At 47.9% G+C, this 115,343-nt stretch carries 106 protein-coding genes, 3 tRNA genes and 2 pseudogenes (1 of these 111 running past the window's edge); 81 read left to right on the forward strand and 30 right to left on the reverse strand.

All coding sequences use genetic code 11. The features are described from left to right. Window positions 1-870 (forward strand): IS200/IS605 family accessory protein TnpB-related protein (locus tag C7U56_RS15790; protein ID WP_106999693.1); only part of this gene is annotated, 870 nt, incomplete at its 5' end. 157 nt (window positions 871-1,027) lie between these two features. Beyond that, entirely contained in the window at window positions 1,028-1,237 is a 210-nt protein-coding gene (locus C7U56_RS00010; protein ID WP_267895288.1) for a type I restriction-modification enzyme R subunit C-terminal domain-containing protein, read from the forward strand. A 104-nt stretch (window positions 1,238-1,341) separates the two neighbouring features. Here the strand turns inward: C7U56_RS00010 and C7U56_RS00015 are convergent, their stop codons facing one another. After that, a complete protein-coding gene (locus C7U56_RS00015; RefSeq protein ID WP_106999694.1) occupies window positions 1,342-1,539 on the reverse strand; it encodes a hypothetical protein in 198 nt (65 codons plus the stop codon). A 247-nt stretch (window positions 1,540-1,786) separates the two neighbouring features. Between C7U56_RS00015 and C7U56_RS00020 the strand changes: the two genes are divergently transcribed. After that, a complete protein-coding gene (locus C7U56_RS00020) occupies window positions 1,787-3,079 on the forward strand; it encodes an N-acetylmuramoyl-L-alanine amidase family protein (protein ID WP_106999695.1) in 1,293 nt (430 codons plus the stop codon). 84 nt (window positions 3,080-3,163) lie between these two features. Here C7U56_RS00020 and C7U56_RS00025 read toward each other — a convergent pair whose 3' ends face one another. Beyond that, complete coding sequence (locus C7U56_RS00025; protein WP_106999696.1) at window positions 3,164-5,224, reverse strand: ABC-F family ATP-binding cassette domain-containing protein; 2,061 nt, start codon at window positions 5,222-5,224, stop codon at window positions 3,164-3,166. A 273-nt stretch (window positions 5,225-5,497) separates the two neighbouring features. Between C7U56_RS00025 and C7U56_RS00030 the strand changes: the two genes are divergently transcribed. The 6 genes from C7U56_RS00030 to C7U56_RS00055 all read left to right on the forward strand — a co-directional run bounded on the left by C7U56_RS00030 (window position 5,498) and on the right by C7U56_RS00055 (window position 10,732). Further along, window positions 5,498-6,193, forward strand: coding sequence for a redox-sensing transcriptional repressor Rex (locus C7U56_RS00030; protein WP_106999697.1), 696 nt, complete (start codon window positions 5,498-5,500; stop codon window positions 6,191-6,193). Beyond that, window positions 6,190-6,558, forward strand: a complete 369-nt coding sequence (acpS, locus tag C7U56_RS00035) for a holo-ACP synthase (protein WP_106999698.1) — start codon at window positions 6,190-6,192, stop codon at window positions 6,556-6,558. Before C7U56_RS00030 ends, acpS begins: the two co-directional genes overlap by 4 nt. Beyond that, entirely contained in the window at window positions 6,549-8,069 is a 1,521-nt protein-coding gene (locus C7U56_RS00040) for an NAD(P)H-hydrate dehydratase (RefSeq protein WP_338108834.1), read from the forward strand. The genes acpS and C7U56_RS00040 overlap by 10 nt, the downstream gene beginning before the upstream one ends. Before the next feature lie 22 nt (window positions 8,070-8,091). Continuing rightward, window positions 8,092-9,297 (forward strand): alanine racemase, encoded by a 1,206-nt coding sequence (alr, locus tag C7U56_RS00045; protein WP_233430130.1) that lies wholly within the window; start codon window positions 8,092-8,094, stop codon window positions 9,295-9,297. A gap of 215 nt (window positions 9,298-9,512) precedes the next feature. Continuing rightward, the gene (locus C7U56_RS00050; protein ID WP_106999700.1) at window positions 9,513-9,860 is read left to right on the forward strand and encodes a type II toxin-antitoxin system PemK/MazF family toxin; all 348 of its coding nucleotides are present in this window, start codon (window positions 9,513-9,515) and stop codon (window positions 9,858-9,860) included. A gap of 143 nt (window positions 9,861-10,003) precedes the next feature. After that, window positions 10,004-10,732, forward strand: a complete 729-nt coding sequence (locus tag C7U56_RS00055; RefSeq protein WP_022360132.1) for a YebC/PmpR family DNA-binding transcriptional regulator — start codon at window positions 10,004-10,006, stop codon at window positions 10,730-10,732. Between the two features lie 264 nt (window positions 10,733-10,996). On the opposite strand, the gene C7U56_RS00060 is transcribed toward C7U56_RS00055, so the two are convergent. Beyond that, the gene (locus C7U56_RS00060; RefSeq protein ID WP_106999701.1) at window positions 10,997-12,460 is read right to left on the reverse strand and encodes a nicotinate phosphoribosyltransferase; all 1,464 of its coding nucleotides are present in this window, start codon (window positions 12,458-12,460) and stop codon (window positions 10,997-10,999) included. A gap of 610 nt (window positions 12,461-13,070) precedes the next feature. Between C7U56_RS00060 and ileS the strand changes: the two genes are divergently transcribed. From ileS to C7U56_RS00110, 10 genes and pseudogenes are all read left to right on the forward strand, one after another. Beyond that, entirely contained in the window at window positions 13,071-16,259 is a 3,189-nt protein-coding gene (ileS, locus tag C7U56_RS00065; RefSeq protein WP_106999702.1) for an isoleucine--tRNA ligase, read from the forward strand. A 46-nt stretch (window positions 16,260-16,305) separates the two neighbouring features. Beyond that, complete coding sequence (locus tag C7U56_RS00070) at window positions 16,306-18,774, forward strand: glycogen/starch/alpha-glucan phosphorylase (RefSeq protein ID WP_106999703.1); 2,469 nt, start codon at window positions 16,306-16,308, stop codon at window positions 18,772-18,774. Between the two features lie 27 nt (window positions 18,775-18,801). Next, entirely contained in the window at window positions 18,802-19,326 is a 525-nt protein-coding gene (locus C7U56_RS00075; RefSeq protein ID WP_106999704.1) for a hypothetical protein, read from the forward strand. A gap of 214 nt (window positions 19,327-19,540) precedes the next feature. Then, window positions 19,541-20,533, forward strand: a complete 993-nt coding sequence (locus C7U56_RS00080) for a SpoIID/LytB domain-containing protein (RefSeq protein ID WP_106999705.1) — start codon at window positions 19,541-19,543, stop codon at window positions 20,531-20,533. A gap of 40 nt (window positions 20,534-20,573) precedes the next feature. Then, window positions 20,574-21,341 carry a M23 family metallopeptidase gene (locus tag C7U56_RS00085; RefSeq protein WP_106999706.1) on the forward strand — a complete coding sequence of 256 codons (768 nt, stop codon included), beginning with the start codon at window positions 20,574-20,576 and terminating at the stop codon, window positions 21,339-21,341. 310 nt (window positions 21,342-21,651) lie between these two features. Continuing rightward, entirely contained in the window at window positions 21,652-22,242 is a 591-nt protein-coding gene (locus C7U56_RS00090) for a lactate utilization protein (protein WP_106999707.1), read from the forward strand. A gap of 204 nt (window positions 22,243-22,446) precedes the next feature. Next, a complete protein-coding gene (locus C7U56_RS00095) occupies window positions 22,447-22,842 on the forward strand; it encodes a CBS domain-containing protein (RefSeq protein WP_022360124.1) in 396 nt (131 codons plus the stop codon). A 92-nt stretch (window positions 22,843-22,934) separates the two neighbouring features. Continuing rightward, a complete protein-coding gene (locus C7U56_RS00100) occupies window positions 22,935-23,333 on the forward strand; it encodes a spore coat associated protein CotJA (protein ID WP_233430131.1) in 399 nt (132 codons plus the stop codon). Beyond that, on the forward strand, window positions 23,333-23,587 hold the full coding sequence (locus tag C7U56_RS00105) for a spore coat protein CotJB (protein ID WP_022360123.1): 255 nt from the start codon (window positions 23,333-23,335) through the stop codon (window positions 23,585-23,587). Before C7U56_RS00100 ends, C7U56_RS00105 begins: the two co-directional genes overlap by 1 nt. Before the next feature lie 3 nt (window positions 23,588-23,590). Continuing rightward, a pseudogene (locus tag C7U56_RS00110) lies at window positions 23,591-23,998 on the forward strand (manganese catalase family protein); the annotation flags it as partial. Window positions 23,999-24,082: 84 nt separating this feature from the next. Here the strand turns inward: C7U56_RS00110 and C7U56_RS00115 are convergent. The 4 genes from C7U56_RS00115 to C7U56_RS00130 all read right to left on the reverse strand — a co-directional run bounded on the left by C7U56_RS00115 (window position 24,083) and on the right by C7U56_RS00130 (window position 27,036). Then, complete coding sequence (locus tag C7U56_RS00115; RefSeq protein WP_106999709.1) at window positions 24,083-25,654, reverse strand: recombinase family protein; 1,572 nt, start codon at window positions 25,652-25,654, stop codon at window positions 24,083-24,085. A gap of 78 nt (window positions 25,655-25,732) precedes the next feature. After that, entirely contained in the window at window positions 25,733-25,876 is a 144-nt protein-coding gene (locus tag C7U56_RS15505) for a hypothetical protein (protein ID WP_005427045.1), read from the reverse strand. 501 nt (window positions 25,877-26,377) lie between these two features. Next, on the reverse strand, window positions 26,378-26,617 hold the full coding sequence (locus tag C7U56_RS00125; protein ID WP_009255079.1) for a helix-turn-helix domain-containing protein: 240 nt from the start codon (window positions 26,615-26,617) through the stop codon (window positions 26,378-26,380). Further along, on the reverse strand, window positions 26,614-27,036 hold the full coding sequence (locus tag C7U56_RS00130; protein ID WP_022615780.1) for an RNA polymerase sigma factor: 423 nt from the start codon (window positions 27,034-27,036) through the stop codon (window positions 26,614-26,616). Before C7U56_RS00130 ends, C7U56_RS00125 begins: the two co-directional genes overlap by 4 nt. A 593-nt stretch (window positions 27,037-27,629) precedes the next feature. On the opposite strand from C7U56_RS00130, the gene C7U56_RS00135 reads away from it, so the two are divergent. Then, window positions 27,630-27,986 carry a helix-turn-helix domain-containing protein gene (locus C7U56_RS00135; protein WP_103900081.1) on the forward strand — a complete coding sequence of 119 codons (357 nt, stop codon included), beginning with the start codon at window positions 27,630-27,632 and terminating at the stop codon, window positions 27,984-27,986. An 86-nt stretch (window positions 27,987-28,072) separates the two neighbouring features. Here C7U56_RS00135 and C7U56_RS00140 read toward each other — a convergent pair whose 3' ends face one another. The 4 genes from C7U56_RS00140 to C7U56_RS00155 form a co-directional block, all read right to left on the reverse strand. Then, the gene (locus tag C7U56_RS00140) at window positions 28,073-28,246 is read right to left on the reverse strand and encodes a cysteine-rich KTR domain-containing protein (protein WP_055058897.1); all 174 of its coding nucleotides are present in this window, start codon (window positions 28,244-28,246) and stop codon (window positions 28,073-28,075) included. Continuing rightward, window positions 28,243-29,010, reverse strand: coding sequence for a MerR family transcriptional regulator (locus C7U56_RS00145; RefSeq protein WP_055058896.1), 768 nt, complete (start codon window positions 29,008-29,010; stop codon window positions 28,243-28,245). The genes C7U56_RS00140 and C7U56_RS00145 overlap by 4 nt, the downstream gene beginning before the upstream one ends. Beyond that, window positions 29,003-29,914 (reverse strand): DUF2268 domain-containing putative Zn-dependent protease, encoded by a 912-nt coding sequence (locus tag C7U56_RS00150; RefSeq protein WP_074133956.1) that lies wholly within the window; start codon window positions 29,912-29,914, stop codon window positions 29,003-29,005. Before C7U56_RS00150 ends, C7U56_RS00145 begins: the two co-directional genes overlap by 8 nt. A 285-nt stretch (window positions 29,915-30,199) precedes the next feature. Further along, window positions 30,200-30,895 carry an Ntn hydrolase family protein gene (locus C7U56_RS00155; protein ID WP_055058894.1) on the reverse strand — a complete coding sequence of 232 codons (696 nt, stop codon included), beginning with the start codon at window positions 30,893-30,895 and terminating at the stop codon, window positions 30,200-30,202. A 179-nt stretch (window positions 30,896-31,074) separates the two neighbouring features. On the opposite strand from C7U56_RS00155, the gene C7U56_RS00160 reads away from it, so the two are divergent. Continuing rightward, on the forward strand, window positions 31,075-31,635 hold the full coding sequence (locus C7U56_RS00160) for a TetR/AcrR family transcriptional regulator (RefSeq protein WP_103900079.1): 561 nt from the start codon (window positions 31,075-31,077) through the stop codon (window positions 31,633-31,635). A gap of 74 nt (window positions 31,636-31,709) precedes the next feature. Here the strand turns inward: C7U56_RS00160 and C7U56_RS00165 are convergent, their stop codons facing one another. The 13 genes from C7U56_RS00165 to C7U56_RS00230 form a co-directional block, all read right to left on the reverse strand. Then, window positions 31,710-32,618, reverse strand: coding sequence for a conjugal transfer protein (locus C7U56_RS00165; protein ID WP_103900078.1), 909 nt, complete (start codon window positions 32,616-32,618; stop codon window positions 31,710-31,712). A gap of 16 nt (window positions 32,619-32,634) precedes the next feature. Beyond that, window positions 32,635-33,639: a bifunctional lytic transglycosylase/C40 family peptidase gene (locus C7U56_RS00170; RefSeq protein ID WP_011861916.1), complete on the reverse strand. Its 1,005-nt coding sequence runs from the start codon at window positions 33,637-33,639 to the stop codon at window positions 32,635-32,637. Next, a complete protein-coding gene (locus C7U56_RS00175) occupies window positions 33,636-36,014 on the reverse strand; it encodes a CD3337/EF1877 family mobilome membrane protein (RefSeq protein ID WP_338108835.1) in 2,379 nt (792 codons plus the stop codon). The genes C7U56_RS00170 and C7U56_RS00175 overlap by 4 nt, the downstream gene beginning before the upstream one ends. Next, a complete protein-coding gene (gene tcpF, locus C7U56_RS00180) occupies window positions 36,011-38,461 on the reverse strand; it encodes a conjugal transfer ATPase TcpF (RefSeq protein ID WP_103900076.1) in 2,451 nt (816 codons plus the stop codon). The genes C7U56_RS00175 and tcpF overlap by 4 nt, the downstream gene beginning before the upstream one ends. Further along, a complete protein-coding gene (locus C7U56_RS00185; RefSeq protein WP_005427021.1) occupies window positions 38,445-38,837 on the reverse strand; it encodes a conjugal transfer protein in 393 nt (130 codons plus the stop codon). The genes tcpF and C7U56_RS00185 overlap by 17 nt, the downstream gene beginning before the upstream one ends. Window positions 38,838-38,928: 91 nt before the next feature. Then, window positions 38,929-39,417 (reverse strand): antirestriction protein ArdA, encoded by a 489-nt coding sequence (locus C7U56_RS00190; RefSeq protein WP_390586778.1) that lies wholly within the window; start codon window positions 39,415-39,417, stop codon window positions 38,929-38,931. A 25-nt stretch (window positions 39,418-39,442) separates the two neighbouring features. Then, entirely contained in the window at window positions 39,443-39,955 is a 513-nt protein-coding gene (locus tag C7U56_RS00195; protein ID WP_231311523.1) for an antirestriction protein ArdA, read from the reverse strand. 111 nt (window positions 39,956-40,066) lie between these two features. Further along, window positions 40,067-40,288 carry a hypothetical protein gene (locus C7U56_RS00200; protein ID WP_002570387.1) on the reverse strand — a complete coding sequence of 74 codons (222 nt, stop codon included), beginning with the start codon at window positions 40,286-40,288 and terminating at the stop codon, window positions 40,067-40,069. 51 nt (window positions 40,289-40,339) lie between these two features. Then, complete coding sequence (mobT, locus tag C7U56_RS00205) at window positions 40,340-41,521, reverse strand: MobT family relaxase (RefSeq protein WP_443949924.1); 1,182 nt, start codon at window positions 41,519-41,521, stop codon at window positions 40,340-40,342. Between the two features lie 193 nt (window positions 41,522-41,714). Beyond that, window positions 41,715-43,112, reverse strand: a complete 1,398-nt coding sequence (locus C7U56_RS00215) for an FtsK/SpoIIIE domain-containing protein (protein ID WP_103900072.1) — start codon at window positions 43,110-43,112, stop codon at window positions 41,715-41,717. Between the two features lie 23 nt (window positions 43,113-43,135). After that, entirely contained in the window at window positions 43,136-43,381 is a 246-nt protein-coding gene (locus tag C7U56_RS00220; RefSeq protein WP_103900071.1) for a hypothetical protein, read from the reverse strand. A 2-nt stretch (window positions 43,382-43,383) separates the two neighbouring features. After that, entirely contained in the window at window positions 43,384-43,761 is a 378-nt protein-coding gene (locus C7U56_RS00225) for a YdcP family protein (RefSeq protein WP_103900070.1), read from the reverse strand. Window positions 43,762-43,782: 21 nt separating this feature from the next. Next, the gene (locus tag C7U56_RS00230) at window positions 43,783-44,097 is read right to left on the reverse strand and encodes a YdcP family protein (RefSeq protein ID WP_103900069.1); all 315 of its coding nucleotides are present in this window, start codon (window positions 44,095-44,097) and stop codon (window positions 43,783-43,785) included. A 229-nt stretch (window positions 44,098-44,326) separates the two neighbouring features. On the opposite strand from C7U56_RS00230, the pseudogene C7U56_RS00235 reads away from it, so the two are divergent. Next, window positions 44,327-44,542 (forward strand): annotated as a pseudogene (locus tag C7U56_RS00235) (manganese catalase family protein); the annotation flags it as partial. A gap of 125 nt (window positions 44,543-44,667) precedes the next feature. Here the strand turns inward: C7U56_RS00235 and C7U56_RS15510 are convergent. After that, window positions 44,668-44,871, reverse strand: a complete 204-nt coding sequence (locus C7U56_RS15510; protein WP_181357135.1) for a hypothetical protein — start codon at window positions 44,869-44,871, stop codon at window positions 44,668-44,670. A 306-nt stretch (window positions 44,872-45,177) separates the two neighbouring features. Between C7U56_RS15510 and C7U56_RS00245 the strand changes: the two genes are divergently transcribed. Both C7U56_RS00245 and C7U56_RS00250 read left to right on the forward strand, forming a co-directional pair. Next, window positions 45,178-45,468, forward strand: a complete 291-nt coding sequence (locus C7U56_RS00245; RefSeq protein ID WP_022359091.1) for a phage holin family protein — start codon at window positions 45,178-45,180, stop codon at window positions 45,466-45,468. A gap of 269 nt (window positions 45,469-45,737) precedes the next feature. After that, window positions 45,738-46,580 (forward strand): M15 family metallopeptidase, encoded by an 843-nt coding sequence (locus tag C7U56_RS00250; protein WP_106999712.1) that lies wholly within the window; start codon window positions 45,738-45,740, stop codon window positions 46,578-46,580. A 216-nt stretch (window positions 46,581-46,796) separates the two neighbouring features. Here C7U56_RS00250 and C7U56_RS00255 read toward each other — a convergent pair. Continuing rightward, window positions 46,797-46,867, reverse strand: a tRNA-Gly gene (locus C7U56_RS00255). A 328-nt stretch (window positions 46,868-47,195) separates the two neighbouring features. On the opposite strand from C7U56_RS00255, the gene trkA reads away from it, so the two are divergent. The 4 genes from trkA to C7U56_RS00275 all read left to right on the forward strand — a co-directional run bounded on the left by trkA (window position 47,196) and on the right by C7U56_RS00275 (window position 50,728). After that, window positions 47,196-48,554 (forward strand): Trk system potassium transporter TrkA, encoded by a 1,359-nt coding sequence (gene trkA, locus C7U56_RS00260; protein ID WP_022359093.1) that lies wholly within the window; start codon window positions 47,196-47,198, stop codon window positions 48,552-48,554. A gap of 9 nt (window positions 48,555-48,563) precedes the next feature. Continuing rightward, window positions 48,564-50,003 carry a TrkH family potassium uptake protein gene (locus tag C7U56_RS00265; RefSeq protein ID WP_106999713.1) on the forward strand — a complete coding sequence of 480 codons (1,440 nt, stop codon included), beginning with the start codon at window positions 48,564-48,566 and terminating at the stop codon, window positions 50,001-50,003. A gap of 15 nt (window positions 50,004-50,018) precedes the next feature. Then, window positions 50,019-50,309, forward strand: a complete 291-nt coding sequence (locus tag C7U56_RS00270; RefSeq protein ID WP_022359095.1) for a hypothetical protein — start codon at window positions 50,019-50,021, stop codon at window positions 50,307-50,309. Between the two features lie 194 nt (window positions 50,310-50,503). Then, complete coding sequence (locus C7U56_RS00275; protein WP_106999714.1) at window positions 50,504-50,728, forward strand: hypothetical protein; 225 nt, start codon at window positions 50,504-50,506, stop codon at window positions 50,726-50,728. Window positions 50,729-50,841: 113 nt separating this feature from the next. Here C7U56_RS00275 and C7U56_RS00280 read toward each other — a convergent pair. Beyond that, window positions 50,842-50,915: transfer RNA gene (locus tag C7U56_RS00280), tRNA-Pro, on the reverse strand. A 542-nt stretch (window positions 50,916-51,457) separates the two neighbouring features. On the opposite strand from C7U56_RS00280, the gene C7U56_RS00285 reads away from it, so the two are divergent. The 25 genes from C7U56_RS00285 to sigE all read left to right on the forward strand — a co-directional run bounded on the left by C7U56_RS00285 (window position 51,458) and on the right by sigE (window position 82,229). Next, window positions 51,458-52,234, forward strand: a complete 777-nt coding sequence (locus C7U56_RS00285) for an HAD family hydrolase (protein ID WP_106999715.1) — start codon at window positions 51,458-51,460, stop codon at window positions 52,232-52,234. 242 nt (window positions 52,235-52,476) lie between these two features. Continuing rightward, window positions 52,477-53,487 (forward strand): aspartate--ammonia ligase, encoded by a 1,011-nt coding sequence (gene asnA, locus C7U56_RS00290; RefSeq protein ID WP_022360200.1) that lies wholly within the window; start codon window positions 52,477-52,479, stop codon window positions 53,485-53,487. A 151-nt stretch (window positions 53,488-53,638) separates the two neighbouring features. After that, window positions 53,639-55,060, forward strand: a complete 1,422-nt coding sequence (lpdA, locus tag C7U56_RS00295; protein ID WP_106999716.1) for a dihydrolipoyl dehydrogenase — start codon at window positions 53,639-53,641, stop codon at window positions 55,058-55,060. 25 nt (window positions 55,061-55,085) lie between these two features. After that, window positions 55,086-56,882: an aminopeptidase P family N-terminal domain-containing protein gene (locus C7U56_RS00300; protein ID WP_181357136.1), complete on the forward strand. Its 1,797-nt coding sequence runs from the start codon at window positions 55,086-55,088 to the stop codon at window positions 56,880-56,882. A gap of 121 nt (window positions 56,883-57,003) precedes the next feature. After that, complete coding sequence (locus tag C7U56_RS00305) at window positions 57,004-58,281, forward strand: peptidoglycan-binding protein (protein ID WP_106999718.1); 1,278 nt, start codon at window positions 57,004-57,006, stop codon at window positions 58,279-58,281. 123 nt (window positions 58,282-58,404) lie between these two features. After that, entirely contained in the window at window positions 58,405-59,835 is a 1,431-nt protein-coding gene (locus C7U56_RS00310; protein WP_106999719.1) for an MATE family efflux transporter, read from the forward strand. 199 nt (window positions 59,836-60,034) lie between these two features. After that, entirely contained in the window at window positions 60,035-60,745 is a 711-nt protein-coding gene (locus C7U56_RS00315; protein WP_107000382.1) for a Bax inhibitor-1/YccA family protein, read from the forward strand. Window positions 60,746-61,161: 416 nt separating this feature from the next. Then, window positions 61,162-62,760: a GH25 family lysozyme gene (locus C7U56_RS00320; protein WP_233430132.1), complete on the forward strand. Its 1,599-nt coding sequence runs from the start codon at window positions 61,162-61,164 to the stop codon at window positions 62,758-62,760. A gap of 964 nt (window positions 62,761-63,724) precedes the next feature. Further along, window positions 63,725-64,525: an OadG family transporter subunit gene (locus C7U56_RS00330; protein ID WP_106999721.1), complete on the forward strand. Its 801-nt coding sequence runs from the start codon at window positions 63,725-63,727 to the stop codon at window positions 64,523-64,525. Window positions 64,526-64,553: 28 nt separating this feature from the next. Then, complete coding sequence (locus C7U56_RS00335; protein WP_106999722.1) at window positions 64,554-64,910, forward strand: biotin/lipoyl-containing protein; 357 nt, start codon at window positions 64,554-64,556, stop codon at window positions 64,908-64,910. A gap of 63 nt (window positions 64,911-64,973) precedes the next feature. Further along, window positions 64,974-66,125 (forward strand): sodium ion-translocating decarboxylase subunit beta, encoded by a 1,152-nt coding sequence (locus C7U56_RS00340; protein WP_022360208.1) that lies wholly within the window; start codon window positions 64,974-64,976, stop codon window positions 66,123-66,125. A gap of 341 nt (window positions 66,126-66,466) precedes the next feature. After that, window positions 66,467-66,643, forward strand: a complete 177-nt coding sequence (locus C7U56_RS00345) for an aspartyl-phosphate phosphatase Spo0E family protein (RefSeq protein WP_233430133.1) — start codon at window positions 66,467-66,469, stop codon at window positions 66,641-66,643. 230 nt (window positions 66,644-66,873) lie between these two features. Further along, on the forward strand, window positions 66,874-67,299 hold the full coding sequence (gene mraZ, locus C7U56_RS00350) for a division/cell wall cluster transcriptional repressor MraZ (RefSeq protein WP_022360210.1): 426 nt from the start codon (window positions 66,874-66,876) through the stop codon (window positions 67,297-67,299). Next, entirely contained in the window at window positions 67,296-68,234 is a 939-nt protein-coding gene (gene rsmH, locus C7U56_RS00355; RefSeq protein WP_022360211.1) for a 16S rRNA (cytosine(1402)-N(4))-methyltransferase RsmH, read from the forward strand. Before mraZ ends, rsmH begins: the two co-directional genes overlap by 4 nt. Before the next feature lie 91 nt (window positions 68,235-68,325). After that, window positions 68,326-68,805, forward strand: a complete 480-nt coding sequence (locus C7U56_RS00360; RefSeq protein WP_022360212.1) for an FtsB/FtsL family cell division protein — start codon at window positions 68,326-68,328, stop codon at window positions 68,803-68,805. Further along, complete coding sequence (locus C7U56_RS00365; RefSeq protein ID WP_233430134.1) at window positions 68,783-70,912, forward strand: peptidoglycan D,D-transpeptidase FtsI family protein; 2,130 nt, start codon at window positions 68,783-68,785, stop codon at window positions 70,910-70,912. Before C7U56_RS00360 ends, C7U56_RS00365 begins: the two co-directional genes overlap by 23 nt. Before the next feature lie 195 nt (window positions 70,913-71,107). Further along, window positions 71,108-72,889, forward strand: a complete 1,782-nt coding sequence (locus tag C7U56_RS00370; RefSeq protein WP_106999725.1) for a peptidoglycan D,D-transpeptidase FtsI family protein — start codon at window positions 71,108-71,110, stop codon at window positions 72,887-72,889. Between the two features lie 88 nt (window positions 72,890-72,977). Then, entirely contained in the window at window positions 72,978-73,934 is a 957-nt protein-coding gene (mraY, locus tag C7U56_RS00375) for a phospho-N-acetylmuramoyl-pentapeptide-transferase (protein ID WP_022360215.1), read from the forward strand. A 10-nt stretch (window positions 73,935-73,944) separates the two neighbouring features. Next, window positions 73,945-75,294: a UDP-N-acetylmuramoyl-L-alanine--D-glutamate ligase gene (murD, locus tag C7U56_RS00380; RefSeq protein WP_106999726.1), complete on the forward strand. Its 1,350-nt coding sequence runs from the start codon at window positions 73,945-73,947 to the stop codon at window positions 75,292-75,294. A 278-nt stretch (window positions 75,295-75,572) separates the two neighbouring features. After that, window positions 75,573-76,727, forward strand: a complete 1,155-nt coding sequence (locus tag C7U56_RS00385) for an FtsW/RodA/SpoVE family cell cycle protein (protein WP_022360217.1) — start codon at window positions 75,573-75,575, stop codon at window positions 76,725-76,727. A gap of 106 nt (window positions 76,728-76,833) precedes the next feature. Then, entirely contained in the window at window positions 76,834-78,117 is a 1,284-nt protein-coding gene (murA, locus tag C7U56_RS00390; RefSeq protein ID WP_106999727.1) for a UDP-N-acetylglucosamine 1-carboxyvinyltransferase, read from the forward strand. Beyond that, window positions 78,089-78,862, forward strand: a complete 774-nt coding sequence (locus C7U56_RS00395) for a cell division protein FtsQ/DivIB (RefSeq protein WP_233430135.1) — start codon at window positions 78,089-78,091, stop codon at window positions 78,860-78,862. The genes murA and C7U56_RS00395 overlap by 29 nt, the downstream gene beginning before the upstream one ends. Before the next feature lie 200 nt (window positions 78,863-79,062). Further along, window positions 79,063-80,289, forward strand: a complete 1,227-nt coding sequence (gene ftsZ, locus C7U56_RS00400; RefSeq protein ID WP_022360220.1) for a cell division protein FtsZ — start codon at window positions 79,063-79,065, stop codon at window positions 80,287-80,289. A gap of 337 nt (window positions 80,290-80,626) precedes the next feature. After that, window positions 80,627-81,415: a sigma-E processing peptidase SpoIIGA gene (locus tag C7U56_RS00405; protein WP_181357137.1), complete on the forward strand. Its 789-nt coding sequence runs from the start codon at window positions 80,627-80,629 to the stop codon at window positions 81,413-81,415. Between the two features lie 55 nt (window positions 81,416-81,470). Continuing rightward, complete coding sequence (gene sigE / locus C7U56_RS00410; protein ID WP_106999729.1) at window positions 81,471-82,229, forward strand: RNA polymerase sporulation sigma factor SigE; 759 nt, start codon at window positions 81,471-81,473, stop codon at window positions 82,227-82,229. Here the strand turns inward: sigE and C7U56_RS00415 are convergent. Then, window positions 82,183-83,250, reverse strand: a complete 1,068-nt coding sequence (locus tag C7U56_RS00415; RefSeq protein ID WP_106999730.1) for an acyltransferase family protein — start codon at window positions 83,248-83,250, stop codon at window positions 82,183-82,185. The genes sigE and C7U56_RS00415 overlap by 47 nt on opposite strands. Before the next feature lie 242 nt (window positions 83,251-83,492). Between C7U56_RS00415 and sigG the strand changes: the two genes are divergently transcribed. After that, window positions 83,493-84,269: an RNA polymerase sporulation sigma factor SigG gene (gene sigG / locus C7U56_RS00420; RefSeq protein ID WP_106999731.1), complete on the forward strand. Its 777-nt coding sequence runs from the start codon at window positions 83,493-83,495 to the stop codon at window positions 84,267-84,269. Between the two features lie 451 nt (window positions 84,270-84,720). Continuing rightward, on the forward strand, window positions 84,721-85,509 hold the full coding sequence (locus tag C7U56_RS00430; protein WP_106999732.1) for an SseB family protein: 789 nt from the start codon (window positions 84,721-84,723) through the stop codon (window positions 85,507-85,509). Between the two features lie 119 nt (window positions 85,510-85,628). Here the strand turns inward: C7U56_RS00430 and C7U56_RS00435 are convergent, their stop codons facing one another. After that, window positions 85,629-86,402: a type III pantothenate kinase gene (locus C7U56_RS00435; RefSeq protein WP_106999733.1), complete on the reverse strand. Its 774-nt coding sequence runs from the start codon at window positions 86,400-86,402 to the stop codon at window positions 85,629-85,631. A 309-nt stretch (window positions 86,403-86,711) separates the two neighbouring features. Between C7U56_RS00435 and C7U56_RS00440 the strand changes: the two genes are divergently transcribed. The 14 genes from C7U56_RS00440 (at window position 86,712) to C7U56_RS00500 (ending at window position 100,570) form a co-directional block, all read left to right on the forward strand. Then, on the forward strand, window positions 86,712-88,301 hold the full coding sequence (locus tag C7U56_RS00440; RefSeq protein WP_106999734.1) for a peptide chain release factor 3: 1,590 nt from the start codon (window positions 86,712-86,714) through the stop codon (window positions 88,299-88,301). 243 nt (window positions 88,302-88,544) lie between these two features. Further along, the gene (locus C7U56_RS00445; RefSeq protein ID WP_106999735.1) at window positions 88,545-88,994 is read left to right on the forward strand and encodes a GatB/YqeY domain-containing protein; all 450 of its coding nucleotides are present in this window, start codon (window positions 88,545-88,547) and stop codon (window positions 88,992-88,994) included. Window positions 88,995-89,026: 32 nt separating this feature from the next. Then, window positions 89,027-90,430 carry a dipeptidase PepV gene (gene pepV, locus C7U56_RS00450; RefSeq protein WP_106999736.1) on the forward strand — a complete coding sequence of 468 codons (1,404 nt, stop codon included), beginning with the start codon at window positions 89,027-89,029 and terminating at the stop codon, window positions 90,428-90,430. 154 nt (window positions 90,431-90,584) lie between these two features. Then, complete coding sequence (locus tag C7U56_RS00455) at window positions 90,585-91,577, forward strand: FAD-binding protein (RefSeq protein ID WP_106999737.1); 993 nt, start codon at window positions 90,585-90,587, stop codon at window positions 91,575-91,577. Window positions 91,578-91,945: 368 nt separating this feature from the next. Then, window positions 91,946-93,244 (forward strand): dicarboxylate/amino acid:cation symporter, encoded by a 1,299-nt coding sequence (locus C7U56_RS00460; RefSeq protein ID WP_106999738.1) that lies wholly within the window; start codon window positions 91,946-91,948, stop codon window positions 93,242-93,244. Window positions 93,245-93,494: 250 nt separating this feature from the next. Continuing rightward, the gene (locus C7U56_RS00465; protein ID WP_106999739.1) at window positions 93,495-94,511 is read left to right on the forward strand and encodes an aminopeptidase; all 1,017 of its coding nucleotides are present in this window, start codon (window positions 93,495-93,497) and stop codon (window positions 94,509-94,511) included. A 518-nt stretch (window positions 94,512-95,029) separates the two neighbouring features. Next, on the forward strand, window positions 95,030-96,016 hold the full coding sequence (locus tag C7U56_RS00470) for a LysR family transcriptional regulator (protein ID WP_106999740.1): 987 nt from the start codon (window positions 95,030-95,032) through the stop codon (window positions 96,014-96,016). Window positions 96,017-96,316: 300 nt separating this feature from the next. Then, window positions 96,317-97,168: a 4-hydroxy-3-methylbut-2-enyl diphosphate reductase gene (ispH, locus tag C7U56_RS00475; protein ID WP_106999741.1), complete on the forward strand. Its 852-nt coding sequence runs from the start codon at window positions 96,317-96,319 to the stop codon at window positions 97,166-97,168. Then, a complete protein-coding gene (gene rpsA / locus C7U56_RS00480) occupies window positions 97,149-98,231 on the forward strand; it encodes a 30S ribosomal protein S1 (RefSeq protein WP_022360427.1) in 1,083 nt (360 codons plus the stop codon). Before ispH ends, rpsA begins: the two co-directional genes overlap by 20 nt. Window positions 98,232-98,283: 52 nt before the next feature. After that, entirely contained in the window at window positions 98,284-98,433 is a 150-nt protein-coding gene (locus C7U56_RS15795; protein ID WP_233430136.1) for a hypothetical protein, read from the forward strand. Between the two features lie 465 nt (window positions 98,434-98,898). Then, on the forward strand, window positions 98,899-99,213 hold the full coding sequence (locus C7U56_RS00485) for a PadR family transcriptional regulator (protein WP_022360428.1): 315 nt from the start codon (window positions 98,899-98,901) through the stop codon (window positions 99,211-99,213). Window positions 99,214-99,226: 13 nt separating this feature from the next. After that, a complete protein-coding gene (locus C7U56_RS00490) occupies window positions 99,227-100,048 on the forward strand; it encodes an HAAS signaling domain-containing protein (RefSeq protein ID WP_106999742.1) in 822 nt (273 codons plus the stop codon). A 12-nt stretch (window positions 100,049-100,060) separates the two neighbouring features. After that, entirely contained in the window at window positions 100,061-100,321 is a 261-nt protein-coding gene (locus tag C7U56_RS00495) for a hypothetical protein (protein WP_106999743.1), read from the forward strand. Between the two features lie 54 nt (window positions 100,322-100,375). Then, window positions 100,376-100,570, forward strand: a complete 195-nt coding sequence (locus C7U56_RS00500) for an alpha/beta-type small acid-soluble spore protein (protein WP_106999744.1) — start codon at window positions 100,376-100,378, stop codon at window positions 100,568-100,570. A 75-nt stretch (window positions 100,571-100,645) separates the two neighbouring features. Here the strand turns inward: C7U56_RS00500 and C7U56_RS00505 are convergent. After that, window positions 100,646-100,728: transfer RNA gene (locus C7U56_RS00505), tRNA-Leu, on the reverse strand. Between the two features lie 207 nt (window positions 100,729-100,935). On the opposite strand from C7U56_RS00505, the gene C7U56_RS00510 reads away from it, so the two are divergent. The 12 genes from C7U56_RS00510 to C7U56_RS00565 form a co-directional block, all read left to right on the forward strand. Further along, window positions 100,936-101,274 (forward strand): zf-HC2 domain-containing protein, encoded by a 339-nt coding sequence (locus C7U56_RS00510; protein WP_022360432.1) that lies wholly within the window; start codon window positions 100,936-100,938, stop codon window positions 101,272-101,274. Window positions 101,275-101,312: 38 nt separating this feature from the next. Then, window positions 101,313-103,985, forward strand: coding sequence for a DNA polymerase I (polA, locus tag C7U56_RS00515; protein ID WP_106999745.1), 2,673 nt, complete (start codon window positions 101,313-101,315; stop codon window positions 103,983-103,985). Window positions 103,986-104,004: 19 nt separating this feature from the next. Beyond that, complete coding sequence (gene coaE / locus C7U56_RS00520) at window positions 104,005-104,586, forward strand: dephospho-CoA kinase (RefSeq protein ID WP_107000385.1); 582 nt, start codon at window positions 104,005-104,007, stop codon at window positions 104,584-104,586. Window positions 104,587-104,593: 7 nt separating this feature from the next. Then, window positions 104,594-105,391: an MBL fold metallo-hydrolase gene (locus tag C7U56_RS00525; protein ID WP_022360435.1), complete on the forward strand. Its 798-nt coding sequence runs from the start codon at window positions 104,594-104,596 to the stop codon at window positions 105,389-105,391. 261 nt (window positions 105,392-105,652) lie between these two features. Next, a complete protein-coding gene (locus C7U56_RS00530; RefSeq protein ID WP_022360436.1) occupies window positions 105,653-105,925 on the forward strand; it encodes an ACT domain-containing protein in 273 nt (90 codons plus the stop codon). Window positions 105,926-105,955: 30 nt separating this feature from the next. Further along, a complete protein-coding gene (locus tag C7U56_RS00535) occupies window positions 105,956-107,320 on the forward strand; it encodes a PFL family protein (RefSeq protein ID WP_106999746.1) in 1,365 nt (454 codons plus the stop codon). A 12-nt stretch (window positions 107,321-107,332) separates the two neighbouring features. Continuing rightward, on the forward strand, window positions 107,333-108,742 hold the full coding sequence (locus C7U56_RS00540; protein WP_233430137.1) for a class I SAM-dependent methyltransferase: 1,410 nt from the start codon (window positions 107,333-107,335) through the stop codon (window positions 108,740-108,742). 314 nt (window positions 108,743-109,056) lie between these two features. After that, window positions 109,057-109,275 (forward strand): helix-turn-helix domain-containing protein, encoded by a 219-nt coding sequence (locus C7U56_RS00545; RefSeq protein WP_106999747.1) that lies wholly within the window; start codon window positions 109,057-109,059, stop codon window positions 109,273-109,275. A gap of 14 nt (window positions 109,276-109,289) precedes the next feature. Next, complete coding sequence (locus C7U56_RS00550; protein WP_106999748.1) at window positions 109,290-109,895, forward strand: DUF1819 family protein; 606 nt, start codon at window positions 109,290-109,292, stop codon at window positions 109,893-109,895. A gap of 10 nt (window positions 109,896-109,905) precedes the next feature. Beyond that, window positions 109,906-110,466 (forward strand): DUF1788 domain-containing protein, encoded by a 561-nt coding sequence (locus C7U56_RS00555; RefSeq protein ID WP_106999749.1) that lies wholly within the window; start codon window positions 109,906-109,908, stop codon window positions 110,464-110,466. Between the two features lie 13 nt (window positions 110,467-110,479). After that, the gene (brxC, locus tag C7U56_RS00560; RefSeq protein WP_106999750.1) at window positions 110,480-114,028 is read left to right on the forward strand and encodes a BREX system P-loop protein BrxC; all 3,549 of its coding nucleotides are present in this window, start codon (window positions 110,480-110,482) and stop codon (window positions 114,026-114,028) included. Between the two features lie 9 nt (window positions 114,029-114,037). After that, window positions 114,038-115,343, forward strand: partial view of an SEFIR domain-containing protein gene (locus tag C7U56_RS00565; RefSeq protein ID WP_106999751.1) — the 5' portion only. 140 nt of this gene lie beyond the right edge of the window; the window shows 1,306 of its 1,446 coding nt (coding positions 1-1,306); its start codon is at window positions 114,038-114,040; the stop codon falls past the right edge of the window.

A 115,343-nucleotide genomic window follows, 5' to 3' on the forward strand; every position in this document is an offset into this window, starting at 1 on the left:
AAGTGGTTTCAGGTGAAATTACTTCATACCGATATGGAATATCTTCGAAAAAAGTGGAGCGGGAAAGAGGCATCTGCCCCAACTTTGGAAAGGAAACATCATAAATATTTCCTTCGGTTTTCATACACAGAGGAAGTAACCTTATCGAAAACAGCTGTAAAAGAGCAGGTGATATGCAGTGTTGATTTGGGAATCAATACGGATGCAGTCTGCAGCATCATGCGGGCAGATGGCACTATCCTGGGACGTAAATTTATAAATTTCTCCAGTGATAAAGACCATTTGTATCATGTACTTGGCAGAATCCGCCGTTTTCAGAGAGAACATTCCTCCAGACAGGTTCAAAGCCGATGGGGTTATGCAAAAAGGCTGAATATGGAACTGTCCCGCAAAATAGCTACGGAGATCACGAAATATGCCGTAGAATATCAGGCAGATGTAATTGTTTTTGAGTATCTGGAAATGCAGGGAAAAATATCCGGAAAAAAGAAGCAAAAACTTCATTTATGGAGAAAGCGGGATATTCAGAAGCTATGTGAACATCAGGCACATCGGAACAGGATTCGTGTGTCCAGAGTTAGTGCCCGGAACACCAGCAGGCTGGCCTGTGACGGAAGTGGAGCGATAGTAAGAAATCCGGAGAACCATAGCCTATGTATCTTCCAGACAGGAAAGCAGTATAACTGTGATTTGTCAGCAACTTATAATATCGGGGCGAGATATTTTATACGGGAACTTTTAAAACCCTTGCCGGAAACGGAAAGGTCTTCACTGGAGGCAAAAGTACCTGCAGTGAAGCGTAGAACCTCCTGCGTTTATGCAGATTTGAGAAAGCTTTATGTAGAAGTAAATAACTTAAAAGCGGCATAAATACAGGCAGATATACAGCGGACTACCTGTAATGTGGAAACCAGCCGTATCCGGCGTGGAAAAAGTGCGTATCCGCACGAATTCTAAGTTACTGGCGTATCCGCCGATATTTAGTCTTGCCGTTTAAAACGGCCGAGAAGCATGTGACTTTAGCCATGTGAGGTTCACCCAACGGCAGATCAATTTTGTTCATAAGATTATTAATCATATGGAGCAGAATGGGTATATGGAGAATGTGGCTGTTTTGCAGAAGCCTCCGTTTGATAAGCCAATTAGTTTTTTAAAGTTGTTTGATGTGAGAACGAGAACAGCGCTTATGAAAGCGATTAATGATGTCCGGGAGAATGCGGTTACAGTGGCGGGATGATGAAAAAATGACAGGAGACTGCGGAGGCAGTCAGTATAGAAGAATGAAAGAAGCGAACGACTGCGTATTGTGTTAGAAATAGACAGTCGTTTGCTTTTTGAACGTTATTTTTTCTTTTTAAAATATCGCAGTGCCACCGCATACCCATAGAGCACCGCCGGTATAACGATCGTGCAGAACAGCGATGCCAGCAGCAGATTTTCTGCCAGTGGACTGTCCATCAGGGCGAAGATGATGGAAGAGACGTAGAGGGTGATTAGGATAACAGCACCCGTCAGCGCCAAAATGCGTTTTGATTTCATATATGGTATCCTTTCTAATTTTATAACTCTATAAAAAAGAGTGATTGGAATTTGTAATCATTTTTATATTGTTTCAAAGGCAGATTGGATATTGCTGTCTTTGATGAACTGTCTTTTATTTTATTATTATAAAGGATGTAAGAATTTTTTTCTATACTTTTCATTTGCGGTGCGGTAAAATAAGAAGAGATGTGGCAACTGTTCACAGTTTTTTGCTTAATTATGAACAAGAAAGGGGAGGCACACGATGAATTGGAAGAAAAAATTTATGTGGGCAGCATCCTTTTTAGTATCCCTGTTTGTTTGTGGGACAGCGCTGGCGGCAGGTAACGATGCGTTTGCGGACACCCCGGCGCAGGGCAAGGAAGAAAATCAAGTTTACAGGTTCGGCACCGAAAATAATGCCAATGATATAACAGAGACAGAGGCATCGGCGACAGAAAGTGGCGCGGCTGGTTTTGAAAATAAAGAAATGTATCTGTATGAGGGCGAGTGGGTCGGAGACGGCGAGGACTGGCAGTACCGCCTGACGGATGGCAGCTTTTTGAAAGCGTCCTGGCTGAAATCGAATGGTCACTGGTATTATCTGGGAAAAAGCAGCTATATGCAGCGGGGACTCCGGAAAATCGGCACAAACCGTTATTATTTCGCCGAGAGCGGCGCGATGATGACTGGCTGGATTTATGAGGAAGAGACGGATCAGTGGTATCATGCAAACGAGGATGGGGCACTGACGACCGGCTGGTATCAGGCAGGAAATGCCTGGTATTGGTTTGATTCCAAATGTGTTATGTTCAGCGGCGGAAACCGGATGGTAAACGGGCATAAATATTATTTCTTTGACAATGGTCAGATGGCGGCGGATCAGTACGTGGAACTCAACTACTACGATGCAAATGGACTGCGCGACCGGACGCATGATGTGCGTTTGATGGGAAAACGGCGTCCGTCGGACAGTGAAAAAGAACAGATTACGAAAGAACTGGCAGGCGTGCCAAGAGAGTGGATCAAACGATTTGCAGAATCAGGCTGGGAGCTGATGTACTACACAGACAAGGCATACTTCTCAGCGCCGAAAACAGAGCAGGGTATCTATTTTGTCAATTATGATACAGATGTGCATTACAAGAAAATCAAATTTTCTAAACCGCAGGGACTTGCGATGGCATTCGGCGAGTTCGCTGCGTCGGAACTAAGCGACGAAGAAACCTCACGTGCCCTGACGGATTTCGAGCGATATCTGGCTGGCAGTGGACTGGTGCAGCCTCTTCCATCCTACTTTGACGATAAGCCGGAGATGCAGTTCGGCAGCTTTTTCGCCGCCTGCTGTGACGAAGATGTCCGAGCTGACATCCGAAAAAACAGTCCGGAATTATACAAATATGTCGTAAAGTTAGGATTCTGGCAGGAAGGACAAAAACCAGACGAAGCCGAAGGGATCGAGATGAACTCTGATCCGGAATTTGCCGGAAGCGGAGCCGGACCGGCTGGGGATGAATCTTTAAAGGCTAAGAGTGGTCCGGCATCGGAAGTGCCGTAAGAAAACGTGGTGGCAGCAGGAATTTGCCGTATTTAAATGCAAAGCCGCGGCAAATTCCGTTACTGGGTACGTGAACAGTAACCTCTACTCCGCCAATTCCTCCCACTTCTCATACAATCCCTCTAACTTTGCATTCAGTTCTTCCTTCTCTTTATTCAGTTCCATCAAACGCGGAACATCGGAAAAGACAGTCTCATCGCAGAGAAGCGCATCGATCTCCTGATCGCGGGTTTCAAGGGTGTGGATTTCTTCCTCGACGCGTTTCAATTCATTCTGTTTCTTACGAAGCCGCGTCTGTTCTTCCTTCTGCTGTTTCCAGTCCAATTTGCCGGAGGAAGCGCTGGCTGCCGCCTGAACTGCAGCGGTCACGGCAGAAGCGGACGAAGCAGCAGAGGTACCAGTGCCATTTCCAGAAAGAGCAGTCGGATTTGCACCTGCCGCAGCGGTCGGATGGCTGGAAGTCCCTGTGTTTCCGGCTCCGGAAGATTTTGCAGAGCGGCTGGCTGCCTGTGCGGCGGAAGCCAGATAGGCTTTCTCCTGCGTCTCCTTCTTTTCCAGATAATAATCGTAGTTTCCAATATAATTAATCAGTGTTCCCATCGTCAGATCGAGAATCCGGGTCGCAGTTTTGTTGATGAAATATCGGTCATGGGAGACGTAGAGAACGGTTCCGGTGTAATGAACCAGCGCGTTTTCCAGAATCTCCTTCGAGGCGATATCCAGATGGTTGGTCGGCTCATCGAGGATCAGGAAGTTCGCCTCCGAGAGCATCAGCTTCGCCAGGGAAACACGCCCGCGTTCGCCGCCGCTCAGATCACGGATGCGCTTAAAGACATCGTCGCCGGTGAAGAGAAATGCCGCCAGCACATTTCGGATCTGCGTGTTGTTCATATCCGGGTAGGTGTCCTGCAGCTCGTCAAAGAGCGTCTTGTCCATGTGCAGAACCTGGTGTTCCTGATCGTAGTAACCGATATGCACCTTGGAACCTAACCGGATCTCGCCGTTGTCCGGGGTCAGAAGACCGTTGATCATCTTGAGGATTGTGGTCTTGCCGGTCCCATTGTTGCCGATGATGGCGATGCGCTCGCCGCGTTTTACCTCAAAGTTCAGATTCGTGAAGAGTGTCATGCCGTCGAAACTCTTGGCAAGCTCACGGACGGAGAGAACGTCATTTCCGCTGGTGACGCACGGTTCCAGCGTAATATGCATCGCGTCGTTGATTTCGGTCGGTTTTTCCAGAAGATCCATCTTGGAAAGCATTTTTTCACGGCTCTCGGCGCGCTTGATGGATTTCTCACGGTTAAAGGATTTGAGTTTGGTGATAACCTCCTCCTGATGGCGGATCTCCTGCTGTTGGTTTAGGTAAGCCTTGAGCACACCGGCGCGGATGATCGCTTTTTTCTCGCTGTAGGCGGTGTAATTGCCCTGGAAAGAGGTGGCGATGCCGCTGTCCAGCTCGACAATCTTGGTCACGACGCGGTCCAGAAAATAGCGGTCGTGGGCGACGATGATGACCGTCCCGGCGTAGTTCATCAGATAGGTTTCCAGCCACGCGATGGATTCCATGTCGAGGTGGTTGGTCGGCTCGTCCAAAAGGATGATATCCGGTTTGGAGAGCAGGAGCTTACCGAGGGAGACGCGCGTTTTCTGACCGCCTGAAAGTTCGGAAACCGGTTTGGAAAATTCTTCCTCGACAAAGCCGAGTCCCTTTAAGACACCGGTGATCTCGCTCTGCCATGCGTAGCCGTTTAAAAGTTCAAATTCATGGTTTAAGCGGCTGTAAGTGTTGAGCATCGTCTCGAGCTTTTCGCCCTCGGCGTGCTTCATCTGGAGTTCCAGCGTGCGGATCTGCTGTTCCATTTCCAGAATCGGACGTTTGACCTCCAGAAGAGAGTCATAAATGGTGGTCTGGCTGTGCAGATCCTGGTGCTGTGCCAGGTAACCGAGGGTTTTGCCCTTGGCGATGGTCACGGAGCCCTCGTCTGCTGCGAGTTCTCCGACAATTATTTTTAAAAGAGTCGATTTACCGGCTCCGTTGATGCCGACGATGGCGGCTTTTTCGTGATCTTCTACATGAAACGATACGTGTTTGAGGATTTCCTCCGTACCGAATGCTTTTGAAATATTGCTGCAAGATAAAATCATAGATTCCTCCTGTGGTTGTATCCATGTATTTCGGTTAAAAAATATACCGTCAATCTTAAATTATAATATAAATAAAGAAGCAATGCAAGAATGAGAACGGTTAATGGCTGTTTCTGGTCAGAAAATTTTGCGAAATACAATGTAAAATCCCTCATATAAAATAAAAAAATTGACAATTATTTATCATATGACTATAATAAATTTATCAGATTGTCCGAAGGTTTGCGTAAACCATATGGACAACGTTAGAGGAAAGAAAGGTGGAAGAAAGCCGTGGAACAGAAAGAGATATCTAAAGCGGTCATTTCTAGGCTACCCAGATACTATCGTTACTTGGGCGAATTGCTCGAGGAGGGAGTAGAGAGAATCTCATCGAATGATTTGAGTATCCGCATGAAGGTGACAGCGTCCCAGATTCGTCAGGATCTGAACAATTTCGGCGGATTTGGTCAGCAGGGATATGGTTATAATGTAAAGTATTTATATTCGGAGATTGCCCGGATTCTGGGAATTGACCGTCAGCATAACCTAATTATTATCGGTGCGGGAAATCTGGGTCAGGCGATCGCGAATTATACAAATTTTGAGCGGCGTGGTTTTTTAATCAAAGGCATGTTTGATGTGAATCCGCGTCTGGTCGGTCTGGTAGTCCGAGGAGTGGAGATCCGTGGTATTGAAGATTTGGAGCAGTTTATCAAGGACAATGAAGTGCAGATCGCAGCGCTGACGATTCCGAAGTCGAAAGCACCGGAGATTGCGGATCGGCTTGTCAAAGCCGGAATCAAGGCGATCTGGAATTTTGCCCATACAGATTTACAGGTTCCAGATGACGTTGTGGTGGAAAATGTCCATCTGTCGGAGAGCCTGATGCGCCTTTCTTACCGCGTATGCAGTATGCAGGATCAGAAAGCGAGAGAAGAAGCGCAGAGAAAGCAGGAAGAGGCAGCTGGTGCTGGAGAAATAAAATGATCGTCGGAATTGGTACGGATCTGGTAGAGATAGAGCGAATCAAAAAAGCCTGTGAAAAAGAGGCTTTTTTGGTGCGTGTATATACAGAAGAAGAGCGTCGGCAGGCTGGGGGAAATGCGTCCCGGCTCGCCGGCGATTTTGCGGTAAAAGAGGCAGTCTCGAAGGTGTTTGGAACAGGCTTTCGGGGCTTTGGACTGCTGGATATAGAAGTGCTCCGGGACGAGTTTGGAAAACCGTGGGTGCAGCTTCACGGGGGAGCGAAGAAACTTGCGGACAGCCTGAAAATCACCCGGATTCACGTGTCGATCACGAATACAGGCAGTCTTGCATCCGCTTACGCAGTCGGAGAGGGGGAATGGAAATGAGACGTCTGGTGACAGGAAAACAGATGAAAGAGATAGATGGATATGCAATCCGGAAAGTGGGGATACCCTCTCTGGTACTGATGGAGCGAGCGGCGCTGGCGGTTGCAGACGAGATGGAAAAACGGTATGGGAAGCTTTCAGGGCAGAGGCTTCTGGTATTTTGCGGAACGGGCAATAACGGTGCGGACGGCGCGGCGCTGGCTAGGATTCTCTTTCTGCGTGGCGCGCTTCCGACGGTGCTCACGGTCGGTGACAAGGCACACTGGACGGGGGAGATGACCTGTCAGGTGGCGATTGACCGGAATCTGGGGATCTCGGTGGAGGCGTTTGAAAATTATGTGCCGGGGCATGTGGAGATCATGGTGGATGCGATCTTTGGTGTGGGTCTTTCCAGAGAGGTCGGCGGTGAATTTGCCGAGGCGATCCGTTTTATGCGGGAGCAGGAGCCAAAGGCGGTAGTTGCGGTTGATATTCCGTCCGGCGTCAGCTCAGAGACGGGGGAGGCGCTTGGCGAGGCAGTTGAGGCGGATCTGACCGTTACTTTCGGCTATGAGAAGCTGGGAATGGTGTTCTATCCGGGACGGAAGCTGTGCGGCGAGATTGTGATTGCCGACATCGGGTTTCCGGCGTATACAAAATATGAAGGGCATACCTATTTTGCCTATGATCCGGAGGATCAGAACCAGATCCCGAAACGGCGGGCAGACGCCAACAAGGGAACGTATGGAAAAATCCTGATCGCAGCCGGTTCGGAGGGGATGTGCGGCGCAGCGTATTTGAGCGCCCTGGCTGCGTACCGGATGGGCGCGGGACTTGTGAAGATCCTGACCGTCCGGGCAAATGTGCCGATTCTGCAAAATCTCCTTCCGGAGGCGATCCTGACGCCGTATGATCCGGAACAGGCACAGACGGATCCGGCAGGTTTTAAGAGCCTGGTGGAACAGGAGTGCGGCTGGGCGAGCGCGATCGTGCTGGGACCGGGACTCGGAAAGGAAGCCCATGTCGCAAGTCTGGTGCAGAACGTGCTGCTTTCCGCCTATGTGCCGATCATTGTGGATGCGGATGGATTAAATGCTGTCGCGCAGCATCCGCATTTGTCCGGGTATTTTACGGAAAATGTGATCGTTACTCCGCATCTGGGAGAGATGGCGCGTCTGACGGGACGCTCGATTGAGGATTTGAAACGGGATCTGGTCGAGTCAGCGGTGCGGTATGGCGAAGAGAAAGGCGTGACCTGCGTGCTCAAGGATGCCGTGACGGTGACGGCGGGGCGCGATGGCAATGTGTATATCGGCGACAGCGGCTGCGCCGCGATGGCAAAGGGTGGTTCCGGCGATGTGCTGACAGGTGTGATTGCCGGGCTTCTGGCGCTGGGATTTTCAGAGGATGAGGCGGCGGCGCTCGGCGTGTTCCTGCACGGAAGAGCCGGGGCGGCAGCTGCCTGTAAAAAGGGAGAGCATTCCGTGCTGGCAAGAGATATCGCGGACTGTCTGCTTGAAAAGATAGATTGAAAATAAAAAGGAAGACAAAAAGATGGAAAAAGCATATACAATGGCAGAAGAACCATATACCCGGATTTATGCGCGGATTGACCTGGATGCGATTGTGAAAAATATGGAGGCGATGCGCGAAAATCTTCCGGCAAAAACGAAGATGATCGGCGTGGTTAAGACGGATGGTTACGGTCACGGGGCTGTCCCGGTGGCGAAGACGATCGCGCCGTTTGTCTGGGGCTATGCGGTGGCAACCTTGGAGGAAGGACAGAACCTGCGCCGCCACGGCATTGACAAACCGATTCTGGTGCTTGGCAGCACGCACCCGCGCCATTTTGTGGAATTGATTGAGGACGATATCCGTCCAGCGATCTTTGAGGAAGACAAGGCAGAGCTGCTCTCAAAACTTGCGGTTTCGATGGGAAAGACGGCGAAAATGCATATTGCGCTCGATACCGGCATGGGACGAATCGGATTTCACCCGGATGAAAATAGCCTGAAAGAGATAGAGCAGATTGCAAAGCTTCCGGGCATTGAGATCGAGGGAATGTTTACACATTTTGCGCGTGCTGACGAGGCGGATAAGGCATTTACCCATTTACAGTATGAGCGGTACCAGAAATTCCATGAAGGTCTGGAAAATGCAGGCGTTCATATTCCGATGTGCCACTGTGCGAACAGCGCGGCGATCATGGAACTGCCGCGGATGGGACTGGATGCGGCGAGAGCCGGTATCACGGTATACGGTCTGTATCCGTCGGATGAGGTAGAGCGAAACATGAAGATTTACCCGGCGATGGAGATCCGCAGCTTTATTACCTATGTTAAGGAAGTGGAGCCGGGCACGCCGATCAGCTACGGCGGAACCTTTGTGACGGATCGTCCGATGCGGATCGCGACGATTGGCGCCGGATACGGCGATGGCTATCCGAGAAATCTCTCTGGAAAGGGTTATGTCCTGATTCATGGACACCGCGCACCGATTCTGGGACGCGTCTGCATGGATCAGTGCATGATCGATGTGACCGATATCCCGGAGGCTGCTGAGGACACGCGGGTAACGCTGGTCGGACGCGACGGGGACGACGAGATCACGATGGAAGAGCTGGCGGAATGGAGTGGCGGTTTCCACTATGAGATCCCGTGCGTGCTTGGAAAACGTGTGCCGCGCGTGTACGTGAGAGGTGGAAAGATCGTCGGGAAAAAGGATTATAATGATGATCGGTATGAGGATTTTATGGAGTAAAGCCGGCGTTTGAACCATTTAGAAAAAGGATTCATAAGATAAAGTAGATAGCTTCGGCAAAGCCGGGAACCTGGACTGCCGGATGCATTTATGGGACGACCCGCGTATAGGCGGTGTAAATCTGTCCATACTAACGGTATAAACGGACTGTGGAGCTGTGAAAGTACAAAGCAGTTATTTATATCTTAAAATAGTTTGGACGGAGTGTGAATCGAGTGATTATCAGACGAGGAGATATTTATTACGCAGATTTAAGACCGGTCATCGGCTCAGAGCAGGGCGGCGTCCGCCCGGTGCTGGTCATCCAGAATGATATCGGCAACAAGCACAGCCCGACCGTGATCTGCGCGGCGATCACATCAAAGATGAACAAAGCCAAGCTGCCGACGCATGTGGAATTAAACACGCGCCGCTGTGCGATGGTGAGGGATTCGGTCATTTTACTGGAACAACTCCGCACGATCGATAAGCAGCGGCTGAAAGAGAAAATCTGTCATATCGACGGGGCGCTTTTACAGGAGGTGGACCGTGCGCTGAAGGTCAGTCTGGAACTGGATACATAAAATCAGCCGCGAACCCCTTGTCAAGCATACAGAATGGTGTTAAAATAGTTAAGATGCAGCTTTTTAGTGCCGAAATCGGCGTGATATAAAAGCTGATGAGCGAAAAGATACAACAAAGAAGATAGAAAGAGGAGTGTTATTTTATGTCAGGACATTCAAAGTTCGCCAATATTAAGCACAAAAAAGAGAGAAACGACGCAGCAAAGGGAAAAATCTTTACCGTTATCGGCCGTGAGATTGCCGTAGCTGTTAAGGAAGGTGGTTCGGATCCGGCAAACAACAGCCGTCTGCGTGATGTGATTGCAAAAGCAAAAGCGAACAATATGCCGAACGATACCATCGATCGTGGTATCAAGAAAGCAGCCGGAGATGCAAACTCTGTCAATTATGAGAATCTTACATACGAGGGATATGGTCCGAATGGCGTCGCTATCATCGTAGATACCCTGACCGACAACAAGAACCGTACCGCAGCGAATGTCCGCAGCGCATTTACCAAGGGCGGCGGAAACGTAGGTACTCCGGGCAGCGTGTCCTTCATGTTTGATAAAAAAGGTCAGATCATCATCGACAAAGAAGAGTGCGAGATGGATCCGGATGAGCTGATGATGCTTGCACTGGATGCAGGAGCTGAGGATTTCTCCGAGGAGGAGGACAGCTACGAAGTGATCACCGCACCGGAAGATTTCTCTGCAGTCCGCGAGGCGCTGGAGAAGGCTGGTGTTCCGATGATGGAAGCAGACGTTACCATGATTCCGCAGAACTGGGTAGAGCTTACCGATGAGGAATCCATCAAAAAGATGCAGAGAATCCTGGATCTTCTGGATGAGGATGATGACGTACAGGCTACTTACCATAACTGGGATGAGTAATTGATATCATATTTGATATAGATTTAAAAAAATAAAGATACGATTCATATAAAAACTGTCGCTGGAATACAATGGCGGGCTGGACTTTTCAAAGAAGAGGGCTGGCAGCCGGATGTATTTGGCGGCAGTTTTTGTGTAATAGGAATTTCCTTGGAGACACATTCGTCTTTATTTTGCAAATTTTATGGAAGCGTTAAAGAAAATAATACCATGTCCGGCAGCAATAAACTTGCCTGAACATGGTATTTACTCGTATTTTATCTACTAGTTGCTTGTATAATGATAGCTGTCTAACAGCTGTGCCTTCATATGCCACAGCTCGTTGGAGAGATCCACATGAATCTCATGCGGGTTTACCAGACGGCGGGACTCGTCCCACAGCGTCTCCTGTTCTTTCTTGCAGTATTCGCGGATGTCCATAACCTTTGGAGACTCGTAAACGCATTCGCCGTTTTTGAAGATTGGAACGAGAAGTTCGCGCATGGTGTAGGTGCCCGGCGCGAGGTGTGTCTTTTTCCATGTCTCGATCGGATCGAAGAGCAGAAGGGAATTCTTCTCATCGAACTCTTCATCCACGAGACAGATCAGATCTGCGATAATCTTGCCAGTCTCCTTGTCATAGATTCGCTGGATGGTCTTGTTGCCCGGATTGGTAACCTTTTCTGTATTTTCCGAAAGCTTGATCTTCGGGATAAATTTGCCTGTGTGACGGTCCATGATGGCAGCCAGCTTATAAACGCCGCCGAAGGAAGGGCAGTCCTTGGAGGTGATGAGGTTTGTGCCGACACCCCAGGACGTGATGGCAGCGCCCTGAATCTTCAGGCTGTCGATCAGATATTCATCCAGATCGTTGGAGGCGGAGATGACTGCATCCGGGAATCCGGCGTCATCCAGCATCTTGCGGGCTTTCTTGGAAATATATGCAAGGTCGCCGCTGTCGAGGCGGATGCCGTAGAAAGTCAGCGGGATACCGGCGTCGCGCATCTCCTGGAAGACGCGGATCGCGTTCGGAACACCGGAACCCAGGGTATCATAGGTATCGGCTAACAGGATGCAGGCACTCGGATAGAGCTTTGCATAAGCGCGGAACGCAGTCAACTCATCCGGGAAACTCATGATCCAGCTGTGTGCGTGGGTTCCCTTGACCGGAACGTCAAATAGTTTTCCGGCCAGTACATTGGAAGTGCCGATACAGCCGGCGATCATGGCAGCGCGGGCGCCATAGGTACCGGCGTCAGCACCCTGCGCGCGGCGAAGCCCAAACTCCATGATTCCGTCCCCGCGTGCGGCGAAGACGATACGGGAGGTTTTGGTCGCGATCAGGCTCTGGTGGTTGATGATATTTAAGATGGCAGTCTCAACCAGCTGTGCTTCCATGATTGGCGCGATGACCTTGACGAGGGGCTCACGCGGGAAGACAACGGTGCCTTCCGGGATTGCGTAGATGTCACCCGAAAATTTGAAATTGTGAAGATATTCGAGGAAATCTTCATCAAAAATGCCGAGTCCGCGTAAGTATTCGATGTCGGCATCATCGAAGTGAAGATTTTTCACATAGTCAATGACCTGCTCTAAGCCGGCGCAGATGGAAAACGCATTTCCATCCGGGTTTGTGCGGTAGAACGCATCAAAAATGACGGTTTCGTTGGCATCTTTCTCCCGGAAATAGCCCTGCATCATCGTCAGTTCATACAGGTCGGTCAATAGGGTAAGGTTTCTTGGCTCCATAATATTCTCCTTTGTTGCGAAAGACGGCTGCGGGCACGCCCTTCTTTTTATATATAGTATACTTCATTGTTTATATTTGCAATGAATGTCTGTGTCTGTTTTTTAAAGTAAATACAGACATATTTTATATACTATACCATAAAATCAGGGGAATGGCAAAATAATGATAATTTTATAACATGTGAATCATATCCGAAACATTCCTTGACAACCATCTGGAAAAAAGATACAATGTCCATGTTAGTGATTTGATTACTAATTACGATAGGAAAAGCAATGATGGAGACAGTAGCGCCGCACGGAAAGCGGGAGCGAGGCAGGGACGGTGAGAGCCTGCTGTGAGTAAAGCGGATGCGAAGATCACTCCGGAGCTTCGGGCTGAACCATTTTTGGAAGTCTGAGCGCCGTTTCTGACAGCGCCCGGAAGGAAAATTCAGTAAGTACCGACGGTTTCCTCCGTTATAGGGAGCGCATATAAAGGTATGCAGTAATAGGTGGTTAAAAGCAAGTGGGCCCTTGTCCTGTTACAGGATGGGTCCATTTTTATTTCATAGAAAAAGACGTTCTATGAAATAAAAACTTTATTTCATATTTTTAGGAGGAATTTATCATGTACAACAAAGTTCCGGCAAACATGAATTTCGTGGAACGTGAAAAGAACATTGAGAAGTTCTGGGAAGATGAGCAGATTTTTAAGAAGAGTATCGACAGCCGTAAGCAGGGACCGACCTATACATTCTATGACGGACCGCCTACCGCAAACGGCAAGCCGCACATCGGACACGTGCTGACCCGTGTTATCAAGGATATGATTCCGAGATACCGCGCGATGAAGGGCTACATGGTTCCGAGAAAGGCTGGATGGGATACCCACGGTCTTCCGGTTGAGCTGGAAGTAGAGAAGATGCTGGGACTGGACGGCAAGGAGCAGATTGAGCAGTATGGTCTGGAGCCGTTCATCGAGCACTGTAAAGAGAGTGTCTGGAAATACAAAGGAATGTGGGAAAAATTCTCCAACACCGTTGGTTTCTGGGCAGACATGGAGCATCCGTATGTTACCTACCACAACAGCTTCATTGAGTCTGAGTGGTGGGCATTAAAAGAAATCTGGAACAAGGGACTTCTTTATAAGGGCTTCAAGATCGTACCGTACTGCCCGCGCTGCGGCACCCCGCTGTCCAGCCATGAGGTGGCACAGGGATATAAGGACGTCAAAGAGCGTTCTGCGATTGCTAAATTCCCGGTAAAGGGCGAAGATGCATACATTCTTGCATGGACGACCACCCCGTGGACACTTCCGTCCAACGTGGCGCTCTGTGTAAATCCGGACGAGACATATGTAAAGGTAAAAATGAAAGAGGATGGCACGGTTTATTATATGGCGCAGGCGCTGTGTGATACCGTTCTGGGCGAGGGCACTTACGATGTCCTGGAAACCTTTGTCGGAAAAGATCTGGAATATAAAGAGTATGAGCCATTATTTGACTATGCCGTAGCAACCTGTGAAAAACAGCATAAGAAAGCATTCTACATTGTCTGCGATAATTATGTAACACTGACCGATGGTACCGGTGTCGTACACATTGCGCCGGCATTTGGTGAGGATGACTCTAAGGTCGGCAGAAAATATGACCTTCCGTTCGTACAGTTGGTAGACGGCAAGGGCGAGATGACGAAGGAGACTCCGTGGGCTGGTATGTTCTGCAAGAAAGCCGATCCGGAGGTTCTGAAAGCATTAAGAGAAAGCGGACTTCTGTTCTCTGCACCGGTATTTGAGCATAGCTACCCGCACTGCTGGCGCTGCGATACACCACTTATCTACTATGCACGTGAATCCTGGTTCATCAAGATGACCGCAGTCAAGGATGACCTGATCCGCAACAACAACACGATCAACTGGATTCCGGAGAGCATCGGTAAAGGGCGTTTCGGCGACTGGCTGGAGAATGTCCAGGACTGGGGCGTGAGCCGTAACCGTTACTGGGGTACTCCATTAAATATCTGGGAGTGCGAGTGCGGCTGCCAGCACGCGATCGGAAGCCAGGCAGAATTAAAATCTATGAGCCCGAACTACACGGACGTTGTGAAAAAATATGCAAAAGAGATGGATCAGGAGGCAAATGGAGAGGTTGAGCTTCACCGCCCATTCATCGATGATGTGACGATCACCTGCCCGAAGTGCGGCAAACAGATGCACCGTGTACCGGAGGTTATCGACTGCTGGTTTGATTCCGGTTCCATGCCATTTGCACAGCATCATTATCCATTTGAAAATAAAGAACTGTTTGAGCAGCAGTTCCCGGCAGATTTCATCTCCGAGGCGGTTGATCAGACGCGTGGATGGTTCTACTCCCTGTTAGCTATCTCGACCCTGATCTTTAACAAGGCGCCGTACAAGAATGTTATCGTTCTGGGGCATGTCCAGGATGAGAACGGACAGAAGATGAGTAAGTCCAAGGGCAACGCGGTTGACCCGTTCGATGCACTGCAGACTTACGGCGCTGACGCGATCCGCTGGTATTTCTACATTAACAGTGCACCGTGGCTGCCGAACCGTTTCCACGGAAAAGCCGTTATCGAGGGACAGAGACGTTTCATGGGTACTCTCTGGAATACCTATGCATTCTTTGTACTCTATGCGAATATTGATAATTTTGACGCAACCAAATATACGCTGGAATACGATAAACTTCCGGTTATGGACAAATGGCTGCTGTCTAAGTTAAACAGCCTCATCAAAGAGGTGGACGACGATCTGGGCAACTACCGCATTCCGGAGGCTGCAAGAGCGCTCCAGGATTTCGTCGATGATATGAGTAACTGGTATGTCAGAAGAAGCCGTGAGCGTTTCTGGGCGAAGGGCATGGAGCAGGATAAGATCAATGCGTACATGACACTCTACACCGCACTGGTAACTGTAGCGAAGGTAGCGGCTCCGATGATTCCGTTCATGACCGAAGACATTTACCAGAATCTGGTTCGCAGTCTGGATAAAGAGGCACCGGAGAGCATCCATCTGTGCGACTTCCCGGTTGCAAATGAGGCGCACATCGACAAGGATCTGGAAGCGAAAATGGAAGAAGTCCTGAAGGTTGTCGTTCTGGGTCGTGCAGCAAGAAATACTGCTAACATCAAGAACCGTCAGCCGATCGGACGTATGTTCGTGAAGGCAGAGACCGCTCTGCCGGAGTTCTATCAGGAAATCATCCAGGATGAGCTGAATGTGAAGAAGGTAGAGTTCACGGATGATGTCCGCGCATTTACCTCCTACAGCTTCAAGCCGCAGCTTCGTACCGTTGGACGCAAGTATGGCAAGTATGTAAACGAGATCAAAGAGATTCTTGCAGGTCTGGACGGAAATCAGGCGATGGATACCTTAAATGAAACCGACCTTTTAAGCTTTGAGACGCAGGACGGTACAAAGGTAGAGCTGGCAAAAGAAGATCTTCTGATTGACATGGCACAGGTACCGGGCTTTGTATCTGAGGGTGATAATTTCGTTACCGTTGTTCTGGACACCAATCTGACACCGGAACTCATCGAAGAGGGCTTTGTCCGCGAGATCATCAGTAAGATTCAGACGATGCGTAAGGAAGCCGGTTTTGAGGTAATGAACCATATCAACGTATTCCAGGATGGAAATGATAAACTTGCAGAAATTTTAAAGAAGCATACAGAGGAAATCAAGAAAGAGGTTCTGGCTGATAATATCCTGATTGGCACCATGAGCGGATACACAAAAGAGTGGGATATCAATGGCGAAAAAGGTATGTTTGGTGTTGAGAAAACGACTGACTGATGTGCCTGACGGGAAACCGTGATACTACGAATATTAGGAGGACAGGATGCGCGAGATCAGCAAAGAAGAGTTTAAAAAGAGTATTATCGAAAATGTAAAGAACCAGTACCGCAGAACGATCGACGAGGCGACACCGCAGCAGATATTCCAGGCTGTGTCCTATGCGATCAAGGATGTGATTATCGACGACTGGATTGCAACCCAGAAGCAGTTTGACGAGACAGGCGCAAAGAAGGTATATTACCTTTCTATGGAGTTTCTGATGGGACGTGCGCTTGGTAACAATATCATCAACCTGGGTGCAAAAAAAGCAGTGAAGGAAGCACTGGAAGAGCTGGGTTTTGACCTCAATGCGATTGAGGATCAGGAGCCGGATCCGGCACTTGGAAACGGCGGTCTGGGGCGTCTGGCAGCATGTTTTCTGGATTCCCTGGCAACGCTTGGTTATCCGGCTTACGGCTGCGGCATTCGTTACCACTACGGTATGTTTAAGCAGAAAATTCAGGACGGCTACCAGGTGGAGGTGCCGGATGAGTGGCTGAAAAACGGTTATCCGTTCGAGCTTCGCCGCCCGGAGTATGCGACCGAGGTTAAATTTGGCGGTTATGTCAAGACCGAGTGGGACGGTGAGCGCAACCATTTTGTACAGGAAGGTTATCAGTCTGTTCTGGCAGTTCCGTATGATATGCCGATTGTCGGCTACGGCAACAACGTAGTCAACACCCTGCGTATCTGGGATGCACAGCCGATCGACACGTTCAGCCTTTCTGCATTTGACAAGGGTGATTACCAGAAGGCGGTCGAGCAGGAGAATCTGGCGAAGAACCTGGTTGAGGTCCTTTATCCGAACGACAACCACTATGCGGGTAAAGAGCTGCGTCTTAAACAGCAGTATTTCTTCATTTCTGCCAGCTTACAGGTTGCTCTGAAGAAATTCAAAGAGACAAACGATGATATTCACAAACTGCCGGAGAAGATCGTATTCCAGATGAACGATACGCATCCGACCGTGGCAGTTGCTGAGCTGATGCGCCTGCTCCTGGATCAGGAAGGCTTAAACTGGGATGAGGCGTGGGGTATCACAACAAAATGTTGTGCATACACCAACCACACTATCATGGCAGAGGCACTGGAAAAATGGCCGATCGAGCTGTTCTCCCGCCTGCTTCCGCGTGTATACCAGATTGTGGAAGAGATCAACCGCCGTTTTCTGATCGAGGTACAGAATAAGTACCCGAATAACTACGAGAAAGTTAAAAAGATGGCGATCATCTTTGACGGTCAGGTCAAGATGGCGCATCTGGCGATCGTAGCCGGATATTCCGTCAACGGTGTGGCAAAACTTCACACCGAGATTCTGAAAAATCAGGAGCTGAAAGATTTCTACGAGATGATGCCGGAGAAATTTAACAATAAGACAAACGGTATCACCCAGCGTCGTTTCCTGCTGCATGGCAATCCGCTTCTGGCAGACTGGATCACGGAGCAGATTGGCGACGAGTGGATTACCGATCTTCCGCACCTGGCAAAATTAAAAGTATACGTCGATGATCCGAAATTCCAGCAGGAATTTATGAACATCAAGTACCAGAATAAACTGCGCCTGGCAAAATACATCAAGGAGCACAACGGAATCGACGTTGATCCGCGTTCCATTTTCGATGTACAGGTAAAACGTCTCCATGAGTACAAGAGACAGCTTTTAAATATTCTTCATGTAATGTACCTGTATAACCAGCTCAAAGACAATCCAAACATGGATATGGTTCCGAGAACCTTTATCTTTGGTGCGAAAGCAGCGGCAGGTTACCAGATTGCCAAGAAGACGATCAAACTGATTAACTCTGTAGCAGATGTTATCAACAATGATAAATCCATCAATGGTAAGCTGAAAGTTGTGTTTATCGAAGATTACCGCGTTTCCAACGCAGAACTGATTTTTGCGGCAGCGGATGTCAGCGAGCAGATTTCCACCGCCAGCAAGGAGGCGTCCGGTACCGGCAACATGAAGTTCATGCTGAACGGTGCGCTGACGCTGGGCACGATGGATGGTGCGAACGTGGAGATCGTCGAGGAGGTAGGCAAGGAGAACGCATTTATCTTCGGTCTGAGCGCTGACGAGGTTATCAATTATGAGAACAACGGCGGTTACAACCCGGAGGAGATCTTCAACACCGACCAGGATATCCGCCGCGTGCTGATGCAGCTCATCAACGGCTACTATTCACCGCAGGATCCGGAGCTGTTCCGCGATATTTACAATTCTCTGTTAAATACAAAGAACAGTGCCAAGGCAGATACCTACTTCATCCTGAAAGATTTCCGTTCCTATGCGGAAGCACAGAGACGCGTCGAGGCAGCTTACCGTGACGAGAACTGGTGGGCGAGAGCAGCCATGCTCAACACAGCAAGCGCTGGTAAATTCTCCTCTGACCGTACCATCGAGGAGTATGTGCGCGACATCTGGCATCTGGAGAAGATCCATGTGGACGATGATGATGTAAAGGCACTGTAAAAGGAGTAAAAAGAGGGAGGACACACTATGAGAGGATACAGAAAAAGACCGGGGACACAAGGATTTTCGGTTCCTCTTGTGGGTGCTTCCCTCTTTTTTATCATTTCGCTGTTTTTGTTTGCTTCTTATAAAAACAGCGCCTATCAGCAGGCGAAAAAGGAAATCTATTCGCTTTATACGGCGAACCGGGCGTTTGATCTGGATGAGGTGTATCAGGACGGTCTGACGGCGATCTATGCGAAAGAGTATGGAAAGACGGCAACCGAGGCTGGATGCGAGGCGCTGGAGCAGACGGGGCTTCCGTATGTCCTTTTATTATCGCAGTTTTCCGCACCGGTGGAACGCGTGTATGTGACGAACTGTCAGCTGAGCGAGACGGGGCGGGATAAGAAGGCGCGGACGTATGACTACACGGTTTCGGTGCGTTTCTGCCTGGAAAAAGGCGATGAGGTGCTGGCACCGGAGAAGACGATGGACTTTCATGGAACTGTGGTGATGAAGAAAAAGGGATGGTTCCGCTGGCTGCTGGATGGTGTGACGCTGGGGGAGTAAAAGAATGATAGAGGGGAAACTGGAAGAGACTGCAAAGGGCGGCGGAGGAAAAGCCGGAGCGTAGACTTGTGATATTTTTTGAGTGCCTGTCATAAGATAAGGAAGGCAGAGAAAAGAAGCAGGTTTGTAAGGCATTGAAACCATAAGTTTACTGGTATGGCAAAACAGAAAATGCGTGAAACCGTACTGGAACAGTCAAAACAGGAGAACCGAAATGAAGAAGAGAACTGCCGCCGTACTGGCGGCTTTTTTGATCCCATATATCACAACACTGGCAGTTTCCGGGCGTGTGCAGGGGGCGGATGGAGGAAAAATCGGAGGAAATTCAGATAGAACATCTGGAGGGGGAAGTCAGACGGATGGTCGGCAGATCCTTCTGGATCGGGAGGATGGCGTCCGCAACAACGGAACCGGGTATGCTGTCCCACTGGAAGAATATCTGATCGGTCTGACTGCAGTGCAGATTCCGGACGGCTATCCGAAGGAGGCAGTCAAGGCGCAGGCAATTCTGGCGCGGACGGCGCTGTACCGGGAGATGGACGGGGCGGATTCGATCGAGGAATCGGCGTTAGATATGGATTATCTGGAGCCGGAGCAGATCGAGAGCCGGTTTGAGGCGGCTGGAATGCCGGAATATTACCAGACGATCTGTGGGGCGGTGCGGGAGAGCGTAGGACAGACGGCGATCTGGGATGGGGATTATATTGAGCCGCTGTTTCATGCAGTGAGCGCGGGGCGGACGCGCGAAGGGGATGAGGCGCATCCGTATCTGGCGTCGGTTGCGGCAAAGGAGGATGAGGGCGCTGGCGGCTACCTGACGCGGCAGGGCATGACACGGGAAGAACTGAAAAAACGTCTGGAAGAAGGACTGAATGCATTGGGAGAACACCCGGATCTGGAAAATTTGGAAGAAGAGCGGATTCTGGAGGAAATTCAGATCGTGAAACGGGACAGCGCCGGTTATGTGGAAACCGTGCAGATTGGGGCGGAGACGTACAGCGGGGACGCGGTGCGCTATGCGTTAGGCGTGCCGTCGCCAGCTTTTTCCCTCGAGGAAGACGGGGACGAAATCCGCTGTGTTACTTATGGGCGCGGGCATGGTTACGGGTTGTCGCAGTACGGGGCGGGACTCATGGCGGAGAATGGGAGCAGCGCGGAAGAAATTTTAAAGCATTATTTTAAAAATATTCAAATCGTTTCTGAATAAAACGATTCACTTCGGCAAGACTAATACCGAGGTGATAAACGTGAAAAATAAAGTAAGACAGTTATTCAGGGACAAACTTGTTCTGGTAATGACAGTGCTTGGTCTGCTGACAATCGTAGCCGCAGCAGGAACCGTAAAAATTCGAAAAGATAATGCGCAGGATGGAAGAAATCCGTATCTGGATGTGCCGCAGACGGAGGGAATCCTGGCGGAAGAGATGCCGCAGAACCGTTTAGAAGAAAACGACGGACAGGCGGAAACACGCGCACAGGTGGCAGGAAGTTCGGATGCCTCGTATTCGGTCAATAACCGGGATGAAGCCGATCAGAAGCCGATGGAGGAGGAAAAAGAGAGCAGTCTGGGAGCCGGAGCAGCTGCCGCACGCGCACTTTCCTACAATGGAACCGATCGCTTAAGCTGGCCGGTCCAGGGCAATGTAATTCTCGATTACAGCATGGATTCGACCATCTATTTTCCGACGCTCGATCAATACAAATGCAATCCGGCGCTCATTATCCAGGGCGATGTGAGTGAACCGGTCGCCGCACCCGCCGAGGCGCAGGTAACCGAAGTCGGTTCTAATGAGGAGATCGGCAATTATGTTGTGCTGGATCTGGGAAGCGGCTACACGGCGGTCTGTGGACAGCTCAAAGACGTTCAGGTGGCGCAGAAGCAGTATGTGGCAAAAGATACGATACTCGGATATGTGGCAGAGCCGACCAAATACTATTCGATTGAGGGAAATAACGTATATTTCGAGCTGATGCACGACGGAGAACCGGTGGATGCGCTGGACTATCTGGAATGACAGGCTGAAATGCTGTTTATGATACGCCTTGCAGTCTGGTTCTGGCTGTGGCAGAAATTGGAAATGAAGGGATAAGTTTGTGTTTTGTGACAGGTGGTTTTGAAACAGAAAGCTGCTGTATGAAAACATGAAGACAGGGAATTTTGTTGATTTGAAGCAAGGCGGGCAGCTAATTTGCTCTGCCTTGTTTTTCTGCCAATATTTGATATACTATAGGTAAAGTACGAATATTTTCAAAGACCAAAGGCTGTCAATGTAGGTTATAAATAAAAGTTACTATAAATTGAACGATTTAATAAGGAGGACAAAGATGGAACAGGAACTGCTGAAGAATAATTTTGAACGTCACGGATTTAAAACGAGTTTCTTTGATACAAAGAAGGCTGCGTCGGACTATCTGAAAGATCAGATTTCCGGGAAAAAAGTTGCGATAGGCGGAAGTGTGACGGCACAGGAGATGGGACTTTATGAGGCACTTTCCGAGAAAAATGAGGTGATCTGGCACTGGAAAAAGGCAGGGCGCGAGATGCTTGTGGAAGCGAGAAGTGCCGAGGTGTACATAACCAGCGCTAATGGTGTTTCCAAAACCGGAGAACTGGTCAATATCGATGGAACCGGAAACCGCGTGTCGCAGACCTTATTCGGACCGGAAAAAGTATATTTTGTCATTGGAAACAATAAAGTCTGTCCGGATTTGACATCTGCGATGGAACGTGCAAAACAGATCGCAGCACCGAAGAACGCAGCCCGTCTGCAGGTCCAGACCCCGTGTGCGAAAACGGGCGTCTGCGTAGACTGCAACAGCCCGGCACGGATTTGCCATTCGATCGTGATCCTGGAGCGTCCGAGCAATGGGATGGAAGTAGAGGTTGTGTTTGTGGATGAGGAGATGGGTTATTAGGAGCGGAATATAGTTACTGGTCACGGGTATGAACAGTACCGATTACAGAAAAATTTGATGGAAAAATAAGGATTTCTTTATATCTTTTTTGGACGGATTTGGTATAATCAAGAAGAACGAAGGCAGATTTGAACGAAAATATACAAAATCTACAGATACGTATGGGGGACGTATGGGGAAAGATGAAAGGAGAACAGGTAAACCATGAATATATTATTTTTTCTGACACCGAAAAGCGAAGTCATTTATGTGAATGAGGAGGACACGGTTGGGCAGGCAATGGATACGATGGAAAAGTACAAGTATTCTGCGGTGCCGATCATCACGAAGGCAGGGCGTTACGCAGGAACATTAACCGAGGGCGACTTGCTGTGGGGACTCAAAAATAAGACAGATCTGGTGCAGAAAGGACTAGAAAAAGTGCGGATCACTGAGATTCCACGCCGTTCGGATAATCAGCCGGTACTTGTCAATGCGGATATGGAAGATCTTCTGGGAAAGATCATGAACCAGAATTTCGTGCCGGTGCTGGATGATCAGAAAAATTTTATCGGTATTATTACCAGAAAAGATGTTATCAGTTACCTTTGTAAAAAATAGTACATAATGATCGCTCTGTTTTTCAGCGGCGATCGCATTTATATATTTCCTGCATAAGATAAAGTATAACTGCTTTTGTAGGAGAATGAAATATGAATGGTTATCAGGATAACTCCAGCCGGAAAAATGCCTGCCGTTCGGGAATGCCTCTTATGTCATGCCCGGTGGCAGGCATTTCTGGCAATCGTTGCATAAATACCGCACCGCCAACCTGTCCGCCGGAAATACCTTGTGCTGGTTCGGTGCATCTTGTTTCGGAAAATGGGGCATTTTGCCCGCAGGGTCCAGAAATCCGACCTGCCCGCCCGTATCCGCAGACAGGAGGGAACAGGCCGCCGCAGACATTTCTGGGAGGCGGAAATTATCCGGTCGGCATGGGATATGTACCGATTCAGTCCTGGCAGCAGCCGTATGCGCTGGAAACCGCATTCAGGCGGGGAACTATTTTTCCGGATCTGGATCTGCCGTTTATGATGGGAGGTGCCTGCTGATGAATGAGACTGCCAGAAAATTGATGAAACGGATTGATGATGCCAGCTTTGCAATGGATGATGTGATTCTCTATCTGGACACCCACCCGGATGACAGGAATGCGCTGAATTATTACCGGTATGTGGTGGCACTTCGGAAAGAAGCTGTTAAAGCGTATGAGGCATCGTTTGGACCGCTCACGATCGAGGATGCGGACGATGCATGCACATGGTCCTGGCTTACAGAGCGCTGGCCGTGGGAAGGGGAGGTGTAGCGTATGTGGAGATATGAAAAAAGATTACAATATCCAGTCAATATCAAGACGCCGAATCCGAAGATCGCGCAATATGTAATGAGCCAGTATGGCGGTCCTGACGGCGAAATCGGAGCCTCTATGCGCTACCTGTCCCAGCGGTATACGATGCCTTATAAGATGCAGAAAGGACTTCTGACCGACATCGGAACCGAGGAACTCGCCCATATGGAGATGATTGCCGCCATTGTCCAGCAGCTCACGCGCAACCTTACTCCGGCACAGATCGAGTCATCCGGGTTCGGACCATACTATATCGACCACACCACGGCAATCTGGCCGCAGGCAGCAGGCGGAATCCCGTTCAATGCGTGCGAGTTCCAGTCGAAGGGCGATGCGATCACGGATTTATATGAGGATATGGCAGCAGATGGTGCAACTGCATAAGTGCAACATAGAAGTGTTAAGTAGAAGTTCTATATAATCTGGTGTGCCAGACACCAGATTTTACAGAACTTAGAAATTCCAATGTATTTCAATCGGGACATTTCTTGTCCCTGGAATCCGTTTTCCTACTAATATATAATCAATTAGAGTTTCAACGGTTTCTCTGTCTAAATGTTCAAGATTTGTGTATTGCTCAATAAGCTGGCGGCGATTATCGCCTGTCTGGATTTTTCTCTCAATTACATCAAGCTGTTTTTGCGTTTCAATCACCAGCTTTTCAAGCCGTTCTCTGTCATTTGTGAAGTCTTTTGACAAATTCAGGAAATCATTTCCGGAAAGAATCCCTTTTACTTTATCAAGATAAAGTTCTCTGATTACCTTTGCGTCTTCTTCAATCTTTTTTTGATAAGTAGCAAGTTGTGTTTCTAAAGCAGTTTTTTTCTCCTTTACGTTGGAGTGAAATTCCACGTTCTGTTCCAATTCATCTTTATCAAGATATTCTTGTGATAACTTGTTCAGTTCAGAAATAACTGCCTGCTCCAACTTCTTCACAGAAATAAATGAGCCTATGCAAGCGTCCTTTGCAACATGGCGATTTGAACATTGTAAATAATGTCTTCCATCTGTCTGCTTATTAGAACGCATGGTATAGCCACAGTTCATGCAGCGAGCTTTTCTGGCAAACAGCCCTATGGTTCCTACTGTAAATGGTTTTGCTTTTTCAGCTACCATAGATTGTACTCTATCCCAAAGTTCACGGTCAATAATCGGTTCGTGTGTTCCCTCTACTCTGTACCATTCCTCTTTAGGTCTGGGCTTATTTTGTTTTGTCTTATACGAAACACTGCCGTATTTTCCTTGAACCATATTTCCGATATAAATTTCATTTGTCAGCATATCGGAAATAGCAAAATATTTCCATAAGGTACTATTTTTTCTGGTAGGCTGCTTATAGCGTAAACCATGAAGCCGTTTATATTCCGTAGGGTTTGGAATCCCACGGTCATTCAGCATACGGGCAATCGCTGTTTTGCCATATCCCTGTGAAAATAAAGTAAAAACTTCTCTGACAACAGCAGCAGCTTCTTCGTCAATAATCAGGTGTCCCTTTTGTTCGGGGTCTTTTTTATAACCATAAAGAGCAAATGCACCAATATGAAATCCATTCTTCCGGCGGTCAGTCAATACGCTGCGGATGTTTTCTGACATATCCTCTAAATACCACTCATTAACCAGACCATTGATTTGTCTTGATTTTTTGTTTCCTTTATTAGCGGTATCTGCATTATCTACAATACTGATAAAACGAATCCCCCAAATAGGAAACAATCCATGTATGTATTTTTCCACCAACTCTAACTCTCTGGTAAATCTGGATTGTGTTTTACAGAGGATAATATCAAATTTTCGGTGTTCAGCGTCATTTAACAGTTTGTTAAATTCTGGTCTTCGTCTATCTGAACCAGTATAATCGTCATCACTGTATATATTGTAGACTTCCCAACCTTGTTCCAATACATATTGAATCAGCATGGATTTTTGATTTTGAATACTGTTACTATCATCAGTTTCATGTTGTTTGTTTCTATCTTCTTCTGATAAGCGGCAATAAATAGCAACTTTTGACTTTGTGTTCATCATATTTTATCTCCCTTAAAGAGAAGATAAAACAAACATTCCACCTACACTTATTATACCGTGTTGAGAAATGTTTGTCTATCATTTTACAGGTAATACCTGTCCTTTGGATTTTTCTAATTGATTGATGAGTTCTATCCATTTCTGATTGAACTCTTTTTTTAATGCCGACTTATCTTCACACTTAAATACATTTTTGCAGGAAATTTCTGCTTCTTTTGGCATAATTCCACCTCACAGTCTTTACTATGTTTACAGACTATGCAAAAATGCTTGTTCATTATGAAAGAATCATCCTTAGCAAACCGAACAGCTTCCGCTAAAGCTCATGGGAATCTCACCCCTGCATGGTTCTCATCCAGCCGTACCCTTTGCCAGCGGTGCTACATCATCACACGGACTAAGGCTGTACGGAAGTATCATTATCACGATAGAAAGGTCATGGCGGCAGCTATTGCGGTAAGCTGCTTATGGAACGCTGGCAGGAATCGCTATCCGGTTTCATCCCTCCTTTGGTGGGTTACGGCGTGCCAGCCCAACGGCTCTCTTTCTATCGAAACGTATTCGGCTGCTTTATGCTGCGTTGATTAGACGCTTTCTTTTTCAAGGAACAATCTGGCTTTGTCAGCCTGTTAAAATGCACTGGTGATAATGCACTTTAATAGACTGGCAAGCTCTGTCTGGGAAGCATTGGCTTGTCCATGCTTCCACAGGAGAGCGTTATTTTTACTTTGGTTCCCTGATTTCAAAAGATAAAATCTTTGCAATCAGACGTGTTTCCATCCGGCGGCGTAGGGTTTCATCTACAACCATGTGGGTATTGCCATATTCGTCTTTCATGGGACGCATGGAACGGCTGGCAATAAAACCGCTGTAATGGCGTACAATCTGGTTGACTGCTTCAATATCGCCGTCCGCAGCCCTGACAATCACAGGAAACGGAATCATAGGGTGCTTTGCTGTCATGCTTCTTCCTCCATAAATTTTTTGATAAATTCCAGTCCGGCGTGTCTTCTTCTCTGGATGGTAGAACGGTTGACTTCCAGAATTTTTGAAATTTCCGTATCGTCAAATCCGAGGAAATAATATCTCAGGATAACGTCACGTTTCTTTCCATCCAGATTTTCTAATGCTTCTGCTAATAGGCTGTTTTCAATGCGGACAGTAAATCCATCCATTTCAAAAGTATGGAAATGGGAGGGATAGGTGTCTTCGGAAGAAAACAGATTGACGGTGTAATCGTCCATATCACAGAACAGGGTTTCCCGTTTACACTGTCTGGACAACGCTTTGAGATAGTCTTTGCGTTCATCCTCCATAGCGACTTTACAGATATAATCAAACTGGTTCTCTATGGTTGTCTGAAATTCAGATGGCTTCATCATTGCTCACCCCCTTTCCAGCCTTGAAAGGGAGCGAGTTGATAGGAATTTCTGCTTCTTTCCCCCTTTTCGCTCTTAGTCCCGACAGGACAGGGGGTGCAGTTGCGTTTTGAGAAGAAAAATTTAAAAACTTTTTCTTCCAACTAAAAAAGCACGCAAACAGACGATATTTCTGCTTGTGTGCTTCGATAGTTCTTACTATGTATTGTAAAAAACCATATTGCAGGTCAGACTTTTCTAGCGTAGGTGGATGGCTTTTTTTAACGGTTTACCGAATGTAGATATATTTAAGAAAATATTTTGCATAGCGGCTTCCTCCTGTAAGCCGCTGTCTGTATAAAGTAGTAGACTTTAAAAATCATCTATATTTCATGCAAAAAAAGACGGCGGCTTTTGTTAAACCGTCGTCTGGAAAAGATGATGTGATTTTGACGCAGGGAAAGTATGCTGCCAAATAACGGTTTTTTTTATTTCCGTTTCGGCAGCATAGTTTTATCTTTGATACGCATAATAGGAACTGTACAACTATGTAATACGTTTTTCTATACCTGTCGCTATTACAACAGGAACAGTAAAATGTACAGAGGTGGTGTATTATGCGTAAAAAAGAAGATAAATATGATTTCAGGGCGTTTGGGCTTGCCATAAAAGAAGCCCGCAAAAAACAGGGTTTGACCCGTGAACAGGTGGGAGCAATGATTGAAATTGACCCACGCTATTTAACCAATATTGAGAATAAAGGGCAGCACCCAAGTTTACAGGTGCTGTACGACCTTGTATCTCTGCTGAATGTATCAGTGGATGAGTTCTTTTTATCCTCTGATAGTCTGGCAAAAAGCAGCAGACGAAGACAGCTTGAAAGCAAAATTGACAATTTTACAGACGCAGACCTTGTTATCATGGAAAGCGTTGCAGATGGTATTGTCAAATACAAGGAAATGGAAGATAAATAACTTCTATTGCCTGCAAGAATAAGATTGAAATTAAAATGAGCCGATAGTCTATAAGCTATATAGCTTATAAATTATCGGCTCTGCGTCTAGGCGTCTGGCTCTTTGATAATTTCTATTTTGAAGTTATTTACGCATATCAAACTTTCTTTTTTACATTTTGGACAATACAACGGAAAGTTTTTTAGCTGTGTATCTTTTCGTATTTTAATCCTTGTTTTATTGTTGCATATAGGACAAATAACCCACTCCATCATATTCATTCTGAACCTCTGCAAAAAATTTGTATTGCTTCATTAAAAAAAGCTGCAAGATTTCCACTACTAAATCTATTTATAAAAGTGGTAAATCTTTCATCTGTAATATAGAGAACTCCCAAATTAGATAAAATTTGTTTATTACATTCATAAAAGTGTTCAGAAATATATTGTTGCCATTCATGTACTATTGCTTGTACTTCTGAACTTTCCGCAGGACTATTTTCATACATAGCTAGTTTTTCAAAAATATTGCGAGCCATTGAATAAAAAGATTCTATTTCTTTCTCTTGTATTTGCTTTGAATGGGAAGAAAACATAGTCTTGTATTCTCTGAAACTTTCAGTATTTCCCCATTGTTCTAATACTTCTTCTTGAAATTGCGATTGTAACTCAAGTATTTTTGCATTTGAAAATGCAGAAAATTTAATTTCTTTATTTCCGTTGATTGTGTCTTTTACAAGTGAAATCAAAGCTTCTATTCGTTCTTTCTGAGCTTCCAAAATCAGTACATGACGCTCTAATGCTTCTGAACGAACATAATGAGGTGAATCCAGCAGTTCCTTAATTTCTTTTAGGGCGAATCCAACTTCTCTAAAAAACAAAATTTCCTGAAGCCTAGTTAAATCGTCGTCTGTATACTGACGGTATTTTGCTTCGGTTATAATAGATGGTTTTAATAAACCAATTTCATCATAATAATGTAGTGTTCGAGCAGTAATACCTGTTAATTTAGCAACTTCATGGACTGTTTTAGCTTTTTCATTCATTCCAAAAATCCTCCGTAGCATTTAAAATTTCTTTTGCAGGTAATAGAGTTGCTTCGACAATGTTTTTTCCAGTCTTTTGCAAGTAGTGTTTAATCAAGTGATAGCCACACGCATATCCGGAACAATAGGGTAATCCGACCTGAGGATAGTTTTGTAATGCTGCCATTTCATCACCATAAAGGTATGCATTCAGATTTTCTAATCCTTGAACATTTAAACCGTCCCGAATAATAGGCTTAATATATTCATTTAAGGTTTCTATATCAGTTTTTGTTACCCAAGGACCTGCTTTATCTTCACCATACAGAAATGTTGCAAAGTTTTCTGCCAATCCCTCATTGACTATCATTTCACCAAGAGTGATGTCATTCTTCCATTTAATAAATTGAAATCGTACGTTGTGATTAGTTTCATGTGCTAATGCTACATGAAGATGTGATAAAGTGTATTCATTAGGTAGTAACCAAGAAAAAATATATCCTGGAATACCACCATCACCACAGTAACCATCATTTAAAATAATGTAAGGATTTTTAGCATTTGCAAGTAAAATTGTAAACGCATATTCTTTAATGGGTAGATTAACACCGTGTTCAACAAAGCAATTCAACGACTGCTGAATGGATAACTCACATTTTTCCCAGAGTGTATTATCAGAAATTAGCTTAATATTATTTTGTTGCTTTTGGTCAACAGCGGTTGGGGCGATATGTCCAAGCATTTCGCTTGCCATAATTACATCATATCCATTAGGCGTTAGAGCTTTCATAGGAACACTATAACAAGCCCACTTTTTTTCAAAAGGCTTCATAAGTTCATATCTATAAATGTCATTTTTTTTGTCTAACGGTGCATTCATAATTTTTGAATAAACTTTGTCAGAACGGATAGCGGATATTTTCATAATTCTAGTTCCTCCTTTTGGTTTTATCATATACTATGACGTAACGTTAAAGTCAATAGGCAAATTAAAAATTATCACAGATGTATGGTAAATAATTAAATGTCTTAGTAGACAAAGGAAATAGAGGTTAAACAACATAAATTAACTTGATTGTCGAAGTAGAAATTGTTGTTTGAAATATTGATGGAAAAGTAAATAAAAATTGCAATAGGCAGATGGTATTGTCAAATCTAAGGAAGTGGGGGAAATGTAAATCCTCCACTTTTGCTTATAATTGCAGTGATATTAGAATTGATACTCTGCAATATTTTTGAAATCATTGTTCAACACATAATATACCTTATTTTTAGTAACGGAATATACAAAAGAAACTCTGGTTGCCCAAAGTCCTTCCTGACGTACTGACCTAAGTACATCAAAGGCGTTGGAAATAGAGAAGTTTTCTCCATATCCTTGCAGTAAATCCTTTGCCTTTTCATATCTGTTATCCCCAGATAAAACATATGGATTAGTCAATTCTGGTTTTAAAATGGAGTAATTTGTTATTAAGGAATATTTTTCTTTTTCCAAACGATACCCAATCCCCGGTTCAATAATGAGAACACGCCCAGTTCTATCTGAAAACATAGCCTGCATAGTAGTGTCAGGAGCATAAGTAATTTTCTTTTTTTTCACTATTTCCAATGAATCATCAAAAGAGAGGTTGCCTTTTATAAAATTTTCTGTCAAATCAGCTATTGTATAGCATGATTCATTACCGCAAAATTGTGCATTGTCATTTCCATGTACATACAACAATGTGCCAACATTCCCATTTCTATTGATTCCGTGAAAAGAGTGATACTTATTATCGGACATTTTTATCCCTATAAAAAAACGGTCTTTTTCAGCAATTACGGTATGTTCCCATTCAGAAAGGTCAATATCAAAATTGAACCCAACAATGGTTTCTTTCCCATTATACACAAATCTTGTACACATATTTGTAGTTCCTTTCATAAACTAATTATAGTAGTATTAAAACTAATTATATTAGTAATATTAAATATTATAAGACAATTTGTCAATATAAAAGTTCTTTTTTTCTAACCTAATTATTGACTTCGCTAATTTAATTACTTAAAATGAGGTAAATGATGTGAAGAAAGAGGAAAATGAATATGCGAGTTACAAGAGCCGAAGTTATAAAAACAGCGTCTGATATGGCTGATAGAAATGGACTTCATAATGTTTCTTTGAAAGCTATTGCTGAAAATTTAGGGATTCGTACCCCCTCCTTATATAATCATATAGGAAGTTTGGATGAACTTCTTAGGGAGATAGCACATAGTGGTATGCGTACTATGAATGAAAAAATGATTCGTGCAGCAATCGGTAAGACAGGGGATTCAGCGTTAAAATTAGTGGCAGTTGAATATCTTAATTATATGATTGAACATCCCGGTGTGTATGAAATAATTCAATGGGCTAGTTGGAATGGAACAGAGGAAACAGCAATCATTTTTAATGATTATCTATCTTTACTTAAAACACTTATTTGCTCATGTGGCTTTAATCCAGATAAGACCACTGAAATTTTGAGCATGGTAACAGGTATGCTTCATGGTTATACAACATTACAATTAAGATATGCCTTTTCAAATCCTGATAAAGTAAGAAAAGAATTATCCGAAGCAATTGATACACTACTGCTGGGAGCTAATCAAAAATATAAAGATTAAACGAAAATTTCTTTTAAATACTTTGTAAGAGAAACGTGCAAATCTCCAAATGAGAAATGCACGTTTCTCTATAACTATTTCACAATTTTCCAGTTTTCCCCGTTCTTTTCCAGCACAAGGTAAAACTGCGATACCTGTGTTGTCATGGTCTGGTTATCCAGATATTTTACTGCAAGGGAAGCTGTCACCTGATTTCCGTTTCGGTTGTAGACAGGATTTACCAGTTCCGAGAAGATATATTCTTTCCCCACAGGGTTCAGCACGCCCTCATTCACATAATAGGTCAGCTCCTTTGCGGTTGCCGTAGGGTACAGCTTGAAAAAGGTAGTGAGAAATTCGTTGATTTCCTCCGTGGTGATGGAATCCACCGTACCGTCACTTTGTACCGCTTTTGGAGTGTAGCCGGATTTTACGGGAACGCTGGTAATGGTTGGGTTCTGGATAATCGTCAGGTTCCCAGAACTGTCCACATAGACGGTCACCTGATAGGCGGAACGGACGGTTTTACTGGATTCTCCCTCTGTGATACGCTGTTCCACCGTATAGGTTACTTGATAATGCTGCTCCTTTTCTTCTGTGATTTCCCATATCTGGAAGTCGGTGAGGGCAGACGATACGGGGATGTCCTTTCGGACAGTATCTACATTCACGGCTTGCAGTTCTCCGGTGAGATACCCTTTTAAAGCGTTTGTCCGGTTATCAATGGAAGCGGCAGACTGTTCCCATGAATAGTAGACTTCTGCGAAATTCTCCACAAAGTTTTCTATCTTGTGAGTGTCGAGGATGGTTTCCTCAATCACTTTGGTTTCATGGACAGTATGAATGTCTATCGCCGTGAAATTCTTATAGACGGCAAACAGGAAGCTCATTGCCAGCAGCACCCACAGGGCAATCACGGTTTTTTTGTGGGTATTGACTTTGTAAACTTTCAGTTTCTTTTCTTTCTGCTTTTTCTGGTTATCCTCTTTTCTAATCTGAATCATATCGGTTCATCCTTTCTTATTGTTTGATTCGTCCGGCTCCGGCAAGGTGCTGTTGCCAGTAGGAGCCTGTCAGGTCTGCGTAACCAATGGGATTTCCGGCATGGTACATCCGGTTATTTCCCACATACAGCCCCACATGGGTGATGTAGGTTCCGGCGTTGTAGGTGGAGTGGAAAAAGACCAAATCCCCTGCTTTTGCTTCGGACAGGGGGATGTGCTGCGTCACATTGTACTGTTCCTGTGCTGTCCGTGGCAGGGCGATTCCTGCCTTGCCATAGCACCACTGCACCAGTCCCGAACAGTCAAAGGAAGTGGAGGGGGAATCGCCCCCATACACATATGTCCATCCCTCATACTTTAAGGCTTCCTCCATGATAGCCTGTACCGTTTCATCATCAAACTGTGCCACGGTCAGGTATTGCGATACCAAGAGGACATAGAACATATTTCCGTAGGAATACCGCCAGCCCCCATTTTTCTCTACCGCAACAGGGTTGGTGTAGGTGACTTTCTTTCCGCCGGATTTGTCCCTTGCGAAGCTCTCTGCCAGTTCAAAGGTGTATTTTTTTCCGTGTCCTGCCACATAGTCTAGGAAACCGCCGCCGTAATTATAGGATTGAATCACGCTGTTTAAGTCACAGCCCTTTGTTTCTGCCGCTGCGAGCAGTTCCGAGAAATACTTGCAGCCCTGTTTGATGGATTCCTCTGTACTAAGGGAGTTCGGGGGAAGCCCCAGAGATTCCGAGGACTGCATAACGTCTTCCAGTGTGCCGCCGGATTCCACCTGAATGATGGCGAGCAGCACATTTAAGTATTCCTCTATGCCATATTCCCTTGCATACTTTTCCAGCATAGGTTTATGGGCGAGGACTTCCTGTGATACGCTCACGCCCCCATAGATAAGGTTTCCGCCGCTTCCTCCGTCTTCCTCATCCGAGAAGACAATCACCACCAAAAGGAGTAGGGAGAACATCATCACGAACACGCCGGAACAGGCGAAGAAAAGGTGTCTTAACTTCATGGTTTCTCCCCTTTCTTCTGTTTGGAAGCCGTTTTTTCCGTTTTTGTCCACTCCTTTCTGGCGGTGGTACGCCGGATGGTAAAGTTCGATTCTTTTACCACAGGGGCAGCCCGTTTTCTTTCCGGTATCACAGGAGCCGTATCATTCTGGACAGGTCTTGCCGGACGGGGAGCAGCAGGTGTAGTAGTTGTCTTTTGTCTTTCCTCTGGTTTGTCTGGGGGAGCCGGAGGGGCTATCTGGCGTTCTGTCCTTACAGGCGGTGTCTGTTCATGGTGGATGGAAGCCGCTTTTACCACCGGAACCGAAGCCCGTTCTGCCACAGTTCCCCCATAAGGAACCTGTCCCCGTTCCCTGATGGATGGGGAAACAGGCTGCATGGCTGGTTTTCCTGCATGAATGGTATCTGCATGGTTTCGGAAATCTTCCGGCTGCTTTGCAGTAACAGGGCGTTCATGGACGGGAGCCGCCCCTTTGGGGGCTTCGGAAGCTGTCTTTTGCGGCTGTTTTTCCTGTTCCAGTTCCGCCCTGCGTTCTGCAATGGTCTGTCTGCGGCTTTCTGCCTGTGCGTTCCGCTGTTCGGCTCTGGCAGTTCGGGTCTGGGTCACGCTGGAAGTAAAATCCCGTACTCCCTCTGATACCTGTGTTTTCCCGTGATAAAGGGCGTACTTTGCATTGACAGGCAAATCCTTTGCCTGCTCCCGAAGCTGTCCGGCAGTATCAACTATCTTATCTTTGGTATCTGCCACCGTACCCACCGCAGAGCCAGCCTGTTTCCATGCGGATTCCTTTTCCGGTGCTGCCTGTCCATCTGGTCTGCTGTGGTCTGCCTGCGTCCGTTTGGAAGAACCAGATGTTGAAGTAGTTCTCTGGTCTGAGCCAGCCTGTTTTCCTGCATGGTAGGCAGCCGTTCCAGCCCCAAGAGCTGCCACAGAACGTCCCAACTTATGCTGTAAACGGTGCATATGGGCGTGCATGAGCATACGGGGTCTTCGCATGATACGGTTCCCCATGCTTTGGGAATCCCCACTCTGTAAGGAGAACATCCCCATCAAATCCCCCAGCTTGAAATAAATTCCGGCAAAGGTCACTATCTGTAAGAACGCCGTCAGGAAGAACGGATATTCCCCAGACAGGTTGTAGAGCATGGTGGAAATACTGAACGCTACCGTGATAATCAGGGTGATTCCGGCTCTGGTAAGGATGGTGTTGAACAGTTTTGTAATGGCACGTTTTGACATCCCCTCAAAAGAGGGAACCATGCTAAGGAGAAAGCTCACAGGCAGGAACATGGCGTAGATGATAAAAAGCACCTGTGAGAAAATCATTATCCCTGTGAGCAGGAATACAAAAATGGAGATACCCATGTTGAACATGAACAGGAAGAAGACGGTTCCCAAGCGGTTGATGGTCTTTGTGATGGTAAGGTTGGTATTTTCCCTGTCTTCGATTTCCTCCACCACGATTTCTTCCCTGTCCTGCCCGTTGTTTTCGTTTGGACTGGTTGAGAGCAGACTTTCCACACGGTCAGCCCCAATGCTTTCCACATCCGAGTTGCCGTATTGCAGCAGGAGCCACGGCTGCTTGACCTGAATGGAAAACAGGCTGTCCCGTATCAAATCCACGCTGTCTTTTCCTTGACTTTCCGAGTTCGGCAGCACAATCTTTGTACCAAGGGTCAGGCTGGCATTGCTGATGTCTGCGGAAAATTCATTGATTTTCCCGATATAATCAGGGGCATAGGCGATAAAGGCAGCGGACAGCACGAACACCACCACGAAATTGACAACGGCATGGATGGCTTTTGTGGTTTCCCGTTTGATAAGCCCTGTGTAGGCAACGTAAAGCCCCACCACCAGAATGAGAATCAGCAGGAACCCGATATAAAATCCCTCCGAGGACAAGCCGCCTGTGGTAACGCCTGCAAGGGTCTGCATATTTTTCCCAATGGAATCCGCTGTAGAGGAAATGAAGTCCAGCGAGTAGGCTTCCTGAATCAGATACCCCGTAGCGTTGGAAAGGTACAGGCTGATTGTCCAGATAAAATTTGTGATGGCATACAGCCCGTACATCACCTGTTTTCCGATACCGTCCAGCCAGTTCCACGGGAGCCAGTCCCATCCGCTGTCCACATAAAAATCAAGCTGGTAGTTGTCCAGAGGATATTTGCTGTATTCGTTGGCAGCGTCCACCGTATCATCCACCAGTCCGGCAGCGTGGGCGGCTGTTCCGAAGACTGCAAGCAGCAGGAGGATGAGCAGGAGTGCCAGAAGCACCCTGCCAATCACTTTTCCTGCTATTTTCCAAGACAAGCCCTTTTTTGCTGAATAGGGAACAGGGAGCTGCTGCCCGTTGGAAGTTCTATGTATCACCATCATTCCACCTCTTTTCTCACGGGCGGTCTGGTATCAAAGGCATGGAACAGGTCTTCAAAGATAGGATGGAACTGTATCACTCCCACACGCCCGTACAAATCACTGATAAGGCACTGTCCGTTTTCCAAGTCACGGAGCCGTTTCTGGTTGTTTTCATCTTCGGAATCCACCCCGAAAAAGGCGAGGGTCTTCCTGATTTCGTTGATGTCCGTAGAACGGAACGCAAATTTCAAGCCCAGATTGTTTTTCAGCTTTTCATCCAGCAAATCGTCCGTGTTCTGGGTGACAAAGTAAACGCCTGCGTTCATGGCACGTCCGGCACGAACCAGCTTCATAGAGAGGGTCTTGCCCTGTGCCACCTGTAAGAAGCTCCATGCTTCATCCAAATCCACAATCTTAAACACGCTGCGGTCAGTATGGATGAAGTCGAGGGCAAAGGTGCTGATTACAATGAGCATTGCCACGGAAAGCAGCTCCATTGTGGTGTATTCTTCAAACGAGGTTTCCTTATCCGGCAGCACCAAATCCGCCACCTGAATGATGTTGAGCTGCTTTTCAAGGCTGATGGACTGTGTGACATCCCCATCCGAAAAGAGCAGGTGTGCAAAGTCATAGTCCGTAAAGGATTCGATATGGTCGGCTATGCTGGTGCTGATGGTGGTTCCCTCTGCCCGTAGTTCCTCAATCACTTTGAAAAGCCCTCGTTCCTCACTGTTTGTCACCGCACGGATGGCTTTCCGAAGAACCGGGAATTTCTCCCCGTCACGGCTGGAAATGCCTGTTAAAAAGGTCAGGATGTCGATTGCCAGTGATTCAGAATCCTTTGGGTTCTCCATAATCACATACGGGTCGAGTAAGCCCCTGTTCTGTTCCTCCGAAGTCAGGTTTACGATATTGATTTCATGGGCGATTTCCGGCAGGGTTTCTTTCCAGCGTCCCCGTTCCGCTTTCGGGTCAACAATGAGTGCCTGTGCCCCAAATAATACACAGTAGTAGACAATCATATTGTTGCTGAATGATTTTCCACCGCCGAGGGAGCCGACAAAAGCGGCAGCAAGGGCGTTGGTGACGGAGCCTTTTACCCCTTGACTGGCAAGGGCAGGCTTTAAGTACACGTTTCTTCCTGTATCAAGGCTGTACCCGATATAAATGCCCTCCGGTTCCCCTAACATCTGGGTTGCCCCGAAGCCAAGACCAGCAAGGAAGTCACTGGTGACATACTGGATATAATCGTTCAGATACCGTTTGCTGGCAGGGAGAAATTCCCCATGCAGCCCCAGCATATCCCCAAAGGGGCGAACCAGCTTCACGTTCAAATCGTCATAAAAATCTTTCACCTCATTGCAGCGGCGTTTCAGTTCTTCCAAGTCGGGAGCCGTCACACGCACCACATAGGACAGCTTATACATAGATTCCTTGCTCTGGTCTAAGGTGGATTCCAGCTCATTTACGCTGTCTAAAGCGTCCACCACGTTTGTACTGGTTTCACTGTCATTCTGCCATGCGTGGTTGTCCAAATCTTTCAGCTCTTTTTTCTTGTTCCGCACCGTGGAGAGGGCTTTCCGGTTTGTCACAATCTCCACATTCATAGAGGTATCAATGGGAAAAGTGAATTGCTGCTGCTGATAGTAAAAGATTTCCGAGGATGGGAAGTCCAGTTCCCCTACAATGCTGTTGATGGTAAAGTAGGCGGCATAAACTGTCCCGTCTTCCTGTTCGATTTTCAGATACCGCTGGTTTTCCTCTATCAGACAACGGGTAGGTTTGATGAGGTCATAGTATTTCACCAGCGTTTCCTCCTGAAACCGTTTCTTCGGAAGATAATACTCATAATCTTCGTAGGCGGTTCCGGTCTGCCCGTATAAATGCTCAATCAGATAGCCAAAATCGTCCTTGTTAAGCCGCCGGACTTTGAAGCGGCGTGAGATTTTACTCTCCAACAGTTTTTCCATCTTCTGAAACCGCCAGATTTCCTCATTGCTCATGGAAACAAAATCCCCCATGAGCTTGTGGTTGACTTCATGGAGGAAGTCGGAAACAGCGGTCTTTGCTTCCCTGCGAAACTGCTTCATGGTGACTTCCTGCTCATTGACAAGCAGCTTAAGGCCGATAAAAAAGCGGTAGTCCACCTGATTTTCCCCTATCATGGAAATGAGGGCTTCGGTCTGTGCGTCAATCTTTGCACAGGCAACGTCCTTTAGCTTGCCTGTTACTTCCTGTTTGGAGCGTTCCTGTGCCGCCCGTATGCTGGATTCGGTGCTGATTTGCAGGGCGTGAATCTTCCCGTCCCTGTTCTGGGCGATAAGCTGCCGGAACGAATCGTGTACCTGATATTTCTGTTCAGGGCTTAAAAAAGAATAGTTGTAGGGAAGCAGCTCATAGTAAGCGAAGCACTCCCCGTCATGGTTGAACACAAGGTTATTTTCGATATACTTAATCGGATATGCCATAAATATCACTCCTAACTGCCGTGATGGGCTGTGCCGGATATTCCTTTTCCAGCTTCACGGGCTTTCCTGCATACGTCAGTTTCGGGCGTACCAGATATGCCAGTACGGATTTCAGGAAGCCGTAAGGCTTCTTCCCGTCAAAGGTCTTCTGGCACATGAACCAAGTAAGGGCAAAGGGTACGCCGAAATATTTCAAAAATGCCCCGTCAATGAACGAAAGGGGAGGGAGGTTCCCCAAGAGCATAACCGCAAACACCGACACCACGAACCACGCCATCTGTGTGAACGTGATGGGGAATGGCAGCTTAAAATCATTGATGGAATAGAGTACCTTTTCCACCGACCAGATACTGGTATAGCTTCGTATTTTCTTCATGTTGTCCGTCCTTTCTAAAAGATGGGGGCAGCAAAAGCCGCCCCTGAATCAAAAAATCCGCCTGCATTTCCTGAAAGAGATACAGACGGGTCTACCGTATGATTTCATATACGCCGTGGTTCGTGACAACAAAGGTTCCCTCCAATTCCATGTCACGCCCATAGGCGGCATAGTCGATATAGTTTTGTAAGTGTGCCGGAAGTTCCCCAAGCTGTCCGGTTTCTTCCAGATAGTAGCGAGCCACATCCGCCATATCGTCACAGCCGGAATGGCAGATAATATCGTCTTCATGCTCACAGAGTTCTTCGATACTGCCAAAGTAGGATTGCAGCTCTGATAGTTCCTCCTGAATATATTCCGGTAAGTCCTCCACCATTTCACACAGGCGGTTGACTTCCTCAATGGGGGTATATTCGTCAATCGCAAAGGGCAGCTCATAATCATGGATGGCATATTCCTCATATTCATCATTCAAGCCGATACGTTCCGTGACTTCCTCAAAATCCACAGGCGGCGTGAACCATGCCCCTACCAGTTCGCCCTCATTGTATTTTCCTAAGTTGGCAATGTAAATCCGCATTTCTTCCAAGTTCCTTCACCTCCTTTTAGCGGTAATAAAAGATACCATTGTCCGTAAACAGGTAGTTTTCGCTGGTTTCCAGCTCCCGACCAATGGCAGCGTAGTCGATATGGTTCATTAAGTCTGGGTGTATTTCTCCGAATACCTGAATCTCCTGCACCAGATAATGGGCGAGGGATTCTCCGTCCTGCACCGGATAGCAGCGTATCTGGTCTTTGTGGTCGATAAATTCCGTAAAGCTGGAAAACCACCGCTTTTGTACCACATCCATTTCATAATAGAGAGGCGTTCCCTGCATTTCCTGTACCATCCGGCAAAGGGCGTTGATTTCCCAGAGCCTTGTGTTGCCCTCCAATGGAAACGGCAGCTCATAGTCTTCAATTTCGATTTCTTCCTCACTCTGAACCCCAAGACGTTCCCTGATTTCTTCAAAATCCACGGGGCAGGAAAACCATGCCCCCGGATATTCCTCAAAATCCTCATGGTAAAACCTTGTGGTGTTCAGGATGTAGATTTTCATTTCCTCAATCAGTATCACGTCCTTTCTCTGTCAGGTTGTTTGGGGAGTTACGCTCCCCAAGCCCCTAGTGGACTTCCGCCATGAAGCAATCAGAGCTTGCTCCATAACGGAAGTGTAATATGTTTTTTCCTATGCACCGATAATCTTATTAAACAGTTCCAGTAAGATGTCCTTTACACCGTCCGCATTGAAGACCAGACCAACCGCTACAAGGGACACTACTAAAAAGCCGATAAGTTTGGAAAATTCCCTCTTAAATCCGAGGTACAGTCCAATCACCACGATTGCCAGCAGCACAAGGGACTGGGCGTTGGATAAAAACCAGTTGTAAAGATTCTGTCCGAAATTCATAAAAGCTCCTTTCTTTCCTGTAAGAGTTCTTAGGTTCCAAAATTGCCACCGTTAAAGCACCACCTCCTTTGCAGCGGCGGCTTGCTGCTTCAGGATTTTTTCGTGCTTCTCCGTCAGCTTTGCATGGGTGATGATGTCATGGACAATCTGGGTGTGGTTCATCTTATCCAGACGGAGAGCCAGCTTTAACGTGGGGGCTACCTGATGGGAGAGCCAGTGCAGGGTGCGTTCAAAGGAATAGGGTTCCGGTTTCGTTGTCAGTTTCAGACTTCCCCTGTGTTCCCCCATAAACCACGCCCATTCCTCATTGATACGCCAGTCAGAACGGGGCTTCGTATCGTCCCTGTCCACGAACCGGATATAGCGGTTGATGATTTGAAAAGCTGTCCGTTCTGGATTGTCATGTTCTAACAGGTCACGGATGGCGTAAAAGGCACGCTCATTTTTCAGCCGGATTTCAAAGCGGTTCTTTACCTCTGCGTCCGCAATGGGAATATCATGCTTTTTGTACTGCTCATAGTCCTTTTCGTAAATGCAGAAGTACACCTCACTTTGGAGGGAACCGATATACAGGGTGTTCCCCATACATTCTTTTTCCTCACGCCGTACCAGTTCGCCGCTGCGGTAGCTTTTGAAGCTGCGGAAGACCGAGATACATTCCTCATTCCGGCACTTCTCTGTCAGATGGGGAATGTTCAGGATTCCCGTTTTGTCATTGATAGCGAGGTCAAGCCGCTTCATCACGCCGTCCTCCATGAGAACGTCCATGAAAAATTCATACCAGCTCCGTTCCTGTGCCAGCAGATAGCTTTCAAACTGGCGGCAGCCACGCCCTTTCAGTTCCAGCAGCACCCCTTTTTCCAGTTCCGGCGATACCAAAACGAAAATATCCCCAAGATAGTAATGCTCCGTGTAAGAGTAGAAGCCGTAGTCTTCATGGATAAAGTAAGGCAGCTTTAGCCGCAGCACGTCTTCCACGATATGCTTCACATCTGTAGTGGGAAAGCGAATCCGCACATAGTCAAAGAGCATTTCAAGGGGAGCGTCTGGGTTAAAGCGTTCCAGAGCTTCCGTGATGGCTTCCTGTAATGCTTCGGATGGGTGAGCCTTGCCCGTTTCAATATCGCTCAGGTACGGACGGGTGATTCCGGCAGCTAGGGCAAGTTTCTGTTGTGAGATACCGTAACTTTCCCGTTTCTCTTTGATGTTCCGTACCCATGTTTCTTCATTCAGTGAAAATCCCTCCTGTCTAAAAAAGCGTATGTCAACTTTCAGAGCCTTGTTGACATACGCCGGATATGGGGAAATCCCTTGTGTACCGTGGGATTCTGCCCTGTTGTTTGGTTATTGCCTGTCGATTTGTACCCCTCTGTTAGATACGAGGGGTTCATGCTGGCGTGCCTTGCGGCACACCAGCCACAGCAGGTCAGTCCGTTTCTGCGGCTTTCGCTTCGCACGCCGCCTGCACTCCCTGCCTGCTGTCTATGAGCTTTTTTATTTCTTTGAGGAAATCGTGTCCTTTTGGCACAAGGGGCGTGTAAAACTCTGAGATAACACTGGTTCCCACATCCACATAGCCACGCCCTTTTATCTGCTTTAGGAAGAAATCCTTTGTGGTTTCCCCGAACATCATTCCATAGCCCATTTCCGACATCCGCCCCAGAGCCACACGGAAATTGAACTGGTCACGGATTCCGTCCCCCAGATACTTTGCGTCCGGACGCTGGCAGGCGAGAATCAGGAAGAAGCCAGCCTGCCGCCCAAGCATAACGATTTGTTTTAATTTGTTGAGGACAGCGGCATTTTCTTTTGTGCCGAGCATTTCCATAAATGCCACATATTCATCAAAGATAAGGAAATTTGCCGGAAGCCCCAAGTAAGCGTAGTTTTCCCCTGTCCGGTAATTCTCCATGAGCTTCATGTCTTCGCTGCGTTTCATCATTTCTTCATAGAAACGGTCAATGCAGGCGAGCATATCTTCCTTTTTGTAGTACACATCCGGCATAACCGCCTGTAAATCTGCAAGGTCGGCGTTCTTCGGGTCTAATACGAACAGGACGGCGTTGGTGCGGAGCAGGGCTTCAATGAGGGTCAGGATAAAGTAGGTCTTTCCGCCGCCGGTTCCTCCGGCAATGAGCATATGGGGGAGCTTGTCATACTCCCACCAGACATTTTCCATAAGCCGGAGCCTGCCGTCCTTTGCCTGTACATCCTCAATGGAAATACGGTTGGCAATGGTATCATAAAGCAGGGTGTACTCCACATAGGAATCCTTTAATTCCTTATCCGTCAGCTCACAGTACAAGCCGCTTTCCAGCTTTTTCTCCAAGTGTAAGAGCTGCTCCTGATATTTCCCCAAGGTGATTTCCACACGGATATGGAGCAAGCCCTGTTTCATCCGGTAGTAGATTTTGGGAAAATAAGTGATGGTTTCTTTGGAACGGCTGGAAGACAAGTCCTTGAAAAAAGCGTCTTCCTTTCTCTGCTCCGATTCATACCACTTGTTTTCCAACACCATCCTTGCCAGCTTTTGGCGGTGGATGAGCTGCTTTACTTCGTCCCTGCGGTATCGCCAGAACAGAAGAACTGCTGTAAGACACACCAGCCCTGCCACGCCCATGCTGAATAACAGGTAAGGGATATTTATGTCCTGTGCTATCTGGGAAAGGGACACTTCCTGCCAGTTGGTTCCGGCAATCTGCCGGATATGAAACAGCAGGACAACCAGCAGGAAGACAGGGAACAGGGCGGCAAGGGCAGTATGGAACACAAGGTCTTTATCCGTGGGGCGGATACGTTTTCCACGGGGGAAAAGCTGTTTCATGGGAACAATCCTCCTTTCCGTGATTAAAAATAGCCCATATAAAGCAGCGAATATCCTTTCTTGTTGTCTTCCATATGGGCTTGAAATAAAAAAGTATAGCCGGACAACTCCCTGCACAGACATTCCGGCATATAAACTGCCAGATTTTCCGGCGGCTGATAATCTTCTAGGGCTTCGATAAGAAGCTGACCTGCCATCCAGCAGTATTCCGGCAGAGAAACCAGCCGGAAGTCCTGTTCGTATTCTTCATATCCAGTAATTGCGTCCATACTTATTTTTCTGTTGGCGGTTCTTTCTTTGGTGATTGCGGATTCATGGCAGCACCTTTTTTCAGAACAATATCATCAGCCTTGATGTACCAGTCCACCTCTGCTCCCTGAAAGGTAGCCGTTGCCACGGTATCTGCCACAGGATGGATAATTTCCACCTCTGCGTTGTAATCGAACTCCTTTAATGGCACGCTGGCAGGGATAGAAACCTGAATCATACGCCCCTGTCCTCTGGATTTTAAGTCATAGGTACGCTCCTTGATTTCTTCTGATACCGAGCCGTCTTCATTCTGGAGGTGAACCTCACGGCGGAGGGCAGAAAATTTCAATGCCCCGAATGTTGCTTCCTTGTCAATCACGATTCCGTTTGCTAATCTCATAGTCTGATGTCCTCCTTTTCCTTACGCTTTTATCATATCATCAGCGTGTAAAATGTAGTTGGTAAAGCCCCTTGTGCCGATTTTATAGCCCTCTGCGGTGATACGGGGATTGACGAGCTTCACACGTTCCTCAAAGTTAAAATGTTTCTCTCCGGCTTCGGCAGGGAGGATAACCACAATATCATCCGCCCTCTGTACGTCTGAATAAAGGTTGAAGCTGCGAGAGAGTACCGCCATGCGTCCGTTGATTCTTCTCTGTTCTGTTTTGTCTTCTCCGGCAAACTCCAAGTTGCCGAATGTTTTTTCCATGTTGGGGATAACGAATTTTAATTCCATATAGATGTACCTGTCCTTTCTGAATGTTGTGTTTGATGGTTGGTTTCGGGTTCCGGTCTGGAAGCCGGAGGGGAACGCTCCGGCGGTGGTGATTTCTTCGTGGTATCACATCCTTTCTGGCTTTAGAGTAAAAAAATAGACGCTCATTTCTGAACGTCTGAATTGATACACTGGAAAGGCGGAATATCTGCTTTACCCTCTATATTTTTGTATATGTTGTACTTACAAGGTCGCCCCAGAGCAGAAAGCCCGCACAACTTACGACAATATTCTCCGCGTGGTCAAAGATCCGGAAGTATGCGATCCGATCCGTTTTCTGCGCGAGCGGGAGATTGTACATTTTCAGCGGTTTGGTGAAGCTTTAAGAAATGTACAGGATCACCTGAGCAGTCGTAATTTCTATACGTTTAACCCAGAGTTTGATAAAGTGAAAGCGAAGGGATAAAACAAAAACCTCCGTAAACAATGTCAAATTCATTGTTTACGGAGGTTTTCAAACCAGCACCGAGTGAGGATAAATCCGAACCCTCAACCTCCGCCAGTGTGATGGTCTTAGAACTGTTCTTACAGTTAAAAGTAAGGAATTATCTTGTCCTCATAAAGATACACCGCATTTACAAAACTGTCAATCAGTCTTTGCCGCTGTTCCCGCTTTGTCACATCAAATTTACGGAAGCGGTAAATGAAAAATGCTATCTGTTCTCTTGTAAGCAGGGGCTTGTGCATTTCCTCCTGCAAAATGCTGACTTCAAGCTGCCTTTTGGTTTCCTCCAACTCGTCCAGTCTTTGCTTGGTGGACGGAGTAAAAATCCCTGCTTGAATGGAGTTGAGAATATTGTTAATACCTTTTTCCGTTTCTGCAAGCTACTTTTTCAAAAGAGGCAGATCGGTGCTTTCTTTCTTCTGCAACTCCATCAGCGTATCAATCAGTCGTTCCATGACTTCATCATTCATAATTGCTTTCATACAGTAATTGAGCGTACATATAAATTAGAGGAGACCGAGGCAGTGATGCAGAAACAGATCCGGGTGGCAAACCATCGGATCGCAGATTTGGAAAAGCAGATGGAGGGATAAGGTATGCAGATTAAAGATTATGTAAAGCCGGAATTACTTGTGGTAGCAGTAGTGCTGTACTTTATTGGGATGTGGCTGAAGCAGAGTGAGACAGTGAAAGACAAATACATCCCACTCATTAATGGGCTGATTGGCGTTGCGATTTGTGCCATCTATGTGTTCGCCACCTGTGCCTGCGGCAGTGGTCAGGATATCGCGCTGGCAGTTTTCACGGCACTTACACAGGGCGTCCTTGTGGCGGGATTGTCTACGTATGTAAACCAGATTTTTAAGCAGTCAGGAAAAGAAGAGTAGAAGGAGGCGATCCGACTATCTCCCGCGGCAGTTCGGGGCGTGGCTGCCGTTGCGGCATCGCAACAATAGGGGAAAATCGACGAAAGCCGATAGTAGGAATAAAAACCCCCAAGGAGTCGCGATCCTTGGGGGTTTTGTCGTTGCCTGTGATGGACAACTACTATCTCTTAGCCTATCGGCATTATAGCATATGCGGAAATTCTTTGCAAGATACCCCCGGAAAACAAAATGTCATATTTTTCATATCATAAAGAAAAGAGGACAAATCTATGAGAGATATCACATTATGCCATCCGCGTCTCCAGGCGCTGACTGCGCAGCTCGTTGATAAGTGTGTCGGTGCAGGTTTGCCGATTAAAATCGGGGAATCTTTCCGGAGCGTCGCCGAACAGGACGCTTTGTATGCACAAGGGCGGACTCGGCCGGGCAGTATTGTCACGAATGCTAGGGGCAGCAGCTATAGCAGCCAGCACCAATGGGGCATTGCAGCGGATTTCTACCGGGCAGATGGAAAAGGCGCCTATAATGAGTCTGGAGATTATTTTAAGAAAGTCGGAGAGCTTGCCAAAAATCTGGGGCTTGGATGGGGCGGCGATTGGAAAAGCATCGTAGACAAGCCACACGTATATTTGCCGGATTGGGGCAGCGGTACTGGGATTTTGAAACAGAAATATGGGACATTTGAGGCGTTTAAAAAGACCTGGGCGGCGGAGAACAGCAGGGTACCAGAACAGTCAAAAACGGTGATCACCGATCTTAAAGAAATTAAGAGCGGCATACGCGGGTTGAGAGTCACTGCGTCCTCACTTATCATACGAACAACTCCAAAAGGTACAGACACAGGCAAGCGCTACACCAAGGATCAGCGTGTGCAGCCAATTAATAAATGCTTTGCCGACGGCGATCCGTGGATCCAGACTGCGGACGGCTGGGTGTCTGGCAAGTATCTTACTGGCTGGGTGTGCCAGGACGGGCGCTGGTGGTATCTGCTGAGTGGGTACACTTACCGGCACGATGCAGTCTGCCAGATTGACGGGCAGGCGTATGCGTTTGATTCGGATGGCTGGATGATTACCGCAGATCGGATAGCAGAGGACGGACATATACGATAAAATATGATGAAAAACACAATATAAGCGTATAATAAGGGGCTGTCATTCCTTGAAAATAAAGGAAAAACAGCCCTTTTTTCGTGTGATATTTCCCCGGAAAAAGGGGGTCTTTATACTGAAATATGCTTTCGTGGTAGATGCTCCAAAAACACCGGAAACCCTTGTAAATAAAGGAAAAATCCAGCATTTACAAGGGTTTCTGCATCCATCAAAAAAAGCAGATAACGGGAATCGAACCCGCCTTTCCAGCTTGGGAAGCTAGCGTTCTACCGATGAACCATATCTGCAAATATATATTAAGTATACTGTTTTTTCTGAAAAAGTCAAGAAATTTATCTTGCCAAAAAGGGAGGAAAGTTACTGTACACGGGTAGGCACTTTTGGGATCGAAAGAGACAAATATATTCAAAACGCCCACAAAATGCCCTCTTAACACAATTTATATTTCAAAAACTCGCAGAAGGTGTTATAATAATTCCGTATGGATTAGGGCGCGGTTTTCAGGCACCCTTTTTCCGTCATAGGAAAGTGTTAAGGCACATTTTTTATTTTGTATATAAAATAGAGATTTTCTGTATCGGTATGGCGGATAAACAGAAAATAACGGAGGAAACTATGGATATAATCATTATCGGATGCGGCAAGGTTGGTACGACGCTGGCGGAGCAGCTTGTCCGGGAGGATTACAATGTGGTGATGATCGATACGTCTGCGGAGCGAATGCAGCGGGTGTCAGATGATATCGATGCGATCAAGCTGGTGGGAAATGGTGCCAGCATTTCCATGCAGATCGAGGCAGGTGTGCAGACGGCGGACATGCTGATTGCCGTGACAGGGTCGGATGAGATGAACCTTCTCTGCTGCCTGATTGCGAGAAAAGTGGGGCATTGCCACACGATTGCGCGTGTGCGGAATCCGATTTACAGCAACGAGCTTACCTTTATCAAGCAGCAGCTGGGAATTTCCATGATTATCAACCCGGAATATGCGGCGGCGACGGAGATTTCGAGAATTCTGCGCTTCCCGTCAGCGATCAAGATCGATCCATTTGCCAAGGGAAAGGTAGAGCTTCTGAAATTTAAGGTAAAACCGGAGTTTAAGCTGGACGGGCTTTCGGTCATGGATATTGACAGCCAATTCCGCTGCGATGTCCTGATCGGCGGTGTTGAGCGCGGCGATGAGGTGGCGATCCCGGATGGTAAATTTGTGATTAAAAACGGGGATATGGTGTCGATTATCGCCTCCCCGGCAAATTCGGCAGAATTTTTCCGCAAGATCGGCATCCAGACAAACCAGGTCAGAAATACGATGATTGTCGGAGGCGGTACGATTGCTTATTATCTGGCGAAACTTTTGGCGGCGATGAAGATCCGGGTTAAAATTGTGGAGAAAGATAAAGCGCGCTGCGAGGTTCTGACAGAGCTTCTGGACGATGCGTTGATCCTCAACGGCGACGGAACGGATCGGCAGCTTCTTCTGGAAGAGGGGCTGATGACGGCGGAGGCATTTGTCACCCTGACGAATATGGATGAGGAAAATGTTTTCCTTGCGCTGTATGCCAAGGAAAATTCCAGCGCGAAGCTGGTGACGAAGGTTAACCGGATCGCCTTTGACGAGCTGATCAGCAAGCTGGACCTGGGAAGTCTGATTTATCCGAAATACATCACGGCGGACTACATTTTACAGTATGTGCGCGCGATGCAGAATACGATCGGCAGCAATGTGGAGACGTTGTACCATATTCTCGACGGTCGGGCGGAGGCGCTGGAGTTTGTGATCCGCGAGGAGTCGGAAGTGACGGGCATTCCGCTGATGAATTTGAATCTCAAGAGCAACCTGCTGATCGGATGCATCAACCGCGGCGGCAATATCAAGATCGCGCGTGGACAGGACTGCATCCAGCAGGGCGATACAGTGATTGTCCTGACGAGCCAGAAAGGTCTGCGGGATATCCGTGACATCCTGAGAAAGTAGGCGGCATAGATGAATTATTCGATTGTATTTTATATCATAGGCTGGATCCTGAATTTTGAGGCGGCTTTTATGGCGCTTCCGACGGCAGTGGCACTGATTTACCGTGAGTCGGAGGTATGGTGCTTTCTGGCAACGATGGCAGTATGCCTGATGGTTGGTATGATTCTGGTACGCCGGAAACCGAAAAATCAGATCTTTTATGTGGCGGAGAGCTTTGTGGCGGTTTCTCTAAGCTGGGTTTTACTCAGTGTGATGGGAGCGGTGCCGTTTGTATTAAGCGGCTATATTCCGAATCCGATCGACGCCTTGTTTGAGACGGTATCGGGCTTTACGACGACCGGTGCAAGTATTCTGAGCAGTGTGGAGCAGCTGCCGAAATGCTTATTATTCTGGCGGAGTTTTACGCACTGGATTGGCGGTATGGGCGTTCTGGTATTCCTTCTGAGTGTCCTGCCAATGGTGGGCGGTTCCCATATGAATTTGATGAAGGCGGAGAGCCCAGGACCGATCGTGAGTCGTCTCGTTCCGAAGGTCCAGATGACGGCGAAGCTGTTATACCAGATTTACCTGGGGATGACGATCCTCGAGGCTGTGATTCTGATTCTTGGGAAAATGCCGATTTTCGACGCGATCACGATTACGGTCGGAACAGCAGGTACGGGTGGTTTTGCAATCCGGAATGATAGCCTGGCGAGCTACACGGCATTTCAGAAAAATGTCGTGACGGTGTTTATGATTCTGTTCGGAGTGAATTTTAACTTTTACTTCTTCCTGCTGATGCGAAAAATAGGACAGGCCTTTAAAATGCAGGAGGTGCGGGCATATTTTCTAATCATTGCATCGGCGGTTGGCATCATTACAGTCAATACGGTATCACTCTGCGGCAATGCACTGCAGGCATTCCAGGATGCAGCATTCCAGGTCGGTTCGGTTATCACGACGACCGGTTACGCCACGGTGGATTTTGATAAATGGCCGCAGCTTTCAAGAACGATTATGGTACTTTTGATGTTTATCGGCGCCTGCGCGGGCAGTACAGGCGGCGGTATCAAGGTGTCGCGCGTCTTGATTCTGCTTAAATCGGTAAAAAAGGAACTGAAGCAGTACCTGCATCCGAGTGTAGTGGAGAAGATCAAAATGGATGGAAAGATCGTAGAGCATGAGGTTGTGCGCTCGACGAATGTGTTTATGGTTGCGTATGTGCTCATTTTTGCGGTATCTGTTCTATTGATTTCTCTGGATGAATACGATCTGGTGACGAATTTTACGGCGGTTACGGCTACGTTTAATAATATCGGACCGGGTCTGGCACTGGTCGGACCGACCGGAAACTTTGGGTTTTTCAGTAATTTCTCAAAACTGGTTTTAATCTTTGATATGCTGGCAGGACGTCTGGAGATATTTCCGCTACTTCTGCTGTTTTCAAGGGAAACCTGGAAACGGTTCTAGGGGAGGAGAATACGGATGGATATACTGTTCTTTTTAACGGGGTGTCTGGGACTGGCAGAGACAATTGATTTGTTCTGCGGCAAAGATTTCCTGATTTTTATATCGGATTCGATCGATCCGAAGAAATATAACCTGAAAAAGGTGTATGCAGTTGAAAAATGGCTGTTTGCGATTGATACGCTGTCGCTGTTTGGCATGGCGTTTCATCTGGGCGGCGGTACGGGCGATCTGGTGCTGGCGGCGGTTGTGCTGGTGACACTGTTCGCACATGTGTATGTGTTTAAGAGCCGGAACTTCCGGGTGTAAGTAGATAAAAGTGGGCGTGATGTGTTTGGCATGCGCCCATTTTTGCTGCCATGATGCAGAGAAAATGGCTGGTGGCTTGTTTTGGGACAGATGCTTGAAACGGCTGACAGTGTGGCTTCCGGGGAAGTGGGACACACTTTGCGTTGACAGGCATATGATATAGTATCAATGAAAAATGAAAAGGAGATTATCATATGTGTTGGTCTTGGGGTAATGGTTGTGGACACTGCGGAGGATGCGGCGGCTGTGGAAATAATGGATGGGGCTGGAATAGCTGTGGAAATAACGGAAGAAATTCCTATCGGAGAGGTTTCAACGATGGTTATGCAATCGGCTATCGGGATGGCTATGATGCCGGAAGAGACAGCCAGTCTGGCTGCGGCTGCGGCAATAATGGCGGCTGTGGCTGCGGAAACTAGAGAGGGCGATTCAATTTGCACGAGGTGTGAACTGAGGGAAAGAAAGCCGGGCGGTGAGAGCTGCCCGGCTTTCTTCCCTTCAGTTATTAAGAACTCTAAGAATACGCTAAAAATCGGGGCAACAGGATTTGAACCTGCGACCTCTCGGCCCCCAGCCGAGCGCGCTACCAAGCTACGCCATACCCCGAAAATAAATCATAGCTGTACTTTGCCAAATGTTCAGCTGACATATACCGCCATTTGTTGAAATATTATATGCATGATACCAGGGTCAAAAGGTCAGAAGTTCGACGCAAGCTTGCTTGCAGGAGAATTTTTGACCTTGGGACCCGCCAAAAACATGAGTAAGTAGCCATTTTTCAAAGAAAAATGAGCGAATTGCGAATGTTTTTGAGAATTGCGGGAGCACGCAGTGCAGAGCAATTCGGTATCAGAGGGGTCAAAAGCTTTTGCCCCCAACATCATATGCATATCATTATATCAAAATTACATCAAAAATCAACTATGACTTCTAAATTTTCGCTGCCGGATGTTTGTTTTTTGATGTAATTTTGATGGTTGAGTGGAATTTTACGAATCAATGGAATGGATCAACAGAATGAAAATTTTCCCAATATTGACTCCAAATTTGAAAAATGGTATGATGAAAACGTGGATAATTAAAAGAAAAGGTCATAGCAGAGTCTTCGGCTGTGACCTTTTGTAGTAACCAACCCCAAGGAGAACATCATGATAAGTTTTGACCTCGACATGACCCTCTTAGACCACCGGACGGATCAGATCACACCGAGTGCGCTGGAGGCGATTGAAAAGCTGCGCCCGAAGCACAGGATTGTGCTGGCAACGGGGCGCGATATGGATAATTATTACAGTACATCGTACCGGGACATCGTCCGTCCGGATGCGATTGTACATATGAACGGGACGAAGATCACAGTGGGAGATAAGCTGCTGTTTGAGCACATCTTTGATCCGAAACTCCTGCGCCGGGTGCTGAGTTTCTGCGATGAAAAGGGATTCGGAATCGGCATGACGGTGGGGGATGAAGATTACTATATCCATCCAGAGATCATTGCGGCTAATGATATCCGCTTCTGGGGAAGCTGCGGGCGGCAGTTCCAGGATCCGTGGAAGATGCTCACGATGCCGGTCCGGACACTGGCGTTTGTCGGCAGCCGTGAACAGGTGAAGGAGATGGAACGGGAATTTCCGACCCTGAAATTGCCGATGTTTGCGAGCGGACATGGCGCGGATGTGGTCGAGAAAGGCAATTCCAAGGCGGACGGACTCCGCAGGCTGGCGGTGTATTTTGGAGAAAAAGAAGATCTCTCCGATACAGTGGCATTTGGCGACAGCATGAATGATATTGAGGTTGTGCAGGAAGCCGGCATCGGCGTGGCGATGGGAAATGCAGTGGATGCGCTTAAAAAAGTAGCCGATTACGTGACGGCACCGATCGGGGAAGATGGAATTTATAAAGCGTGCGAACACCTTCATTTATTTTAAAGAAGTTATTTTCCTATTTTACCTGTTCCCATTTTCCTATATAAATGATATAATAGCTACCAAACGGTTATTGTCCACAGGTGAGTTTCTTTGAGTAGAAATTCCATGCAGTACAATAACAAGAAATGACTTAAAAGGCGCGTGCCTGCAAGCTTTGACTAAAAGGATGAACTGCGGCTGCAGAAATCGGCAGTGCGGCAGGGAACCGGACACGCACCGGGAAAAAAGAGAGGATGTAACAGATGGAACATTTAATTACTCCGGCTGGTTATAAACCGGTATTGGATTTGAGAGAAACACAGGTTGCTATCAAGGAAATCAAGGACTTTTTTCAGAGAGAACTGGCAAAACAGCTCAATCTGACCCGTGTGTCCGCACCGCTTTTTGTACTGCCGGAATCTGGTCTGAACGATAACTTAAACGGCGTAGAGCGCCCGGTGTCCTTTGGAATTCTGGAGCAGAAAGATCGGAAGGCTGAGATTGTACATTCTCTCGCCAAATGGAAACGTCAGGCATTAAAAGAGTACGGATTTCAGGAAGGTGAAGGCCTTTACACCGACATGAGCGCGATCCGTCGTGATGAGGATACAGACAACATCCATTCCATTTATGTGGATCAGTGGGACTGGGAGAAGATCATCAGTAAAAAAGATCGTACCCGTGAGACACTGGAATCCATTGTCCGTTCGGTTTACAAGGCACTGAAAGTGACCGAGGACTATATGGCATATGAGTATGAGTACATTGGACGTTATCTTCCGGAAAATATCACATTTGTGACGACCCAGGAGCTGGAAGATATGTATCCGGATTGCACACCGAAGGAGCGCGAGTACAAGATTGCGAAGTTGCATGGTGCGGTATTTATTGAGCAGATTGGTGACAAGATGAAATCCGGTGAGAAGCACGATGGTCGTGCTCCGGACTATGATGACTGGAAATTAAACGGCGATATTCTGGTATATTATCCAGTTCTGGATATCGGACTGGAGCTTTCTTCCATGGGTATCCGTGTTGATGAGGATTCCCTGAAAGAGCAGCTGGTAAAGGCGGGATGTGAGGAACGCGCGGAGCTGCCATTCCAGAAAGCAGTTCTGGAGGGAGAGCTTCCGTATACAGTCGGCGGCGGTATCGGTCAGTCCCGTATCTGTATGTTCTTCCTGCGGAAAGCACATATCGGAGAGGTGCAGGCGTCGATCTGGCCGGACGGTGTGCGCGCAGAGGCAGAGGCTCACAACATTCATCTGCTGTAAAAATAAAATTGATGAAAAGCTGCCCGGGAAAGTGATTTTCTGCGGCAGTTTTTTGTGTAATAAGAAATTCATTAGAATTCCCTATTACACAAAAAGGCACATTCTTTTTATGTAATGGGAAGCCCATAGAATGAGAGGATAGGATATTTATATGGCGGATCATATCTATGATTTAATTATTATCGGTGCGGGACCGGCGGGATATACGGCAGCGCTGCGTGCGGCAGCGATGGGGATGGATGCAGTCCTGATCGAGAAAAAAGCGCTGGGCGGCTCATGCGTCAATACCGGCTGTATTCCTGCCAAGGCGCTTCTGCAGGCGACGGCGGTCTACCGGGATATGCTGAAAGCATTCCGGTTTGGCATCGTGGCGGAGAAGGTCAGCTTTGACTGGCGGCAGATGCAGATTTATAAAAATGAGTCCGTGGAATCATTCCGCTCAATGATTCAGGGAATGTTAGAAAAAGCGGAGGTGGAGATGATTCACGGCGATGCGCGCCTGCATGCGGATAATGTGGTGCGTGTGACGACCTCCAAAGGCGCATTGACGCTGAAAGGAAAAAATGTGATTCTGGCAACCGGTTCCAGCCCTGTGATTCCGGATATCCCGGGAATTGATCTGCCGCAGGTTATGACAAGCCGTGATATTCTGCGGATGGATGACTGGAATTTTGACTGTCTGACGGTCATCGGCGGCGGTGTCATCGGTGTGGAGATCGCGACGATCTTCGCGGCGCTCGGTTCCCGCGTGACGCTTTTGGAGCAGGCAAACCGTCTGCTGGAGTCGATGGATCCGATGATTTCCGAGCAGATGGAAGCAAATCTGCGTTCTAAGGGTATTGAAGTCCACTGCAATGTACAGGTCATGGAGATCAAGGATCGCGGCAACGATACGGTGTCGGTCAATTACCGCTGTGAGCGCGGCTGGAAGGAAAGCCCGGCAGACCGCGTGCTGGTGGCAGTCGGCAGACGCCCGAATATGTCGAAGGTTCTGGCGGACGATTGTCAGGTACAGCTGGAAAATGGGCGTCCGCTCATCAAGGGAACCTACCGCACGACGCAGGAAAATGTCTATGCGATCGGCGATACCGTGGCGCGGAAACGTCTTGCCCATGTGGCAGCGTCCCATGCGGCTTATCTGGTCGAAAACCTGGCGGGACGCGGACACCGGATGCAGCTTTCGGTCGTGCCGAACGGTATGTATGTCGTGCTTCCGGTTGTGCCGACCTGTATTTATACGGAGCCGGAGATTGCGGCGGTTGGATTTACGGAAAATGACGCCCGCCTTTATAATATGAAGATCAAGTGCGGTGTGGCATATATGACGGAAAATGGAAAAGCGCTTCTGGCGAGAAACAGCCGCGGTTTTGTGCGCCTGATTTTTGAGGCGTATACCAACACGCTGATCGGGGCGCAGATCATGTGTGCGCGTGCGACGGACATGATTGGAGAGATGGCAACGGCGATCGCCAACGGTCTTACGGCATATCAGCTCTCGACGGCGATGCGCGCGCATCCGACGTACAGTGAGGCGATCACGGAGGCGATCGAAGATGCGTTGAAAAATGGATAATAGAGAAACAATAGGAGGCAGAAAAATGGGACGTGAGGTTCGGGAGAGAATTGAACAGCTTCGCGAGAAGATGGCGGAGCGTGGAATGGACGCATATCTGATTCCGACATCGGATTTCCATGGCTCGGAATATGTGAGCGAGTATTTCAAATGCCGGAAATATATGACAGGCTTTACCGGCTCGGCGGGAACAGCGATCATCACGATGGAGGACGCAGGGCTCTGGACGGATGGCAGATATTTTGTGCAGGCGGCAGCAGAGCTTTCCGGCAGCGGGGTGAAACTTTATCGCTCCGGTCAGGAGGGCGTGCCGACAACGCTGGAATTTTTGAAAAAACATATGCCGGAACAGGGTGTTCTGGGCTTTGACGGCAGAGTGGTCGATACGGCAGAGGGCGAGCACATCGCGAAAGCACTGTCTGGGAAAAAGGTACGCATTTCGGAGGGAGAGGATCTGATTGGGAGTATCTGGGATGACCGCCCGGCGCTTCCGATGAACCCGGTCTGGATTCTGGAAGAGAAGTATGCGGGAAAACCGGCGGCGGAGAAGATTGCAGATCTGCGCGGGGAGATGAAAAAGTGTCAGGCGACGGTGCATCTGCTGACGAGTCTTGATGATATTGCGTGGCTTTTAAATATCCGGGGCGATGACATTGTACATACGCCGGTTGTATTGTCCTACTTGATTGTGACAAAACAGGAATTATTCTTCTTTATTCATGAGAAGACGCTGAACGAGGAAGTACGTGCCTATCTGCATGGACTGGGCGTTCGGATCATGCCATATGAGGCGGTATACCAGATTGCATCCGCATTCCGCTATGAGCGTGTATTATTGGAAAAGTCGAAGATCAATTACCGTCTGTTCCGGTGCCTGGATGCGAGTGTGAAAGTGATCGAGGCGATGAACCCGACGGCAGCGGCAAAAGCAGTCAAAAATCCAGTGGAACAGGAAAATATGCGCCGCGTGCATGTGCAGGATGGTCTGGTATTGACCCGTTTCCTGCGCTGGATGAAGGAACATGCAGGTGAAAAAGGACTGGATGAGTGGACCGCCGGGGAATATCTGGATAAGCTGCGCCTGGAACAAAAAAACTGCCTGGATATGAGCTTTACGACGATCTCTGCGTGGGGACCGAACGCGGCGATGTGCCACTATACGGCGTCTGAGACAGAGAAGAGCAGTGTGCCGAATAAGGGGCTGTATCTGGTCGATTCCGGCGGACAGTATTATGAGGGAACGACGGATGTGACGCGTACCATCGCGGTCGGACCGATCACGCAGGAAGAAAAACGCTGCTGTACGCTGGTGGCGTGCTCGATGCTGCGTCTGCTGGATGCGAAGTTTATGTATGGCTGCCGCGGTATCAACCTGGACTATATTGCGCGCGAACTCCTGTGGAGAAACGGCCTGGATTTCAACCATGGAACAGGGCATGGTGTCGGCTATCTGGGCTGTGTGCATGAGCGCCCGAATTCCATCCGATGGAGGCTGCTCACATCGCCCGCTGAAAATGCGGTTCTGGAGGAAGGCATGGTTACCTCTGATGAGCCGGGTCTTTATCTGGAAGGAAAATTTGGCATCCGGACGGAGAATCTGATGCTCTGTGTGAAAGATGTGAAGAATGAATTTGGTCAGTTCATGAAATTTGAAAATCTGACCTGGGTTCCGATTGATCTGGACACGATCGATGTATCGCTGATGGAAGGGCGTGACCGCGAGCTTTTGAACGCGTACCACAAGGGCGTGTTTAAGAAGCTGTCTCCGTATATGACGGAGGAAGAGAAAGCATGGCTGACAGAGGCGACGCGAGCGATTTAGAGGAGGAGAACAAGGAAGATACGGCAGTAAAACATTAAAAAGCGGTTAAAAACCGGCATAGATAAAAGATGCCGGATATAAACTGTAAATGACCATGTAAAATAAATGTGAGGCTGCGTGTATGCGCTATCATTTGTTCGACCGTGTTCGAATCTGTGAGACAACTGGAATGCAGGACGGCTATCTGAGGATCGATGTGGTAAACCGTGAAAACAATTTCCCGATTGAGGGAGCAGAGGTTTCGGTCAGTTATGGCGATTCCGGACAGACGCAGGAAGTGCTTAGAACCAATTTATCCGGGCAGACAGAGGAGATTGCGGTAGCAGCGCCTCCTGTGTCGCTTTCACTGGAAGAACAGAACCGGGAAAAGCCGTATGCGGATTATACGGTGGAAGTGAGGGCAGAGGGCTATGAGTCGGTGAAGGTAAAGGGAACGGAGGTGCTGGCGGGCGTGCTGGCAGTCCAGCCGATCCGGATGATTCCGCTTCCAGCTCAGACCGGAGCGGAGGAGAATATCCAGATTCCGGACCATACCTTATATGGTTCCTATCCGCCCAAGATTGCCGAGGATGAGGTAAAACCAGTGCAGGAGAGCGGAGAGATCGTGCTGAGCCGCGTGGTGGTGCCGCAGACGATCGTCGTGCATGACGGTGCACCGACGAATGCGTCCGCAAAAGATTACTATGTGGCATACCGGGATTATATCAAGAACGTGGCATCGAGCGAGATTTATGCGACCTGGCCGCGCAGCACGATCGTCGCTAATGTGCTGGCGATCATGTCGTTTACGTTGAACCGGGTGTATACGGAGTGGTATCGGAACCAGGGCTACGATTTTACGATTACATCCTCAACGGCATTCGATCACAAATGGATTTACGGGCGCGATATTTTTGAGCCGATCTCAGAGGTGGTGGATGACATTTTTGACAACTATCTGTCCCGCCCCGGTGTGCGGCAGCCGATTCTGACACAGTACTGCGACGGGCGGCGGGTGTCCTGCCCGGGCTGGATGACCCAGTGGGGGTCGTGCAGTCTGGGAGAACAGGGATACAGCGCGATTGAGATATTGCGGCGTTTCTATGGAAATAGTATTTACATCAACACTGCGGAACAGATATCAGGAATCCCGATCTCCTATCCGGGGGAACCGCTTAAGGTGGGTTCCAGCGGCGATAAGGTGCGGCAGCTGCAGCAGCAGCTTGACGCGGTGGCGACTGTGTATACAGCGATCCCGCGGGTCACACCGGACGGGATCTACGGTTCGGGGACGGAGGCATCCGTGCGGGCATTCCAGTCGGTGTTTGGACTTCCGCAGACGGGTGTGGTGGATTTTGCCACCTGGTACAAAATTTCTCATATCTATGTGGGAATTTCACGGATTGCGGAGCTGAATTGAGTTGGAAATGGGATTTGCAGGAGAAGAATAACGAAAAGACATATGAATGCCTATAGGTGAAATATCTGTGAGCAGGATGCATACAGGAAACAGAGACAAAGAACATAAGAGGGGGTGGATTGGATGAAAGATACCAGACGGGAAGAGGGAGTCAGACAAACCGGGGGGACTGGCCGGGCAAATGCGATCACAGAGGGAGTGATCTGGAAACAGCTTCTGCTATTTTTCTTCCCAATTTTATTTGGAACTTTTTTTCAGCAGCTCTATAATACGGCAGATGCGGTGGTAGTAGGCCGTTTTGTCGGAAAGGAAGCGCTGGCGGCGGTCGGCGGAAGCACATCGATGCTTACGAACCTGCTGGTTGGCTTTTTTGTAGGACTTTCTTCGGGTGCGACAGTTATCATCGCCCAGTTTTACGGGGCGGGACGCGGTCAGCGGGTCAGCGAGGCAGTCCACACGGCGATTGCCTTTTCGCTGCTGTGCGGTATCCTTATGACGGTTGGCGGACTCCTTTTTTCCGACACGGCGCTTCGCCTGATGGGGACGCCGGAGGATATCATGGACAATGCAAGCGGGTATCTGCACATTTATTTTGTCGGAATCACGGCGAACCTCTTATATAATATGGGTGCCGGAATCCTGCGGGCAATCGGTGATTCCAAAAGACCGTTCTATTTCCTTGTGATCAGCTGTTTTACAAACATTGCGCTCGATCTGTTGTTTGTAGTAGGACTTCGGATGGGCGTGCGTGGCGCGGCGGTGGCGACGATTCTTTCCCAGGTGGTCAGTGCGTGTCTGGTATTGGGAACGCTGATGCGTGCGGATGGCTCGTACCGGTTTGAGATCCGGAAAACGCGGATCACACCGGTGATTCTGGTGCGGATCATCCGGATTGGGTTTCCGGCTGGACTCCAGTCGGTTATGTATTCCTTTTCCAACCTCGTGATCCAGAGCAGCGTCAATGCACTGGGAACAGACACGGTGGCGGCGTGGGCTGCATATGGAAAGATCGACAGCACTTACTGGATGATCATTAATGCGCTGGGGATCTCCATCACGACCTTTGTCGGACAAAATTACGGCGCGGGGCGGCTGGACCGTGTGAAACGCAGCGTGTACGTCTGCCTGGGAATTTCCTGTATTATCACGGTGGGGCTGAGCACGATCCTGTATCTGACGGGCGGCTATATTTATCTGTTGTTCACAACGGATGCGGCGGTAATTGCGATCGGCATGAAGATTCTTCACTTCCTGGTGCCGGCATTTGTGACATACCTCTGTATTGAGATTTATTCCGGCGCACTTCGCGGTGTGGGAGACTGCTGGATTCCGATGATTATGACGGCGCTGGGCGTGTGCGTCCTGCGGGTTGTCTGGATCCTGATCGCTGTTCCGATCCGCCCGGATATCCTGACAGTGGTATTCAGCTATCCGCTGACCTGGACGATCACAACGGTTCTCTTTAATATTTATTATTATTTTTTCAGTGCGCTGAAAAAATGGAATGTGCCGCTTCCGTGGAAGAAAAAGAGGCGGGAGCTTCATAACCTGTAAATAGTTATGCATGGTTTCGAAAATGATTGACAAAACGGGGTGGTACTGGATTTTTTTCAGAAAGTGTGATATTCTTATGTTACAAAAGATAGGTGACAGTGTTTCTTCCTGGATGGATGCCGCGCAAGCGGCAGATAAAACGGAGATTCGAAACAGAGGGCAGAGGCACTTGCCGCTGGTCAGAAAGAGAGGCAGAATTATGGGCTATGAACCAATGAATGAGTCCTGGCAGATGGCGGGGGAACGCCATGAGACACTGGGACAGTATGTGGCGAAGACATATTTATGGATGTTTGCAGGGCTTCTTGTGACATTTGGCATCGCATTAGCCGGATACGTGACGGGAGCGATTTTGTATGTATTTCAGGTTCCGTATGCGACCCTCGCATTGACGGGACTGGAGCTTTTGACGGTGATCTGGCTGAGTGCCCGGATTCACAAGTTATCGGTGGGAGCGGCGAGAGGGCTGTTTCTATTCTATGCAGCTTTAAACGGCGTTGTTTTCTCGATGTATTTCCTGATCTTCGGTGTTGTGGAGATGGTGTTTGTATTTGCGGCGACCGCGCTGTTCTTCGGAATGATGGCGGGCGTCAGCCTGATCTTCAAGCTGGACTTGAGCGGAATCCGTCCATTGCTCGTTGGCGGACTGCTGTTTCTGATTCTCTTTGGTCTGCTTTCAATGTTTTTAAATCTAGGCAGCTTTGAGACAGTGCTCTGCTATGCCGGTATCGTGGTATTCTTAGGCTTTACCGCTTATGATACAACCAAGATCCGGGATAATTACCAGATTTTCTCCGCGGATCCGGAGCTGCTTCAGAAAGCATCGGTATTCTCAGCGCTGCAGCTGTATCTCGATTTTATCAACCTGTTTCTGTACATTATCCGCCTGATGAACCGGAATCGGAAATAGGAAAAAATCTTTCAGGAGAACAGAAGTTCCTTTGCAGGAATAAAGAAAAGTGGAATTTTGCGGAAAACTGAATATGCAAAAATGAAATGCCGGAACGGGGGAAAGCTTTGTTCCGGCATTATTGTGTTTTTCTGCTTGAAAATCCTGTTTTTGGCATGGACGGCTTCATTCTTTTAGCAGAAAGGGAAGCATTCTGTAATAAATTTGACAGATTTTATTTAAAGTTTCTCTATTGAAGTGGATGGGGAGTATCTGTTAAACTAGATCATAATAGGGAAAGTCCTGCTGTTGGTTACACAGTGTGTGGATGAACCATATCTGTTTCGCATATGCCCCCGCCGGATCAGGCGGGGAAATGTATATAAAATGGTGAACAGACAACAGGAATAAAAGGATAATCAAGGAGGTTTTTTGGCATGAATCGGAATAGAGCGAACAAAAAAAGGACGGGGCGCGCGCGTGTGCTTTCACGGGCAGCGGCTGGCATGCTGGCAGCAGCGCTGTGCTTTCAGCCGATGACAGCGCTGGCAGGACCGGCGGGAGATTCTTCTCTTACATCGTCATCCTCGAATGCGGGGCCGGGCGGCGGTTCGGGCAGCTCCAATTCGGGAAGTACAGGCAGCTCTGGCGGTTCGACTTCTGTTTCTAATGGGAGTGTGAGCGCGGTCACATCGGGGCTTGGCGTGTACCGGGTGACGGAGAATGAGGGGATCGGTGCGATTGCGCGCGGCGTGGATGTGTCTTACTGGCAGCAGAATGTAAATTGGAGCCAGGTGGCATCGGATAATGTACAGTTTGCGATGCTGGCAACCCGGTTCCGTGGTAATGTGGATCCGTTTTTCGCTATGAACGCGGCAAATGCGAGCCAGGCAGGGCTGCGGCTGGGCGCGTACATTTATTCGTATGCGACTTCGGTCGAAATGGCGCAGCAGGAGGCGGATTTTGTCCTGAATCTTATCAAGGATTATCCTATCTCCTTCCCGGTTGTCTTTGATGCCGAGGATGCTAATACGCTGGGAACCCTGACGCAGTCTCAGGTCAGCGATGTGATCAACGCGTTCTGTAAGCGGATTCAGGATGCAGGATATTATCCGATGGTCTATGCAAATGAATACTGGATTGCCAATAAGATCGATATGTCGAAGATTTCGTATGATATATGGGTGGCAAAATACCAGCAGAAGTATACATATTCAAAGACCTCGATGTGGCAGGCGTCCAACACCGGTTCGGTCAAGGGCGTGAACGGCAATGTGGATATTGATTATCTGTATAAAGATTATACGCAGATCATTCCGGGCAATACCTGGCGGACGATCGCGGGGAACCGTTACTATTATCAGAACCATGTGATGCAGAAAGCGGCGTGGATCAACGATGGTCAGAATTGGTACTATATGAATGCGGCGGGCAATCCGTCTAAAGGATGGCTGGAGCTTTCGGGCAAAAAGTATTATCTGGAGGCGGACGGTCATATGATTACCGGCTGGAAGACGCTGGACGGCGGCTGGCGTTACTTTGACGCATCTGGCGAACAGGCGACGGGCTGGCGTGCGGTCGATGGAAGCTGGTATTTCATGGCGGACAATGGTCTGATGCAGACCGGCTGGCTGGAGACAGGCGGCAAGAAATATTATCTGAACGCATCCGGCGCGATGCAGGCGGGCTGGCAGAACCTGGGCGGAAGCTGGTATTACTTTGACGGCTCCGGCGCCATGACGACGGGCTGGCAGGCAGTCGGCGGAAAGTGGTATTACATGAATGAGTCCGGCGTGATGCGGACCGGCTGGCTGGATCTTGGCGGTAAGAAATATTACCTGGATGCCAGCGGCGCGATGTATGCAGGTATTACGTTCGAGATGGATGGAAATACCTGGCAGGCAGCGGCAGACGGAAGCTGCACGGTAGTTCTGCCGGAGGAGAATGCGGCGGGAAATGGCGGTTCGACGGATGGACAGACTCCGATAACTGGAAGCCAGTCACCGGTGCAGCCGTCCGGTCCGGCAGGGGTATAATATAAATATGATTTGAACCAGTACCCAGATATTGGAGCTGATTCAGTTAAAAAAATGAAAAAGTAAACAAATTCGAACGGAAATAACTTGCTTTTTTGCCGACCTCATTATACAATGTTAAACAGGCAAAAAAATGGACTTGCTTATGGGATGGAGGAAACCAGCATAAGTAATCTGGCATAACATGACGTTTCAAACTGCTATATCAACTGTATGTGCAAGATAAGCTGCGGCTGTTCCGGTGCGGATTTGACGAAAGATGCGAGGCTCTTCTGGCTGCAAATTAGGAAGAGCCTCGGTATGCGTTATATCGGCAAAAGCGCAGAATCGGGATGGCGGGCACAGAAGTAGTGCGAAAGCGGGGGCGTTTGTCAGCAGGAAACTGTGAAAGCAGTGGTTCGCAGGCAGGTAGCTACGCGGAGACGCAGGCAGGGAAAGGTCGGAGAATGCAGATTCCGGATTTAGTACTGCATGGAAGCAGCGTGTTTTTACATATTGTATAATGATTATATAATCAGAACCGTCGGCGGAGTTGTAGTGCTAAAAAAGGGATGTCAGTGCGGCTGGCTGCCGGAATCATTTCCGGAAACAGGGATGAGGGCAGTGTTTGTCATCAGTCAGGCACCGGACAGCGCTTATGTGAGAATCGAATAACAAGTCAGTGGTACAGATGTTTATGTATGCATGGCTATTAAAGTCGGATTCGCATAGACGGAAGTGCATGCCATTTATGTATGCAGAGGAGATTGTACAATCCTCTGCTGCCGCAGCGTGTCAGATGGAGAATTCCCGGAGTGGATGACAAGCTCTGGAAATTTTGCAAAAACACCTGCAAACACAGATAGGTGGGAAGTATCACGGATGGCGCCATGAAAGAAACATGGATGCTGTCAGGATATGATTCACGAAGAAAGAGGGACGTCCGTCAAAGCATGGAACGATCTAATTACGAGGTGACACATTTATGAAACAGAATATGAAAAGAATGCTGCTTGTACTTTGCATGGCAGTCTGCTTTTTCGCTCTGTCCGCCTGTGGTAGCGCTTCTGAAGAAGCGGTAGAGCCGATTTCTCCGGAGATCGAGCAGACCATGAGCGATGGCGCTAAGAGCTATCTGGAGCAGTTCGCCAGCTACAGTGACGAAGATCTGGCAGCACAGCTGAAACAGGCTGAGAAGCAGAAAAACACAGTCATTGAGTCTGCAATTTCTTCCTGGACCAGTTCTAAGGACGATTTAGGCAAGATGGGTGAGATTCAGAGCGTGACCGTAGAGCGCGCCGATGATGACAGCTACACAGCAGTTGTTCAGGCTTCCTTTGAGAAGAGAGACTTGACTTTCTCCCTGACCGCTGAGGAGAGCGTAAGCAGCTACGGCGGTACTTCTCTGGTACCGACCGAGTTATCCTTTGTTGTAAACTACAGCTTCGGTGAGAAGATGGAGAAGGCAGCATTAAATACCCTGATGGGTATGGGTACCGTATTCCTGGTACTGATTTTCATCAGCTTAATTATCAGCAGCTTCAAGAAGGTTAACGAGATTGAGGCAAATGTAAAGGCTAAAAAAGCAGGAGCAGAGGCACCGGCAGCAGCACCGGCACCTGTACAGACTGCAGCACCGGCAGCAGCGCCGGCACGTACCGCAGCACCAGCAGCAGGCAATGCGGCAAACGATGGAGAACTGGTAGCAGTTATCACTGCAGCGATCGCAGCAGCAACCGGCGTACCGGCAGACAGCGTAAATATCCGCTCCATTACACGTAAATAATCATCGATAAAATTTGGAGGAATTTAAAATGAAGAATTATACTATCACCGTAAATGGTACAGCATATCAGGTAACCGTAGAAGAAGGATTTGCAGGCGCAGCAGCTCCGGCTCCAGCAGCAGCTCCAGCACCGGCAGCAGCTCCGGCTCCAGCAGCAGCACCGGCAGCAGGCGGCGTAACCATCACATCCCCGATGCCAGGTAAGATCCTTGGTATTAAGGCAGCAGCTGGCACAGCTGTAAAACGTGGTCAGGTTATCCTGCTTCTGGAAGCTATGAAGATGGAGAACGAGATCGTAGCTCCTCAGGACGGTACCGTTGCCAGTGTTAATGTTGCAGTAGGCGATATGGTAGAACCGGGCGCAGTTCTTGCTACATTAAACTAATCTAATTTTTATAAAACTGGCTGAAAAAATACGGGATATGTTATTCCGTTTGGAGGAATTAATATGGAATATATAACAACTACATTGTCCAATCTTCTTCAGCAGACAGCATTCTTAAACCTGACATTTGGAAATATCGTTATGATTTTCGTAGCGCTGATTTTCCTGTATCTGGCAATCGGAAAAGGATTCGAGCCGTTACTGCTTCTTCCTATTTCCTTTGGTATGCTGCTTGTTAATATCTATCCGGATATTATGAGATCGATTGAAGACTCATCGAACGGAGTTGGTGGACTTTTACATTACTTTTATTTACTGGATGAGTGGAGTATCTTACCATCCCTCATCTTCATGGGTGTCGGTGCGATGACAGACTTCGGTCCGCTGATCGCTAACCCGAAGAGCTTCCTGCTCGGTGCAGCTGCTCAGTTCGGTATCTACGGCGCTTACTTCATGGCTATCTTCATGGGATTCAACGATAAGGCTGCGGCTGCTATCTCCATCATCGGTGGTGCAGACGGCCCGACCTCTATCTTCCTGGCAGGTAAACTTGGTCAGACAGGTCTGATGGGACCGATTGCCGTAGCAGCTTACTCCTACATGGCTCTGGTTCCGATTATCCAGCCGCCGATCATGAAACTCCTTACCACCAAAGAGGAGAGAGAGATCCGTATGGAGCAGCTTCGTCCGGTATCCAAACTGGAGAAGATTCTGTTCCCGGTTGTTGTTACAATCGTTGTCTGCATGATTCTGCCGACAACTGCTCCGCTGGTTGGTATGCTTATGCTTGGTAACCTGTTCCGTGAGTCTGGTGTTGTTAAGCAGCTGACAGAGACTGCTTCCAACGCCCTGATGTACATCGTCGTTATCTTCCTGGGTACTTCCGTAGGTGCTACTACCAGTGCAGAGGCTTTCTTAAACCTGGATACCATCAAGATCGTAGTTCTGGGTCTGATTGCATTCGCTCTGGGTACTGCAGCAGGTGTTATCTTCGGTAAGATTATGTGCAAGGTAACTCATGGTAAGGTAAACCCGCTGATTGGTTCCGCAGGTGTATCTGCAGTTCCGATGGCAGCACGTGTATCCCAGAAGGTTGGTTCTGAGGCAGATCCGAGCAACTTCCTTCTGATGCACGCAATGGGACCGAACGTAGCTGGTGTTATCGGTACTGCCGTAGCAGCAGGTACATTCATGGCTATCTTTGGCGTGAAATAGGTTTATTCTGAATAATGTATTTATATAGTAGGGTGGGATTCTTCGGGATCCTGCTCTATTGTTATATGCAAACGCCGGTTGCTGTTCACAGGTAGGAATTTTCTGAACTGAAAATTCCGTACGATACAGTTCCGGCAGCAGATTTTGCCGATTTGGAATGCGTAGCATCGGCAAAATCCCGTTGCTGGGCACACGTGTGTGAACAGTAACAAACGTCGTTTTTTGTCGAATTTAATCGGTCGAAATAGTTTGCTTTTTGCTGGTGGAAGACGTAAAATGACAGTGAAGTAAGGAGGAATGGCACTAGAGAATAGAAAAGGAGAATGCATAGGATGGCGGATATGAGAGAAGAATTAGTTCAAAAGATTGAACGGGCAAGACAGCAGCTGAATCAAAATATTGACACAAAGGCAGCATATGACACAATTTATCACTACAGTGTGGAGCTTGACAAACTCTTAAATCAGTATATCGGGCTGGAGACGGAGACTGAAAGAGGGCTGGAGACGGCGCTATAAAATAAGAGTGGAAATAGAAACAAATATAGATAAGTACAGAAAACTCAGGTACATGTGTTCGGAAAAAGAACCGGTGCCTGAGTTTTCTGATTTTTTTTCGATTTAGACCTTGCCATTTTGATGGGCATGTACTAAAATAAACATAACAAGTGGTAGAAAGTGGTGAAAAGTGGAACGAAATAGATTTTCGGGACACAAAAGTGGTACACATCGGATGACGGGTGATTGATATGTTCATGGGAGAATACAATCATACAATCGATGCGAAGGGACGTTTGATCGTTCCGTCGAAGTTCAGGGAACAGCTTGGAGACGAATTTGTGGTGACAAAGGGGTTGGATGGCTGTCTTTTTGTGTACGATAACACCGAGTGGAAAAAGTTCGAAGAGAAGTTACAGGCACTCCCACTTACCAATCAGAATGCCAGAAAATTCTCCCGTTTCTTTCTGGCAGGTGCCTCGGCGTGTGAGGTGGATCGTCAGGGACGAATCCTGCTTCCTTCGGTTCTGCGGGATTTTGCAGGACTCGAGAAGGAGGTTGTTCTGGTCGGCGTCGGAAGCCGGATCGAGATCTGGAACAAGGCGACCTGGGCGGAGAAGAATGTCTATGATGACATGGAAGAGATTGCAGAAAATATGGAAGGCCTTGGCATATGATATTTAATCACAAATCAGTATTATTAAATGAGACGGTTGACAGTCTCTGTGTAAAGCCCCAGGGTATCTATGTGGATGGGACACTGGGAGGCGGCGGTCACGCGAGCGAGGTAGCGGCACGGCTGGGAGACGGCGGACGCCTGATCGGGATTGATCAGGATGCTGACGCGATTGCGGCTGCGTCAGAACGTCTGGCTCCCTTTGGAGATAAGATAACCGTTGTGCGGAGCAATTATGAGCGGATTGCACAGGTGTTAGATGAGCTGGAGATTCCGCAGGTGGATGGAATTTATCTGGATCTGGGTGTTTCTTCCTTCCAGCTTGACACAGCGGAACGGGGATTTACCTATCGCGAGGACGATGCGCCGCTGGATATGCGGATGGATCAGAGAAATGAGCAGACCGCGAAGGACATCGTCAATACCTACAGTGAGATGGAACTGTACCGGATCATCCGGGACTACGGTGAGGATCGGTTTGCGAAGAATATTGCAAAACACATCGTTCAGGCACGACAGAAAAAAGAGATTGAGACGACAGGCGAGCTGACGGAGATCATCCGGGCATCGATTCCGGCAAAGGTCCGGGCGACCGGCGGTCATCCGGCAAAGCGTACGTTTCAGGCGATCCGGATCGAGTTAAACCGGGAACTGGATGTGCTGGAAGATTCGATCGATACGATGATTGAGCGCCTGGCACCGGGCGGACGGCTTTCGATCATTACGTTCCATTCCCTGGAAGATAGAATCGTAAAGAACCGTTTCCGGACGAATGAAAATCCATGCATCTGCCCGCCGGATTTTCCGGTCTGTGTCTGTGGACGCAAAAGCCGCGGCCGGGTGATTACAAGAAAACCGATTCTTCCGACCGATCAGGAGATGGAAGAAAACCCGCGTTCCAAGAGCGCAAAGCTCCGGGTATTTGAAAAATCATAAACAAAAGCATAACTGCACCGCAGAACAGAGATCGTTTCAGGTGCGGGGGAGATAAAAGAGAGAAAAAGCGAAAGAGCAGGGAGGGAACGTTATGTCTGTCAGAAGGAGACAACATGTATCGGCCTCCACGTATGTGGACGGTAATACCGTGCGAAAAGTTCAGAGAACCGTGGAGATAAGACCAGAAAGAGATGAGAGAGAGGAGTACCGGCATAAACACGCCGTGCGCCGCAACCAGGAAAAGGCACTTTACATGAACGGACCGTATGTGCTGGCGCTGACCATCGCTGCGCTGATCACGCTGGTTTTATGTATGAATTATCTGCATAAGCAGGCGTCGATCACGACCCGTATCAACCACATTGAGGATCTGGAGCTGAAACTGGAGAACCTGAAGTCCGAGAATGATGCACTTCAGACCCGGATTGACACGTATGTGGATCTGGATCATGTATATAAAGTGGCGACCGAAGAGCTCGGCATGGTATATGCAAATAAGGATCAGATTCTTTTATATGACAAGACGGAAAGCGAGTATGTAAGACAGTATGAGGACATCCCAAAACACTAACGGCAGACAGACCTTTCGGAAATATATGCAGGAAAAGCTGGCAATTACCGTCCTGGTAATTATGCTGGCTTTGTTTGCATTGGTGCTGGTGCTTTATAATCTGGTAAAAAGTAAGGGCGAGTCGTACAATCAGATAGTCCTGAGCCATCAGGACTATGAGAGCCGCACGATTCCCTACAAGCGCGGCAATATTATCGACCGGAACGGGACGTATCTGGCGATTAGCGAGAAAGTTTACAATCTGGTCGTCGATCCGAAGCAGATTCTGGATACGGAGGAGAACTACCAGTATCTCGATGCCACGCTGGACGCGCTGGTGGAGTGCTTCGGTTACAAGCGGGACGAGCTGCAGGCGATGATCGAGGAGAAAAAAGACAGCCAGTATGTGATCTATGCGAAACAGCTTCCAGCGGAAGACAAAGAGAAGTTTGAGACTTATGAGAAGGACAAGAACAAGGAATACCGGGCGCTGCCGACGGAGGAAGGCGGCAACCAGCGTATCACGGGCGTATGGTTCGAGGAAGAATATAAGAGAACGTATCCGTACAATGAGCTGGCATGCAATGTGGTTGGTTTTGCCCTCAAGGATGGCAATGCATCCGGCGGTGTTGAACAGTATTATAATGATATCCTGAACGGTGTGAGCGGTCGTGAGTATGGTTATTTAAACGGCGATTCGAACGTCGAGCGAACGGTAAAACCGGCGCAGAACGGAAAGACGCTGGAGTTGACGATCGACGTCAACATCCAGAAGATTGTCCAGAAATATCTGGATGAGTGGCAGGCGGGCATTGGAAGTAATCTGGCGGCGGCGATCGTCATGGATCCGAACAGCGGTGAGATCCTGGCGATGGATACGACGACCCGTTACAATCTGAATGATCCGTACAATTTAAGCACCTACTATACGGATGAGGAAATCCAGGCGATGGATGAAAAGACGAAGTCCGAGGCGTGGTATAAAATGTGGAGAAACTTCTGCGTGAGCGACTCCTATGAGCCGGGTTCTCCACAGAAAGCATTTACGGTAGCCGGGGCGATCGAGGAAGGCGCGATTTCCGGAAACGAGGTCTTTGAGTGCGGCGGAAAACTGCATTTCGGAGACTGGGATATCCGGTGTGTTGCCCGAGCCGGTCACGGACCGCTGACGATCACACAGGGATTGATGAAATCCTGCAACGTCGTTATGATGCGTATTGTATCACTGGAGGGAAAAGAGAAGTTTGTCCAGTATCAGAAGATTTTCGGATTTGGCGGGAAGACGGGCATCGACCTTCCGGGCGAGGCGTCCGGTCTGATTTATCAGGCGTCCAATATGGATCCGGCTTCTCTGGCGACCAACGCATTTGGACAGAACTATAACTGTACGATGGTGCAGATGGCAGCCGGATATGCGTCCTTAATCAACGGCGGTTCCTATTATGAGCCGCATGTGGTAAAAGAGATTCTGAACGACGAAGGATCCGTTGTCAAATCCGTTTCCCCAAATCTGGTGCGAGAGACGGTTTCGGAATCGACCTCGAACTTCATTAATAATGCGCTTTACCAGACAGTATCAGGTGATGGCGGTACCGCGGGCGCGGCGGCAGTTGCCGGTTACGAAGTGGCTGGTAAGACAGGTACGGCGCAGAAGCAGCCGCGTGCGGAGAAGAATTATCTGGTTTCCTTTATCGGATATGCACCGGCATACAATCCGCAGGTGCTCTGCTATGTGGTAGTAGATACTCCGCATCTGCCGGGCGAGCAGCAGGCACATTCGACTTTTGCCAGCGAGATTTTCAGCAAGATCATGGCGGAAGTCCTTCCATATAAGAATGTATTCCCGGCAGGCGGCGCGGCACAGGATCTCGAGACCAATCTTTCCAGCCAGGAAGAAGGCATTATAAGCGGCACAGCGACCGAGGATCCGAATGCAGCTGAAACACCGGCAGAGACGACTCCGGCTCCGGAGGGCGGCTGGGCGAACTACGATGAGGAATTTATCGATTCCGGAGACGAGTACAGCTATCCGGATACGATGGGAAATGTGCAGGATGAATCGGCGGCGGTTGGAAACGGTGAAACGGCTGGAACGGGCAGAGACACCGGAACAGCGGATAATGAGTAACTGTTCACAGGTAGGAATTTTCTGAACTGAAAAATCCGTACGATACAGTTCTGGCAGCAGATTTTGCCGATTTGGAATGCGTAGCATCGGCAAAATCCCGTTGCTGGGCACACGTGTGTGAACAGTAACGAAAATACAGAATAAAGAAACGGTTCTTATGATATACTGTAGCAATGAGATCAGACAGGAAGCAGTATGAATCGGAACCGGACGCATCACAGAGGAAGAACTGTCTTTTTGTGCGCCGCCATCTGCCTGTGCATGGCAGGATTGGCGGGGAGACTGTTCTTCCTCATGCTGTATAAAGCGGATTATTACAGCCAGATGGCGGAGGAGCTGCATCAGCGGGAGCGCAGTATCAAAGCGCCGCGCGGGCGGATCCTTGACCGGAACGGAACGGTGATTGCTGATAACCGGACTGTGTGTACTATCTCAGTGATTCATAATCAGGTAAAAGATCCGGAGACAGTTATCCGGGTTTTAAGCGAAGAACTGGGACTTCCGGAGGCGGAGGTGCGGAAAAAGACGGAAAAGCGATCTTCCAGGGAGGTGATCCAGTCCAATGTAGAGAAAACGCGGGGCGATGCGATCCGGGCAATGCGCCTGGAGGGGGTCAAGGTGGATGAGGACTATAAACGATATTATCCATATGGACGTCTGGCATCGAAAGTGCTGGGATTCACCGGGGGAGATAATCAGGGGATCATCGGTCTGGAAGTACAGTATGAGAAGTATTTAAAGGGCACGGATGGCAAGATCCTGACGCTCACGGACGCGGCGGGGATCGAGCTGGAAAATGAGGCGGAGGATCGCATCGAGCCGGAGGCAGGGCGGGATCTGCAGGCGAGTCTGGATGTCAATATCCAGATGTACGCGGAACAGGCGGCGTACCAGACGATGCAGAAAAAGAATGCGAACCGCGTCTCGATCATCGTGATGAACCCGAAGAACGGGGAAATCTATGCAATGGTAAATGCACCGGAGTTTTCATTGAATGAGCCGTTTGAGCTGGTGACAGATAAAAAAAACGAAGATTCAGAAACAGAAGAAGACATATCCTGGAAGAATGAAGTGCAGTCACACGCAGCATCAGCGCAAAATAAACAAGCTCTCCTCAATCAGATGTGGCGCAATCCCTGTTTAAATGATACATACGAACCGGGATCTACATTCAAAATTGTGACTGCCGCTGCGGGACTGGAGGCGGGCGTGGTCAACCTGACTGACCAGTTTTCCTGCCCGGGATTTCGGATCGTGGAAGATCGGAAGATTCGGTGTCACAAGGTGGGCGGACACGGCGGGGAGACGTTTTTACAGGGAATGATGAATTCCTGCAATCCTGTTCTGATCGATGTCGGGCAGCGGCTGGGACCGGAGCGGTACTATCAGTATTTTAAGCAGTTTGGTCTGCTGGGAAAGACTGGGATTGATCTGCCGGGTGAGGCGGGGACGATCATGCACCAGCCGGATCAGATCGGACCGGTGGAGCTGGCGACCGTCTCTTTTGGGCAGTCGTTTCAGATCACGCCGATCCAGCTCATTACAACGGCGTCCTCCCTGATCAACGGAGGCACGCGCATCACACCGCACATCGGTATCCGCGCCGTGCGGGCAGATGGTCAGGCAGTCCACGTGTTTGCCTATCCAAAAGGGGAGAGAATCTTATCGGAGCAGACGAGTGAGACGCTGCGTTATATTCTGGAACAGGTGGTGGCGGAGGGGAGTGGAAAAAACGCCCGGATCGAGGGCTACCGGATCGGCGGAAAGACGGCAACCTCGGAGAAACTTCCAAGGAGCCGGAAAAAATATATTTCCTCATTTTTAGGGTTTGCACCGGCGGACGATCCGCAGGTGATCGCGCTCATCACCATCGATGAACCGGAAGGAATCTACTATGGCGGGACGATTGCCGCCCCGGTGATCCGCGATCTGTTTGAGGTCATTTTGCCGTATCTGGGGGTGGAGAAAAGAGGTTGATTATTCCCCTAAAAAGACGTATACTATTGAAGTGTATAATTTGAGGAACTATCTCTGTATACATAGGAAGATAAGTTAGAGGTGTGACATGGTAAATGAAACAATACTGGCGGTTATCATCGCATTTGTGGTCAGCGCAGTGCTGTGCCCGATCGTGATACCGTTTCTCCACAGGTTGAAATTCGGACAGCAGGTGCGCGATGACGGACCGCAGACGCATCTGAAAAAGCAGGGAACCCCGACGATGGGCGGTCTGGTAATTCTTTCCAGCATCATCATTACGTCTCTGCTCTATATCCGGGATTATCCGAAGATCATTCCGGTGCTGTTTATGACCGTTGGATTCGGCGTGGTTGGATTTCTGGACGATTACATCAAGATCGTGATGAAACGTTCGGAGGGCTTAAATCCGATCCAGAAGCTGATCGGACAGTTTGTGATCACAGGTATTTTTGCCTATTATATTGTAACCTCACCGGACATCGGAACAGGGATGCTGATTCCATTTACCGGCAAGTATTTACAGCTTCCGGTCTGGCTGTTTGTACCGGCACTGTTCTTCATCATTCTGGGAACTGACAATGGCGTGAACTTCACAGATGGTCTGGACGGCCTGTGCACCAGTGTGACGATTCTGGTAGCAACGTTCTTTACGATCGTGGCGATCGGGGAGAACAGCGGCATTAGCCCGATTACCGGCGCAGTAGTTGGAAGTCTTCTGGGCTTTCTTCTGTTCAATGTCTATCCGGCGCGTGTGTTTATGGGCGATACCGGTTCACTGGCACTCGGCGGTTTTGTCGCTTCCAGTGCCTTTATGATGCAGATGCCGATCTTTATCGCGATCGTGGGTCTGATTTATCTGGTGGAAGTATTATCTGTTATTATTCAGGTAACCTATTTTAAGAAGACGGGCGGAAAGCGCTTTTTCAAGATGGCGCCGATCCATCATCATTTCGAGCTCTGCGGATGGTCTGAGACCAGGGTCGTAGGCGTATTTTCGATTATTACGGCAATCCTTTGCCTTATAGCATACTTAGGATTATAGGAGGAAGATTATGAGTCAGAAAGTATTAGTAGCAGGAACAGGTATCAGCGGTATTGCAGCTGCAAAGCTCCTTCTCTCAAAAGGCGGAGAGGTAGTGCTTTACGATGGCAATGAAAAACTGGATCCAGAGGAGCTGAAAAAGAAATTTGACGAAGGCGCGACGATCACGTTCGTCCTCGGAGAGCTGAAAAAGACGGATTTGTTAGGCGTGGAGCTGGCAATTTTAAGCCCGGGCATCCCGACCGATGCACCGTTTGTAGAGATGATTCGTGAAACCGGTATTCCGATCTGGGGCGAGATGCAGCTTGCATATCACTGTGCCAAAGGACGTATGGCAGCCATTACCGGCACGAACGGAAAGACAACGACGACTTCCCTGACCGGCGAGATCATGAAGTCATTCTATGACAGCGTATTTGTAGTTGGAAATATCGGTGAGCCGTTTGCATTCCATGCATTGGAGACAACGGATGAGACCGTAACTGTTGCAGAGGTATCGAGCTTCATGCTGGAGACCATGACCGATTTCCACCCGAATGTAAGCGCTATTTTAAATATTACCCCGGATCATCTGGATCGTCATAAGACGATGGAATGCTACATCGAGACGAAAGAGAGCATTACCAAGAACCAGAAAGAGGGCGATGTCTGCGTCCTGAACTATGAGGATCCGGTACTGCGTGAATTTGGTGAGACTTTAAAAGACATCAAGGTGGTATATTTTTCCAGTCTGCGTACCCTGAAACAAGGTTTCTACCTGAAAGAGGATGAGATTGTATACAACGACGGCGAGAAAGAGACCGTGATTGTCAATATCCACGATCTGAAGCTACTTGGCCGTCATAACCATGAAAATGTTATGGCAGCGGTTGCTATCAGTATGAACATGGGCGTTCCGCTGGAGAAGATCCAGAAGGTGATCAAGGAATTCAAGGCAGTTGAACACCGCATTGAGTTCGTAACCGAGCGTTTCGGCGTCAAATACTACAACGATTCCAAGGGAACCAACCCGGATGCAGCGATGCAGGCGATCAAGGCGATGCCGGGACCGACCTTATTAATTGCAGGCGGATATGATAAGCATTCCGAGTTTGACGAGTGGATCGAGAGCTTTGGCGGAAAGGTACGCTATCTGGTGCTGATCGGCCAGACCCGCGACAAGATTGCCGAGTGTGCAAAACGCCACGGCTTCAATGATATCATGTACGCGGAAGATCTGCAGGAGGCTGTACAGGTATGTGCATCCTACGCAAATCCGGGCGATAACGTCCTGCTTTCACCGGCATGTGCAAGCTGGGGGCAGTTCAAGAACTTTGAAGAGCGCGGACGCAAATTCAAAGAGTTTGTGAGAAATTTGTAATACCAAGGTTCAAAGGTCGGAAATCCGACGCAAGATTGCTTGCAGGAGGAATTGTGACTTTTGAGAATTGCGGAGTGCAAAGCACGCAGCAATTCGGTATTGGAAGAATAAAGGTTACTGGACACGTATGCGTGAACAGTAACGAATAAAGGCTTAAGGTATTTAAGGGGGGCTGTCGCAGCCGGCATTTGTCTGCGGCAGCCCTGATTTGAAGGAAAAACTGCCGTTTACAGGCAGAATTTCGAAACTGTAACAACAAAAAGCAGGGGAGTGGAAGTATGCCGGAACCGGGAAAAATTAAAAAGAAAAAACCACATCGGTTTTATGATTACAGTCTGCTGTTTACCATCATTTTCCTGACGGTATTCGGACTGATCATGATTTACAGCGCGAGCTCCTATAAGGCGCAGCTTGATTACGGCAATCCGGGATATTTTATGCTTCGTCAGGCGGGCATCGCGGGTGTCAGCTTTGTTGCGATGTATATCGTCTCCAAGATAGATTATCACTGGTTTGCGCGGTTTGCGATGCTGGGATATATCGCTTCATACGTGACGCTGCTTCTGACGCGTTTTACACCTCTGGGCGTGGCATCGCATGGTAAGAAGCGCTGGCTGCGCCTAGGACCGCTCCAGTTCCAGCCGACCGAGATTGTCAAGATTTCCCTGATTCTGCTTCTGGCGGTTCTGATTGCCAATCTGGGCGTGCGGATCAACCAGCTGCGGGCAGTCGGATTTATCGTGGCGCTGTCGGCGCCGCTGGCACTTTTAGTTACGGCGAACAACTTAAGTTCTGGTATCATCATCTGCGGCATCGTGTTTGTGATGCTGTTTGTGGCGTGCAAGATCAAATGGCCGTTTTTTCTCTGCATCGGAGGCGGCGTCGGACTTCTGGCGGTCGCCCCCTATATAGGGCATCTGCTGGTAAAGCTCCATATCCTGAAGGATTATCAGCTGGGACGAATCAATGTCTGGGTCAACCCGGTGCAGTATGCACGTTCCGGCGGTTATCAGGTGCTCCAGGGTCTGTACGCGATCGGTTCCGGCGGTCTGTTTGGAAAGGGACTGGGCGAGAGTCTTCAGAAGCTCGGTTTCGTGCCGGAGGCGCAGAATGATATGATTTTTTCGATTATCTGTGAGGAATTAGGTCTGTTTGGCGCGATTTCGGTCATTCTGATTTTCATGTTTATGATTTACCGCTTCATGGTAATTGCTGGAAATGCACCGGATCTGATGGGTGCGATGATCGTGATCGGCGTGATGGCGCACATCGCGATTCAGGTTATCTTAAATATCGCGGTTGTTACGAATACGATCCCGAACACGGGTGTTACGCTGCCGTTTATCAGTTACGGAGGTACGTCCGTCATGTTCCTGATGCTGGAGATGGGGATGGTGTTAAGCGTCTCGAACCAGATTAAGCTGGAGCAGTAGGAATATTTGGCGGAGTTACATATTTACTTCGGGAAATATAGAAAATGAGAACCATTTTCTCTCGTTGGCATATAATAATACATAGATGCCGGTGGGAGGGGATTGTTTGGCTTTCATCGAGATTCACGGACCGTGCCGGATTCAGGGCGGACTCACGGTGCAGGGGTCGAAAAATGCAGTTTTGCCGATGATGGCGGCGTCGGTGTTAAACCGCGGAATTACCGTGCTTGAAAATGTCCCCAGAATACAGGATGTGTTCTGTATGATGGGGATTCTTGATTCTCTGGGATGCCGGTGTGCGTTGCACGGAAACCGTCTGGAAATCGATACTTCAAAGATAAATGGCTGGCGGATCGAGCAGAAAGCGATGGGGAAAATGCGCTCGTCCATTATGCTTTTGGGAGCGCTCCTGGGACGCTTTTGCGAGGCGGGGGTCTACAGCCCCGGCGGATGTATGATCGGAAAACGTCCAATCGACTGGCATTTGCGGGCACTCCGTGCGCTGGGCGCGGAAATACGGGAATCGGAGCCGGACGGCTTCCTGCATGCACAGACAACGGGACTTCGCGGGGCAGAGATTATTTTTCCGTTTCCGAGTGTCGGCGCGGTGGAAAATGCCCTGTTTGCCGCTGTGGCAGCGGTGGGGCGGACGGTTCTGCGGGGATGCGCGCGGGAACCGGAGATTGGACAGCTGTGCCATTTCCTAAATGGTATGGGGGCATCGATCCGGGGGATCGGGACGGATGCGCTGATCATAGAAGGCGGATTGCCGCTCCATGACAGCCGGTTTGTGATCGGCGGCGACCGGATCGTAGCCGGGACCTATCTTCTTGCCGCTGCGTCCTGCAGCGGTGAGGTGATCGTGGACGGCGTGCAGACACAAGAGCTGCGTGCATTGACCGGGGTGCTGGAGCATATGGGCGTTTCGCTTTATCAGGAACCGGAACTTATATATGTACACAGCGGACAGCGCCTGCGGGCGGTATCGGTGAAAACCGGACCGTATCCGGCGTTTCCGACCGATCTGCAGCCGTTTTTGATGGCGGCGCTGTCACGGGCAGATGGAACCAGTATGCTGCGGGAGACTGTATTTGAAAACCGGTTTGGCACAGCGGCGGAGCTTCAAAAAATGGGGGCGAACATCGAATGCAGCGGGAACATTGCTCGGATTGACGGAGTGGAAACCTTGCGGGGAGCTTTGGTGCGTGCCCGTGATCTGCGGGGCGGTGCAGCCCTGACGGTGGCAGCCCTGGGGGCGGACGGATGGACCAGAGTATCAGAATGTGAACATATTGAGCGGGGATATGAAGATATTTGCCGGGACTTGCGGGCATTAGGAGCAGAGATCCGGCGCCGGGAGGATGATGGAGATAGAGAAGATACAGATTGAAAAAAAGACAGAGGAAAAGGTATGGCGCCGCCGTGGGAAAAAACATATCTGGATCACGGCGGCAGCACTTCTTGTGGCAGCCGCGTTTTTTGTCGGTCTGTCGCTGCTTCAGATCAATACAATCCATGTCAGTGGAAACCGGCAATATACGGCAGAGCAGATAGAGGCGTCTATTTTCGATTCGCGGCTGAGCCGGAATCCGGTGTTCTGCTATCTGCAGTACCGCTTCCGGCCGCACAAGTCAATTCCGTTCGTGCAGGATTACAAGCTGGTGTTCCGCAGCCCGTCGGACGTGGAGGTGATCGTCTACGAGAAGAGTGTGGTTGGTTACGTTTCCTACATGAACAGCCGGATGTATTTTGACAAGGACGGCATCATTGTGGAGAGCACAAGCGAGACATTGCCGGGTGTGCCGAAGATTGCCGGACTTTCCTTTGGACATATCGTGCTGCATCAGCCGCTGCCGGTCGAGGATATCAGCGTTTTCAACGAGATTCTGAACCTGACGCAGGTGCTGTCGGTCAACGAGGTTGCGGTGGACGAGATCCGTTTTAATAAGGAAAAGGAAGCGACGCTTCAAATCAGGAGCTTGAAGGTTGAGCTGGGAAGCAACAGTGAGATGAACGGGAAACTTTCGGAGCTGACGGATATTCTGCGGGATTATCCGGATCTGTCCGGAACCCTCTATCTGGACAGCTACGATGAATCGAATGCAAATCCGATGTACCGGTTTGATAAAAACTAGGAAGAATCGGCAAAATCCGTTACTGGCACGTATGCGTGAACAGTAACATTGTGACTGGTTTATTGAAAATTTATAAAAGAAACGATTGATTTTTTGCTGAAAATCAAATATAGTATTAGGTAGGCTAGATTTAAAAGACCCTAATTTTAGTATAAAGATGATAAAACCGGAACAGATGGGAAAATGAAGGAGGAAGTATCTTGTTAGAGATAAAGATAAATGAAGCAGAGAACTCTGCCAGAATTATAGTAGTAGGTGTCGGCGGAGCCGGTAACAACGCTGTCAACCGTATGATCGATGAAGATATTGCCGGTGTAGAATTTATCGGTATCAATACAGATAAGCAGGCACTGCAGTTCTGCAAGGCGTCCACAGCTATGCAGATTGGTGAGAAGCTGACCAAGGGACTTGGTGCAGGCGCAAAGCCGGAGATCGGTGAGAAAGCAGCTGAGGAAAGCCAGGAAGAGCTGGCACAGGCTCTCAAGGGTGCAGATATGGTATTCGTTACCGCAGGTATGGGCGGCGGTACCGGTACAGGTGCAGCTCCGGTTATTGCACGTATCGCAAAAGATATGGGCATCCTGACGGTCGGCGTTGTCACAAAGCCGTTCCGTTTCGAGGCAAAGACCCGTATGAGCAACGCGCTCAATGGTATCGAAAAACTGAAAGCAGCTGTCGATACTCTGATCGTTATCCCGAATGATAAACTTCTTGAGATCGTAGACCGCCGTACCACGATGCCGGATGCACTGAAGAAAGCAGATGAGGTTCTTCAGCAGGCAGTACAGGGTATTACCGACCTGATCAATGTTCCGGGTCTTATCAATCTTGACTTTGCAGATGTTCAGACCGTTATGGTGGACAAGGGTATCGCTCATATCGGTATCGGTCATGCGAAGGGTGATGACAAAGCACTTGAGGCTGTTAAGCAGGCTGTATCCAGCCCGCTGCTTGAGACAACCATCGAGGGTGCAAGCCACGTTATCATCAATATTTCCGGCGATATCAGCCTGATCGAGGCAAATGACGCAGCCAGCTATGTACAGGAGCTTGCAGGCGACGATGCCAATATCATCTTCGGTGCGATGTACGATGAGAATGCACAGGATGAGGCGACGATCACTGTTATTGCGACTGGACTGGATTCCCACGGTGTGAACACACCGGTCGCAAAAGCGATGACTGAGTTCAAGACTCCGTTCAAGGCAAAGACGACTGGCAATACATACGCTCAGCCGGCAGCACAGACTGCAGCGGCAGCGCAGCCGACCTACAAGGCACCGACCTTCCGTGCACCATCTGCAGCAGCACCGGCACAGCCAGTCGCTCCGAAGGAAGCACCGCAGTCGGCACCGGCACAGCCGTTCCGCCCGATGCGCCAGGAAACACAGATCAATATTCCGGATTTTCTGAGAAATAAGAAATAATATAAGAGTGAGAGATGAACTGCTCTTGCTTTAGCAAAAATACAAAATATATACAGAAGCAGTTGTTTTTGGAAGAGACACGCATTAGAAGTGAAAATTTCTGATGCGTGTTTTTTTGTGTAATAGGAAATACCTTGGAATCCCCTATTACACAAAAAGGCACATTCTTTTTTATCGTCGATTCAGACCTTCGACTTATGTCGAATCTATTCAAATTTTACGTTTTTCCCCCGATTTTTGGCGATCAAAACAGGCGTTTTGCGCCCTCGGTTTGACAAATTTTGCGGAACTTTTTTCTTATAATATCCCGTGTCGGACAGAAAGGTGGGAAGAGACAGTGACCTATCGTGTGTATGCGGATGTCATCCTGCTGCAAAATCTGGCAGCGGATTTCCTGCTTCTGTCGGTGGTGAAGAATTGCCTGCGTCTGCCGGAACGCCGGTATGGGCGGTTGGCAGGGAGTCTTCTGGGAGCCGTGTATGCGTTAGGAATGGTGTTAGCTCCGGTTCCGCTGGGATATGCCGGGCGGATGCTCCTAAGCGCCACGATGAGCGTGCTGATGGCATGGACGGCATTTTCCATCCGTAGGAAGTCGGAGGCGGCAGAAGCCGCGATCGGGCTTTACATAGCATCTATGCTGGCGGCTGGCTGCATGGAACTGGTTCAGCCGCTTGGAATACGGGTGAATCTTCTGTTCTGGCTGTTTACCGCGGGGGGGAGTTTTCTGATTCCATCTGCGGTGTGGCGGTTTGGTATGCAGCGGTGTATGAAGTTGGAACACCAGTACGCGGTAACGCTTTTTAACAAAGGCAGGGAGCGGCATGTGCAGGCGATTCTCGACACAGGCAACCATCTGACGATGCCGCTTTCGGGGCGTCCGGTGCAGGTGCTGGATGCGTGTGTGGCAGAGAGATTTTTTTCCTGGGAGGACGGTGTCCAATACATCCCATTTCGGAGTGTCGGAAAGGGCGGCGGCGTGATTCCGGCATATCAGGCGGAGCGGATGGAAGTGTCCGGTCAGGGCGGTATGCGGGTGATTGAGAAGCCGTGGATTGCCATTTCACAGGAGGCGCTGTCGCAGAAGGGCGAGTATCAGATGCTGCTCAATGAAAAATATTGGTTGTGAAGAAAAACAGCCGTTATGGTCTGAACCATAGCGAACAACATAAGGGGGAAAGCGTATGTTTATAAAAGTTTCAGTTCCAGGTCAGTTTCGTTTAAAAATGATGCCGTCGTTCCGGTCATTTCTGATGCACCGGGACGGGGAAGTTCATTATATCGGGGGAACCGATATCCTTCCGGCACCGTTTGACAGTGTGCGGGAGGCGGAGGTTTTAAGAAAATTTGGAACCAGTGAGGATAAAGAGGCGCGTTCGGCGCTGATCGAACACAACCTGCGCCTGGTGGTCTACATAGCAAGAAAGTTTGACAACACCAGCGTGGGCGTGGAAGATCTGATTTCGATCGGGACGATCGGTCTTATCAAGGCGATCAACACGTTTGACGTAGATAAAAATATTAAGCTGGCGACCTATGCATCCCGTTGTATTGAAAATGAGATTCTGATGTATCTCCGGAGAAATAATAAGACGAAGCTCGAGGTTTCGATCGATGAGCCGTTGAATGTGGACTGGGATGGAAATGAATTGCTTCTGTCGGATATTTTGGGAACGGATGAGGATATTATTTACCGGGATCTGGAGGATGAGACAGAGCGGAAACTGTTGAATGCGGCGATCGACCGCCTGAATCCGCGGGAACAGAAAATCGTGAAGCTGCGCTTTGGTCTGGGGAGAGAGCAGGAAGATGAAATGACCCAGAAGGAGGTTGCCGACCTTCTGGGTATCTCGCAGTCATACATATCGAGGCTGGAAAAGAAGATTATGAAACGCCTCAAAAAAGAAATTTCGCAGCAATGCGGTCTATATACCAGCCGATAAGTGCTGGAAGAAACAGACCGATCAGGATGTAAAACGGACCCATTTCATAGCGGAAGGAGACCGGGAAGTTGGAAAGCGTTTCCGGTATTTCCTTCAAAATGAAGCGGGCATAGGCAAAATCGATCAGCTTGAACAGCGTGAAATGAATCGCCATAATGTCAAAGGAATGGCGTCCTAAAAAGGCAAGGACCTTTGCCAGCGGTCTGATGCGCTCGGACAGGTCAGAGAGCGAAAGGACGAAGTAAATTCCAATGATGGAGATCGGATAAAATAAGACGCCCGGAATGTGCATGCTTGCCAGATCGATGAAAATGTGAAGCTTTGTGTTCGTCAGGTGCAGAAGCAGGGCGCTTATCAGGCAGCCGTACCAGACCGTATAGTGGCGGAAATTGGAGAAAAACTGCTGCATCAGCCAGGCGATGAGATAGACCGGAACAACGAGCAGCGCCGCCTGCAGATTGTAAGGGAGCGGGCAGCTTCTCATATTTAAGAAGACACCGGCAAGGCCAATCAGGATGCATGCAAATGCACATACAGGAAGCTTGACATTATCTTTCCGGGCGAAGCGGGCAGCTGCGCGTCCAAACCAGACGCATCCGGCAAAGAGTCCGGAGGACACCAGCCAGACCGGCAGAAACCAGAGGGCACCCTGAACCTGTTCCGGGGAGTTGAAGGAAAGACTGCTCATCCATGCCGTAAGCATTCTGGTATGGTTGTAAAGTTCCTGTCCCGCATAGAGCCTGTGCGTTACAAAAAAGTTGTGAAGCAGGACAAAAAACAGCGTGTAGAACATATACCTGGGCCATGCACCGGCGAGACGGGAGCCGAAGTAGAGAAACGGCGTATCCCCGTATTTCGTTTCATTATAAAAATAGCCTGTGATAAAGAAGAACAGTGCCAGGTGGAACAGATAGACGAACGCACCGGCGAAATATCCGGTATGCCCCAGCACGATCGCAATAATGCCCCATCCCTTTACGATATCCCAGTAGAGGGAACGGGCTTTTTTTTGTGTGTTCATGAATGGATCTCCTTGTGGTTGAATTCTATTTTCTATAAATAATATTGATCGTAAAACCCCTGAAAATATATTTTACTATGGAACGGCAGAAAAGGCAAGAAATTGGAATGAGTGAAAACGGTTCTCATTTGTCCGGGTATAAATGAGCTTTGAATTGTCCATTCTAATGTATAGGTGACAAAACAAAAATCAAAACGATTCAACCGTTTGCGTTGATCGTCCATCATACGGAGGGAATGGAAATGCCGGTCTATAAAGTGGAAATCTGCGGGGTCAATACATCCAAGCTGCCTCTTTTAAGTAATGAGGAGAAAGAAGAACTGTTTCGCCGGATTCTAAAGGGCGATCGGGAGGCAAGAGAACAGTATATCAAGGGGAATCTGCGGCTGGTGCTCAGTGTAATACAGCGCTTTTCGGGCAGCCGGGAAAATGTGGACGATCTGTTCCAGATTGGCTGTATCGGCCTCATCAAGGCGATTGATAATTTTGATATTACCCAGAATGTCCGTTTTTCGACGTATGCGGTTCCGATGATTCTGGGGGAGGTGAAACGGTATTTGAGGGATAACAATTCAATCCGGGTCAGCCGGTCGCTCCGCGATACGGCATACAAAGCGATCTATACCCGTGAAAATCTGCTGAAAAAGCAGTCAAAGGAGCCGACACTCTGCGAGATTGCCAAAGAATTGGGAGTCAGCAAAGAGGAGATTGCGTATGCGCTCGATGCTATCCAGAGCCCGGTCAGCCTGTACGAACCGGTCTATACGGACGGCGGCGATCCGCTCTACGTGATGGATCAGCTCAGTGACAAGAAAAATTCAGAGGAACATTGGGTCGAGGATCTGTCGCTGGGGGAGGCGATGCAGCGCCTGCCGGACCGGGAACGCCGCATTATTGATATGCGCTTTTTTGAGGGAAAGACCCAGACAGAGGTTGCCGAAGAAATCCATATTTCGCAGGCGCAGGTGTCACGGCTGGAGAAGAGTGCGTTAAAAAGCATGAAGCATTATTTGAGCTGAATGTTGATAGGGATTGTGTTATAGGGATTGTGTGAGATTCTTCTGATTGATTGTTTGGCGGCTCTGTGTTAAAATATAGGAGATATAGTCTGCAAAAAGAATCTGAAAATCAAGCAGATGACTGTTATCTGAACTGGGGTTGAGCGGAGTATTCCATCTGATATAGTGATAAAGGCAGCTTGGCGATGCGACACTCAGGCAGTCATGGACAGCAGACAGAGTAGAAAAGACAGGCGCAGGCGGATTGAGCCTCGCGCATGATAAAATGTACTCTCGGAGTCTTTTCTGCACTCGCTTTTGTGGCTGATTTTCCGCCAGCCGTACCCGAATTTCATCAACGTACGCACCGCGTACGCCTCAGAAATTTGGGCACAGCTGACAAAAAATCATCTCACAAAATCAAGCACAGAAAGATTCCGAGAGTACATTAAAAAGAGCCGGAGGAATTCAAATGGAGAAATTACGTAAGCTGATGAAAGAACATCAGGATAAAGCAGATAAAAAAGTGATGGGAGAGGTTCTGGAGCTGCTTCAGAGAGAGCCGGGACTGTTTGTTGTGACTGTCCATGCGACGAAAAACTTCTTCCTGGGTGCAGAGAACGGCAAGGCGGCTGCTTTCCTTTACACCAGCCGCGAGTATGCAGATGAGTTCGTGAAAGGGCTGGAGATGGTCGGTGTAGAGACGAAGGTACTGGAGATCCGCCCATTACAGCGTATTTCCTTTTTCAACGACCTCTACCGCAGCGGTTTTGAGGCAGTTGTGATCGACAAGGGACAGGAAAATCATATGTCCATGTCGCTGTTCAGCATCATCGAGAAACCAAAGGATACATCCGAGATCGTGATGAACCCGTCCCTGGTCCGTTCTGCAAATCAGTTCTATCAGGCACTGGTACAGCACCAGGCATTCCCACAGATGCAGGATCTGATGTGCAAAGAGCTTTACGGTGCGCGTCTGCTGGTTCCGGTTGCTGACCCGCAGAAGACGACGGCAGTACCGGTTCTGACCACCGGAAAGGGTGTACGCTATTACCCGGCATTTACGGATTTAGTAGAATTTGGCAAATTTGACCGTAAACATCAGTTTGGAGCAATGGAAGTCCGCTTCCGCGATCTGAAAAAATATCTGGATTACGTGAATGGAATCGTGGTAAATCCGTTTGGATTTGCACTCCGTCTGGACGGCGAGAAGCTGGATCGGATTGAGAAAGAGAATATGAAGCTGAAGGTTGTAAAATAAATGCTGCTGTGACCGTGACCGGTAATGAATAGATGTCAGCATAATAAACTGTGGTGAAAAGGCTGTCTCCCATCAGAATGTATCATATAGATGCATCTGCCGAGAGACAGCCTTTTTGATTATTCGGTTCTCCTGTTTTTTTCATATAAATGTAGTAATCCCTTCATCAACAGCGCCCCATCATACGTGATCGTATGCGAACAGAGCGGCAGGACAATCTTGGAGATGCCGCCGGTGGCGATGATGGAAGTTTTCTCTCCGAGTTCTTCCTCGATGCGATCCAGCATACCGTCGATCATCGCGGCATTGCCAAATATGACGCCGCTTCTCATGCAGTCTATGGTATTTTTGCCAATGACACGGCGCGGCGTATCGAGGCTGATGCGCGGCAGCTGGGCAGTGCTGGCGCTCATGCTGTCGAGGGAAACGCGAAGTCCCGGCAGGATCGCGCCGCCGACATAGCGTCCGTTTTTGTCGATGACAGACATGGTCGTAGCGGTTCCCATTTCGATGATGATGATTGGCGGTTCATGCTCTGCAAGGGCACCGACTGCGTTTACGATCATATCACTGCCGACGGATTTCGGGTTGTCCATCAGGATGTTTAAGCCGGTTTTCATGCCGGAACCGACCAGCATTGCGTTTAGTCCCGTTATTTTACGGATGGCGGCAAGAATCGTCCGGTTAAGCGGCGGAACGACCGAGGAGACGATCGCACCATCAAGCTGATCTGGGGCAATATGGTAAATTTCAAGAATACTTTTCAGCGCCACGGCATATTCCAGATTCGGTTTTCCGATGGTGGTCGTGATGCGTTCTACAAAATACGTTTTTTTTGCGTCGATCACGCCGATAATAATGTTGGTGTTTCCAACGTCGATAGCTAGAATCATAAAATAACTCCTTTATATCTCCTGCATCTCTACAATAATCAACATCTCTTATAAAAAGTTGATTGTATAGTTATCGCAACGGTTTCATATGTTCAACTGTTACTATTTATTATATATCCACGTTAATAGTATGATTATATGTTTTTTAAAGAAAAGGATCAAGAAGAAGATGAAAAATGTTTTTAAGATCTGTTACCGATCGCGCGTGAGTGAACCGTAACTTGGACTTGCGTATTCGTTTAAAATAATATAGAATAAATACGTTTAGACAAAGTTAAAGAATGGTAGTAAGTTTGGAGGAAGATTTTTTTGGAAAATATAGCGGAGCAGATCAAAAAACGGCGTACATTCGCCATTATTTCCCACCCGGATGCTGGTAAGACAACCCTGACGGAGAAGTTTCTTCTCTACGGAGGCGCGATCAACCTGGCTGGTACGGTCAAGGGAAGAAAAGCGGCCAAGCACGCGGTTTCTGACTGGATGGAGATAGAGAAGGAGAGAGGTATTTCGGTTACCTCTTCCGTATTACAGTTTAATTATGAGGGATTTTGCATCAATATCCTGGATACACCAGGACATCAGGATTTCTCGGAGGATACCTACCGTACTCTGATGGCAGCCGATTCGGCGGTCATGGTCATCGATGGTTCTAAGGGTGTCGAGGCGCAGACGATCAAGCTTTTCAAGGTTTGCGTTATGCGCCACATCCCGATTTTTACCTTTATCAACAAGATGGACCGCGAGGCGCGCGATCCGTTTGAGTTGATGGATGAGATCGAGAGCGTGCTCGGCATCCGTACCTGCCCGGTCAACTGGCCGATCGGCTGCGGTAAGAATTTTAAGGGCGTGTATGACCGTGCCACAAAGAAGATCACAACCTTCACAGCAGCAATGGGCGGACAGAAGGAGGTCGCATCTCAGGAGTTCTCGTTAGAGGGCGATGAGGTTAACTCCATCATCGGTCCAGACTACCATCGGCAGCTGATGGATGATATCGAGCTTCTGGACGGCGCATGCGATGAGCTGGATATGGAGCGTGTCAGCCGCGGAAATTTATCCCCGGTATTCTTTGGTTCGGCGCTGACAAACTTTGGTGTAGAGACATTCCTGGAGCATTTCCTGAAAATGACAACCTCGCCGCTGCCGAGAAATACGACAACCGGCATGGTGGATCCGTTCTCTCCGAATTTCAGCGCGTTTGTCTTCAAGATTCAGGCAAATATGAACAAGGCGCACCGCGACCGTATCGCATTTATGCGTATCTGTTCCGGCAAATTTGAGGCAGGCATGGAAGTAACGCATGTGCAGGGCGGACGCAAGATCCGTCTCTCCCAGCCACAGCAGATGATGGCGCAGGATCGAAAGATCGTCGAGGAGGCATATGCGGGCGATATCATCGGTGTATTCGATCCGGGTATTTTCTCGATCGGTGATACACTTTGTACAGGTGAAAAGGTAGAATTTGAAGGCATTCCTACGTTCGCACCGGAACATTTTGCACGCGTGCGCCAGATGGACACGATGAAGCGCAAGCAGTTCATCAAGGGCATCAGCCAGATCGCCCAGGAAGGTGCGATCCAGATCTTCCAGGAGTTCAACACAGGTATGGAAGAGATCATCGTCGGCGTAGTCGGCGTCCTCCAGTTCGAGGTACTGACCTACCGTCTGGAAAATGAGTACAATGTAGAAGTCAAGCTGGAAAAACTTCCATACGAGTACATCCGCTGGGTAGAAAACGCTGACGAGATCGACGTAGCTAAGATCCAGGGAACTTCGGATATGAAGCGGATCAAAGACCTCAAAGACAATCCACTGCTTCTGTTTGTCAACAGTTGGAGTGTGGGAATGGTAGAAGAGCGGAATCCGAAGCTTAAGTTAAGCGAGTTTGGGCGTAACTAAAGCCATGCAGCGGAAAGCACCGTTTCAGCGAATGGAAAATTTATTTTTCAGGCGCTGAAAGGGGGATTTCTGCTATACGGCGCAGCCGGACAGAGGTGTGAAACCGCAGGTTTTGCACCCCTGGGCATGGTAAAACAAGAGAGAGTCCCTATTGCACCCCTGGGCATGGTGAAACAAGAGAGAGTCCCCATCGTCCCATCTGGGCATGGCGAGACCATAAAAAAAGAAAAGGAGACATTTCATATGAGCAGAGTAGATGTAGTACGTGCAGCCATGGTAGAAGCCATGAAAGCAAAAGACAAAGCAAGAAAAGATTCCTTATCCATGCTGTTATCCGCACTGAAAAATGCGGAGATCGACAAGCGTTCTCCGCTGACTGAGGAAGAGGCGGACGCAGTTGTAAAGAAAGAGATCAAGCAGACGAAGGAGACTCTGGAACTGGCTCCGGCAGATCGTGTGGATATCCGCGAGGAGGCACAGGCACGTCTGGCAGTTTATCAGGAATTTGCACCGGAGGATCTGACCGAAGAGCAGATCGCAGAGGTGATCAAAAGTGTTCTGGCAGAGCTTGGCATTGAAAATCCGGCACCGTCTGACAAGGGCAAAATCATGAAAACCCTGATGCCGAAGGTAAAGGGCAAGGCAGACGGAAAGGTAGTGAACCAGGTACTGGCTGGAATTCTGTCCAAATAATAACCAAAGGAAAAGAACGAGGCGGAAGATTTATGTATAAAAAGAAAATCGAGCAGTATATCGAGGCGCACAAGCAAGAGATGTTAGATGACATATGCACGCTGTGCAGCATCAACAGCGAGCGTTCGGCATATCAGGAGGGCGATCCGTTCGGCGAAGGTCCGAGCCGCGCACTGGCACAGGCACTAAAAATGGCGGAAGAGTATGGATTTTCCATCAACAATTACGATAATTATGTAGGAACCGCCGATTTAAACGACGGTGAGCACCAGCTAGATATTCTGGCACACCTGGATGTTGTCCCGGCAGGCGAGGGCTGGACTGTGACACAGCCGTTTGAACCGATTGTAAAAGACGGAAAGTTGTACGGACGCGGCACGGCGGATGACAAGGGACCGGCGGTAGCAGCTCTGTATGCGATGCGTGCGGTCAAAGAACTGGGAATCCCGGTGACAAAAAATGTCCGCCTGATTCTGGGAACGGATGAGGAGTGCGGCAGCAGCGATATTGAACATTATTATAAAGTGGAGAAGGAAGCGCCGATGACATTTTCCCCGGATGCTTCGTTCCCGGTTATCAATATCGAAAAAGGACGTTTCCCGGGGCATGTGACAGCTTCTTTTGAGGTATCGACGGAGAATGCGCGGATCCTGTCCATCGAGGCTGGCATCAAGATCAATGTTGTTCCGGGCAAGGCGCATGCGACAATTACAGGACTGACCGAGGAAGAGGTACGTCCGATGGCAGAGGGCGTGACGAAGGAGACTGGCGTACAGTTTGAGCTTCAGGCAGAGGAAGATGTGATCGTGATCACCGCAGTCGGTGAGGGCGCACACGCCTCGACACCAGAGGAAGGCAAAAATGCGCTAGCATCCCTGCTTCTGCTTCTGGATCGCCTGCCATTTGCATCCTGCGGACAGACGAAGCTGATTCACAGCCTGACTGAGTGCTTCCCGTGGAATGATACCGAGGGAAAGGCGCTTGGCGTGGCGATGCAGGCAGAAGGATCCGGAGCGCTGTCTCTGGCATTCACGATGCTTACGATGACGGAGACACGGATGGAAGCGTACTTTGACGGACGTTTCCCGATCGGCGGCAATGATGACAACCTGTTGAAACCGGTGGAGGCAAAACTTGCGTCCCACGGCATGAAGTTGGAGTCCCCGCAGCTGCGAGAGCCGCATTTTGTAGATGGCAATTCCGAGTTTGTCAGAACACTTCTGAATGCTTATGAGCTTTATACCGGCAACAAGGGCGAGTGCAACTACACCGGCGGCGGCACATATGTGCATGACCTGAAAAACGGCGTTGCATTTGGCGCGTCGATGCCGGGCGTGGACAACCGTATGCATGGGGCGGATGAATTTGCCTATGTGAGTGATCTGGTGGCAAGCGCGAAGATTTTTGCACAGGTGATTGCGGATTTGTGTAAGTAACAGAAAATTTCGTTTTTTCCGCCGTAAGAATTAAAGAAACCTTAATTGATTCGCCGCAGGTTCTATGTTAGACTGAAATCCACAACCGAGAGGTACTGTGCATGTTTGAAGACAGCTGCAGGAACTCCGGCGAGAGGGAAAGGAGAGAACGATTATGAAAAAATCATTCCATACAGTTAAAAAGGCAGGGATTCTGACGGCGGCAGCGGTTCTGGGAACAGCGGCACTGGCGGGATGCGGCAGTAAGGCAGATACAACAGAGAGTGCAGCGGCAAGCGAGGAAGCAACCGAAGCGGCCGGAGAGGCAGAAGCATCGGATGCACAGCTTGTCATCGCAGGCGGAGACAGCGCCGGACTGATCGCGGCGGTTCAGGCGGCAGCCGAGGGCATGGATCCGTCGAAGATCCTGATTCTGGCACCGGGCGAAGAGCTGGCGGCAGATATGACGGAGATGGCACCGTATGTCAATGTAGCCGATACGGATGAGCAGTTCCAGGCGAATCTTACGGATGATTTTGAGATTTATCTGTCCGATATTATGACGGCAGGAAATAATACGAACAATTCGGATATGGCGGCATATGTATCGCAGAACAGCGAAGAGGCGAAAGACTGGCTTGCCGACACACTGGGAATGGAGTATGGCGATCTGGCACAGGAGGCAGGTTCCTCGGTGGCCCGCAGTTTCCCGGCAAAAGAGGGAAATCTGAACGAGCTTGCACAGGAAGCGCTGCTTAAAAAAGTCGAAGAGCTGAAGATTCCGGTTGAATATAAGGCAGAATTAAAGAGCGTCGCTTACGATGAAGAAGGTGCGCTTGACCGCATCACTGTGACGGTGGACGGCAAGGATCAGGAGATTGACTGCCTGGCACTGGTAGCGACCGATGTCTCCCTGATTCCGGTTTTTGAGGAATCTCAGGTATATGAGGCAGATGGAAAGGCAGCTGCCTTGGTTGTCAGCAACAATGCGGAACAGCTAAACAAAGATAGCGGCGAGCTGATCAATGGTCTTTATGCAGCAGGTCCAATCCTGTCAGCGGCAGTAGACGGTGAAGGTGTGCTCTCCGGCAATGAGTTGACCGAGGCGGTTATGTTTGGTTCGACTGCAGGAACAGAAGCAGCGGTTTATGTTTCGGACAACCAGTAAAAGCTAAGCTGGTTCACCTGTAATGCCATTTCTAAAACAGTAGATGATGCAGACGAAATAAATAGAAATAAAATATGGAACCTTTAAGAAGAAGGTTCAAGCAAGAAGCGGGTAAAAGCGAAAAAACTTTTACCCGCTTTTGGTATTTTACAGAAAACAGCACGGAACTGATTTGCAAAAATAAAATTGTTTTTATTATGGAGATAATACCTAAAAAGTAAGTCAGAACTAACTCTGTATCACTGAATTATTATAACTTATTCGCGATTCGATATATTTGTTTATAATAATCCGGCTTTTTGATACTATGTAGTCAAACCTCATGAGGAACACGAGAAATAAAAAACCATTACATAAGGGGGTATCACATGGTGGAGAAAACTAAAAATGGGGCGGAGAAAAAAGAAACTCCGTTGTACGTGAAAATATTCATTGCATTGTTTGCAGGTATCGCGTTTGGTTATGTTTTAAATTTTATGGGCGGCGTGGAGAATGAGATCATTAACGGATATGTCCTTCCGTTCTTCCAGTTCATTGGAGATTTGTTTATCAAGTTGATCAAGATGATTGTCGTTCCGCTGGTGTTCTTCTGTATCATCGACGCGGCACTTTCGCTGGGCGATATCAAGAAACTTCGAAGCATCGGCGTTAAAACCATCATCTGGTTTTTAGCAACTGGCGGTATTTCGGCAACCATCGGTCTGATACTTGCCAATATCATCAAACCGGGACGTGGCTTGCAGCTGGGAACGGCAGAGACAGCAATGGAGGTGAAAGAACTTCCGGGTATCTACCAGACACTGCTCGACTTAATTCCGTCCAACCCATTCCAGGCACTGACAAGCGGCGAGATGATGCAGATTATCGTCTTTTCCCTGTTTCTTGGATTTGCCATCATCAGCATTGGCAAGGAAGCACAGCAGTTATGTGACATCATCAGCCTTTGTTCACGGACGATGTTTAAGGTTATCGACATGATTCTTGGAATCATCCCTTACGGCGTATTCAGTTTGATGACTGTAGCACTTGCAAAATATGGCGTTGCCATCTTCGGACCGGTTCTGAAATTCATCTTAACTGACTATCTTGCCTGCATCACCATGAGTATTGTTGGATACAGCATTTTCCTTAGCGTGATTGGAAAGGTAAATCCGATGAAGTTCTGGCGCAAAGCGTTTGAACCTTGGATGATTGCATTTAGTACCTGTACTTCTTCAGCAGCTCTTCCGGTATCGATGGAAGTAGCACCGAAGAAGATGGGCGTTCCGAGAGATATTGCGAGTTTCGTACTTCCGCTTGGATGTACCGCTCAGATGAACGGAACGTGTGCATACTTTGGTATCGTTGTTCTCTTTGCCGCACAGCTGTACGGCGTAGAGTTAAGTATTCAGCAGCAGATTATGCTGGTTGTACAGGCAACCTTCTTAAGCGTTGGCTGTGCAGCAACTCCGCAGATTGGTCTGGTTATCAGCTTAACCCTGATGACCCAGATGGGACTTCCGCTGGATGCATATGCACTGGTAGCTGGAATCTATCGTATCATCGACCAGATTCACACATCTACTAACTCCGTAGGCGACCTGGTAGCATCTGTCTGCATTTCTCAGATGGAGGGCGAACTGGATCACGAGATTTTCAATCAGGAAGAAGCCAAAAAGGCAGCTTGAGTTTTAGAAAGAGACATCCCGGATTCGTATGAAATGTGAAATATATCTGGGCAGTAGTTATGTATGGAACCCGGAAAGCGGGGAAACGACAAATTTGTGCAGAACGTGAATCAAAGATGGAATATGGAACCCCCGGTTCTGAAAAGTCCACGTTTTCCGGATAAAAAGGAAAAAAACAGAAATAATTCCCACTTGCAAAGGTGAAAAAATTTAAGGGAACCAGACAAAACAAGAAAAGGAGATTAAAACTATGAGTGATAACAGAATTATCGAATGTATGGAACGTGCACAGTATCTTCTTGGCAACCTGATGGCTGTTAAACCGGGCGAGGAAGTTTTGATTGTCGTTGACCCTCAGACCGACGAGAGAATGACCCAGGCGATGGCAGCAGCCGCTTTAAACTGCGGCGCTGAGTACGGCGTATACATGATGCCGATTCGTGGAAAAGATAAAGCAACCATTTTCCCGAAATCTCTGGAACTTGGCATGGATGCCTGCGATGTATTTGTCGGCATGACAACTGCATCCGGTGCAGCTATCTACAATAACCATCTGAAAGAGCTCATCAACCAGAAGAAACTCCGTGAGGTTTCCATCTGCTTAAGAAGTATCGATAACTTCACACGAGGCGGCGCTCTGGCAGACTACGAAGCAGTTTACGCAGATGGCGAGAAGCTGCAGGCTATCTGGAGAGGTCATAAGATGGCTCACATCACCACACCGGCTGGTACCGACCTGTACATGGAAATGAATCAGATGGAGCCGATCATCGAATGTGGTATCGCGAGAAATCCGGGCGATGCAATGGCTTGGTCTGACGGCGAGGTTTCCTTAGGACCGGTGATCGACACAACCCATGGCAAACTGGTAATTGATGGACCTATCTGCTACTATGGATGCCCGACCACACCGGTTGAGTTAAGAATCGAACAAGGGCGTATCGTAGAGGTAGTTGGCGGCGATCCGAAGATTTGTAAAGAAATCCGCCGTCAGATCGCAGAAGTTAAAGATTCCGACAACATCGCAGAGATCGGACTTGGACTTAATCCGGCTTGTATGTTTAACGGAGACTTCGAGGAAGAGAAGAAGGCAAGAGGAACCTGCCACATCGCAATGGGCAACGGATTCTACTATGGACAGCCTGCACGTTCGACCGTACATATCGACATGGTACAGTACAATCCGACCGTTATCTTCGACGAGGGAACACCAGAAGAAGTTCTGATCGTAAAAGACGGCAAGGTTGTTTGTTTGGGCGACAAATAATATGGCTATATATTAAGAAATATCAAGAACGAATTGTCAATGAAAGACTGCATGAATTGCGGCTGTGATTTCCCCTTGAGCAGCCGCAATATAAAACATCAGGAATTTGTAAAAGCTTAGGAATTGAATAAACCTCCATATTAAAAATGGAAGCTGTGGACGCAGGTTAGCTGCCTTAGATGTGCAGAGCGCAGGTGTTCGCAGCTTCTTTTGAGTGCTGATTCACGCACCTGGAAGTTTTGTAAAATAAGTTGGATTCTGCCTGAAAACGGACGGAAAATACAGTTTATTTGTTTACAGATATAGAAATCTTATGATAAAATAATAACAATAAAAAATAACTGTTAGATATGGCGGTTATATTCGTTTATAGCAGATTTTAGCATAGAGATATGGGAAAGCGGATCAGCCATATTTAAGTGTAGAGCCATGGCAAAATTCGTTATGGGTCATGTGTGCAAGAACCGTAACATCATTTAAGCAAAGCAGGATGGAAAATGGACAGGGGGAATTGACAAATGCTGAATGAAATGAAGTACGTGTATGAGGTTTACAAAGAAAAGAGTTTTTCCAAAGCGGCGAAGAAGCTTTTTATCAGCCAGCCAGCACTCAGCAACATGGTGCGGAAGGCAGAGAAAGAGATGGGAGCGCCGATTTTTGATCGCAGTACGATTCCGCTGACGGTGACGAAGGAGGGCGCGTATTACATCCGTACCGTTGAAAAGATTCTTTTTCTGGAACGGAATTTGGAACGGTATTTTCAAGATATTGCGGGGCTTCAGGGCGGCACGCTGGCGCTCGGCGGTGCATCTTATTTCTGCTCGTTTGTGTATCCGGATCTGATTGCCCGTTTTCAGACAAAATATCCGCAGGTTACGATTGACCTAACAGAAGGAAATACGCGGGAGCTGAAAGCGGGGTTGGAAAATGAGTCGCTGGATCTGGTGTTGGAGACGGCGATGGAGAAGGACGATACTTCGATCAAACGGTATTTATTCCGGAAGGAAAATCTGATTCTGGCAGTTCCGGAAAGTTTTCCGGTTAACCGGAAGCTGCAGCCATACCGACTGTCCAGGCAGGAGATTCTGTCCAAGTCCTTTTTAAAACCGGAGGTGGAGGCAGTTCCGTTAAAGGAATTTAAGGATGTGCCGTTTATCACGATGAAACCGGGCAATGATATGTATAAACGAGGCGCGAAAATGTGCCGCAACAGCGGTTTTACGATGAAAACTGTGATGATGGTGGATCAGGTGCTGACTTCTTTAAATATCGTCTCCAATGGGGTTGGAGCGATGTTTGTGCGTTCTGATATTGTACAGTGGCGTCCGGAGGACCCGAGGCTGGTCTATTATAAGATAGACGACCCGTTGTCTGAGCGGGAGATCACATTTTCGGTCAAGCGGGGGCGTTATGTGACGGCGGCGATGCGTGAGTTTATGCGTCTGGCAGGCATCCGGTCGGATGATCCGGACGCCGATCCGGCTGCCGGGAGGCAAAAGGAGTAACGGCAATTTCCGAAGACAGGGACTGAATGCGGCGTAAATTCCGGAATGTGGTTGCAAAATCAGTTAATCGTGTAAATTTTATATAATTTTACGTCGATTTAGACTTTACCAGCAGTCTAAAGTATGATAGACTATAACAATGAGGGTAAATGAGTTGCCGATTAAAGGCGGAAGAATTTCTATTCTGGAGAATTCGCGGGATGCTATGAGAGACAGGAGCAAAGGTGGATTTTATGAAGGAGACAGAGGGGATTTATTTATCCAAGACGATGAGGAATAGGAGGAATAGCGGGCAGGAACATGGAAATTACAGTTGCGAAGACGGCTGGCTTCTGCTTTGGCGTGAAGCGGGCAGTCGAGAAGGTATATGATCAGATAGCGACGGGGAAGAAGCCGATCTATACCTACGGTCCCATCATCCACAATGAAGAGGTGGTGCGGGATCTGGAAGAGAAGGGCGTACAGGTCATCCATTCGAAGGAGGAACTGGAAGCCCTGAAAGAAGGCGTGGTCGTCATCCGTTCCCACGGCGTAGGCAGGGAGATCTATGAACTCCTGGAACGCCAGGGACTGGAGCTTGTGGACGCGACCTGTCCATTTGTCAAAAAGATCCACAAGATTGTCCGGGAACAGTGCGAAGCCGGACGCCGCGTGATTATCGTGGGAAATGAGCACCACCCGGAGGTCGAGGGTATTAAAGGCTGGGGAAATGAGTATACTCTGGCAGTCGAGTCACTGGAGGAATTTGAAAATCTGGCACTCAGACCGGATGAAAAGCTCTGTATCGTGGCGCAGACGACATTTAACTACAATAAATTTCAAGATTTAGTTGAAAAAATTTCAAAAACGTATTATGATATACTTGTTTTAAATACGATTTGCAATGCAACACAGGAGAGACAGGTTGAGGCGAGGCAGATAGCTTCACAGGTTGATGTTATGATTGTGATTGGAGGCAAGAACAGTTCTAACACACAAAAGTTGTATGAGATTTGCCGCAGGGAATGTAAACACACTTACTACATTCAGACACTGGAAGATTTCAAGCCTGAGATAACAGGTACTGTGCGCAGCGTAGGTATTACAGCCGGGGCATCGACCCCAAATCAAATTATCGAGGAGGTTCATACTAATGTCAGAATTAAGTTTTGAACAAATGTTTGAAGAATCATCATTCAAGAGATTACGTACAGGAGAGGCTGTTACCGGTCAGGTTATCGGTGTCAAGGAAGACGAAATCATTCTCAGCATCGCTGGAAGCAAATCCGAAGGCATCATCACAAGAAGCGAATTCACCAATGAGCCGGGCGTAGATCTTAGAACCAAAGTTCAGGTCGGCGACGAACTGGAAGCAAAAGTTCTGAAAGTAAACGACGGAGAGGGCATGGCTGCTTTATCTTACAAGAGACTGGCTGCTGATAAGGGTCTGAAACGTCTGAAAGAAGCTTTCGAGAACAAGGAAGTTCTGAAAGAGAAAGTTACACAGGTTATGGAGAAAGGCCTCGTAGTAGAGGTTGAGGGAACCCGTGTATTCATTCCGGCAAGCATGGTTTCTGATACTTATGATAAAGACTTATCCAAGTACGCAGGTCAGGAGATTGAGTTCGTAGTTACCGAGTTCAATCCGAGCGGAAGAAGAAGCCGTATCATCGGCGACCGCAAGCAGATCCTGCTTGAGAAGAAAGCTGCTATGCAGAAAGAATTATTCGAGAAGATCGCTGTTGGTCAGACCGTAGAAGGTGTTGTTAAGAATGTAACTGATTTCGGTGCATTTATCGACCTTGGCGGCGCTGACGGTCTGCTTCACATCTCTGAGATGTCCTGGGGCAGAGTTGAGAACCCGAAGAAGGTTTTCAAAGTAGGCGATAAAGTAAAAGCTCTGATCAAAGATATCAACGGCGAGAAGATCGCTCTGAGCTTAAAGTTCCCGGAGAGCAATCCGTGGGCAAACGCAGCTGAGAAATATGCTGTAGGCAACGTAGTAGAAGGCAAGGTAGCACGTATGACTGATTTCGGCGCATTCGTTGAGCTGGAGCCAGGTGTAGATGCACTTCTTCACGTATCCCAGATTTCCAGAGAGCATGTTGACAAACCATCCGACGTACTGAGCGTAGGACAGGTTATCACTGCTAAGGTAGTTGATTTCAACGAGGCAGACCGCAAGATCAGCCTGAGCATGAAAGCTCTTGAGAATCAGGAAGCAGAAGAAAACTAATCAAACGGTTGACGCTAGTTTCTCATCGGACAGATAGTGCGTCAGACGGAGGATGAAAGAATCATCAGGCTGTCACTTCCACAGGAAGAATGTGGAGGTGGCAGCCGTTTTTGCGATGGCGTGGGGCATGGTATTCTTGATCGGAATGCAGTTGGGTATTTCTGGGATTGGAAGAAAGAGCTGGCTGTTTCTGGTGTTGTAGAAAGCTATTTGGTGATTTTATCTCAGTTGAGAAGACTCCCGCCTCTTCAGGTAGTGAGTAATAGCAAATTTGTCTCAGTGGGAGTTGGGTCTCCAACTGAGATAAACGCTCCGCGAGGATGCGCAGTGATTCTGATAGGAATATGTCAGCTTTGCTGACCAGAATCACGCGCCAAGTCTCACGGATGTTCGACTTGAATAAGATAAAAATGAAAACAGGCAGTATGGCGTATGTGATGGAACATAGGTTGTACGGTCTGTTTTTTGCGTGATGAGGAGCGGGATACGGCGTGGTGAAGGGTTGTGGGAGCAGAAAGATGGATTGGAGTGAGTCATAAGGATATTTGGAAAAATATTGACAAAGAAGGTACACTGATATATAATTTAGATACAATATTATATAATATATAATATTAAACAAGAAAAAATATTATATTTTGAATTAGTGAATCTTAGGAGGGATAAGATGGTTTTTAATACAGGAGCTGCGCTTCTGGATGCGATCGTCCTTTCAGTTGTATCAAAATCTGCAGAAGGAACATATGGGTATAAGATCACGCAGGATGTCCGTCAGGCAATCGAAATATCGGAGTCCACGCTTTATCCGGTGTTGCGGCGGCTTCAGAAGGATGACTGCCTGGAAACATATGACCGGGCGATCGACGGCAGAAACCGACGGTATTACAAAATAACGGAGGCGGGACGGATTCAGCTGAATCTTTACCGGGGTGAGTGGAACGTGTATGCAGGAAAAATTTCAGAGATACTGAAAGAGGGATAAGGAGAGGCAGATCATGAAAAAAGAAGCATTTTTAGAGAGGCTGGAAGCGCTCTTGCAGGATATTCCGGAAGAAGAAAAACGGGATGCGATTGACTATTACCGCGATTATCTGGAGGAAGCGGGACCGGAGAAGGAAGAAGAGGTACTTGCAGAATTTCAGAGTCCGGAGCATATTGCCGAGGTAATCCGGACGGAGCTGCAGAGTGAATGGAGTGGCGGCGAATTTACAGACCGGGGGTACAATGACAGCCGATTTGAAGAAAAGCGGACGACTTTATCCAGAAGCGGTGGGGCAGAACAGGGAGAACGAGAAAAAGAAGCAGGATTTCAGGCTGGAACCGAGGATGCCCCATTCCGGGAATTTCGGGATGAGGAAACGGGAGAAAATGCGGCATCCAATGAGAATCAAAGAAGCCGTCTGAGCGAGATGCTGCATTGCTTAAAAGAAAAAATAACCGGTTCCAAGATTGGAATGGTTGTGGCAGTTCTGGTAGTGCTTGCAGTTCTTCCATTTATCTTTTCGCTGGTAACGGGAACTGTGGGAAGTGTTTTTGGGCTGGCAGTCGCACTGGCAGCGATATTGGTGGTGCTGGGACTGATGACGGTGCTGGTGTTTGTTGGCGGAATTATGCTGTTTGTTCTGGGTACGGCGAGTCTGTTTGAACATTTTGCGATGGGACTGATGTTCATCGGATTGGGTATCGCGGCAGAGGGCAGCTGTCTGCTTCTGATATGCGGCTGTATCCTGTTTTACGGTGTATTTCTGCCGTGGGCAGTCAAGGGAATCATTCAGCTTTGCCGTCAGGCGGCAGGTTATCTGTCAGCCAGGGCGTAGGAGGATAGGAAAATGAAAAAATGGATGAAAAAAATGGCAATCATTGGCGCTGTCCTCTTTGTGGGTGGAATCGGTGTGACATCGATCGGGGCTGCCATTGGAGGCGCAGCTGCCGGACTGGATTTTCTGATCGATCAGGAAAAAAAATTTCAGGATAAATATAATTGGGGTGATTCTGAGGAAATATGGGATGATACGGAGCAGCTGCCGGAAGAGATCGACGAGCCGGATGAGATGGAAGAGCAGCTGGACAGAGAAAAACAATGCGAATAGTTTTCCAGAAAATGGACATACTCTGAGTACACAAGGTGGAAAGGAGTATTTTTTATGGATGAAAATAAGGTGGATTTTGAGAAAATGACCCCGGCAGAGCGGCTGAAATATGAGGTGGCGGAAGAAATTGGGCTGGCAGACAAGGTACGGCAGTATGGCTGGAGAAGCCTGACTGCCAAGGAGAGCGGGCGGATTGGCGGTCTGATGACGAAGAAAAGGCGGGAGATGAAACAGGATAAGAAAGGCTGATAGATATTTGCTTGAAAACACCAAAAGCCCTTGAAAATAAAGGAAAAATCCAATATTTTCAAGGGCTTTCAAATCTGCCGACTGCGGGACTTGAACCCGCACGGTGTTGCCACCAATGGATTTTGAGTCCACCTCGTCTGCCATTCCGACAAGCCGGCTGTCTATCGACGCTTTTTATCTTACCAAAATTGGAGACAGATTGCAACTGTTTTTTTGTTTGTTTTGAAATTAAGAAGCGAAGCATTCGCAGGGGCTTGCGTGTTTCATTAAAATAAGGTATGATTAGGTTCAAATGGGTTTATGAACGCGTCATGCGTGAATGATAATTCATATGGAATGACAGACTGGAAAAGGAGGTGGCGTCTGTGACCTGTCGGGAAGCGGAGCGTCTTGTGACGCCGTATATCCAGGATAAACTGAGCGGGGATGAGCTGGAAGCGTTTCTGGAGCATCTGGAACATTGCCGCAACTGTCAGGAAGAATTGGAAATTTATTTTATGGTGGATGTCGGACTGAAACAGCTGGACACCGGATCGGGTACTTTTGATATCATGGGCGCACTGCAGAAGCGGATCGCTGAGTCATATGCCCGTGTGCGCCGGATGTGGCGCTTCCGGAAAATGGAGTATGCGGTCAATACGCTGGGCGTGATGGCGGTATTGGTGACGGTGATGCTGCAGGTCAGGATTTGGCTGGCACCATAGAAAAAAGCAACAAGTGATAGAACAGGAGACGGAAACAGATGGGCAAATTAGTGCTGATAGATGGTCATAGTATACTCAACCGGGCATTTTACGGGGTGCCGGAGTTGACAAATTCGAAGGGACTCCACACCAATGCAGTGTACGGATTTTTAAATATCATGTTCCGGGTGATCGAAGATGAGGGGGCAGACTATCTGGCAGTGGCATTTGACTTGAAAGAGCCGACATTCCGTCACAAAATGTATGCGGCATACAAGGGAACGAGAAAACCGATGCCGCAGGAGCTGCATGAGCAGGTTCCGGTGATGAAGGAAGTGCTGACAGCGATGGGCGTGCCGATTCTTACCAAGGCGGGGTATGAGGCAGACGATATTCTGGGAACGATCGCGAAACGCTGTGCGGCGGAGGGCGTGGAGGTTTCTATCGTATCAGGAGATCGTGACCTGCTGCAGCTTGCAGATACGCACATTAAGATTCGGATGCCGCGTACTTCGAAAGGTACGACGGAGATACGCGACTATTACCCGGAGGATGTGAAGGCGGAGTATCAGGTGACGCCGATCGAATTTATTGATGTAAAGGCGCTGATGGGCGATACTTCGGATAATATTCCGGGCGTGCCATCGATCGGTGAAAAGACGGCAACCAGCCTGATTACCACCTACGGAAGCATTGAGAATGCGTATGCACACATTGATGAGGTAAAGCCGCCGCGCGCACAGAAAGCGCTTCGGGAGCATTATGACATGGCGCAGATGAGCAAGGATCTGGCAACGATCCGCATCAATTGCGAGATTGGTTTTTCGCTGGAGGAGGCGAAGCTGGATTCGCTTTATACGCCGGAGGCATATCAGTATATGAAGCAGCTGGAATTTAAGTCCATTCTGCAGAAATTTGGTGAGGACGCCTTTGCGTCATCAGAAATGGAAAAATCTTTCCGTCTGGTAAATGATTTTGGCGAGGCACAGGTGATTTTTGACCGTGCACAGCGCACGGAGGAGATCGGCGCGCAGCTGGTGATTGAAAAAGGAGAGGTTGTGGCACTGGCACTCTGCCTGGACGGGACATCGATCTATGCGATCCCGGCGGTTGGGTTCCTGACCGGACAGTATCTGGCGGAGGAGCTGGAACGCCTGATGGAGGTGGTTCCGTCTGTGACGGTTCTGGATCTCAAGATCCAGCTTCCATTTCTTAAAAATCACAGCCGCCGGATCGTGGACGGCATCCGGAATGCAGAAGGAAACCGTGCGGTTATGGACGCAGGCGTGGCGGCGTATCTGTTAAATCCGCTCAAGGATACCTATGGATATGATGACCTGGCGCGCGATTACCTGGATATGACCGTGCCGTCACAGGTCGATTTGCTTGGAAAAACGGCGCTGTCGGATGCATTTGAGACAATGCCGGAGAAAGCGTTGAATTGTGTCTGCTACATGGCATATACGGCGTGGAAATCGCGGGAAATCCTGCTGGGGCAGCTTCGAAGACATGGAATGATGCATCTCTTTTATGAGATAGAGATGCCGGTTATTTACAGCCTCTATCATATGGAAGAGGAAGGTATTCAGGTGCGCCGGGAGGAATTGAAAGCCTACGGCGAGCGCCTCCAGACGCAGGTAGAGAAACTGGAGCAGGAGATTTACGCCGAGACGGGCTGTGAATTTAATATTAATTCCCCGAAGCAGCTGGGTGAGGTTTTATTTGAAAAAATGTCCCTGCCGGGCGGCAAAAAGACGAAGACTGGCTATTCGACGGCGGCGGATGTGCTGGAAAAACTGGCGCCGGAGTATCCGGTTGTGCGGAAAGTATTAGACTATCGCCAGGTGGCGAAACTCAAATCGACCTATGCGGATGGGCTGGGTGCATTTATCCGGGAGGACGGACGAATCCACGGAACCTTTAACCAGACGATCACAGCGACAGGACGTATCAGCAGTACAGAGCCGAACCTGCAGAACATTCCGGTGCGTATGGAGCTGGGACGCGAGATCCGGAAGCTGTTTGTACCGCGCGAGGGCTGTGTGCTGGTTGACGCTGATTATTCCCAGATTGAGCTGCGTGTGCTGGCGCATATGTCGAATGACAAGAACCTCATCCAGGCATACCGACAGGCGGAGGACATCCACGCGATCACGGCGTCGCAGGTATTCCATGTGCCGCTTGAGGAAGTGACACCGCAGCTTCGCCGCAATGCAAAAGCAGTCAATTTCGGTATCGTATATGGTATCAGCGCGTTTGGGCTGGGCGAAGATCTCGGTATTTCCCGCAAGGAAGCAACCGAGTACATTGAGCGCTACTTTGAAACCTACCCGGATGTCAAACGTTTTCTCGATGGTCTGGTAAAAACGGGCAGGAAATACGGCGAGGTCAAGACTATGTATGGGCGTGTGAGACCGATTCCGGAGCTGAAATCCGGCAATTTTATGCAGCGTTCGTTCGGTGAGCGTGTGGCGATGAATTCCCCGATTCAGGGAACTGCAGCCGACATTATCAAGATTGCGATGATCCGCGTCGATCAACGCCTGCGCCGCGAAGGACTGCGTTCCCGCATTGTCCTCCAAGTGCACGATGAACTCCTGGTTGAAACCTGGAAAGAAGAGCTGGAACAGGTGCAGTCGATTCTGGCGACGGAGATGAAACGTGCGGCGCAGCTGCAGGTGGAGCTGGAAATCGATATGAAGACGGGAAATTCGTGGTTTGAAACGAAATAATGGAAAGGTACAGATAAACATGAAGATAATCAGTATTACCGGAGGCGTTGGTTCCGGTAAGAGTGAGGTCCTGCGTGTGCTGCAGGAGGAATTTGACGCGGAAATTATTAAGGCAGATGAAGTGGCTCACCAGCTCATGGAGCCGGGTAAGAAAGGCTATCAGCATGTGGTAGAGGCGTTGGGTGATTCCTTTTTAAATAAGGACGGCAGCATTGACCGCAAAAAGCTGGCGGCGCTTATTTTCCAGAATAAAGAGGCGGTGGAGACGATGAACGCCATCATCCACCCGATGGCGTGGGAGGAGATCCGCTATGCGATCAACCATTCCGACAAGGAGATCATCGTTGTGGAGGCAGCTCTCTATGATGACGACCATAATGCGATGTTTGATGAAATCTGGTATGTATACACATCGGTGGAAAACCGCATCAAGCGTCTGATGGCAAGCCGCGGCTACAGCGAGGAAAAATGCCGGGGCATCATGGCAAATCAGGCATCCGAGGACGATTACCGGAGTTTTGCGACGCGTGTGTTGGACAACAACGGCGGGATTGAGGATATTCGGAAGCAGATAGCGTCATTTTTAGGAAAAGAGGATTAGGATACATATGCGGATGGTTAGTATTGCCAGCGGCAGCAGCGGGAATTGTATTTATATAGGAAGCGACAACACCCACGTTCTGGTGGATGCGGGGATCAGCAACAAGCGTATTGAGATGGGGTTAAATGACCTGGGGCTGAATGCGCGGGAACTGGATGGAATTCTCATCACGCATGAACATTCCGACCACATCAAAGGGCTCGGCGTGCTGGCGCGCAAATATGGCACACCTATTTACAGCACAAAAGAGACATTAGAGGAAATTCAGGATTCCAAGAGTCTTGGCGAGATTCCGGAAGATCTGATGCACCCGATTACGCCGGATGTTGATTTTATGGTAGGAGATCTGGAAGTCAAACCGTTCCGGATCGACCATGATGCAGCGAATCCTGTTGCCTACCGGGTTCAGAATGAAAAAAGATCGGTGGCGGTGGCGACGGATATGGGGCATTATTCCCAGTACATCATTGACCATCTGCAGGGGCTGGATGCGATTTTGCTGGAAGCCAACCACGATGTCAAAATGCTGGAGGCAGGACCGTATCCGTATTACCTGAAGCGTCGTATCTTAGGCGATTACGGACACCTTTCCAATGAAAATGCGGGGCGGCTTTTAAGTTCCATTCTGCATGACAATTTGAAGCACATTTTCCTGGGGCATCTGAGTAAGGAAAATAATTACGAAGAGCTGGCATATGAGACGGTGCGTCTGGAGATCACAGAGGGAGATACGCCGTATAAGGCGAATGATTTCCCGATCACAGTGGCAAAACGCGATGCAGTGTCGCAGATTGTGACGGTGTAGAAGACGTAAAAGTATTAAAATTGGTTATACAAAGTCTGAAAATAAGCCAGAAGATATATTTGGGGTTATGGCTTGGAGGCATGGACAAACGTGTGGGGTTGACAGAAATATCGTTACTGTACACGCATACGTGTCCAGTAACGGAATATCATTTTAGGTGTAAAAGTCAGCAGCCGGATGGCAGTTGAGTTTTTATAGAAATTAGTAAGTCATAAAAACATTTCCGCCATAGGACGGAGAGCACACAGGAGGATGAAACCTATGAGTAAGATTATTATTACTATCGTTGGACAGGACCGCGTCGGTATCGTTGCAAAAACGTGTAATTATCTGGCTGACCACAACATGAACATTCTTGACATCACGCAGACGATCCTGCAGGAATATTTCAACATGATGATGATCGTGGATATTTCCGGTTCCAAGACATCCTTTGATGATATGGCGCATGAGCTGGACAAGCTGGGACAGGAGATCGGCGTAAAGATTCTCTGTCAGAGAGAAGAGATTTTTACCAGTATGCACAGAATCTAAGCAAATATTTTCAGAAAGGACGTAAAACCAATGATTAACATGCAGGAAGTTCTGGAAACTAATAACATGATCGCGCATGAAAAACTGGATGTGCGGACGATCACGATGGGTATCAGCCTCTTAGACTGTGTGGACAGTGATCTGGCGAAGATGAATGAGAAGATCTACAATAAGATTACAACTTATGCGAAAGATCTTGTATCGACCGGCGATGCCATCGGACGTGAATTTGGGGTTCCGATCGTCAATAAACGTATCTCGGTTACTCCGATCGCGTTGGTAGGGGGAAGCGCCTGCAAGAAGAGCGAGGATTTTGTAGAGATTGCGAAAACACTTGATAAGGCAGCGAAAGAAGTGGGCGTCAACTTTATCGGCGGCTATTCCGCATTGGTTTCCAAGGGAATGACACCGGCGGAAGAGCTTCTGATCCGCTCGATCCCGCAGGCACTTGCCTGCACCGACCGTGTGTGCAGCTCCATCAATGTCGGTTCTACCAAGACAGGTCTTAACATGGATGCGGTCCGTCTGATGGGCGAGATGGTTGTGGCAACCGCAGAGGCAACGAAGGACAATGATTCTCTCGGCTGTGCGAAGCTGGTTGTATTCTGCAACGCGCCGGATGATAACCCGTTCATGGCAGGTGCATTCCATGGCGTGACTGAGGCGGATGCGATCATCAACGTCGGCGTCAGCGGTCCGGGAGTTGTAAAGACGGCTCTGGAAAAGGTACGTGGCGAGAACTTTGAGGTGCTGTGTGAGACGATCAAGAAGACGGCGTTCAAGATCACCCGTGTTGGACAGCTGGTAGCACAGGAGGCATCCAAACGTCTGGGCGTTCCGTTTGGCATCATTGATCTGTCGCTGGCACCGACTCCGGCAGTCGGAGACAGTGTGGCGGAGATTCTGGAAGAGATCGGCTTAGAGCGCAGTGGTGCACCGGGTACAACAGCAGCGCTGGCAATGTTAAATGATCAGGTTAAGAAGGGCGGCATCATGGCGTCCTCCTATGTGGGCGGACTCAGCGGTGCGTTTATTCCGGTCAGCGAGGATCAGGGCATGATCGATGCAGTTTCTGAGGGTGCGCTTACGATTGAGAAGCTGGAAGCAATGACCTGTGTCTGCTCTGTAGGTCTTGATATGATTGCGATCCCAGGCGATACGAAAGCGACCACGATCGCCGGTATCATCGCGGACGAGGCGGCAATCGGCATGATCAACCAGAAGACAACGGCAGTCCGCCTGATTCCGGTCATCGGAAAAACAGTGGGCGATACGGCAGAGTTCGGCGGTCTGCTTGGCTATGCGCCGATCATTCCGGTCAACCGTTTCTCCTGCGACAACTTTGTCAAACGTACCGGACGTATCCCGGCACCAGTACACAGCTTTAAGAACTAATAGGAGTTTCATATGGATAAATCACAGGAACTGAGAGAGGTGCTTCTGCGGTATCTCGATGCCGATCTGGAGCGAATCATTTTCAGCAACCCGAGAACCCGTGAATCCTATCTGAAATTAACTGTGCGTCCTCTGCTTCTGCGGGGGGCGCTTGCTTTTCAGACGGAAGAATTTACGGAAAAACAGGCATTTCAGAAAAATCAGAACGCAGAAAAGACCGCCGAGTACCTGCTCGGAGAACTGGAAAACCGTTACCGCAATGCGGAGATCGCGTCGCTTCACGGGATTGTCAATATTCTGATCAGTAAGAAGGGGACAGTGACGATCAAAGAGAAGAAGGTGGGGGTTAAAAGGGCAGAGAATCGGACAGTATCGGTGGCAGCAGGTGATGTGCAGAAAGCTGGAAAGCAGATGCCGGCGAAGAGCCATGCAGATGTGAAAGAAAATTCGCTCGAAAAATCGGGTCAGAGTCAGTCAAGTCACGAAAACGGAAAGATGCAGAGAAGTGCTAAAATACAGGGAAATGGTAAACTGCAGAGCAATGCGAAACAGCAGAAAAATGCCGGAACAGGACTGTCGGCTGGCATGGATGCCGCAGCGTTTTCAGAACGTCTGGCTTCGTTATCCCGTAACCGTACTAAAAAATACGTCCTTCAGGAAGGCGTCCCAGTCCCATTTCTGGTAGATCTCGGTGTCATGACGGCAGAAGGCAAAGTTGTGAAATCCCGCTACGACAAATTTCGCCAGATCAACCGTTTCCTGGAATTTATTGAGGATGTACTTCCGAATCTCGATCCGAACCGGACGAATACGATCATTGATTTCGGATGCGGGAAATCATATCTGACGTTTGCGATGTATTACTATCTGCATGTGCTGAAAAAATATTCGATCCGTGTCATCGGTCTGGATCTGAAAAAAGATGTCATTGCGCTCTGCAACCGCCTGAGCAAGAAGTTTGAATTTGAGAACCTGACCTTCCTGCACGGCGACATCGCCGGATATGAGGGCGTCGATCAGGTCGATATGGTCGTGACGCTGCACGCCTGTGATACAGCGACCGATTATGCGCTGGCAAAAGCGGTCAAATGGGGCGCAAAAGTCATTCTTTCCGTTCCATGCTGTCAGCATGAGATTAACAAGCAGATTCAGAACGATCTTCTGTCGCCGGTTTTACAGTACGGCCTTCTGAAAGAGCGTATGTCGGCGCTTCTGACCGACGGAATCCGTGGGCAGCTCCTCGAAATGTCCGGCTACCGGACGCAGATTCTCGAATTCATCGACATGGAACACACACCGAAAAACATCATGATCCGTGCGATCCGCCAGGGCAAGAAAGCAGACGGGGCGGCATTAGAGGCAATGATGAAGGAATTGCATGTGAAGCCGACGTTGTATGGGTTGTTGGTGGGGGATGAGTAGAAAAACTGTGGCAGGTATAGTTGTATACTGAAGCTTATTTTTTGAATGAACGTTCAAAAAGTGAGTTATTAGGAACAACTATACCTGTTTTTGTTTTGTGTATATTCAGCAGTTGGAACAGTTCTTAGAAAATTGTGATATTGCAGATTTTGGAAGCTTTTAGAATAAAGAATTGAAATGATAGATCAAATGCGAAATATCAGAAATTAAATTTGATATTTATCATATAAGATTGTTCACATCGCATTTTCATGATATGATAAAAGGAAGAAAGAGTATTTGTTAAAAAAAATGATAGAACAAGAGGTGACATTATGGCGGTTAGTTATAAAAAGCTGTGGAAAATGCTAATTGATAAAGATATGAGGAAGAAAGACTTACGTGCATTGACTGGATTTAGTACAACAACAATGTCCAGATTGGGCAAGGATGAGAATGTGAGTACGGAAATTTTATCAAAAATATGTTCTGCTTTAAGTTGTGATGTTGGAGACATCATGGAATTTGTTCCTGATAAAAAAGAGGAACAGTAAGGAGGTACGGTAGTATGGATCATTCTTATCCTTATATTGCGTCTCTGACCAGAGAACCGTTCCTTTTCTACGAGATGCGTTCTACCGCAAAGCTAATGGCAGAAGGAAATTCAGATGATGCGATTGTGAAAGAAATTGTAGAGCAGAATCTTTTCCAGTACCCAACGGAAAAATCTATCACACGCATGGCGAAAGCCTGTATCAAACGGCTTCATGCTCTGGAAGATGATTCTCTGGTTTCTGCGATTGCGTCACAGCCAACAGATGTAGCAAAACAGATTTGTCTGTATGCGTTGATGAAGCAGAGCCGACTGGTCTGGGAATTTATGCTGACCGTCATTGGTGAGAAGTACAGATTAAGGGACACGTCTTTTGGTAAGATAGATTTGAATACATTTTTTATGCGCTTGCAGGAGCAGAATGATACCGTGGCTTCCTGGTGCGATACTACAATAACAAAGTTAAAACAGATCATTGCCAGAGTGCTTGTTGAAACAGAATATCTCGACAATCTCAAGGCAGATCATTTGAATCCAGTATGGCTACATCCTGTTTTGGAGAATGCCATCAGAAGCAATGGCGACACAGCGATACTGCCAGCGTTTAATTGCTTTTCTTAGGAGGTAGCCAATGAGTGACATAAAAGAACGCCTGGACAAAGTTCGGGTATTGATTCAGGAACCGGAGTTCCTGGAAGGCAAAGGACTCAGCAATGAGGTGAATATCAGAATCTTCTGCTATGAACCGGAGAATGAAATGGTTGTCCGCCATTTTGTGAATCAGTTGGAAACCGATCAGTCCTTAGATTGCCATTTGATCGTTTGTAATTTATATAAAACATTTCTCTCTATCTGCGATGATATGGACATCACAGATGCGATTCCCGATATGGAGGAAGCTGACGGGAGTGTTTATCTTCTGGAGCAGCTTAACTCCGCAATCGGTAATGGAGAGTTTATTGATAAAATCCAGTATGAGCCACATGAACCGGGTGATGTGCTGATGCTGACAGGTGTGGGCGAGGTGTTCCCGTTTATGAGAATCCATACGTTACTGGAAGCCTTGCAACCGTATTTTTCGGATGTTCCGATTTTGGTTATGTATCCGGGTGAGTTTGATGGTCGTCATGTAAAACTGTTCAATCGGTTGACACCAAATGATTATTACCGGGCATTCAATGTCATAGATTAAGGGGGATAAAGCCATGATGATTCGAGATATGTTTGCGGATGATATTAACCGCAAAATCAATGGTGTAATTAAAGTAGATCAGGCTGCTGATGATGTAATCGAGCAAGAGTTAAATGAATATGTCATTACCAGAGAATTGAAGAAACACTTTATTACATTCTTCAATTATTACGGTGATGCTTTCGACCAGCCGACAGCCGATATGGGTGTTTGGATTTCCGGTTTCTTTGGAAGTGGTAAATCTCACTTCTTGAAAATGCTTTCCTACCTTTTGGAAAATAAAGAGGTAAAAGGCATTCGCAGTGTGGAGCGTTTCCGTAAAAAGTTTGAGGATGACCCGGCAACTTTTATGCTGATCGACCGTGCCACGAAGGGTCAGACGGAAACCATTCTTTTCAACATTGATATTGAAGGCTTCAGCAATAAAGACAAGACTGCTGTACTTCGTGTTTTTGCAAAGATGTTCTACAACCATCTGGGATTTTACGGTGAAAATCTTAAAGTTGCCATGATGGAGCGTTATATTGACCAGCAGGGTAAGACAGAGGAGTTCCGCAGAGTTTTTGAAGAAAAGAAAGGCAAGCCATGGCTTGAAATGCGCCGTGCCTTTGCTTTCAATGGAAAGTTCATCATCCCGACACTGATGGAAGTTTTAGATATGAGTGAGGACGATGCCAAGACGTGGTTCAATGATAAAACCGCAACAGAAATTTCTATTGCACAGCTTGTGGAAGATATGAAAGCCTATGTAGATACTAAACCTGCAAACTTCCGTCTGCTGTTTATGATTGACGAGGTTGGACAGTATGTTGGTACGGATACCGATATGCTTTTGAACCTCCAGTCTCTGACCGAAAAAATCGGAAGTGAGTGCGAAGGTAAGATTTGGGTGATCTGCACTGGGCAGGAAGCCATTGATGAAATCATCAAAGTTCGTGCGGATGAGTTCTCCCGTATTCAGGCTCGTTTCAAAACAAGACTGAGTTTATCTTCTTCCTCTGTGGATGAAGTCATCCAGAAACGTATTCTGAAAAAGAAAGCGGAAGCAGTCGAAGAGCTGGAAGATGTTTATGAGCAGAATGATTCAGTCCTTCGCAATTTGTTCAGCTTTAGCGGTTCCGTTTTGGATATCAAAGGCTACTCCGGTCCGAGGGAATTTACAGAGAACTTCCCGTTTGTGCCGTATCAGTTCATCATCATGCAGAAGGTATTTGCTGAAATCCGCAAGCACGGAAATTCCGGCAAGCACCTGTCCGGTGGTGAGCGTTCCATGCTGTCCGGTTTCCAGGAAGCTGCACAGAAAATTCAGGAGAAGGACGAGTATGCACTTGTTCCATTCTTCCGTTTTTATGATACCGTACATACTTTCCTGGACGGTTCTATCCGTAGAGTGATTGAGCGTTGCCAGAAAGCTGCTGACAATGGCGATGGAATCGAACAGCAGGATGTGGATGTACTGAAACTTTTGTACTTGATTCGATATCTAGATGATATTCCTTCCAATCTGGACAATATCGTTATCCTCATGGCAGACGATATTCGTGTAGATAAGATTATCATGCGTGAAGCTGTCCGTGGAAGCCTTGACCGTCTGATGAGCCAGAATTATATCGGCAGAACTGGCGATACCTACAATTTCCTGACGGATGAGGAACAGGACATTCAGCGTGAAATCAGAGATACCAATGTGGATACCGTTTCTATTGTGGAGCGTATTGCCAAGATGATTTATGGTGATATTTTTAAAACCAGTAAATTTCGCTATGGAAACAATGATTTTGCATTTGACAAGATGGTAGATGGTATTACGGTTGGTGTGGCAACAGGCGGCATGTGTCTACGTTTCTTGACCGTTGCTATTGATGCTATTGAAAAAACAGATTATCGTCTGATGGCAGAATCCAAGGGCAACGAAGCAATCGTTGTTCTGGCTGATACGCCTTATTATGAATCTCTGGAATCTGCCATGAAGATTCGCAAGTATGTAATGCAGAGAAATGTAAGCTCATTACCAGATACAGTACAGAAAATTATTGAAAATCAGCAGAGTGAAGCTGGAAAATATGAGCTGAGTGCTATGACTGAATTGCAAAATGCCATCGAAGGGGCACAGTTCTATGTAGATGGCGAGCATCTGGAAATCAAAGCCGGAAATGCCAAGAGCAAAATTGACCAGTCTCTTGAATATCTGGTTGCTCATGTATATAGCAAGCTCGACCTGATTACAGATAATGCAGGCAGTGACGCAGATATTATTGCGATTCTGACAGGTGCAGTAACGGCACTTCCGGGCATGGAACCGAACCGTGATGCTGCTTCTGCTATGGAAGAATATCTGGAAATGCAGGATGCGAAAAAGCTACCGACTTCTATGGCAGATGTGCAGAGCAAATACAGTGCGATTCCGTATGGCTGGAAAGAAATCGACATTGCTGCGGTTGCGGCACAGCTGATTTATTCCCAGAAAGTAACCATCAAGTATGCAGGCAATACCATTCAGCCGGATGACCCGAAACTGCCGGATATGCTTCGTAAAAAGAGTGAGATTGGCAAGACTTCCATCAGCAAGCGTAAAACCATTTCCGCTACGATGATGCGTGATGTGAAATCAATGCTCCGGGATTATTTCGATGTTATGGATGTACCGGACGATGAAGATGGTCTGATTCGCTTTGTGACTGAGAAATTCAGTGAACAGCGTGATTACTATGCTTCTCTGGATGCCCGTTATGACGGACATAAATACCCGGATCGTGCATTGATGCAGGAAGCCATTCATCTGATGGATGATGTACTTTCTCAGAAGAAAGACAATATTGCCCTGATTGAGCGTGTGCTGAAAAAAGAGGATGCTCTTTTCGATAACAAAGAAGCCATGAGCAACGGCATTGAAAACTTCTTCAAGACTCAGGTAACAGTATTCGACCAGGCGGTGCAGTTTGAAAAATCTCTGCATGATGACATTGACCGTATTGCAGAAAATGAGGAAGCACACAAGGCACTGAATACTATTCGTCTGATTACGATGGTTCAGACTGGAAACGAGTTCAACTATACCCGGATTCGTGAACTGAATCCGTTGATGGATACGGTTCGTACCGCCCATGACAAGATGCTGGAAGAAAAACGTGCCGAGGTTCTGGAAACGGTTCGTCAGTGTATGGAAGCGACCCACACTGCCGCAAACGGCGATTCCAAGGCATCCCATCTGATTGAAAAATCAGATCGGTATTTCAGCCAGTGCAAGGAGAAAATCGCAGAATTAAAGAGCCTTGCCCTTTTGGATGCCATGTTCCTGCCGATGTGCCAGTATAAGGATGATACCGTCAGCAATATTGAGTCTGTTCTGGCTCCGCCTGCACCGAAGCCGCCAGTACAGCCGACACAGCCGGGGAAAGAAGCTGCTCCGGCAAAGAAAAAGGTTGTCCGTGCCTATAACCGACAGGTTGTATTCCAGGCAAAGACCTTACAGACGGATGCGGATATTGATGATTATGTAGAGAAGATTCGTTCTCAGCTGAAACAGTTGCTGAAGCATTGCGACGAAATCAAGCTGAATTAAGGAGGAGTTATGAAAAGTACGATAGAACATCCAAAAGTATTTATTTCTTATGCATGGGGAACTGAAGACTATAGATTGAAAGTTCGTTCTTTTGCAACAGACTTAATAGAAAATGGTATTGATGTTTTGTTAGATCAATGGTCTTTGAAAGAAGGAAATGATACATATGCATTTATGGAGCAGAGTGTGACAGATCCAACAATAACAAATGTATTAATACTACTGGATCCGATATATGAGAAAAAAGCAAATGAAAGACATGGTGGGGTAGGAACAGAAACACAGATTATTTCACCGGAAATTTACAACAAAGTTAAACAGGAGAAATTTTTACCTGTAATTTTTGAACGGAGAGAAAACGGAGAAATTCCAAAACCTCAGTATTTAAAAACGATGTTACATTTTGATTTATCTCAGGAAGAAAAGTATGATTTAGAATATCAGAGATTAGTGAAACGCTTATACGGAATAGAAATAATAGAAAAACCAGAATTAGGTAAAAAACCATCATGGCTGGAAGAAAGCTCTATTATTTCAACAAAAACGCGTACAGGATATGAATGTTTAAAACAACAGAAATCAGATAATGTTAAGAAAGACGAATATAGAAATTTTCTATTTGCTGTAAAAGAGAAAATAGTAAATTTTAGTAAGGATGAACTGGAAAATGGCGTATCAGCAGATGAGTATATAGAATTATATTCTAATACAAAATTATATCGGGATGATTTTTTGCATTTATTAAAATATTCACTTTATGTTCCAGAGGCATATAAAATTATAGCATCGCTTATGGAAGAAATATGTGTGGAAATAAAGGAAAAAGGTGGATGTGAAGGCGAAGTCGTAAAAACCTTGCTGCACGAGATATTCATTTATGTAGTGGCATTTTATTTGAAAAATAAAAATTCTGATGCCGTATCGTATATTTTGTCAAAGACATATTTTGTAGGTAGATATGGATATAATGAAGCTCAGAGTTTTGATGCCTTTTATTATAATAATGAGAATTTAGACAGAGCTGTCTCACAAAAAGATGGTAAAAATTATTATTCTGGGACAGCTAGTTATTGGATTAATAATATCAATGTAGAAGTATGTAACAAGAATGAATTTGTTTTTGCTGATATCTTTTGTCATAATGCATCTATGTTTATTGAAAATTACACTAGAAAGTGGTTTTGGTTTCCAATAACATATATATATGATAAAGCGGAATATGGAAGTAGTCTTTTCAGGCAATTTGCAATGCGTTTGAAATCAAAGGAGCATTTACAAGAAGCTGTTAAAATAATGGGATTTTCAGATACAGATG

Origin of the sequence: Clostridium fessum, assembly GCF_003024715.1 — a bacterium.
In the GTDB taxonomy this organism is placed as follows: domain Bacteria; phylum Bacillota; class Clostridia; order Lachnospirales; family Lachnospiraceae; genus Otoolea; species Otoolea fessa.

What these genes read in the sequence shown, in the direction of transcription:
- C7U56_RS00220 (WP_103900071.1), bottom strand. Translation starts at nt 43,381, where the DNA reads ATGGACGCAATTACTGGATATGAAGAATACGAACAGGACTTCCGGCTG.
- C7U56_RS00170 (WP_011861916.1), bottom strand. Translation starts at nt 33,639, where the DNA reads ATGAAGTTAAGACACCTTTTCTTCGCCTGTTCCGGCGTGTTCGTGATG.
- C7U56_RS00300 (WP_181357136.1), top strand. Translation starts at nt 55,086, where the DNA reads ATGGGACGTGAGGTTCGGGAGAGAATTGAACAGCTTCGCGAGAAGATG.
- C7U56_RS00080 (WP_106999705.1), top strand. Translation starts at nt 19,541, where the DNA reads ATGAAGAAGAGAACTGCCGCCGTACTGGCGGCTTTTTTGATCCCATAT.
- C7U56_RS00015 (WP_106999694.1), bottom strand. Translation starts at nt 1,539, where the DNA reads ATGAAATCAAAACGCATTTTGGCGCTGACGGGTGCTGTTATCCTAATC.
- C7U56_RS00055 (WP_022360132.1), top strand. Translation starts at nt 10,004, where the DNA reads ATGTCAGGACATTCAAAGTTCGCCAATATTAAGCACAAAAAAGAGAGA.
- C7U56_RS00150 (WP_074133956.1), bottom strand. Translation starts at nt 29,914, where the DNA reads ATGAAAATATCCGCTATCCGTTCTGACAAAGTTTATTCAAAAATTATG.
- C7U56_RS00200 (WP_002570387.1), bottom strand. Translation starts at nt 40,288, where the DNA reads ATGAATTTCGGACAGAATCTTTACAACTGGTTTTTATCCAACGCCCAG.
- C7U56_RS00540 (WP_233430137.1), top strand. Translation starts at nt 107,333, where the DNA reads ATGGATAAATCACAGGAACTGAGAGAGGTGCTTCTGCGGTATCTCGAT.
- C7U56_RS00370 (WP_106999725.1), top strand. Translation starts at nt 71,108, where the DNA reads ATGAATCGGAACCGGACGCATCACAGAGGAAGAACTGTCTTTTTGTGC.
- C7U56_RS00430 (WP_106999732.1), top strand. Translation starts at nt 84,721, where the DNA reads ATGGAGAAATTACGTAAGCTGATGAAAGAACATCAGGATAAAGCAGAT.
- C7U56_RS00160 (WP_103900079.1), top strand. Translation starts at nt 31,075, where the DNA reads ATGCGAGTTACAAGAGCCGAAGTTATAAAAACAGCGTCTGATATGGCT.
- tcpF (WP_103900076.1), bottom strand. Translation starts at nt 38,461, where the DNA reads ATGGCATATCCGATTAAGTATATCGAAAATAACCTTGTGTTCAACCAT.
- C7U56_RS00455 (WP_106999737.1), top strand. Translation starts at nt 90,585, where the DNA reads ATGAAAAAATCATTCCATACAGTTAAAAAGGCAGGGATTCTGACGGCG.
- C7U56_RS00415 (WP_106999730.1), bottom strand. Translation starts at nt 83,250, where the DNA reads ATGAACACACAAAAAAAAGCCCGTTCCCTCTACTGGGATATCGTAAAG.
- C7U56_RS00525 (WP_022360435.1), top strand. Translation starts at nt 104,594, where the DNA reads ATGCGGATGGTTAGTATTGCCAGCGGCAGCAGCGGGAATTGTATTTAT.
- C7U56_RS00230 (WP_103900069.1), bottom strand. Translation starts at nt 44,097, where the DNA reads ATGGAATTAAAATTCGTTATCCCCAACATGGAAAAAACATTCGGCAAC.
- C7U56_RS00060 (WP_106999701.1), bottom strand. Translation starts at nt 12,460, where the DNA reads ATGGAGCCAAGAAACCTTACCCTATTGACCGACCTGTATGAACTGACG.
- C7U56_RS00285 (WP_106999715.1), top strand. Translation starts at nt 51,458, where the DNA reads ATGATAAGTTTTGACCTCGACATGACCCTCTTAGACCACCGGACGGAT.
- C7U56_RS00115 (WP_106999709.1), bottom strand. Translation starts at nt 25,654, where the DNA reads ATGATGAACACAAAGTCAAAAGTTGCTATTTATTGCCGCTTATCAGAA.
- C7U56_RS00225 (WP_103900070.1), bottom strand. Translation starts at nt 43,761, where the DNA reads ATGAGATTAGCAAACGGAATCGTGATTGACAAGGAAGCAACATTCGGG.
- brxC (WP_106999750.1), top strand. Translation starts at nt 110,480, where the DNA reads ATGATGATTCGAGATATGTTTGCGGATGATATTAACCGCAAAATCAAT.
- asnA (WP_022360200.1), top strand. Translation starts at nt 52,477, where the DNA reads ATGGAACATTTAATTACTCCGGCTGGTTATAAACCGGTATTGGATTTG.
- C7U56_RS00040 (WP_338108834.1), top strand. Translation starts at nt 6,549, where the DNA reads ATGGAAATGAGACGTCTGGTGACAGGAAAACAGATGAAAGAGATAGAT.
- C7U56_RS00330 (WP_106999721.1), top strand. Translation starts at nt 63,725, where the DNA reads ATGAAACAGAATATGAAAAGAATGCTGCTTGTACTTTGCATGGCAGTC.
- lpdA (WP_106999716.1), top strand. Translation starts at nt 53,639, where the DNA reads ATGGCGGATCATATCTATGATTTAATTATTATCGGTGCGGGACCGGCG.
- C7U56_RS00305 (WP_106999718.1), top strand. Translation starts at nt 57,004, where the DNA reads ATGCGCTATCATTTGTTCGACCGTGTTCGAATCTGTGAGACAACTGGA.
- rsmH (WP_022360211.1), top strand. Translation starts at nt 67,296, where the DNA reads ATGATATTTAATCACAAATCAGTATTATTAAATGAGACGGTTGACAGT.
- C7U56_RS00445 (WP_106999735.1), top strand. Translation starts at nt 88,545, where the DNA reads ATGAGCAGAGTAGATGTAGTACGTGCAGCCATGGTAGAAGCCATGAAA.
- C7U56_RS00125 (WP_009255079.1), bottom strand. Translation starts at nt 26,617, where the DNA reads ATGACAGCAAAGCACCCTATGATTCCGTTTCCTGTGATTGTCAGGGCT.
- ileS (WP_106999702.1), top strand. Translation starts at nt 13,071, where the DNA reads ATGTACAACAAAGTTCCGGCAAACATGAATTTCGTGGAACGTGAAAAG.
- polA (WP_106999745.1), top strand. Translation starts at nt 101,313, where the DNA reads ATGGGCAAATTAGTGCTGATAGATGGTCATAGTATACTCAACCGGGCA.
- C7U56_RS00550 (WP_106999748.1), top strand. Translation starts at nt 109,290, where the DNA reads ATGGATCATTCTTATCCTTATATTGCGTCTCTGACCAGAGAACCGTTC.
- C7U56_RS00395 (WP_233430135.1), top strand. Translation starts at nt 78,089, where the DNA reads ATGATGGAGATAGAGAAGATACAGATTGAAAAAAAGACAGAGGAAAAG.
- C7U56_RS00320 (WP_233430132.1), top strand. Translation starts at nt 61,162, where the DNA reads ATGAATCGGAATAGAGCGAACAAAAAAAGGACGGGGCGCGCGCGTGTG.
- C7U56_RS00545 (WP_106999747.1), top strand. Translation starts at nt 109,057, where the DNA reads ATGGCGGTTAGTTATAAAAAGCTGTGGAAAATGCTAATTGATAAAGAT.
- C7U56_RS00535 (WP_106999746.1), top strand. Translation starts at nt 105,956, where the DNA reads ATGATTAACATGCAGGAAGTTCTGGAAACTAATAACATGATCGCGCAT.
- C7U56_RS00215 (WP_103900072.1), bottom strand. Translation starts at nt 43,112, where the DNA reads ATGAAACAGCTTTTCCCCCGTGGAAAACGTATCCGCCCCACGGATAAA.
- C7U56_RS00145 (WP_055058896.1), bottom strand. Translation starts at nt 29,010, where the DNA reads ATGAATGAAAAAGCTAAAACAGTCCATGAAGTTGCTAAATTAACAGGT.
- C7U56_RS00460 (WP_106999738.1), top strand. Translation starts at nt 91,946, where the DNA reads ATGGTGGAGAAAACTAAAAATGGGGCGGAGAAAAAAGAAACTCCGTTG.
- C7U56_RS00340 (WP_022360208.1), top strand. Translation starts at nt 64,974, where the DNA reads ATGGAATATATAACAACTACATTGTCCAATCTTCTTCAGCAGACAGCA.
- acpS (WP_106999698.1), top strand. Translation starts at nt 6,190, where the DNA reads ATGATCGTCGGAATTGGTACGGATCTGGTAGAGATAGAGCGAATCAAA.
- C7U56_RS00555 (WP_106999749.1), top strand. Translation starts at nt 109,906, where the DNA reads ATGAGTGACATAAAAGAACGCCTGGACAAAGTTCGGGTATTGATTCAG.
- C7U56_RS00435 (WP_106999733.1), bottom strand. Translation starts at nt 86,402, where the DNA reads ATGATTCTAGCTATCGACGTTGGAAACACCAACATTATTATCGGCGTG.
- ispH (WP_106999741.1), top strand. Translation starts at nt 96,317, where the DNA reads ATGGAAATTACAGTTGCGAAGACGGCTGGCTTCTGCTTTGGCGTGAAG.
- C7U56_RS15795 (WP_233430136.1), top strand. Translation starts at nt 98,284, where the DNA reads ATGAAAGAATCATCAGGCTGTCACTTCCACAGGAAGAATGTGGAGGTG.
- C7U56_RS00140 (WP_055058897.1), bottom strand. Translation starts at nt 28,246, where the DNA reads ATGAATATGATGGAGTGGGTTATTTGTCCTATATGCAACAATAAAACA.
- C7U56_RS00250 (WP_106999712.1), top strand. Translation starts at nt 45,738, where the DNA reads ATGAGAGATATCACATTATGCCATCCGCGTCTCCAGGCGCTGACTGCG.
- C7U56_RS00360 (WP_022360212.1), top strand. Translation starts at nt 68,326, where the DNA reads ATGTCTGTCAGAAGGAGACAACATGTATCGGCCTCCACGTATGTGGAC.
- C7U56_RS00105 (WP_022360123.1), top strand. Translation starts at nt 23,333, where the DNA reads ATGAATGAGACTGCCAGAAAATTGATGAAACGGATTGATGATGCCAGC.
- sigG (WP_106999731.1), top strand. Translation starts at nt 83,493, where the DNA reads ATGCCGGTCTATAAAGTGGAAATCTGCGGGGTCAATACATCCAAGCTG.
- C7U56_RS00190 (WP_390586778.1), bottom strand. Translation starts at nt 39,417, where the DNA reads ATGCGGATTTACATTGCCAACTTAGGAAAATACAATGAGGGCGAACTG.
- C7U56_RS00185 (WP_005427021.1), bottom strand. Translation starts at nt 38,837, where the DNA reads ATGAAGAAAATACGAAGCTATACCAGTATCTGGTCGGTGGAAAAGGTA.
- C7U56_RS00245 (WP_022359091.1), top strand. Translation starts at nt 45,178, where the DNA reads ATGCAGATTAAAGATTATGTAAAGCCGGAATTACTTGTGGTAGCAGTA.
- C7U56_RS00165 (WP_103900078.1), bottom strand. Translation starts at nt 32,618, where the DNA reads ATGATTCAGATTAGAAAAGAGGATAACCAGAAAAAGCAGAAAGAAAAG.
- mraZ (WP_022360210.1), top strand. Translation starts at nt 66,874, where the DNA reads ATGTTCATGGGAGAATACAATCATACAATCGATGCGAAGGGACGTTTG.
- C7U56_RS00270 (WP_022359095.1), top strand. Translation starts at nt 50,019, where the DNA reads ATGGATATACTGTTCTTTTTAACGGGGTGTCTGGGACTGGCAGAGACA.
- trkA (WP_022359093.1), top strand. Translation starts at nt 47,196, where the DNA reads ATGGATATAATCATTATCGGATGCGGCAAGGTTGGTACGACGCTGGCG.
- mraY (WP_022360215.1), top strand. Translation starts at nt 72,978, where the DNA reads ATGGTAAATGAAACAATACTGGCGGTTATCATCGCATTTGTGGTCAGC.
- rpsA (WP_022360427.1), top strand. Translation starts at nt 97,149, where the DNA reads ATGTCAGAATTAAGTTTTGAACAAATGTTTGAAGAATCATCATTCAAG.
- C7U56_RS00335 (WP_106999722.1), top strand. Translation starts at nt 64,554, where the DNA reads ATGAAGAATTATACTATCACCGTAAATGGTACAGCATATCAGGTAACC.
- pepV (WP_106999736.1), top strand. Translation starts at nt 89,027, where the DNA reads ATGTATAAAAAGAAAATCGAGCAGTATATCGAGGCGCACAAGCAAGAG.
- C7U56_RS00100 (WP_233430131.1), top strand. Translation starts at nt 22,935, where the DNA reads ATGAATGGTTATCAGGATAACTCCAGCCGGAAAAATGCCTGCCGTTCG.
- alr (WP_233430130.1), top strand. Translation starts at nt 8,092, where the DNA reads ATGGAAAAAGCATATACAATGGCAGAAGAACCATATACCCGGATTTAT.
- sigE (WP_106999729.1), top strand. Translation starts at nt 81,471, where the DNA reads ATGTTTATAAAAGTTTCAGTTCCAGGTCAGTTTCGTTTAAAAATGATG.
- C7U56_RS00485 (WP_022360428.1), top strand. Translation starts at nt 98,899, where the DNA reads ATGGTTTTTAATACAGGAGCTGCGCTTCTGGATGCGATCGTCCTTTCA.
- C7U56_RS00175 (WP_338108835.1), bottom strand. Translation starts at nt 36,014, where the DNA reads ATGATGGTGATACATAGAACTTCCAACGGGCAGCAGCTCCCTGTTCCC.
- C7U56_RS15505 (WP_005427045.1), bottom strand. Translation starts at nt 25,876, where the DNA reads ATGCCAAAAGAAGCAGAAATTTCCTGCAAAAATGTATTTAAGTGTGAA.
- C7U56_RS00090 (WP_106999707.1), top strand. Translation starts at nt 21,652, where the DNA reads ATGGAACAGGAACTGCTGAAGAATAATTTTGAACGTCACGGATTTAAA.
- C7U56_RS00155 (WP_055058894.1), bottom strand. Translation starts at nt 30,895, where the DNA reads ATGTGTACAAGATTTGTGTATAATGGGAAAGAAACCATTGTTGGGTTC.
- C7U56_RS00490 (WP_106999742.1), top strand. Translation starts at nt 99,227, where the DNA reads ATGAAAAAAGAAGCATTTTTAGAGAGGCTGGAAGCGCTCTTGCAGGAT.
- C7U56_RS00470 (WP_106999740.1), top strand. Translation starts at nt 95,030, where the DNA reads ATGCTGAATGAAATGAAGTACGTGTATGAGGTTTACAAAGAAAAGAGT.
- C7U56_RS00020 (WP_106999695.1), top strand. Translation starts at nt 1,787, where the DNA reads ATGAATTGGAAGAAAAAATTTATGTGGGCAGCATCCTTTTTAGTATCC.
- C7U56_RS00265 (WP_106999713.1), top strand. Translation starts at nt 48,564, where the DNA reads ATGAATTATTCGATTGTATTTTATATCATAGGCTGGATCCTGAATTTT.
- C7U56_RS00310 (WP_106999719.1), top strand. Translation starts at nt 58,405, where the DNA reads ATGAAAGATACCAGACGGGAAGAGGGAGTCAGACAAACCGGGGGGACT.
- coaE (WP_107000385.1), top strand. Translation starts at nt 104,005, where the DNA reads ATGAAGATAATCAGTATTACCGGAGGCGTTGGTTCCGGTAAGAGTGAG.
- C7U56_RS00365 (WP_233430134.1), top strand. Translation starts at nt 68,783, where the DNA reads ATGAGGACATCCCAAAACACTAACGGCAGACAGACCTTTCGGAAATAT.
- C7U56_RS00385 (WP_022360217.1), top strand. Translation starts at nt 75,573, where the DNA reads ATGCCGGAACCGGGAAAAATTAAAAAGAAAAAACCACATCGGTTTTAT.
- C7U56_RS00070 (WP_106999703.1), top strand. Translation starts at nt 16,306, where the DNA reads ATGCGCGAGATCAGCAAAGAAGAGTTTAAAAAGAGTATTATCGAAAAT.
- C7U56_RS00130 (WP_022615780.1), bottom strand. Translation starts at nt 27,036, where the DNA reads ATGATGAAGCCATCTGAATTTCAGACAACCATAGAGAACCAGTTTGAT.
- C7U56_RS00530 (WP_022360436.1), top strand. Translation starts at nt 105,653, where the DNA reads ATGAGTAAGATTATTATTACTATCGTTGGACAGGACCGCGTCGGTATC.
- C7U56_RS00315 (WP_107000382.1), top strand. Translation starts at nt 60,035, where the DNA reads ATGGGCTATGAACCAATGAATGAGTCCTGGCAGATGGCGGGGGAACGC.
- C7U56_RS00465 (WP_106999739.1), top strand. Translation starts at nt 93,495, where the DNA reads ATGAGTGATAACAGAATTATCGAATGTATGGAACGTGCACAGTATCTT.
- C7U56_RS00075 (WP_106999704.1), top strand. Translation starts at nt 18,802, where the DNA reads ATGAGAGGATACAGAAAAAGACCGGGGACACAAGGATTTTCGGTTCCT.
- C7U56_RS00345 (WP_233430133.1), top strand. Translation starts at nt 66,467, where the DNA reads ATGAGAGAAGAATTAGTTCAAAAGATTGAACGGGCAAGACAGCAGCTG.
- C7U56_RS00495 (WP_106999743.1), top strand. Translation starts at nt 100,061, where the DNA reads ATGAAAAAATGGATGAAAAAAATGGCAATCATTGGCGCTGTCCTCTTT.
- C7U56_RS00135 (WP_103900081.1), top strand. Translation starts at nt 27,630, where the DNA reads ATGCGTAAAAAAGAAGATAAATATGATTTCAGGGCGTTTGGGCTTGCC.
- C7U56_RS00025 (WP_106999696.1), bottom strand. Translation starts at nt 5,224, where the DNA reads ATGATTTTATCTTGCAGCAATATTTCAAAAGCATTCGGTACGGAGGAA.
- murD (WP_106999726.1), top strand. Translation starts at nt 73,945, where the DNA reads ATGAGTCAGAAAGTATTAGTAGCAGGAACAGGTATCAGCGGTATTGCA.
- C7U56_RS00275 (WP_106999714.1), top strand. Translation starts at nt 50,504, where the DNA reads ATGTGTTGGTCTTGGGGTAATGGTTGTGGACACTGCGGAGGATGCGGC.
- C7U56_RS00500 (WP_106999744.1), top strand. Translation starts at nt 100,376, where the DNA reads ATGGATGAAAATAAGGTGGATTTTGAGAAAATGACCCCGGCAGAGCGG.
- C7U56_RS00095 (WP_022360124.1), top strand. Translation starts at nt 22,447, where the DNA reads ATGAATATATTATTTTTTCTGACACCGAAAAGCGAAGTCATTTATGTG.